The sequence below is a fragment of the Cupriavidus sp. CuC1 genome (genome assembly GCF_044627735.1).
GTDB classification, from domain to species: domain Bacteria; phylum Pseudomonadota; class Gammaproteobacteria; order Burkholderiales; family Burkholderiaceae; genus Cupriavidus; species Cupriavidus ulmosensis.
This window is the reverse complement of record NZ_JBIUHC010000002.1, coordinates 1-113,864: the sequence shown is the minus strand read 5'-3', so window position 1 is coordinate 113,864 and position 113,864 is coordinate 1. Positions and strand designations below refer to the sequence as shown.

Here is a 113,864-nt window from a genome sequence, read left to right as displayed (position 1 = left end):
CCGCTATTGTCTCCTAGTTGACACATGTGCGGCGGTATGTGGCAGGGCGCACACAGGTTTCTCACGCTTTGGAAGCAGCATGTACAAACTCGTTCTCATCCGCCACGGCGAATCCACGTGGAATCTCGAAAACCGCTTCACCGGCTGGGTCGACGTCGACCTCACCGACACCGGCGTGGCCCAGGCCAAGCTGGGCGGCAAGCTGCTGCGCGAAGCAGGGCTTGCCTTCGATGTAGCGTACACCTCGGTGTTGAAGCGTGCCATCCGCACGCTGTGGCACGTGCAGGACGAAATGGACCTGATGTGGATTCCGGTCCGCAACGAATGGCGCCTGAACGAACGCCACTATGGCGCGCTGTCTGGCCTGAACAAGGCCGAGACCGCCGCCAAGTTCGGCAACGAGCAGGTGCTGGTATGGCGCCGCAGCTACGACACCCCGCCGCCGGTGCTCGAAGCGGACGATCCACGTGCGGCATACGACGATCCGCGCTACGCTCAAGTGCCGCGCGAGCAGATTCCGCTGACCGAATGCCTGAAGGACACGGTCGAGCGCGTGCTGCCGCTATGGAACGAATCCATCGCACCCGACATCAAAGCGGGAAAGCGCGTGGTAATCGCTGCCCATGGCAACAGCATCCGCGCGCTGGTGAAATACCTGGACCAGATCTCGGATGACGACATCGTTGGCATCAACATCCCCAATGGCACCCCGCTCGTCTACGAGCTGGACGCCGACCTGCGCCCGCTGCGTCATTACTACCTGGGCGACCAGGAAGCGATCGCAGCCTCCCTGGCCGCCGTGGCGAACCAAGGCAAGGCAACCTGAGGCCCGGGCCGGACGAGCGCCCCAAGGCTCGCCCGGCCGCCTCATGCAGTGGACCAGGCCTTTTTTGCTGCTCCCTCTTATACTGTCGGACAAATCCGGTCGGTGCGATGCGCCAGGCCGGCTCCGACACAGCACAATCCTCACACGTTCAGGCAGCCCTCATGCGTAAGACGCTCAAGAACATCAGTCTTGTTACTGCCGGACTCGTTGCCGGCGTGCTCGCCACGCTGCAACTATCGGCCACCGCGCAGAATTCGCCGGGGCCGCTGCCGCTGGAGCAGTTGCGCTTGATGGCCGACATCTTCGGCCAGATCAAGCGGGAATATGTCGAGCCGGTGGATGACAAGAAGCTGCTGACCGAAGCCATCAAGGGCATGGTCGCCAGCCTGGATCCGCATTCGGCCTACCTGGACGAGAAGGACTTCAAGGAACTTCAGGAAGGCACGCGCGGACGCTTTGCCGGCCTGGGGATCGAAATCTCGCAGGAAGAAGGGCTGGTCAAGGTGATCAACCCGATCGAAGACACCCCCGCCTTCCGTGCCGGCATCCAGCCCGGCGACCTGATCACCCGCATCGACGACAAGCCCGTGCGCGGCCTGCCGCTGGAGCAGGCGGTCAAGCGCATGCGCGGCGAGCCGGGCACCAAGGTCACGCTGACCATCTATCGCAAGAGCGACGAACGCACCTTCCCGGTGTCGATCACGCGCGCGGAGATCCGCGTGCAGTCGGTCAAGGCCAAGCTGATCGACAATGACCGCCTCGCCTGGGTCCGCCTGACCAGCTTCCAGGAACGCACGGTGGCCGACCTGGGCAAGAAGCTGGACGAACTGGCCCAGAAGAACCCCAACCTGAAGGGCGTGATCCTGGACCTGCGCAACAACGGCGGCGGCGTGCTGCAAGGCGCCGTCGGCGTGGCGGCAGCCTTCCTGCCCGACGACGTGACCGTGGTCTCGACCAACGGCCAGGTGCCGGATGCCAAGCGCGTCTACAAGACCACGTTCAACAATTACCGGCTGTCCTCGCTCGAGGACGATCCGCTCAAGGGCCTGCCCGCGCTGTACAAGAAGATCCCGATGGTGGTGCTGACCAACGCCTACTCGGCGTCGGCCTCCGAAATCGTTGCCGGCGCGCTGCAAGACCACAAGCGCGCGCTGATCATGGGCAAGACCACGTTCGGCAAGGGCTCGGTGCAGACCGTACGCCCGCTCACCAACGACACCGGCATCAAGCTGACCATCGCGTACTACTACACGCCGACTGGCAAGTCGATCCAGGCCAAGGGCATCCGCCCGGACATCCCGGTCGACCAGAACCCGGAAGGCGATCCTGACGACGCGCTGATCACCCGCGAGATCGACACCGAGCGCCACCTGCACAACAAGCAGGAATCGGAAGAGCCCGAGATGAACGAGCGCGAACAGCGCCGCGTCGAGGAACTGCGCCGACTCGAGGAAGAAAACGCCAAGAAGACGCCGGAAGAGCGCGACAAGGAACGCAAGAAGAAGCCGATCGAGTTCGGCACGGCCGAGGACTTCATGCTGCAGCAAGCCATCGCCCAGCTCGAAGGCCAGCCGGTCAAGCGCTCCAAGTCCAAGCTCGAAGCCGTGGCCACGTCGGACAAGCCGGCCAAGCCGGCGGCCAAGGCGGCTACCCCGGCCAAGCCGGCCACCAAGGCACCGGCCGGCGCGCCACCTGCGAGCGCCCCGCTCGGAACACCGCTGGGCACGCCGACCGGCAAGGCTCCCTGAAATCCTGATGAATACAGCGGCCCCGCGGGGCCGCTTTTGCATTGCAAGCCATGAACGACGATCAACTGCTGCGCTATTCGCGGCATATCCTGCTCGACGAACTCGGCATCGAGGGCCAGAGCCGGCTGCTTGCCAGCCACGCGCTGGTGATCGGCGCGGGCGGCCTGGGCGCTGCCGCCCTGCCCTACCTGGCCTCGGCCGGCGTGGGCACCATCACCGTGGTCGACGACGACGTGGTCGACCTGACCAACCTGCAGCGCCAGGTGATCCACACTACCGCCAATGTCGGACGCCCCAAGGTGGAATCGGCGCGCGAGGGCATGCTGCGCATCAACCCGGGCATCGACGTGCGCCTGGTGCGGGCACGCGTGGGCGCCGCCGAACTGGCACGCCTGGTGGCCGATGCCGGCGTGGTGCTCGATTGCAGCGACAACTTCGACACGCGCCAGGCCGTCAACCGCGCCTGCGTGCAGCACAGCGTGCCGCTGGTGTCCGGCGCGGCCCTGCGCTTCGATGGGCAGATCAGCGTGTTCGACCACCGCCAGCCGGGCGCCCCCTGCTATGCCTGCCTGTTCCCGCCCTCGCAGCCGGCGCAGGAGGTGGCTTGCGCCACCATGGGCGTGTTTGCGCCGCTGGTGGGGATGGTGGGCACGGTGCAGGCGGCCGAGGCCCTCAAGCTGCTGATGGGCGTTGGCACCACCCTGGCCGGCCGCCTGCTGATGGTCGATGCGCTTGGCATGGAATGGACCACGATGCGCCTCGCGCGCGTGGCCGATTGCGAAGTCTGCGCTGGCGCGCACGCGCAAGCCGCCCCCTAAGCTCCCCCGAAGCTCCCGCTAAGCGACCCGCGCGCATTCAAGCGCGAGTTCGCTCGCGCAGGAAAGCCAGCACCGCGGCGCGCTCGCCGCGGAACACGATCCTGGCCTCGCGCTGTTCGCGCTGGTAGGCATACATCGGGTCGTAGTATTGCTGCAGGAGCAAGGCGATCCAGCCCAGATGCAGGTCGGCATCGCCCGTTTCCTCCTGGCGCGCCAGCGCTTGGTCCAGCAAGTCCGAGAGCCGCTCGTAGCGCGTGCCGCCGAGCCGCTTGGCAATGGCCGCCATGGCATCGCGCAGGCGCGCCGCGTAGGCAGCGAAACCAGCCTGCTCACCCAGCGCCGCCATGAACTCCGCCGACAGGCCAAGCACGTAGTCCTCCAGCACGCGATGCATGCGCGCCTCGAAGGATTCCTCCAGCCAGACCAGCGGCGCCACCTGAATTGCCTGGTAGAAGGCCGGAGGCAGGTTGCGCGCGCCGATGAAGCGCCCCTCGTCCTCGACTACCAGCGCCGGCAACCCGGCCGCGCGATGGCGCAGCAGCGCAATCGCCAGGACATTCTCGAAATCGATCTGCGTAGGCTGCGCCACCGCGCGCCGGCCAAAGCTGGACCCGCGATGGCGGGCCTGGCCCTCCAGGTCGATGGCGGCGTCCTGGCAGCCGTTCGGGCCCGTGACCAGGTCAGTGATCAGCTCGGTCTTGCCACTCCCGGTCATGCCGCCCAGCACCAGCAGGCTGCATTCGGCGGCGGCGGCATCGAGGGTCTCGATCAGGAAGCTGCGCATCGCCTTGTAGCCGCCCGTGACGCGCGGATAAGCGATGCCGGCGTCCTCGCGCAACCACTGCTGCACGATCTGCGAGCGCATGCCGCCGCGGAAGCAGTACAGGTAGCCGTCGGGATGCGCCCGCGCAAAGGCCGCCCAGCCCGCGGTTCGCGCCGCGCGGATTTCGCCGGTCACAAGCTGGTGGCCTAGCGCGATCGCGGCCTGCGGCCCTTGCTCCTCGTAGCGCAAGCCCACCTGATGCCGCTCGGCATCGTCCATCAGCGGCAGGTTGACCGCGCCCGGAAACGCGCCACGCGCGAACTCCACCGGCGCGCGCGCATCGAGCAGCGGCGCGCCGGAAAGAAAGAGCTGCCGGAAATCCGCCGTATCCTCGCGCATCAGATCACCTCGACGGCATACCGGCCCTGCGCGACGAATTCGCCAACCGGCGCCAGCACCAGGCCAAACTCCGCGCAAGCCGCATGGAAATCGGCCTCGCCAGGAGGCTCGACCGCCACCAGCAAGCCGCCGCTGGTCTGCGGATCGCACAGCAAGGCGCGCTGCACCTCGCTCAACGCGCCGCCCTGATTGTCGATGCCGGCGCCAATCCGTGCGCCGTAGCTTTCGAAGTTGCGCTGGGTGCCGCCCGGCACGCAACCGGCCTCGACGTAGCGCAGCACTTCCGGCAGCAGCGGCACGGCGGCATAGTCAAGACGCGCTGTGAGGCGGCTGCCGTCGGCCATCTCGACAAGGTGCCCGAGCAGGCCAAAGCCGGTCACATCCGTCATGGCCCGCACGCCGGCCAGCTTGCCGAAGCGGCTGCCGGGACGATTGAGCACGCACATCCAGTCGCGCGCCAGGTTGACATCCTCGGCGCGCAGCTTGCCCTGCTTCTCGGCGGTGGTCAGCACGCCGATGCCCAGCGGCTTGGTCAGGTAGAGACGGCAGCCGGCGGTCGCGGTGTCGTTGCGTTTCAGGTGCGCGCGGTCGACCACGCCAGTCACCGCGAGCCCGAAGATAGGCTCCGGGGCATCGATGGAATGCCCGCCGGCCAGCGGAATGCCCGCGTCCTCGCAGGCACGGCGCCCACCGGCCACCACCTCGCGCGCCACCTCGGGCGGCAGCAGCTTCACCGGCCAGCCGAGGATGGCGATGGCCAGCAGCGGATCGCCGCCCATGGCATAGACGTCGCTGATGGCGTTGGTGGCAGCGATGCGTCCGAAGTCGAACGGATCATCGACGATCGGCATGAAGAAATCGGTGGTGGATACCACGCCACGGCCCTGCTCCAGCCCATCCAGCGCATAGACCGCCGCATCGTCGCGCGAGGCATTGCCCACCCACAGGCGCGGGTCCAGGTGTTGGTTGCCGCTGCCGGCAAGGATCACGTCGAGCACCTGCGGCGAAATCTTGCACCCGCAGCCGGCACCATGGCTGTACTGCGTCAGGCGGATCGGGTCTTCCATGATGCTGACTCCTGTCATTTGGTGTGGTGTGGTGTGGTGTGGTGTCGTGCGATGCCGATTCGGCGCCCTTTACCGCAGCATAGGCGGATCGCGCGCAAGCTGGCGCGAACAGCGGCCCTGGCAAGACGGTGAGGCGGGGGAAAGAATGGGAATCTGAATGATAGGGGTTACCGCCCGGATGCGGGCAGAGCCGGCAGCACCGAGTGGTGCCGCGCGGGTGCGGCCACTGGGTTCTTGCGAACTTGCGGCCGGCTGCTGGGCGGATTACTGCTCGCCCGGCTCCATCTGCGATTGCAGATAGTTCGGCAGGCCAACCTTGTCGATCAGGTCGAGCTGCGTTTCGAGGAATTCGATGTGCTCTTCGGTATCGGTCAGGATGTCGACCAGGATCTCGCGGCTAACGTAGTCGCCCACCGATTCGCAGTACGTGATGCCTTCCTTGACGGTGGCATGCGCGCCTTGCTCCAGCTTCAGGTCGCACTTGAGCATTTCCGGGGTGTCTTCGCCCAGCAGCAGCTTGTTGAGGTCCTGCAGATTGGGCAGGCCATCAAGCATCAGGATGCGATCGATCAGGCGGTCGGCATGCTTCATCTCACCGATGGACTCCTTGTACTCGATGTCGCCGAGCTTCTTCAGGCCCCAGTGGCGGTACATGCGAGCGTGCAGGAAGTACTGGTTGATCGCGGTCAGCTCGTTCTTCAGCTGCGCGTTCAGATGCTGGATGACCTTCTTGTCACCTTTCATTGGAGGCTCCTTGTTGCAACGGGCCCCCGCAAAAACGCGAAGCGGCGCAAGGCGCGCCGCAGGCAGTCAACACAAGCGAATACGCGCCGCAACCTGATAGTTGCGGGCGAGTTTAAGCAACCAGCTCGGTGCGCTGGTCGTTCGCGACTGCCGGGTCCCGAGTGTCCATTATGGCACGTGGCCCCGACGGCGAACAGGAGGAAATGTCTGCAATGCGGATCGTCGCGACCGTCACATTGCGTACCGCCGCGACGCCTTCGCAAAGCACCTGTTGGGCGCATTCGCGGCAGCGGCCACAGCACGTGCCAACACCCAGCGTTTCGGCCAGCTCGTCGAGCGTGGACACCCCTAGATGCGCAGCACCGTGAATTTCTCGGTCGGTAACCTGATTGCAGATGCAAACGTACACAAATCCCTCCTTGGGAGAGGGGCGACACCAGCATGTCACCCGCGATGTACGTCAGAATATCAGAGATCGAAAATGATAACAATTCCCATTAAATCACAAAAGGTACATGCCAAGAACACGGCACTTAGCCCGGGAATTGCAGATAAAGGGAACGTCACAACTGGCGGAAAAGTGCCTCATAAACCATCTGCACGGCGTTGGATTTTCGTAAAAACCTTAATGCAGCCAGGGTTGTCAGAGCAGCTTCAGCGCGCAGGCGAGCTCCTCCGGCTCGTAAGCGCTCAGCACCTGCTCCACCAGCCGCTCCAGTCGCTCGCAGTCGGCATGCAGGACTTCCTGCTTGACCCGCAGCAACTGCGAGGGATGCATCGAGAACTCGCGCAGCCCCATGCCCAGCAGCAGGCGCGTCATGGCGGGGTCCCCGGCCATCTCGCCGCACACCGCCACCGGCACGCCCGCGCGGTTGGCCTCGCGGATGGTGCGGGCGATCAGTTGCAGCACCGCCGGGTGCAGCGGGTCGTAGAGATGCGCCACGGCGTTGTCGGCACGATCGATGGCCAGCGTGTACTGGATCAGGTCGTTGGTGCCGATGGAGAGGAAATCCATGCGCCGCAGGAACAGCGGCAGCATCAGCACGGCGGCGGGGATCTCGATCATCGCCCCGACCTTGATGTTGGGGTCGAACGCCTGGCCGCGCGCGTCGAGCTGGCGCTTGGCCTGCGCGATCAGGTCCAGGGTCTGGTCGATCTCGCGGGCATGGGCCAGCATCGGGATCAGCAGCCGCACGGGGCCAAAGGCCGAGGCACGCAGCAGCGCGCGCAACTGGGTCAGGAACATGGCCGGCTCGGACAGCGACCAGCGGATCGCGCGCAAGCCCAACGCCGGATTGAGGGCCGTCTCGAAATCGTCGCCGCGCCCATCCCGGCCGTCTCGGCCATCCAGTGGCTTGTCGGCGCCGATATCGATGGTGCGGATCGTGACGGGCAGCCCGTGCATGGCGTCCACGGCGCCGCGGTACGCCTCGAATTGCTCTTCCTCGTCGGGCAGCTCGCCGCGCCGGTTCATGAACAGGAATTCGGAGCGGAACAGGCCCACGCCAACCGCGCCCGCGGTCAGCGCTGCGGTGGCATCCTCCGCCATCTCGATATTGGCCAGCAGGTCGATCTCGAGCCCGTCCAGGGTCACCGCAGGCGTATGGCGCAGGCGCTGCAGGCGCTTCTTTTCCAGCGCGCGCTCGCTCTGCCGGTGGCGGTACTCCTCGAGGATGATCGCGGATGGATCCACGATGACAAGGCCGGCATCGCCGTCGATGATGACCCAGTCGTCCTGGCGGATCAGCTCGCTGGCGCTCTGCACGCCCACGGCGGCGGGGATGTCGAGGCTGCGCGCCACGATGGCGGTATGGGAAGTGCGTCCGCCAAGGTCGGTCACGAAGCCGTGGAACACGGTGTGGCGGAACTGCAGCATGTCGGCCGGCGAGATGTCGTGGGCAACCACGATCACGCCGGGCGCCGGCTCGCCATCCGGGGCCAGCGAGGAAGGCGGCACAGGGGCCGGGGCCAGCACGGCCGCGCCGGCCAGCACCTTGAGAATGCGCTCGACCACCTGGCGGATGTCCGCCTTGCGCTCGCGCAGGTATTCGTCCTCGATTTCGTCGAACTGGCGCATCAGCTCTTCGAGCCGCGTGGTCAGCGCCCATTCGGCGTTGTAGCGCCGGTTGCGGATCAGTGCCTCGGGCTCGCGCGCCAGCGCCTCGTCATCGAGGATCATGGCATGCACGTCGAGGAAGGCGCCCAGTTCTTCCGGCGCCTCGCGCGGCAGATCCCGCTTGAGCGTGACCAGCTCGGCCCGCACCGCCGCGCGCGCCGAGCGCAGGCGCTCGACCTCGGCATCAAGCCGGTCTTCGTCGACCAGGTAATGGGAGACATCGAGCGCGGCAGGCGCCAGCAAATGCGCGCGCCCGATGGCGACGCCGCGCGAGACCGGGATGCCGTGCAGGGCAAATGGCATGTACCGCTCCGTCAGGAACGTTTAAAAAGTCTGGCCAGGGCCAGCCACCTTGGAAACGGCTCAGGATGCGGCGAAGCGGCCCCGGCCAGGCCCGCCGCGGCGTTCAGTGCCGCCGCCCTTCATCCCGAATCGGCCTCCTACTCCCCTTCTCCGAAGCGATTGGCGATGAGCGCCAGCAACGCGTCCATGGCCTCTTGCTCATCGGGTCCGTCGGTTTCGATGGTCACGGTCGAGCCGATGCCGGCGGCCAGCATCATCACACCCATGATGCTTTTGGCGTCGACCTGCCGACCATTGCGCGACATCTTGACCTGACTGACGAAGTTGCCCGCCAGTTGCGTCAGCTTGGCGGAAGCACGGGCATGCAGCCCAAGCTTATTGATTATGTTGGTGTCCCTCTGCAGCATATTTGTCGGGATGATTTGCGATCTGGTTCTGGACGGTGGTGGAGCCTACCTGCAGCACACCCTGCGAGCCCCCCGCCAGCGCCTTGAGGGCGAGCTGGTCGAGTTTCTCGGCACGGTAGCAGATGGCGCGCACCAGCATGGGAAGGTTGACGCCGGCAAGCACCTTGACGCGGCCCGGCTCGGCGAGGCGGGCGGCAATGTTGGCCGGCGTGGCGCCGAAGATATCGGTCAACACCAGTGCGCCGTTGTCTTCGCTAACCTCGGCCAGGCGGCGCCGGGCCTCGGCCAGCACGGCGGCGGGCTCGGCATCCGGCATGACGTCGATCGCCTCGAGCCGTTGGGGCTGGCCGCAGTAGACGTGGGCGGCGCACTCGCGCAATGCCGAAGCCAGCGGGGCGTGCGCGATGATCAGGATGCCTGCCATGGTGGTGAATCCGTTGGATTGACGCGATTGTAGCAGGCAGTCCGCCCGTGATTCAGCGCGAACGCGCCTGTACCGCGTGCTCGAGCGCGTCGATGAACATGGCGGCCACCTGGAACCCGGTCTGCTGCGTGATCTCCTGGAAGCACGTCGGGCTCGTCACATTGACCTCGGTCAGGTAATTGCCGATCACGTCCAGCCCAACCAGCAGCAGGCCTTGTTCCCACAGGCCCGGGGCCAGCGCCTCGGCGATCTCGCGATCGCGCGCCGAGAGCTCCTGGGCCCGGCCGGTGCCGCCCGCCGCCAGGTTGCCGCGCACTTCGCCGTCCTTGGGAATGCGCGCCAGCGAGTACGGCACTGGCACGCCGCCGATCAGCAGGATGCGCTTGTCGCCGTCCTTGATCTCGGGAATATAACGCTGCACCATCAGCGTGCGCGCGCCGTTTTCCCCCAGCGTCTCGATGATGGCGCCAAGATTCAGGCCGTCCGCGCCAACCCGGAAGATCCCCATCCCGCCCATGCCATCGAGCGGCTTGAGTATCACATCACGATGCTCCGCGTGGAACGCGCGAATACGATCCGCGTCACGGGTGACCAGGGTCGGCGTGATGTATTCGGGATAGCGGGCAATCGCCAGCTTTTCGGAATGGTCGCGGATCGCCTGTGGCTTGTTGAACACATTGGCGCCCTGCGACTCAGCCAGCTCCAGCAGCCAGGTGCTGGTCACGTACTCCATGTCGAAGGGCGGATCCTTGCGCATCACGATCGCATCGAAGCCGGTCAGCGGCTGCAGGCTGGGCTCGCCCGCGCGGTACCAGTCGTGGGCGTCGCCGGTCAGCTGCAGCGCACGCACCACGGCTTCGACCTGATGGGCCGAGAGCGACAGTTGCGACTGCAGGCAGGCAAACAGCTCATGGCCGCGTTCCACCGCCTCCACCATCATGGCGTAGGTCGAGTCCTTGTAGGTCTTGAAGGTGTCCAGCGGGTCGGTAATAAACAGAATGCGCATGTTGGCTCGTCCCGGTCGCAGCGTTTGTCTCAGAGAATCGGATTGGGGTCGGTCTTCTCGAGTTCCAGCGACGCCGCCAGCAAAGCCAGCCGCGCCACCACACCATACATATAGAAGCGGTTCGGCACGGCCGCGCCCGGCTTGGCGTGGCTATCCGGAATGCCGTTGGGCGCGAACGCCAGCGGCACGAAATGCGCGCCCGGCGCATTCAGGTTCTCGTCGTTGCCGCGGCCGGTATGGACGCGGTAGAAGCCGCCGACCACATAGCGGTCGATCATGTACACCACGGGCTCGGCCACCGCCTCGTTGACCTTCTCGAAGGTGTGCACGCCTTCCTGGATGATGACGTCATTGACCTCGAGGCCTTCCTTGACGACGCTCATCTTGTTGCGTTCCTTGCGGTTCAGCCCCTTGATCTCGGACGCATCCTTGATGGTCATGATGCCCATGCCGTAGGTGCCGGCATCGGCCTTGACCACCACATACGGCGTTTCCTTGATGCCGTATTCGCGGTACTTCTTGGCGATCTTCTTGAGCACGCCTTCGACCGAGTCGGCCAGCGCCTCCTCGCCAATGCGCTCATGGAAATCGATGCCACCGCACTTGGCGAAGTACGGGTTGACCATCCACGGATCGACGTCGATCAGCTTGGCGAACTTCTTGGCCACTTCGTCGTAGGCCGAGAAGTGGCTCGACTTGCGGCGCGTCGACCAGCCCGCGTGCAGCGGCGGCAGCAGGTATTGCTCGCTGATGTTCTCCAGGATCGGGGGAACGCCGGCGGAGAGATCGTTGTTGAGCAGGATCGAGCAGGGATCGAAGTCCTTGAGCCCCAGGCGGCGGCCGCGCGCGCCCAGGCGGGCCAGCGGTTCCACCACCAGCGTCTGCCCATCAGGCAGCTCGATCGGCGTGGGTTCGGTGATGTCTTCGGACAGCGAGCCCAGGCGGACGTTGAGGCCGGCCTGGCGCATGATCAGCGACAGCCGCGCCACGTTCTGCAGGTAGAACATGTTGCGCGTGTGACGCTCGGGGATCAGCAGCAGGTTCTTGGCGTCGGGGCAGATCTTCTCGATCGCCGCCATGGCCGCCTGGACGGCCAGCGGCAGCATTTCAGGCGCCAGGTTGTTGAACCCGCCAGGGAACAGGTTGGTATCGACCGGGGCCAGCTTGAAGCCGGCGTTGCGCAGGTCGACCGAACAGTAGAACGGAGGCGTATGTTCCTGCCATTCCAGCCTGAACCAGCGCTCGATGGACGGCGTCGCATCCAGGATCTTTTTTTCCAGCTCGAGCAGCGGACCGTTCAGCGCGGTGATGAGATGCGGGACCATAAACATCCTATTGATCGTCTTTATCGTTCGCCCAGATTGTAGAGGAACGGCCAATTGGCTGCTGGCGCTGCCTGAATAAGCATATGCGAGCGCCGGCATAAGGGATAAGGGATACGGATATGGGGATGGGCGCCCGGAATAAAAGGGGGGGGCCCAGGAGGAATCCGAAGCACTTCCGGGCGGCCTGCCAGCAGGGCCGGGAGGCAAAAAAAAAGCACGACCGGAGCCGCGCTTTCAAATGGCCTGACAGATACGGGGAGCGTTCTGCAGGTGGAGGAAACTGCCTCAGTGGCACTGTATGTGCGCTCCCCCTCAAAAACAATTGAAGCTTTTTAAGATCGGATTTAAGCACTTTGCGAAAAAACCGCCGGCTCCGCTTTCCGCCTGGCCCGACCGCCCGCGGCGGACGCCACACATGAAAAAAGCCCGGCACAAGGCCGGGCGAAACTCCTGAGAGAAGATTCCCAATCAGCTCTCCAGCACAACACCTTTACGATCAGGCTTCGTATGCGGTCTCGCCGTGCGAGGTGATGTCCAGACCCTCGCGTTCTTCTTCTTCCGGCACCCGCAGGCCGATCAGCATATCCACCAGCTTGAAGGCCACGAAGGCCACCACACCCGACCACACGATGGTGGTGAGCACGCCTTGGAACTGGATCCACAACTGGCCCATGATCGAATAGTCGTCCGAGACCTTGTTGGCCACGTAGTCGTAGATCCCCGTGCCGCCCAGGCTCGGCGCGGCAAACACGCCGGTCAGGAGCGCACCCAGGATGCCGCCCACGCCGTGCACGCCGAAGACGTCCAGGGAGTCGTCCATGCCCAGCAGCTTCTTCAGGCCGGTCACGCCCCACAGGCACAGCAGGCCAGCAGCGATGCCGATCACGATCGAGCCCATCGGGCCGACGAAACCGGCCGCCGGGGTGATGGCCACCAGGCCGGCAACCGCCCCCGAAGCACCGCCCAGCATCGAGGGCTTGCCCTTGCTGATCCACTCGCCGAAGGTCCAGGACAGCACCGCGGCGCAGGTTGCCAGCAGGGTGTTGACGAAGGCCAGCGCGGCCGAGCCGTTGGCTTCCAGCGCCGAGCCGGCGTTGAAACCGAACCAGCCGAACCACAGCAGCGAGGCGCCGACCATGGTGAAGGTCAGGCTGTGCGGACGCAGGGCCTCACGGCCAAAGCCGATCCGCTTGCCGAACATGAAGGCCCCCACCAGGCCAGCCACGGCTGCGTTGATGTGCACCACCGTGCCGCCAGCGAAGTCGAGCGCGCCCTTCTGGAACAGCCAGCCGCCCTTGGCCGTGGCTGCCGTGCCGGCTGCCGCGTCGGTGTACAGGTCAGGACCAGGCCAGAACCAGACCATATGGGCCATCGGGATGTACGAGAAGGTGAACCACAGCACCACGAAGACCAGCACCGCCGAGAACTTGGCACGTTCGGCGAAAGCGCCGATGATCAGGCCGCAGGTAATGGCTGCGAAGGCGCACTGGAAGGCGAAGTAAGCCAGTTCCGGTACCACCACGCCCTTGGAGAAGGTGGCAGCCACGGCATCGGCGTTGAGCCCCTTCATGAAGAGCCGGTCGGTGCCGCCAAAGAAGGCGTTACCCTCGGTGAAGGCAAAGCTGTAGCCGTAGACGGCCCACAGCAGCGACACCAGCGAGAAGATCACCAGGCATTGCATCAGCACCGACAACATGTTCTTCGAGCGGACCAGGCCGCCGTAGAACAGTGCCAGGCCGGGCAGCGTCATCAGGATCACGAAGGCCGTGGAGACCAGCAGCCAGGCGGTATCGCCCTTGTTGGGCACGGGTGCGGGCGCGGCAGCGGGAGCTGCAGCTGCAGCGGCGGCAGGAGCAGCAGCGGCAGGCGCCGCTGCCGCGGGAGCGGCGGCAGCCGGGGCCGGTGCCGCGGCGGCGGCCGGTGCCGAGGCTTCGGCTGCGGGCTTGTCCTGCGCCACAGCGTGGGTGGACATGCCGATGCCGGCCGTGCCCAGGGCCAGCGCCATGGCGCCGGTTGTCAGGATGCGCTTGAACCAGGATTTCATTGTGATTAACCTCTTGTCGTTGGGCTGTGCGTCACAGCGCGTCGCCGCCGGTCTCGCCGGTGCGGATGCGGATGACCTGCTCGATGGGGGCGACAAAGATCTTGCCGTCGCCAATCTTGCCGGTTCGCGCCGATTTCTCGATCGCCTCGATGGCCCGGTCGACCACGTCGTCCGGGACGGCCACTTCGATCTTCACCTTGGGCAGGAAATCCACGATGTATTCTGCGCCCCGGTACAGCTCGGTGTGGCCCTTCTGGCGGCCGAAGCCCTTGACTTCAGTCACGGTGATGCCGGACACGCCCACGTCCGAGAGCGCTTCGCGCACCTCGTCGAGCTTGAACGGCTTGATGACGGCGATGATCAGTTTCATCCGATTTCTCCTCTGAGCGGGACGGCCCGGCCTCGCGTCCGGCGCCCGCTCGACCTGATGCGTGTTTAGAAAGTCTTTGTGATTGAAGCCCAGGCGGTAGCCTTGCCCACGTAGCGGCCATACGAGTTGGTGTAGACCGACTTGTGCGCATTGGTGTCGATATAAGCAATCGCCAGCGCGAAGCCTTTGCCCAGGTCCTTGGTCAGCCCGAGCTTCCAGTCCGTGTACGAGGCGCTGTTCACGTGCTTCACGTTCTGGTAGCCGACGTGGGCATTGAGCGTCAGGTCCCAGAAGTTCAGCGGCACATTGGCCGACAGGTCGGCGTAGTAGCTGTACTTGCTGTCAGCGAAGCCGAACAGGTTGGTCAGCGCCTGCGAATATTTGAAGAACACCGGGCCAGCGCCGGCGCCGACATACAGCTCCGTGGTGTACGGGCGCGTGAAGCCGTTCGGGTAATCGCCCGGGTAGTAGTACTGCAGCACGCCTGCGTCATAGTTCCACTCCAGGCCAGCCAGCGTCACCGTGTTCTTGAAGCCACCGTAGAAGTCCATCTCGATCGGCGCCGAGACTTTCGGATTGCTGTCGCCGAGCCAGCTGATGCTCGAATTCCAGTTACCCACGTAGAAACCGCTCGAATGCGAGTAGTCGAACCCGCCCTGGATGGCCGGGCGGCGATTGGTCTGCATCAAGCCGCGATAGCGATACTCACTGGCCACGGTCACGTTGGCGGTGAAGGTGTGCGGCGAGGCCTCGGCGGCGGCAGCGGCGTCGGTAGGTGCACCTCCCTCCTGCGCACTGCTCTGGGCGAAGGCGGCGGGGGCGAGCCCGCAAAGCACAACTGCACTGGCGCTGACTGCAAGGGCCAACTTCTTCATGGGTTTATTCTCCTTTTCCTCTGGCTCGGTACTCGTGTGTTTGAAAGTAGTTTGTAGAACGAGGCTCCTGTCACCATTACTGCAACTGCCGTGCCAGGTTGGAGTCGAGGCATGAGAGCGTCATTTTGTGCGCAAAAAGGCATCAAAATGGACGAGACCGACGGTCTCCCAGCGAACTTACTGACGTTAAAAGGTGTTACCAGCCCGCGCTGGCGCTTTCCCGGGGACGCTTGAAGCGTGATAATCGGACCATGCCGGCGGCAAGTGCCGTGCACGCACCGCGTTTGTCCGCACCCCGTTTCGGTGCACCGCGATGCAGCATGCCGAATCCCGCCCACCCAGTTATCGCACCAAGGCGGTGCAAAAGGAGAACCAGTATGAAACCCACCGATCTCTTCAACGATTTCCAGGCCAAGATCAGCGAAGCCCTGCGCAATTCGCCGGCCAAGGACATCGAGAAAAACGTCCGCAGCATGATGACGCAGGGGTTTTCCAAGCTCGACCTGGTCACCCGCGAGGAATTCGACGTCCAATCGCAGGTGCTGGCACGCACCCGCGCGCGCCTGGAAGAACTGGAAGCCCGCGTGCAGGCGCTGGAAAGCCGCTCCGCAGGCGGGTCCGACACGCCTGTTTCGGGCTGAAGCCCTTGCAGCGTCCCGTGCGTGTCAGAGGGGTCCTGTGGATCCGATGATCCTCGACGCACCCCCCGACCGCCAGAATGGCCGCCGTACTCCGGCGGCCATTTTCGTTAACACTTCCTTGATGCATTTCGGAGTGAAATGAGCCTCGCCCTCCTGCGCAGCCGGGCGCTGACCGGCCTCGAGGCGCCACTGGTATCGGTCGAGGTGCACCTGGCCAACGGCTTGCCCGTCTTCAACATCGTCGGCCTGGCAGATACCGAGGTGCGCGAGAGCCGCGAGCGGGTGCGCGCGGCGATCCTCAACAGCGGCCTGGAGTTTCCCAGCCGGCGGATCACGGTAAACCTGGCGCCTGCCGACCTGCCCAAGGAGTCCGGGCGCTTTGACCTGCCGATCGCGCTGGGCATCCTCGCCGCGAGCGGGCAGGTCCCGATGGACGGCCTGGGCGCCAGCGAGTTCGCCGGCGAGTTGTCCCTGTCCGGCGAACTGCGTCCGGTACGCGGGGCCCTGGCCATGGCCATGGGCCTGGGGCGTGACAACGCGGCGCGGCAAGCCGCTGGCGAAGGCCCGCCGCGCAGCTTCGTGGTGGCAGCGGAAAACGCGCCCGAGGCAGCCCTGATCGACGGCGTGACGGTATATGCGGCGCGCTCCCTGCTGGAAGTCTGTGCTCACCTTGGCCCGCTGCCGGAGGATCGGCTGGCGCGTGCGGAGCCGCTCGTGGAGATCGCCGGGGGCGACCCGGCCGGCCCGGACATGTGTGACGTCCGGGGACAGGCGCAAGCGCGCCGCGCCATGGAGATCGCGGCGGCAGGGCAACATTCGGCCCTGCTGGTCGGGCCGCCCGGCACCGGCAAGTCCATGCTGGCGCAGCGTTTTCCCGGCCTGCTGCCGCCCATGACGCTGGACGAAGCGCTGGAATCCGCCGCGGTGCAGAGCCTGACCACCAACGGCTTTCATCCCGCCCGATGGCGCGAGCGTCCCTACCGGTCGCCACACCACACCGCGTCGGCGGCGGCGCTGGTGGGCGGCGGGAGCAATCCTCGCCCCGGCGAAATCTCGCTGGCGCACCAGGGCGTGTTGTTCCTGGATGAACTACCGGAATTCGACCGCCGGGTGCTGGAAGTCCTGCGCGAACCGCTCGAATCCGGCCGCGTCACCATCTCGCGCGCCACGCGCCAGGCCGACTTCCCCGCCCGCTTCCAGTTTGTCGCCGCCATGAATCCCTGCCCGTGCGGCTACCTGGGACACCCGTCGCGCCCGTGCCGGTGCACGCCGGACCAGGTGCTGCGCTACCAGTCCAGGCTGTCCGGGCCCCTGCTCGACCGCATCGACCTGCAAGTGGAGGTGCCGGCGCAAGACCAGCAGGAAATGCTCGACGGCCCGCCCGGCGAGTCCAGCGCCGAGGTGCGCCAGCGCGTGCTTGCCGCCCGCGCCCTGCAGCAGTCGCGCCAGGGCAAGCCCAACGCGGCCCTCGCCGGGCGCGAAATCGACGAGCACTGCCCGCTCACGCCAGAGGCACAGGCGCTGCTGCGCAGCGCCATGACCAAACTGGCGTGGTCGGCACGCGCGTATTTCCGGGCGCTGAAGATCGCCCGCACGATTGCCGATCTGGAGGGGACCGAGCTGTTGCAGCCCAGCCATGTAGCCGAAGCTATCCAGTACCGGCGCGCGTTGCGCACACCCTAGCCATCAACCCCGGGGCGGCGGCACGGCCACCGGGGGTTCCGATGGGGGCGGGGGTTCTTCGATCGGCGGGAGGTCAGGCGGCACGCCCGGAGGCAACGGATCCTCGGGCGGCGGCACGGTGTGGGCCGGCAGCGCATGCAATGGAGCCTGCTGTGGGGAAGAGCTTCGCATTGCTTGCCTCCGCTTAGGTTGCCCTCGTCTTACTCATTGAAGCAAACGCACCCGCGGGAAGCCAGCGATAGATGGGCAAACCGTTTTATAGCTGGACCGGGCCGGCGTGGATGCCGGCCCTCGCATCTCACGCCGGATGGCGCCTGACGAAGAACAGCGCCGCGCCAACGGCCACCAGCACGCTGCCGAAGATCCGGTTCTGCCAGCGCACCGCGCGCGCATTGCGCAACAGGCCGCGCATGCGCGAGGCCAGCAGCGCGTAGCCGTGCATCACCACCAGGTCCACGCCGCACATGGTCGCGGCCAGGATGGCAAGCTGGGGCCCGAGCGCATGGGCGGGATCGATGAACTGCGGCAACACCGCCACCATGAAGATGATGCCCTTGGGGTTGGTCACGTTGGTCAGCAAGCCCGTGGCAAAACGCCGGCGCGGGCTCAGCGCGGCCACGCGAGGCGCTTGCGTGCCCTGCGCGGCATCGTCCTGGCCGCCGTCCACCCGCGCGCGCCATTGCTGCACGCCGATGTAGATCAGGTAGAGCGCGCCGATCGTCTTGACCACGGCGAAGGCGTGCTCGGAGGCCACCAGCAGTGCGCCCAGGCCGCCGCCGGCCACTAGCAGGATGATGACCAGCCCGGTCTGCAAGCCAAAGATCGTGGTGGTGGTCTTGCGCAGGCCGTAGGACAGGCCATGGCTCATCGACAGCACCGCGCCAGATCCCGGCGACACGGCAATCACCCAACAGGCCGCGAAATAGGCCAGCCAAACATCCCAACGCATTGCGTTACTCCCTGGAAATAAAACTGTCTTGAAATCTGTCTTGAATCTCGACGCGCTCGGCTCAAAACGGGTGGAAACCCGTCAGGAACTGGTCGATCTGTTCCGCCTGGCGCTGGTCGCGCGCGGCGTCTCCCGCCTCCAGCACGACCGCCTGGTAGACATGCACGCCCGACGCCACCAGCCGCGCCGTCAGCCTGCGTGGCGCCTGGTCCTGTGGCGATACCGCGGCCACCTGCACCTCCAGGCCGTCTAGCGCCACGGCCGGCGATGCGGCCGACATCACTGTCACCTTGCGGGTCTTGACGGCATCGGCGGGGTGCGGCCCGAGGTTGCCGAGCAAGCCCTTCTGCATGGCATCCAGCGCCGCCTGCCGCAACTCGGCATCGTCGGCTGGCAAGGTCACGACACCCACGGCGAACAAGGTCTCGTCGACCCGGGCCGCGTCCATCGTCATGGGCAGCTTGCGCCCGGCGATGGAAACCTCGCGCGCGGCGCCGGACGGCTTGCCGGGATAGAGCGCCGCGTACGCACCTTCATTGGACTGGATGGTGCGCCAGTCATAGCGGGGCGAACACGCGAACAGCCCGGCGCCGAGCGCGCCCAGGACGATGGCTTTGGCAAGCGAGGACTGCGACAAGCGGAAATACCGTGGGAAACAGGCGTGGGGCATCAGGGCGGCGAATGCGGAAATAAGCCGCTATTATCGTGGAACCCGCGTGCCAGCGCTCATCCACATTGCCCGCCAATGCAAACCCAGCCGTCGATCCGGTCCATGCAGCCATCCCGTTGGGGTGTCTTTCGCACCGCATGCCATGCCGGCGTGGCAATGCTGGGGGCCGTCCTGGTAGCGGCGAGCACCGGCGCCCTGGCCGCCACGGCCCATCTGCCCCCGGCCAACGATCTGGCCACCCAGGCCGCCGCCGCGGCCAGCCGGGGCGAGCCCCTGGTGGTGCTGGTAACGCTGCCCGGCTGCGTGTACTGCGAAACGGTGCGCCGCAACTATCTCGGCCCGCAGGCCGCGGCGGGCGAAATCGAGGCGCGCGAGCTCGACATGACCGCCGACACGCCGCTGCGCAACGCCGATGGCAGCATGACCACCGCGCGGGAATGGGCGCGCAGCCGCAATGTGGCGGTAGCACCCACGGTGCTCTTCCTCGATGCGCGCGGCCGTTCGCTGGCCACGCCACTGCGCGGCATGCAGCCCGACTTCTACGGCGCCTACCTGGAGCAGGCGCTGGACCAGGCCCGCTCGGCACTGGCAACCAGGCCGCATTGAGGCTGGCGACGGCCCACCCGGCTGCGGCCAATCGTCGCATCCGCAGCGGCTCGGTGAATGCATCCGGCAGCGCCTCGGCAGCGGCAGTAGAATAGTGGCTTGTCTGACCTGTCGGCGAGCATCATGACGACCTCCGCTTCCCCCACCGCAGCCCCTCCCGCCTCGCGCAAGCTCTGGCCTGTCATTGCCGCCGTGCTGCTGGTCGCCGTGCTGGGCTGGTTCGGATACCGCGCCATCGCCCCCGCCAATGCGGCGCCGCCCGCCACGTTCACCCTGCTGTCGGGCGAAAAGGTCAGCACCGCTGATCTCAAGGGCAAGGTCTACCTGGTCAACTTCTGGGCCACCAGCTGCGTCACCTGCGTCAAGGAAATGCCGGACATGGTCCGCACCTATGACAAGTTCAAGGGCAAGGGCCTGGAATTCGTGGCCGTGGCCATGAGCTATGACCCGCCCATGTACGTGATGAACTATGCGCAAACACGCAAGCTGCCGTTCAAGGTGGCGATGGATTCCGACGGCGCGGCGGCCAAGGCCTTCGGCGAGGTGCAGCTGACCCCGACCACCTTCGTGATCGACAAGGACGGCCGCATCCTCAAGCGCTATGTGGGCGAGCCCGAGTGGGACGCGCTGCACAAGCTGCTCGACGGCGCGCTCGCCAAGGCGGCCTGAGCCGCTGCCCGGCCCACCTCCTCCGGCTGAAAAGGTGCCTTCCATGGCACCTTTTTTTATTGCCAGGGGCCGTCGGGCAATGCCCGGCTTGCGCATTCCGGCTGTATGGATATACAGTTACCGGCAGCTTTCCCCGCCCATGCCGGCCAGCGCACTTGCGCCCTGCATCCCCTAAGGCCCCCGCCCCGTGTTACTCGATCCCGATCCTAGCGCCGTGCTTTGCGACGCACCCGCCGTCAAGCAGCCCGATGCCGTGGATGCCGCCCCCGCCACGCCGGCCTACCTGTCCACCCTGAACCCGGAACAGCGCGCGGCCGTGACGCACGAGCCCGCGGCGCCGCTGCTGATCATCGCCGGCGCCGGCTCGGGCAAGACCAACACGCTGGCGCACCGCGTTGCCCACCTGGTGCTGGGCGGCGCGGACCCGCGCCGCATCCTGTTGCTGACGTTCTCGCGCCGTGCGGCGTCGGAGATGGGGCGGCGGGTCGAGCGTATCGTCGACCAGGCGCTGGGCATGCAAGCCTCCGGGGCGGGGCGCGCGGCGCTTACGTGGTCCGGCACCTTCCACGCCATCGGCGCGCGCCTGCTGCGCGAGTACGCGGAAACGCTCGGCCTGTCGCCCAGCTTCACCATCTGCGACCGCGGCGACGCCGCCGACCTGATGAACGTGGTGCGCCACGACCTGGGCCTGTCGGCCCAGGCTTCGCGATTTCCGCGCAAGGAAACCTGCCTGTCGATCTACTCGCGCGTGGTCAACACGCAGGCCCCGCTCGAAGACGTGCTCAAGCAATGGTTTCCACGCTACGCCATGTGGACGGACGCGCTGCGCGGGTTGTTTGCCGGCTACGTGCAAGCCAAGCAGAAGCAACAAGTGCTCGACTACGACGACCTGCTGCTCTACTGGGCGCAGGCGCTGGCCGAGCCCGTGCTGGCGCAGGACATGGGCGCGCGCTTCGACCACGTGCTGGTGGACGAATACCAGGACACCAATGCGCTGCAGGCCGCCATCCTGCTCGCGCTCAAGCCCGACGGACGCGGCCTGACAGTGGTGGGCGACGACGCCCAGTCGATCTACGCCTTCCGTGGCGCCACGGTGCGCAATATCCTCGATTTCCCCGCGCAGTTCACGCCGGCCGCGGACATGGTCACGCTGTCGCAGAACTACCGCTCCACCCAGCCCATCCTGGCCGCCGCCAATGCGGTGATCGGGCTGGCGGCCGAGCGCTATACCAAGGACCTGTGGTCGGAGCGCGGCTCGGCCGAGAAGCCGGAGATCGTGGTGGTCAACGACGAGGCGGACCAGGCCCGCTATGTGGTCGAGCAGATCCTGGCGCGGCGCGAAGCCGGGCTGGCGCTGCTCTCGCAGGCGGTGCTGTTCCGCGCCGCCGACCACAGCGCGCAGCTGGAGATCGAGCTGGTCCGGCGCAACATCCCGTTCGTGAAGTTCGGCGGCCTGAAGTTCCTGGAATCCACGCACGTGAAGGATGTGCTGGCGGTAGTGCGCTGGCTGGAAAATCCGCGCGACCGCATGGCGGGTTTCCGCAGCCTGCAGCTGTTGCCGGGCGTGGGGCCCAAGACTGCCGCGCGCGTGCTCGACGCAGTGGAAATCGCCACCGAGCCGCTGTTCGCCCTGGAATCCTTCGAGGCGCCGCCAGCCGCCGCCGAGGCCTGGCCCGACCTGCTGGCGCTGGCGCGCAGCCTGATGGCTCCGGCCGCGCCATGGCCCTCCGCCTTTGAGCAAGTGGTGGCGTGGTACCAGCCGCACCTTGAGCGCCTGCACGATGACGCCCCGGCGCGCGCTGCCGACCTGCAGCAACTGGAGCGCATCGCCGCCACCTATGCCTCGCGCGAGCGCTTCCTGACGGAGCTCACGCTCGACCCGCCGGACGCATCGAGCGACGAATCCGGCGTGCCGCTGCGCGACGAGGACTACCTGATCCTGTCCACCATCCACTCGGCCAAGGGCCAGGAATGGAAGGCCGTCTATGTGCTCAATGCGGTCGACGGCTGCATGCCTTCGGACCTGGCCACCGGCACCACCGAGGAAATCGAGGAAGAGCGCCGCTTGCTGTACGTGGCCATGACCCGCGCCCGCGACCACCTCGACATCGTGGTGCCGCAGCGTTTCTATGTGCACCAGCAGACCGCCTACGGCGATCGCCACGTCTACGCCTCGCGCACGCGCTTTTTGCCTAACCGCGTGATGCCGCTGTTCCACAGCCGGTCCTGGCCCCCGCCCCCGCCGGTGGCGGATGCGCCGGCCAAGGCGCCGCTGCCCAAGCTGGACCTGGCCGGCCGCATGCGCGATATGTGGCGTTGATATGCGCCGTTGACCTGGCGTTTGGCTGCCGTTGGAATCGAAGCGCTGGTTGGCTGCCCTGAATGAAGCCGATGGATGAGCCATGGCCCCGCACCATGACGATGGCTCTCCCTATCCCCTCAGGGGGAAATGGCTGGCTTAGCTCGGAGCCACTTGAAGCGAAGCCTTCGGTTGTTTCCAGCACGACAGCATATTGAGCGCCCGCCCTCTCCCCCGGCCCCTCTCCCACAAGTGGGGAGAGGGGAGCAAACCGGCGGTAGAGTCAAAGCATCACTCGGTGTAGCCGTGATTTCCGCCCCCAGGCGGAAATCACCCGCCCGCGATGCGCAGCGAGCCGTCAAGGTTTTCATCTCCCGTTATGCGGCGCCTCGTCGGCAAGCCAAAAGAGCGGAAAAGAGGGACCCATGTCTGAGCATCGCCCTAAGGCGATGTGAGTTTGGGTCCCGGCCGCTCTTTTGGCTTGCCGACGAGGAGTCTTTCGCCGCATCCGGGTCGCCTTCTTTGCCTACTTTCTTGGCGAGACAAGAAAGTAGGTCGCCTCCCCGCAGGGGAGGTGAAACTGCCTTTGACTTTAAGCCGTTGAGCTTTTGACGTTAAGCCGTTGAGCTTTTGACGTTAAGCCGTTGAATTTGCAGTGAAGCAGCACGGATGGTGAACAAGCAGGCATCCGACAAGCCAACCCCACATCCAACACCCGCCCTCTCCCCCGCCCCCACTCGACACGGTTGCTCTCCCACAAGTGGAAGAAGGGAGCAAACCCTGCTACAGCCCGTAGCGCTTGATCTTGTCGTACAGCGTGGCCTTGCCCACCTGCAGCAGGTCCGCCGCCTGGCTGACCGCGCCGCCGGTGCGCGCCAGCGTATCGGCGATGACGGCGCGCTCGTAGTGCTCCATGCGCTCCTTGAGCGGCGTGGAGTCGTCGAGCGCATCGGCGCGCGTGCCGCCCTCGGGCACGCCCAGCACCAGGCGGTCGGCGGCATTGCGCAGCTCGCGCACGTTGCCGGGCCAGGCGCGCTGCATCAGCGCCTGGCGCTGCAGCTCGGAGAGGATGGGCGCGGGGCGCTGGTAGCGCACCGCCGCCACCAGCATGAAATGCTCGAAAAGCGGCACGATGTCCTCGCGCCGCTCGCGCAGCGGGGGCAACGGGATGGTGACCACATTGAGCCGGTAGTAGAGATCCTGGCGGAACGTGCCTTGCGCCGCCAGCGTCTCCATATCCCCCTTGGCCGCGGCCACGATGCGCACATCGATGGCGATGGAGGCATTGGAGCCGAGGCGCTCCAGCGTGCCCTCCTGCAGCACGCGCAGCAGCTTGACCTGCAGCGCCAGCGGCATGCTCTCGATCTCGTCGAGGAACAGCGTGCCACCCGAGGCGTGCTCGAGCTTGCCCACGCGGCGCTTGCCGGCGCCGGTGAAGGCGCCGGCCTCGTGGCCGAACATCTCGCTCTCGAAGATGGCCTCGGGCACCGCACCGCAGTTCAGCGCCACAAAGGGCGCCTGGTGGCGCGGCGACAAGGCGTGCAGGCTGCGCGCCACCAGTTCCTTGCCGGTGCCGGTCTCGCCGTTGATCATCACGGGCACATCGGTGGCGGCCACGTTGGCCACCAGCGTGCGTACCTGCTCGATGGCCGGCGAGCGCCCGATGATGCGCGTGCCCGCGGCCGGGCCGGCCAGCTCGCGCCGCAGCGCGCGGTTCTCCAGCTCCAGCGCGCGCCGCTCCAGTGCGCGGCGCACGGTCTCGGTCAGGCGGTCGGCGCCAAAGGGCTTCTCGATAAAGTCGTAGGCGCCTTCGCGCATGGCCTGTACCGCCATGGTGATGTCGCCGTGGCCGGTGACGAGGATCACCGGCACGCCCGGCGCCGCGTTGCGGCAGTGGTGCAGCAGGTCCAGCCCGCTGGCGCCGGTGAGGCGCACGTCCGTCACCAGCACGCCGGGAAACTCCGGGGAGAGATGCGGCATGGCGGCTTCGGCAGAGGGCAGCGCCAGCACGGAGAAGCCAGCCAGCTCCAGGCTCTGCGCGGTAGCCTGGCGTACCAGGGGTTCGTCTTCGACGAACAGGACACGCAATCCGTCTTGCATGGCAATGCTCACTCAGTATGGGTGGGAGAGATGGACGTGGCGGCGGCGCGGGGCGCGCCGCCTTCGGGCGCGGGCGCGCGCCGCAGCATCACCACGAATTCCGCGCCGCCGCCGGGCCGGTCGGCCGCGCTCAGCTGCCCGCCGAACTCGCGCACGATGGACGACGATATGGCCAGGCCCAGGCCGAGCCCCTGGCCGATCTCCTTGGTGGTGAAGAAGGGTTCGAACAATCGCGGCAAGGCGTCGGCGGCGATGCCGGTGCCATTGTCGCGCACCGCGATGCTAACCGTGTTGCCGTGCTCGCTCACCGCCACCTCCACGCAGGGCGCGTGCGGCGCGGCCGTGGCCAGCGCATCGAGGGCGTTGCCGATCAGGTTTAGCAGCACTTGCTCGAGCTTGAGCTCATCCGCCCACACCGCCGGCCCGGGCGGCTGGGACAAGCCATCCACCTTCAGCGCGACGTGGCCCAGGCGCGGGGCCATCAGCGCCAGCACGTGATCCAGCGCGGCGCGCACATGCACCGCGTGCCGGCGCTGGCGCGCCTTGCCGGCAAACAGCTTGAGCTGCCCGGTGATCTTGCCCATGCGCGTGGTGAGGTCGGCAATGGCAACGAGGTTGCCGGTAGCCGCATCGAGCTGCCCGCGCTCCAGCAGCACGCGCGTGTTGTCGGAGAACGTGCGCAGGGCCGCCAGCGGCTGGTTCAGCTCATGCGTGATGCCGGCTGCCATCTGGCCCAGCGCCGCCAGCTTGCTGGCCTGCACCAGTTCGTCCTGCGCCGCGCGCAGCTCGCTCTCGGCGCGGATGCGCTCCGCCACTTCGGCTTCCAGCTGCTCGTTGATGGCCATCAGGTCGGCGGTGCGCGCCTCCACCCGGCGCTCCAGCTCGTCGTAGGCGGCTTCGAGCAGGCGCCTGCCGTATTCGATATCGCGCGCACGCTGGCGGCGCTGGCGCCAGTTGAACAGCAGCAGGCACATGCACGCATAGGCCAGCGCCGCCCCGACGGTGGCATTGCGCGCACTGGCCAGCACCGGGTCCAGCGCGGCCATCACCTGCATGGTCCAGTCGGCCGGGCCCACCTTGCGGCTGATCTCGAGGTAGCGCTCGGCGTTGCTGCCGGTGCCGATGCGCACCAGCCGCGCGCCCTCGCCCAGCACTGTCCGGCCGAGCCACTGCGTAACGGGGGATTGCAGCGCCTCCAGCGGCAGCGGCCTGACTTCCTGGTCATGGTACTGGCGCGTGCGGTCCAGCTCGGATTGCAGCTCGCTCGGCAGCGGCTGCAACGTGCGGTACTGCCAGGCCGGCACCGAGGAGAGGAAGATCACGCCATGCTCGTCGCTCACCATCACCGGCTCGGCGCCGCCGGCGCCAGCGCGCTGGAACCACTCCAGGTTGAGCTTGACCACGGTCACGCCCACCACGCGGCCCCCAACCTTCACGGGCTGGGCAATGTAGTAGCCGGGCTCGTCGCTGGTGATGCCGATGGCGTAGAAGCGCCCGATCTCTCCGCGCGATGCGCTCTGGAAGTAAGGGCGGAAGCGGTAGTCGGTGCCGACAAAGCTGCCCGGCTCGTCATGGTTGCTGGCGGCCAGCGCGAGGCCGTTGGCGGCAATGACATAGGTGGCCGAAGCGCGCGCGCGGCGATTGACTTCGGACAGGTAGCGGTTGGCCGCCGCCACGCGCACGGGATCGCCGGGCGCGGCCAGCAGGTCATGGACAAAGGGATGGAGCGAGACCAGCGCGGGGAGGAACTCGTAGCGGTCGAGCGTGCTTTCCAGCGTGGCCGCGTAGCGATCGGCGCGGGTGGCCGTGGCCTGCTGCAGCCCATCGATGCCGCGCTGCATCGAAACCAGCCAGGTCAGCGAGCACAGGACTACCAGGCCGACGGCAAGTGCCGCGGCGAAGCCCCGCCAGGTTCCGCCGCCATCGCCTGGCGCGTGCACCAGGCGGGCGGAAGCGGGATCATGCACGGCGAGGAAATCGTCGGAATGTGGCATCGGCGCATGCGTTGGGACACGCGCCGATGATACCCGCTGGCGGGCGGCGCCGGCTGGCGCCGCCGCTCCGGAGGCCGGGACCTCAGCGGACGCCGGTGCCGGCTTCGGCGAGTTCGGCCGTGTCATCGCCGCCACGGCGCAGCATGCGGTCAAGCTGCGCGCGGTCGAGTTCATGCTCCCACGCCGACATCACCACCGTCGCCACGCCGTTGCCGATGATATTGGTCAGCGCACGGCACTCGCTCATGAAGCGGTCGATGCCGAGGATCAGTACCATGCCGGCCACCGGAATGTCCGGCACCACCGCCAGCGTGGCGGCCAGCGTGATGAAGCCGGAGCCGGTCACGCCGCTGGCGCCCTTGGAGGTGATCATCGCCACGCCCAGGACGGTGAGCTGCTGCAGCAGTGTGAGCTCGATGCCGGTGGCCTGGGCGATGAAGAGCACCGCCATGGTCATGTAGATGTTGGTGCCATCGAGGTTGAAGGAGTAGCCCGTGGGCACCACCAGCCCCACCACCGATTTGGAGCAGCCCAGCTTTTCCAGCTTTTCCATCAGGTGCGGCAGCGCCGCCTCCGACGAGCTGGTGCCCAGCACGATCAGCAGCTCTTCCTTGATGTAGGAAATGAAGCGGAAGATGTTGAAGCCCGTCAGGCGCGCTACCGTGCCCAGCACCACCACCACGAAGACGATCGCGGTGACGTAGAAGGTGCCGATCAGCTTGAGCAGCGGCACCAGCGAGCCCAGGCCGTACTTGCCGATGGTAAAGGCCATCGCGCCGAACGCGCCCAGCGGTGCCACCCGGGTGATCACGTGAACGATGTGGAAGAACACCTTGGACACCTGCTCGACGAAGTCGAACACGATCTTCGAGCGCTCACCCATGGCCGCCAGCGCCGAGCCGAAGAACAGCGAGATCAGCAGGATCTGCAGGATGTCGCCGTTGGCGAACGCGCTGACCATCGTATCCGGGATGATGTGCATGAAGAACTCGACCGTGCTCTGGCCATGCGCCTGCGTCACATATTGCGAGATCGCCTTGGTGTCGAGCGTGGCCGGATCGATGTTGAAGCCCACGCCCGGCTTGAGCAGGTGCGCGGACAGCAGGCCGATCAACAGCGCGAAGGTGGAGATCACCTCGAAGTAAAGCAGCGCCTTGCCGCCGACCCGGCCCACCTTCTTCATGTCGCGCATGCCGGCGATGCCGGACACCACGGTACAGAAGATGATCGGACCGATGATCATCTTGATCAGTTTGATGAAGCCATCGCCCAGCGGCTTCATGGCTACGCCCGTAGCGGGCCAGAAATGCCCGAGCACGATGCCCACCGCGATGGCGAACAGCACCTGCACGTACAGGATCTTGTAAAAGGGTTTCCTCATGATGTCGTCCTCGGTATTTGACCGTGCCCGCCGCCGCAGCAGCGGCAGGTTCGCGCGCCCTGCAAATGGAGCGTGTCTGCCTTAAGCATCGCAACGGCCGTGCCAGGCCGGCCGGCGCCGCCAAGTCACTGATTTCAAAAGGAAGCTGGCAAAGCGGACGACCGTTCACTCCGATTTTCCGGAATTCCGGAAAACGGCCGTCCGGAGATCCGGACGATCTGGCCGGCGTGGGTGCGCGCTACGCCACCCGCGGCCGCGGCGCAGCACGCGCGGCTTCGAAGCGCGTTCCCAAAGCGTCGAACCGCCCCCCATGACGCCGTATAATTCAGCCCTTCCACCCATTCCTTGCGGCCGGCGCGCGCCCCGGGCACTCTTTGCCTCCTGCGTTGCCGCCGCCGATACGCCCACCACGCATGCGCAGCCATTACCAGCACCACGTTTTCTTCTGCCTCAACCAGCGCGAGGACGGCGGCGCCTGCTGCGGCGCGCATCACGCGCAGGCCATGCAGGAATACGCCAAGAAACGCTGCAAGGCGCTTGGTATTTCCGGCGGCGAAGGCCGCGTGCGCATCAACAAGGCCGGCTGCCTGAACCGTTGTGAACTCGGCCCGGTGCTGGTGGTCTATCCCGAGGCCGTCTGGTACACCTTCGTCGACGAGCAGGACATCGACGAGATCATCGAGAGCCATCTGGTGGGCGGCAAGCCGGTCGAACGCCTGATGGTCGATCACTGATTGACCTCAGCCGCCAGCCTCGGCTGAAACGCTGAATCACTGAAACCCGGGCGCCACGGCGCCAGAGCCAGTCACCCTGCTTCCTGTTTCCATGAACGCCCATACCCAGGTACTTACCGTCGCCGGCCCAGTCGGCGCCATCGACGTTTCGGTCGACCTGCCCCAGGCCGGCTTCCCGCGCGGCCTCGCGCTGGTGGCGCACCCGCACCCGCTGTTCGGTGGCACCAAGGACAACAAGGTGGCGCAGACGCTGGCACGCAGTTTCGTGCAGCTTGGCTACGCCACCGTGCGCCCGAACTTCCGCGGCGTCGGCGGCAGCGCCGGCAGCCATGACAACGGCGTGGGCGAGCAGGATGACCTGCTGGCCGTCATCGACTGGATGCGCACCCAGTCCACTTGGTCGCCGGATGCCGCCACGCTGCCGCTGGCGCTGGCCGGCTTCTCGTTTGGCAGCTTCGTGGCCAGCCACGTCGCCCGGCGCCTGGCCGAGGCCGGCACGCCGGTGCAGCGCCTGGCCATGGTGGGCACCGCAGCCAGCCGCTGGGAAGTCGCCCACGTGCCGGCCGATACCATCGTCATCCACGGCGAGCAGGACGACACCGTGCCGCTGGCAAGCGTGTTCGACTGGGCCCGGCCGCAGGAACTGCCGGTGATCGTGATCCCCGGCGCCGACCACTTCTTTCATCGCAAGCTGCACCTGATCAAGCAACTCGTCGTCAATGCGTGGGACCAGTGACGGGGGCGGCGCGCCGCCCCCGCCATGTCACCGGAAGCACTCCCTGCCCCTTTTTTTGTCGGAAACTGAATCATGTTGAATAGAGCCACGCCGCTTTTCGCGTCCGCCAACACGTCCGCCCTGGTCACCGCCGCCATCGTCGGCGCCGCCGTGGTGCTTGCCCCGGCTCCCGTGCGCGCCCAGGGTGTGCCGACGCCGCAGGTGGCGGCCAAGTCCTGGATGCTGTATGACGTCACCAGCGGCCAGGCCCTGGCTTCGCAGAACGCCGATGTGCGCATCGAGCCGGCTTCGCTGACCAAGCTGATGACCGCGTACTTGGCGTTCGCCGCAATCAAGGAAAAGCGTCTCACGATCGACCAGACCGTGGTGCCGACCACGGTCATCCTCAAGGTCAAGAGCGACGAGTCGCGCATGTTCCTGGAAGCCAACAAGCCGGTGAGCGTGCGCGACCTGCTGCTGGGCCTGATCGTGCAATCGGGCAATGACGCGGCGCTGGCGCTGGCCGAAGCGGTCGGCGGCTCGGAGGAAGGCTTCGTGGCGATGATGAATCGCGAAGCGCAGCAACTGGGGATGAAGAACACCCACTTCACCAACACCGACGGCATCCCCGACCCGAACCACTACACCACGGCCATGGACCTGGCCACGCTGACCACGCGGATCATCAAGGACTTCCCCGAGTACTACAGCATGTACGCGCAGAAGGACTTCACCTACAACAAGATCCGCCAGCCCAACCGCAACCGCCTGCTCTACATCGACCCGACGGTCGACGGCGTCAAGACCGGCCATACCAAGTCGGCCGGCTACTGCCTGATCTCGTCGGCCAAGCGTCCGCTGGCCAATGTGCCTAACGGTTCGCGCCGCCTGGTCTCGATCGTGATCGGCACCACCACCGAAGCGGTCCGCACGCAGGAAAGCCTGAAGATCCTGAACTACGGCTTCCAGTTCTTCGACACGCTGCGCCTGTACGACCGCGGCCAGGTGCTGGCTACGCCCGAGATCTACAAGGGCAAGGAATCCACCGTCAAGATCGGCGTCAAGGACGAGACCTACATCACCGTGCCCAAGGGCACGGGCGGGCGCATCAAGCCGGTGCTGGAGCGCCAGGAGCTGCTGCTGGCCCCGATCGCCGCCGGCCAGCAGGTCGGCACGGTCAAGCTGATGGACGGCGCCACCAAGGTGGCCGAGTTCCCGGTGGTGGCGCTGCAAGACGTGCCCGAGGCAGGCTTCTTTGGCCGCCTGTGGGATACCATCCGCTTGTGGTTCAAGCGCAAGTAAGGAGGGCCTTGAAATGAGCGCCGACAATTCCGACCAGGGCAAGCCGGGCGACATCCCGCCGGCCGAGTCGCTGATCGAGTATCCCAGCCATTTCCCCATCAAGGTGATGGGCAGCATGCAGGATGGCTTTGCCGAGGCCATCGTGACGCTGGTGCAGGGGTTCGACCCCGACTTCCACGCCGGCAAGATGGAGATGCGTCCTTCAGCCAAGGGCAACTACCTCGGCCTGACCGTCACGGTATGGGTCACCAGCCGCGAGCAGCTCGACGAGCTGTACCGCGCGCTGACGTCGCACCCGATGGTGAAGGTGGTGCTGTAGGCGGTAGAAAACAGTGTGACGGGCCAGGATTGCACCGGGCTTGCCACCATCCGGCCATGCCCTGCCATGCCTGGCTCCCCTCTCCCGCACGGCGGGGAGGGGTTAGGGGAGAGGGCGGGCGCATCCAATGCCGCCGTGCCGGACAAAACCGTTGGCTCCGCTCGCCGCAGCTCCTGGCTAAGCCACCCCTCTCCCCCTGAGGGGAGAGGGAGTTAAAACAATCAGGCACTTCAAACGGCACTGGCGCATCTGCTCGCCTTCGTTTGGCGTCCAAAATAAAGACCCATGAACACCATCACCCTCAAGCCCGGCAAGGAAAAATCCTTGCTGCGCCGCCACCCCTGGGTCTACGCCACCGGCGTGGATACCGTCGAAGGCCGCTGCGAGTCCGGCAGCACCGTGATCGTGCGCGCCGCCGACGGCCGCTTCCTGGCGCGCGGGGCGTACAGCCCCTCCTCCCAGATTCGCGTGCGGGTGTGGAGCTTCGACGAGAACGAGCCGGTCGATCACGCCATGTTCAAGCGGCGCGTGTCCGCAGCCCTCGCGCATCGCAAGCAGTGGGTGAAAGACAGCGACGCCGTGCGCCTGGTCTTCGGTGAATCCGACCGCCTGCCGGGCCTGATCGTGGACTACTACGGCAGCGGCGCCGACGGCCAGCTGGTGTGCCAGTTCAACGCGGCCGGGGTCGAAGCCTGGAAGGATGCGCTGGTGCAGGCGCTGGTCAAGGAAACCGGCTGCCCCAACGTGTACGAGCGCTCCGACGCCGCCGTGCGCGAGCGCGAAGGCCTGCCGCTGGTGACCGGCGTGCTGGCCGGCGCGGAGCCCGATCCCGAGCTCAACGTGACCGAGCACGGCGTGCGCTACTACGTGGACGTGAAGAGCGGCCACAAGACCGGCTTCTACGTCGACCAGCGCGACAACCGCAAGCTGGTGGGCGATCTGGCCAACGGGCGCGAAGTGCTCAACTGCTTTTGCTACACCGGCGGCTTCTCGCTGGCGGCGCTGCGCGGCGGCGCCACCTCGGTGACCTCGATCGACTCCTCCGGCGAAGCGCTCAAGACCGCCGCGGGCAACGTCACCCTCAACGGCTTCGACCCCGAGCGGGCGACCTGGCTCGACGCCGATGTGTTCAAGTCGCTGCGCCAGTTCCGCGCCGACGGCCGCCAATTCGACCTGATCGTGCTGGACCCGCCCAAGTTCGCGCCCTCGGCCCAGCACATCGACCGTGCCGCGCGCGCGTACAAGGAGATCAACCTGGTCGGCCTGCAGCTGCTGCGCCCGGGCGGCCTTCTGTTCACCTACTCCTGCTCCGGCGCCATCAGCATGGAACTGTTCCAGAAGATCGTGGCGGGCGCGGCGACCGATGCCCGTGCCGACGCGCGCATCCTGCGCCGCCTCTCGGCCGGCACCGATCACCCGATGCTGGCCGCCTTCCCCGAAGGCGAGTACCTCAAGGGCCTGCTGCTGGAAAAGATCTGACAACCAAGGGCATTGGCCGAAGCCGACGAACAGGCCAAAGCCTCGTGCTACGACGACGGCTGTCTTCCTCTCCCACTAGTGGGGAGCAAACCTGCCATATCGCAGGATTGCTGCCGTCATCCCGTCTTCACGCGAGCGTCTTCAGTCCGTCATAAACGCCGCCTATAGTCCGCTGTGCGGATGCGGCATTGGCAGGTGCCCTCCCGCCTCTTCCTATCAGTCTTCGTGGTAGTTGCCCCGCGGCGTAGCGGGGTTTTTTTTTGCCCTGACGGCGGTTACGCCTTTTCCGGGATCGGGTTGCGCAAGCTTACGTTGAGCAGGTTCCACGCGTTGATCGTGACAATGGCAAAGCCAAGCTCGGCGGCCTCTTCATCGGAAAAGTGCGCGCGTAAAGCGGCAAACTCCTCGTCGCTCGCATCGCTGTGCGGCGTGGCGGCGACGATCTCCGCCCAGCGCAATGCGGCGCGCTCGCGCTCGCTGAAGAACGGCGCTTCGCGCCAGCCGGCGACGGCGTTGAGATGGCGCGGATCCACCTCCTGCCGGATCAGGTCGCGCCAGTGCATGTCGATGCAGAAGCCGCAGCCGTTGATCTGCGACACGCGCAGGAAAACCAGGTCGGCAAGCCGCTTGCCGAGCAAGCCGTTCTGGACGGTGGCGGACAGGTCGAGCAATGCCTTGAAGGCCTTGGGGGCAAGCTGGAAGTACGGGAGACGGACGGTGTGGGCCATGGCTGGGCCTTTCGGTGCGAGCTCGTGAAATCTGGCGGTTGAGACAAGACGCGGCAGCCGGCCGTTTTGTGGCAGGGCCGGCGACGAAATGCATTCCGCCATGTTACTTGCAGACGACGCGCGTTCCGGCGTAGATTGGGCTCAAAGGTTGTCCCCGCAGGTTGCCCCGGCAGGTTGCCCCGGCAATAGCGCAGGTAGACAGCCCCTTCTAACGCCCGCCAGCCGAAACTCCCTATAATCGAACGATCGTTCATATCCAGGGCGCCACCGGCGCCCAACCGTGGTCCAGGAGACGCCATGCCCGCCGCCAAACAATTGCCCCAGGTCCTGCAAAACCTGGCGCTGCCCGTGATTTCCTCCCCGATGTTCATCGTCAGCTACCCCGAGCTGGTGCTGGCGCAGTGCAAGGCGGGCATCGTCGGTTCCTTCCCCGCGCTGAACGCGCGCCCTGCCGAGATGCTGGGCGACTGGCTCACGCAGATGGAAGAAGACCTGGCCGCCTTCCGCGCCGCCAACCCGGGCAAGCCGGTCGGCCCGATCGCGGTCAACCAGATCGTGCACAACTCCAATGTGCGCCTGGAGCACGACATCAAGGTCTGCGTGGACCACAAGGTACCCATCTTCATCACCTCGCTGCGCGCGCCGCCCAAGGAGATGATCGACGCGGTGCACAGCTATGGCGGCATCGTGCTGCACGATGTGATCAGCATCCGCCACGCCGAGAAGGCGATCGAGGCCGGCGTGGATGGCCTGATCCTGGTGGCGGCCGGCGCCGGCGGCCATGCCGGCACGCTGTCGCCGTTCGCGCTGGTGGGCGAAGTGCGCAAGATATTCGACGGCGTGATCGCGCTGTCAGGCTCCATCGCCACCGGCGAATCCGTGCTGGCCGCGCAGGCCATGGGCGCGGACTTCGCCTACGTGGGCACCCGCTTCATCGCCTCGCAGGAAGCGCATGCCAGCGAGTCCTACAAGCAGTCGATCACCACCTCCGCCGCGGCCGACATCATCTACACCAACCTGTTTACCGGGGTGCACGGCAACTACATCCGCGAGAGCATCGAAGCCTCGGGGCTGGATCCCGCCAACCTGCCGCAGGCCGACAAGACCAAGATGGACTTCTCCAGCGGCGCCTCCAAGGCCAAGGCATGGAAGGACGTCTGGGGCGCCGGCCAGGGCGTGGGCCAGATCCATGACATCCCCACCGCGGGCGAAATCGTGGCGCGCATGAAGGCCGAGTACAACGACGCGCGCGCCCGTCTGGGGCTCGCGGTCTGAGCGCGTTGCCATCCGCTACGCCCGCGCCTTGCGCAATCCGCAGCCGCCGGCAGCGGGCGCTGCGCGCGCTGTGGGTGGTCCTCGGCGTGCTCAGCCTGGGGCTGGGCACCGTCGGCATCTTCCTGCCGGTGCTGCCGACCACGCCCTTCGTCTTGCTGGCCGCCGCGTGTTTCGCGCGCGGCTCCGAGCGTTTCCATGCGCGGCTGCTGGCGCATCCGCGTTTCGGCCCGCCGGTGCGTGACTGGCAGGCCCACCGCAGCATTCCCCTGCGTGCCAAGCAGCTGGCCATCGGCATGATGTGGCTGTCGATGGGCGCCACCGCGTGGCTGATGCGCGAGCGCTCGCTTGCCTCGCTGACGCTGGTCGCCATCGCGGCAGCCGTCAGCGCATGGCTGCTGTGGCTGCCGACGCGGCCCGCCGGCGGCCATGCGGCCCCGCCCCCTGGCCGCGATCGCACTCAGTCGTAACGCCGCGCGTCCTCGATCACCTTGCCATCCTGCGGCAGTGAACCCGCCGCCACGAAGCGCACCTCGCCGCGCAGGCGCATCACCTCGCGCAGCGATTCGCCGATGGCCTGCGCCAGCCCCGCATCGTCCCGCGTGGCATCGCAGTGCAGGGTCATCACATCGGCGCCCACGCTGCCCGTTACCACCAGGCGCGCCGCGCGCACCTCGGGATGGCGCCGCACCACCTCGCCCACCTGCCCGGGATGCACGAACATGCCCTTGACCTTGGTGGTCTGGTCGGCGCGTCCCAGCCAGCCCTTGAGCCGCTGGTTGGTGCGCCCGCAAGGGCTGGCGCGCTGATCGCAACCGGCAACGAACGCCGACAGGTCGCCCGTGCCGAAGCGGATCAGCGGATAGTCGCCATTGCCCAGCACCGTCACCACCACCTCACCGGTCTCGCCGTCAGGCATCGGTTGCGTGCCGCCCGGCTCGACGATCTCCACCAGCACATTCTCGTCCACCACCCAGCCATCGCCGCCCTGCGTCTCGTAGGCGATCAGGCCCGCGTCGGCGCTGCCGTACATCTGCTGCACGCGGATGCCGCGCTCGGTGAACCAGGCGCGCAGCGAAGGCGGCAATGCCTCGCCTGACACCAGCGCCTTGCTCAGGCCCTGGCAGGGCAAGCCGAGCTCGTCGCCTTTTTCCAGCAGCAGCTTGAGAAAGGATGGCGTGCCGGCGTAGGCCGCCGGCTGCAGGCTCGCCATCGCCTGCACCTGCGATTCGGTCTGCCCCACGCCCGCCGGAAACACGCAGCAGCCAAGCCGATGGGCGCCGGTTTCCATCATCATGCCGGCCGGCGTGAAGTGATAGGAGAAGGTGTTGTAGACCAGGTCGCCCGAGCGGAAGCCCGCCGCGAACATCGCGCGCGCGATCCGCCACCAGTCGGCGCCATGCCCGTCGGGCTCAAAGATCGGGCCGGGCGACTGGAAGATGTGGCGCAGGCCGCCGAGCGGCGTCGCATTCAGCCCGCCCAGCGGCGGCATCGTCTTTTGCCGCGCCGTCAACTCGGACTTGCGCGTTACCGGCAGCGCCGCCAGCGCGGCGCGTGAGTCCAGCGCGCGCGGGTCAACGTCGCGCAGCACCTCCGCAAAATAAGGCGCATGCGCCTTGGCATGCGCAACCTGGCGCGACAACGCGTCCAGCAAAGCCTGCAAGCGGACGGCCGGAGCGCGCGTTTCAAGCGAATCGAAGTATTCAGACATGGTGCGTAGTTCGCGTAAGGGAAGTCGCGTGATGAAACGCGTGAGGCATCGCGTGAGGCATCGCGTGCAACCGAGGGCTCCTGTCAGGCGAGCCAGCGCTTGCGGCGGCGATAACTTTTTACGTCGCGGAAAGAGCTTCGCCCGCCGCCCTCTCCATCATTGGCGGCGACGCCCAGGTAGAACTCCTTCACATCCTCATTCGTGCGCAGCGCCTCTGCGGCGCCATCCATCACCACGCGGCCGTTCTCCAGGATGTAGCCGTAGTCCGCATAGCGCAGCGCCACCATGGTGTTCTGCTCCGCCAGCAGGAAGCTGACCTTCTCGCGCTGGTTCAGGTCGCGCACGATCTCGAAAATTTCTTCCACGATCTGCGGCGCCAGCCCCATCGATGGCTCATCCAGCAGGATCATGCTGGGCTTGGCCATCATGGCCCGGCCGATCGCGCACATCTGCTGCTCGCCGCCGGAGGTGTAGCCCGCCTGCGACTTGCGGCGCGTCTTCAGGCGCGGGAAGTATTCGTAGATGCGCTCCAGCGCATCGCGTGTTTCGCTGCGCGACAGACCGCGCGTATAGGCGCCGGTGAGCAGGTTCTCCTCCAGCGTCAGGTGGGCGAAGCAATGCCGCCCCTCCATCACCTGGATCACGCCGCGCTTGACCAATTCATTGGGCGTCAGCCGGTCGACCCGGTTGCCGCGGTACTCGATCGAGCCCTTGGTGACATCGCCGCGCTCGGCGTGCAGCAGGTTGGAGATGGCCTTGAGCGTGGTGGTCTTGCCCGCGCCGTTGGCGCCCAGCAGCGCCACGATCCGCCCCTCCGGCACGTCGAGCGAAACGCCCTTGAGCACCAGGATGACGTGGTCGTAGATGACTTCGATATTGTTGACGGACAACAGGCTCATGGTGCGGCTCGGTTGGTGGTTCTTAGCCTGCGGGAGCGCCCCGAGGCGTCGCCGCATACTTCTCCCCTCCCCCGCATGCGGGAGAGGGGCGCAAACAATCAGCATCTTGCAACGCCTGCTGATCTCTCTCGCCCGATCAAGACTTCATGCACACAGGCGTGATGCCCTTCTCTTTCGCGAACTGCGCGGCACTCGCCTTGAACAGCGGATGGATCAGGTTCTTGTTGCCTTCGATCCAGTCCGACACCACGACCCACTTGGTGCCGTCCCACTGCTGGATCTTCACCTTGCCCGAGCCTTCATGGTTGTCGCAGCTGGTCTTGATCTCCGGCAGCAGGCCGGTGGCGCCCAGTTGCTGCAGGCGGGCGCTGTTCACGTTCAGGTTCTCGAAGGCCCAGCGCATGTCTTCGCCGCTCATGACCTTGCCCTTGCCGTACTTGGCCTGCGCCACGCGGATCGCTTCCACCGTCACCACGGCCGCGGACACGCCACGGTTATAGAGCACCGAGCCGACCTTGTTGCGGTCCTGCATATTGCCCTTGCCGGCGCCGTAGACCACCTTGTCGATATCGGCGATCAGCGGCACACCCTTGCCCGCCACGTTCCATGTCGCGCTCATATAGCCCTTGGCGGCCTCGCCGGCGGGTACGGTATCTTCTTCCGAACCTGCCCACCACGAGCCGATCATCTTGTCGCGCGCGAAGCCCACCTTTTGCGCGGCCTTGAGCGCGGTCTGGTTCATCACGCCCCAGCCCCAGAAGATCACATAGTCAGGATTCTCCTGGCGGATCTTCAGCCACTGCGCGCCCTGCTCGTTGCCGGGGTGCGCCACCGGGATCTCGACCAGGTTGAACTTGCCGAGCTTGGCTTCGGCTTCCAGCGCCACGATCGGCTCCTTGCCATAGGCGGAGTCGTGGTACAGGTAGACGATCTTCTTGCCGGCCAGCGAGCCGCCGTTCTTGCCCGCCAGGAACTTGACGATGGCCGAGACCTGCATCTGGTAGGTAGTGACCAGCGGGAAGGCATAGGGGAAGACCGAACCGTCGACCGCATCGGTGCGGCCATAGCCCATCATCACCAGCGGCACCTTGTCGGCCGCGGTCTTGTCCACCAGCGCGTAGGAGATGCCGGTCGACATGGTGTGATACGCGGTGCCCTTGCTGGTGGCGCTCTTGCCCTTGAGCCGCTCGTAGCACTCCACGCCCTTGGCGTTGTTGTACTCGGTCTCGCACTCTTCCCACGACAGCTTGACGCCGTTCACGCCACCTTCCTTGAGGTTGACGTAGTTCAGGTAGTCGACGAAGCCGCCATAAAAGGACTGTCCGTTGGCGCCATAAGGACCGACGCGATAGCTAGGCAGCGCGACGAACTGCTCGCCGCTTTGCGCCTGCACCGCCAGCGGCGCCAGCAGCGCGGCCGACGCGCCCACCGCCAGGGCAATGCGCTGCAGATTGCGAATCAGGGTGGTCATGACAGTCTCCTTCACCTTGGCAGGTGTGTTTGTTATGGAATACCCGTTTGTCTTGGTCCGGCCTAAAAAGCGTCGATGCAATGAGATTCAATGGGGGAATGGCCACAGCCGCAGCTTTTCCTTCGCGATCTGCCACAGCCGCGCCAGGCCATGCGGCTCCACCACCAGGAAGAAGATGATCAGCCCGCCGAACACCATCAGCTGGATATGCGACACGGCGGCGTTGGTAAAGGGCAGGTGCAGCAGCGCGGCCAGCGGCGGCAGCGCGATGTCCAGGAAGATCGGCAGCAGCAGGATGAAGGCCGCGCCCAGGAACGAGCCGAGGATGCTGCCCACGCCGCCGATGATGATCATGAACAGCACGCGGAAGGAAAGGTCGAGCGAGAAGCCGTCCGGCTCGACCGAGCCCAGGTAGCAGAATGCATAGAGCGCGCCCGCCACGCCGCAGTAGAACGAGCTGACGGCAAAGGCCAGCAGCTTGGTGCGCATCAGCGGAATGCCGATCACCTCCGCCGCCACGTCCATGTCGCGCACCGACATCCAGGCGCGCCCGGTGGAGGAGCGCACCAGGTTCTTGGCCGCGATGGCCAGCACCGTGACCAGCATCAGTACGAAGAGGTACTTCTTCACCGGCGTATCGATGGCGATGCCAAACAGGTTCAACTGCTGCGCGGTGATCACGCCCGATGAACTGTTGTTGGAGAACCAGGGAAACTTGGTCAGCGCCCACACCACGAAGAACTGCGCGGCCAGCGTCGCCACCGCAAGGTAGAAGCCCTTGATGCGCAGCGACGGCAGGCCGAACGCCACGCCCACCAGCGCCGCCGACAAGCCGGCGAGGATAAAGGTCAGCAGCACCGGCAGGCCTTCGATGCGCAGCTGGAAGTTGTAAGCCGCGTAAGCGCCCACCGCCATGAAGGCCGCCGTGCCCAGCGAAAGCTGGCCCGCGTAGCCCGTGAGGATATTGAGCCCGAGCGCGGCAAGCGCGAAGATCAGGAACGGGATCAGGATGGCCGAGAACCAGTATTCCGAACCCAGCAGCGGAATCGCCACGAAGGCCACCGCCATCAGCACCGCGAAGCCGATGCGGTCCTGGCGGATGGGGAAGATCTGGCTGTCGGCGACGTAGGTGGTCTTGAACTGGCCGGATTCACGGTAGAACATGTTTTCTCTCCTGTGGCGAGGGCCGGTCAGACACGATCGATGTGTTTCTCACCGAACAGCCCTTCGGGCCGCACCAGCAGGAACAACAGCGCAAACACATAGGGGAACCAGCCTTCAATGCCACCGAAGTTGCCGCCGAACGCGGACTGGAACACAGGCGGGATATAGATCTCGGCCAGCTTCTCCGAGGCGCCGATGATCAGCCCGCCGACGATGGCGCCCGGCACCGAGGTAAAGCCGCCCAGGATCAGCACCGGCAGCGCCTTCAATGCGGTCAGTGTCAGCGCAAACTGCACGCCATTGCGCGAGCCCCACAGCATGCCTGCCACCAGCGCGACAAAGCCCGCCACGCCCCACACGATGGCCCAGATATGCTGCAGCGGAATGCCCAGCGACAGCGCCGCCTGGTGATCGTCCGCCACCGCGCGCAATGCGCGGCCCACCTTGGTGTACTGGAAGAACAGCGCCAGCGTGCCCACCAGGATGCCGGCGATGCCCGCCGCTGCGAGGTCGAACTTGGACACCACGATATTGAAGCGCGTCAGGATGGCTTCAATGGGCTCGTCGACGATGCCGAGGTTGATCGGGCGCACTTCATTGCCGAACAGCAGCGGCCCCAGCCCTTCGAGGAAAAACGACAGCCCGATGGTGGCCATGAACAGCGTGATGGGCGGCTGGTTGACCAGCTTGCGCAGCACCAGGCGTTCGGTGCTGATGCCCACCACCACCATCACGCCAAACGCGCCGATCACGGCCGCCCACATCGGCAGGCCCTTGTCCATCAGCCCCACCACCGCCAGCGCGGCAAAGTACACCATCGCGCCCTGCGCGAAGTTGAACACGCCCGATGCCTTGTAGATCAGCACGAACCCCAGCGCCACCAGCGAATACATCAACCCCGACAATAAGCCGCCGATCAGGATTTCAAAGAAGAACGTCATGGCTTTCCTTGTCTCGTTCCGTGCGTTGCGTGCGTTGCGTGTGCATCGGCATCAATGGCCCGCGCCGAGGTAGGCGCGAATCACGTCCGGGTTGGCCTTCACCGCGTCGGGCGTGCCATCGCCGATCTTCTTGCCGTAGTCCAGCACCACCACGCGATCGGAGATATCCATCACCACGCCCATGTCGTGCTCGATCAGCACGATGGTGGTGCCGAACTGGTGGTTCACGTCCAGGATGAAGCGGCACATGTCCTGCTTCTCTTCTACGTTCATGCCCGCCATCGGTTCGTCGAGCAGCAGCATCGAGGGCTCGGCCGCCAGCGCGCGCGCCAGTTCCACGCGCTTTTGCAGGCCGTAGGGCAGGCGCCCTACCGGCGTCTTGCGGATGGCCTGGATCTCGAGGAAATCGATCACCTCCTCGACCTTGCGCCGGTGCTGCATTTCCTCGTTGCGCGCCGGGCCCCACCACAGCGCATTGGCCAGCAGGCCGCTGCGGAACCTGGTGTTGCGCCCGGTCATGATGTTGTCGAGCACGGTCATGCCCTTGAACAACGCGATGTTCTGGAAGGTGCGCGCGATGCCCTGGCGCGCCGCGGCGGTGGGATGCATCCTGCGCCGTTCCTCGCCGCGAAACACGATGCGGCCCTGCTGCGGGTGGTAGACCCCGTTGATCACATTGAGCATCGAGCTCTTGCCCGCGCCGTTGGGCCCGATGATGGCGCGGATCTCATGCTCGCGCACATCGAAGGAGATATCGGTCAGCGCCTTCACGCCGCCGAAAGCCAGCGAGATGTTCTGCAGGTCGAGTATCACGTCCCCGGCCTTGCGCACCTGCGCATGTTCCGCCTGGACCCCGCCGAGCGCCTGCGCTGTTGCCCCTGCCGCCGCGGACGCACCGCTCCACACCGGCTGGTCATCGCCGCCGCGCTCCACGCCTTGCCATGCCATTTGCGTCATCCTCCCGCCCCCGCTCATGCTGCGCGCTTCGCACCGGCAGTGGCCGGCCCGAAGCGCTTTACATCGACCAGCTTCAACGTGGCCGAGACGCTGCCTTCGCGTCCGTCCTCGAACTTCACGCGCGTCTCGATGAACTGCTCCGTCTTGCCGGTGTACAGTGCCTCGATCAGCGACGCGTATTTCTCGGCGATATAGCCACGCCGCACCTTGCGCGTGCGAGTGAGCTCATCGTCGTCCGGATCGAGTTCCTTGTGCAGGATCAGGAAGCGCGAAACCTGCGAACCGGCCAGCATGGCATCGGTGGCAAGGTCCGCATTCACCTGCTCGACGCACTCGCCGATCATGGCGATCACCTCTGGCTGCGCCGCCAGGTCGATGTAGCCCGCATAGGCCAGGTGGCGCCGCTCGGCCCAGTTGCCCACGGCATCGAAATCGATGTTGATGAACGCGCAGACGCTGTCGCGGCCGGTGCCGAACGCCACCGCTTCCTTGATATAGGGAAAGAACTTGAGCTTGTTCTCGATGTACTTGGGCGCGAACATGGCGCCGTCGGACAGCTTGCCCACATCCTTGGCGCGATCGATGATCTTCAGGTGGCCGTCGGCATCGATCACCCCGGCGTCGCCGGTCATGAAGTAGCCTTGGTCGTTGATCGCCTCGCGGGTGGCGTCGTCGCGCTTGTAGTACGCCTTGAGCAAGCCCACGCCACGCACCAGCACCTCGCCGTTCTCGGCAATGCGGATCTCCATGCCCGGCGCGGCAGGCCCGACCGAATCGAACTTGACCTTGCCGTCCGGCTGCAGGCAGACATAGGCGCAGGTTTCGGTCTGGCCGTAGAACTGCTTGAGGTTGACGCCGATGGAACGATAGAAGCGGAACAGGTCCGGGCCGATCGCCTCGCCCGCCGTGTAGCCCACGCGGATGCGGCTCATGCCCAGCACATTGCGCAGCGGCCCGAAGATCAGCACCTCGCCCGCGGCGTAGCGCAGCCGGTCGGCCAGCGGCACCGGGTCGCCATCGAGGATGTCGGTGCCGCAGCGGCGCGCCACGCCCATGGCCCAGTGGAATAGCTTGCGCTTGATCCAGCCCGCGTCTTCCATGCGGATCATCACCTGCGTCAGCAGGTTTTCATAGATGCGCGGCGGCGCGAAGTAGTAGGTTGGGCCAATCTCGCGCAGGTCGGTCATGACCGTCTCGCGCGATTCCGGGCAGTTCACGGTGAATCCCGCCACCATGGCCTGCGCGTACGAGAACAGGTTGTCGCCCACCCATGCCATCGGCAGGTAGGACAGCACATCGTCCTTCGCGGTGAGGCCATCGAACGCGCAGCCGTTGCGCGCCGCGCCGATCAGGCCGCGGTGCGAATGGCACACGCCCTTGGGCTTGCCGGTGGTGCCGGAGGTGTAGAGGATGATGGCGGTGTCGTCGGGCTCGCCGGCGGCAACCGCCGCATCGAAGTAGCCGGGATTGGCACGATCGAATTCGCGGCCGATTTCCTGCAGGCGCTGGTAAGACATCAACGCCGGATGATCGTAGTCGCGCAGCCCGCGCGGGTCTTCATAGATGATGTGGCGCACCTTGCGGCCCTGCGCGGCAAGCTGCTCCTCCACCTCCAGCAGCTTGTCCACCTGCTCCTGGTCCTCCACGATGGCGAAGTCGATCTCGGCGTCGTTCAGCACGTAGATCATCTCGCCGGCGATCGCGTCCTGGTAAAGCGGCACCGGCACGCCGCCCATCGCCTGCGCCGCGCTCATGGCCCAGTACAGGCGCGGCCGGTTGTCGCCGACCACCGCGAGGTTCATTGCGCGGGCAAAGCCCAGCGCAGCCAGGCCGCACGCCAGCGCGCGCATCTCCTGCGCGGTCTGCGCCCAGCTATAGGTTTGCCAGATCCCGAGATCCTTCTCACGGTAAGCCGGGCTTTCCGGCCGCTGCTGCGCATGCGCAAGCAACAAGCGCGGGAAGGTCGTCGCCGACGGTTCCTGCATGGATGTCTCCTGTCACTCCGAAAGCGGGGGTCCGCCACCGGTGCCAAGCCTGCTGCCGCTGGTTATACTTGGCCTGTTTTGCCCGGCGGCGTTTCTGCCGCAACGCAACAAGCCCGCCGCGCCTGTCCTGGCGCGCATTTGCGGTTCGTGGTGATCGTAAGATAGTCCATGCCATTTCCCCCGGTTGTCACGCCGATGACAATTCCGGGTTAATCCCTACGGGAAGGTTCTCCAGGTCATGCTCAACGATTTCGTCGACCGCTGCGTGTGGGCAGCCGACCTCAGTGAAGAACAACGCGACATTGTCCGCCGCGCCATGTGCGTGCGCGAATATAGCCAGGGCGACTATGTCTGCCATAAAGGCGATATGGCGGAGCACTGGATGGGGGTGCTGGAGGGGATCGTCAAGATCACTACGGTATCGCCTTCCGGTAAGTCGGTCACATTCACCGGTGTGCCTACGGGGGGCTGGTTCGGCGAAGGCGCCGTGCTCAAGGCCGAGATCCGCAAGTATGACGTGATGGCGCTGCGGCGCTCGCGCATTGCCTTCCTGCCGCGCGAGACTTTTCAGTGGTTGCTGGATACCAGCTTGCCGTTTACCCGGTTCTTGCTGACGCAGTTCAATGAGCGGCTGGGGCAGTTCATTGCTGCCGTTGAGTATGAGCGGCTGCTCGATATCGATTCACGGGTGGCGCGCGCCGTGTCTTCGCTCTTCAATGAGCATCTGTACCCCGGGCTGGGGAAGACGCTGGAGATTTCGCAGGAGGAGATCGGGCTGCTGGCGGGGATCTCGCGGCAGCGGGCCAACCAGGCGCTGAAGGTGCTGGAGCAGCAGGGGCTGGTGAAGGTGGATTATGGGGTGATTGAGGTGCTGGATCTGGAGGGGTTGAGGCAGTATGGGGAGTGAGGTTTTGGGGTTTTGACTGGAACTGCAAAATCAGCTTGAACTGCTTAACTTCAAGGTCAAAGGCAACTGCAGTTTCACCTCCCCTTCGGGGAGGCGACCTACTTTTTTGTCTTGCCAAAAAAGTAGGCAAAAAAGGCGCGCCGGATGGGGCGACACCCCCTCGGGCCCCATACGGCCTTGGCACACCTTGACGGCTCGCTTCGCATCGCGTTGGGGTGTGTCCCGCCCTTCGGGCGCTTCACACGGCCGCAATTGGTTGATCGGTTGATCTTGCCGCCGGTTGGCTCCCCTCTCCCGCGCAGCGGATGAGGGGTCGGGGGAGAGGGCGGGCGTTCGCCGAGACCGGGATCACACCGGCCCGCACCGCTTGCCGTCTGAAAACAAAAAAGCTAGCAACGGTCACCCGTCGCCAGCCTCCTTCACCCATTCAGGGCCGTGCTTACTTGCTATACACGTACACGCCACGCCCGGTCTTGCGGCCGAGATAGCCAGCCGCCACCATCTCGCGCATCAACATGGCCGGCCGATACTTCGGGTCGGCGAACTCGGTGTACAGCACTTCCATCACGGCCAGCATGGTGTCCAGCCCGATCATGTCCGCCAGCGCCAGCGGCCCGATCGGATGGTTGCAGCCCAGCTTCATGCCTTCGTCGATTTCTTCCGGCGACGCCAGGCCTTCGCCCAGTACGCAGAACGCCTCATTGATCATCGGGCAGAGAATCCGGTTCACCACGAAGCCCGGGTTGTTCTTCACGGTGATCGGGTACTTGCCGAGTGCCTTGGAGAGTTCTTCCACCAGCGCGTGCGTGGTGTCGCTGGTCTGCAGGCCGCGGATCAGTTCCACCAGGGCCATCATCGGCACCGGGTTGAAGAAGTGCATGCCGATGAAGTTGCCCGGGCGGCTGGTAACGGCAGCCAGCTTGGTGATCGAGATCGACGAGGTGTTGGACGCGACGATCACGTCGTCGCCGACGATGCTGTCGATCTGCTTGAGGATCTTGACCTTGAGGTCGAAGTTCTCGGTAGCGGCTTCGATCACGATGTCGGTGGCCTTGAGCGCGTCATAGGACGTGGAGCCCTTGATGCGCGCGAGTGCGGCTTGCTTGTCGGCTTCGCTGATCTTGTCTTTCTTGATCAGGCGATCCAGGCTGCTGCCGACGGTGGCGATGCCCTTGTTCACCGCTGCGTCGCTGATGTCCACCATCACCACGTCCAGGCCCACCACGGCGCACGCTTGCGCGATGCCGTTGCCCATGGTGCCGGCGCCTACGATGCCCACTGTCCTGATTCCCATCTTGTCTTCCTTGTTGCTGGTTGCTTGATTCTGGTGCGGTGTGTTGGTCAGGCTTCGCGCAGCGCGGCGATGATGCGCTCGGCGTGCTGGCTGAGGATCTCCGGATCCTGCATGTCGGTGCCGTGGCCGCGCAGGGTGCGCTCGGCGTAGCGCGGCACGATGTGGAAATGCACGTGCGGCACGGTCTGGCCGGCGGCGGCGCCGTTGAACTGGCCGATCGAGATGCCGTCCGGCGAGAAGGCGGCGCGCACCGCGCTAGCGACGCGCTTGGTGGTGCGGATGGCGGCTTCGGCACCGGCGTCGGACAGGTCGAACAGCTCGACGGCGGGTTCCTTGGTCACGACCAGGACGTGGCCATCCGACTGCGGCATGATGTCCATGAAGGCGACGGTGTCGGCGTCTTCATACACCTTGTTGCAAGGCAATTCGCCACGCAGGATGCGGGCGAAGATATTGTTGGGATCGTACACGGTACTCCTGATTGGTCTTGGTCTTGATCTTCGCTGGCAGCAAGGGAGGCGGCTGGCGCAAACAACAAGTTTAACGCAGGGGCCTCGCGCCAGACAGCCCCTGGCGGACGCATCACATATTGCGGCGGTACTGGCCTCCTACCTCGAACAGGGCATGCGTGACCTGCCCGAGCGAGCACACGCGCACCGCATCCATCAGCACCGCGAACACATTGTCGTTGTCGATCACGGCCTGGCGCAGCCGCTGCAGCATGGCCGGCGCGGCGTCCGCATGGCGGGCGTGGAAATCCGCCAGCCGCGCAAGTTGCCCCTGCTTCTCCTCTTCGCTGGAACGCGCCAGCTCGAGCGATTGCGGCGTTGGGTCGCCGTTGGGATTGCGGAAGGTATTGACGCCGATGATGGGCAGCGTGCCATCGTGCTTGCGCTGCTCGTAGTACAGCGACTCTTCCTGGATCTTGCCGCGCTGGTAGCCCGTCTCCATCGCGCCGAGCACGCCGCCACGCTCGGCGATGCGCTCGAACTCCTGCATCACCGCCTCTTCCACGAGGTCGGTCAGCTCGTCGATCAGGAAGCTGCCCTGGTTGGGGTTCTCGCACTTGGCCACGCCCCACTCGCGGTTGATGATGAGCTGGATCGCCAGCGCGCGGCGCACCGATTCGCCGGTGGGCGTGGTGATGGCTTCGTCGTAGGCGTTGGTGTGCAGCGAATTGCAGTTGTCGTAAATGGCGATCAGCGCCTGCAGCGTGGTGCGGATGTCGTTGAAATCGATCTCCTGCGCGTGCAGCGAGCGGCCGGAAGTCTGGACGTGGTACTTGAGCTTCTGGCTGCGCTCGTTGGCGCCGTATTTGTCGCGCAGCGTCACCGCCCAGATGCGGCGCGCCACGCGGCCTAGCACGCTGTACTCCGGGTCCATGCCGTTGGAGAAGAAGAACGACAGGTTGGGCGCGAAGTCGTCGATATGCATGCCGCGCGCCAGGTATGCCTCCACATAGGTGAAGCCGTTGGACAACGTGAATGCCAGCTGCGAGATCGGGTTGGCTCCGGCCTCCGCGATGTGATAACCGGAGATCGACACCGAGTAGAAATTGCGCACCTGGTGATGGACAAAGTACGCCTGGATATCGCCCATCACCTTGAGCGAGAACTCGGTGGAGAAGATGCAGGTGTTCTGGCCCTGGTCCTCCTTGAGGATGTCGGCCTGCACCGTGCCGCGCACATTCTGCAGCACCCACGCGCGGATCTTGGCTTCCTCGTCGGCGGTGGGCTCGCGGTTGTTGTCGGCGCGGAACTTGTCGAGCTGCTGGTCGATGGCGGTGTTCATGAACATCGCCAGGATGGTGGGCGCGGGCCCGTTGATGGTCATCGACACCGAGGTCGACGGGCTGGTGAGATCAAAGCCGTCGTACAGCACCTTCATGTCGTCCAGCGTGGCGATCGACACGCCCGAATTGCCGACCTTGCCGTAGATGTCCGGGCGCGTGTGCGGATCCTCGCCGTACAGCGTGACCGAGTCGAAGGCGGTGGACAGGCGCTTGGCATCCATGCCTTCGGAGACCAGCTTGAAGCGGCGATTGGTGCGAAAGGCATCGCCCTCGCCGGCGAACATGCGCGTGGGGTCTTCGTTCTCGCGCTTGAAGGCAAAGACGCCGGCGGTGTACGGGAAGCTGCCAGGCACGTTCTCGCGCATCAGCCACTTGAGCACTTCGCCCTCGTCCTCGAAGCGCGGCAGCACCACCTTGCGCACCGTGGTGCCGGACATGGTGGTGGTGGTGAGCGTGGTGCGGATTTCCTTGTCGCGGATCTTCACCACGTATTCGTCGCCGCTGTAGGCCTTGCGCATCTCCGGCCACATTGCCAGCAGCTTGCGCTCCTGCGCGCCAAGCGCGGCGTCGCGTTCGGTGGCGAGTGCCTGCAGCGCCTCGCCCTGGCCTTCCTGCCCGGAGGCGGCCAGCAGCATGCGCCGGGCCTCGCGCAGTTGCTGGCGCTCGCGCGCCAGCCGGCTCTGCGTTTCCACGCGGCGATGATAAGTGCGTACCGTGTCGGCAATCTCGGCCAGGTAGCGGTTGCGCGCCGGCGGCACGATCACGTTCTGGCCGGTGGAGATGCGCCCGTTCAGCTGCGGCAGCACGCCCCCCGGCGCATGCATGCCGCGCGCGCATAGCGCTTCGCGCAAGCCCTGGTAGAGCATCGTCACGCCGTCGTCGTTGAAGCGCGAGGCCTGGGTGCCGTACACCGGCATCTCCTCGGGCTTGGCGTGCCACTGCTCGCGGTTGCGCTGCACCTGCTTGGCCACGTCGCGCCAGGCGTCCTGCGCGCCCTTGCGGTCGAACTTGTTGATGGCGACGAAATCCGCGAAGTCCAGCATGTCGATTTTCTCGAGCTGGCTGGCGGCGCCGAACTCGGGCGTCATCACATAGAGCGACAAATCCACGTGCGGCACGATGGCGGCATCGCCCTGGCCGATGCCCGAAGTCTCCACCAGGATCAGGTCGAAGCCGCCCACCTTGCAGGCCGCCAGCACATCGGGCAACGCCTGTGAGATCTCGGAGCCGGCTTCGCGCGTGGCCATCGAGCGCATGAAGATGTTCGGATGGTTGATCGCGTTCATGCGGATGCGGTCGCCCAGCAGCGCGCCGCCGGACTTGCGGCGCGACGGGTCGATCGAGATCACCGCGATGGACAACGCATCGCGCTGGTCCAGCCGGATGCGGCGGATCAGCTCATCGGTCAGCGAGGACTTGCCCGCGCCGCCGGTGCCGGTGATGCCGAGCACGGGCGTCTTCATCTTGGCGGCCTCGGCGCGCAGTGCGTCAGCCAGCGCGGGAGCCGCCTTGCCGTTTTCCAGCGCCGTGATCAGTTGCGCGAGCGCGCGGCGGTCGCCGCCCTTCATCGCGTCGAGCGTGGTGGGCGCATAGCGCGCCAGGTCGATATCGCAGCGCTGCACCATGTCGGCGATCATGCCCGCCAGGCCCAGGCGCTGGCCGTCTTCCGGGCTGAAGATCCGCGCCACGCCGTAGGCCTGCAACTCGCGGATCTCGTCCGGCACGATCACGCCGCCACCGCCGCCGAAGAGCTGGATATGTTCGCCGCCGCGCTGGCGCAGCAGGTCGACCATGTATTTGAAGTACTCGACGTGGCCCCCCTGGTAGCTGGAGATGGCAATGCCCTGCACGTCTTCCTGCAAGGCCGCGCTGATCACCTCTTCCACCGAGCGGTTATGCCCGAGATGGATCACCTCGCAGCCAGAGGACTGCAGGATGCGCCGCATGATGTTGATGGAAGCGTCATGGCCGTCGAACAGCGAGGCCGCGGTGACGAAGCGCACCTTGTTGATGGGCCCTTTCGGTCCCTGCGCCTGATGGGGAGCGCTGGGTTGAGCGCCCTTCTGCACATCGGAAAGATCGGTCATTTGTCTCCACCATGTTCGGTGTTCCGGCTGATCGCATGACGTCCATGGCTGCCGCTCTGGAGGCGGCTCGGATCGAACAGGCGAGCGGTCTGGCTGACGCTGGCGCAGCAGCTTGATTATATGACGTTTACGTTAACGGCAATCAAGCCACGGCGGCGCGGCCAGCCATGGGGAACATCCTCGCATAGTTGGCGGGACGATGTGGAGGGACTTGTTGAGGCGTCGAGGAAGACCAAGGCCGCGAGACGGCGTGCGAGAGCGCGCAAGACCGGACACTTGGCCACGCTTGCACCAGTACGGATGGCGCGGGATTTCCGGGCACGGGGCGAAACCAGCGTGCCCGGATGCTGGCCGGCAGCGCGGACACGCTCCGCGCCGGCCGGCTTGCGTCAGCTCAAAGACCGGGTTCCGGGCACTGGCCGGCACCGCCGGCAGGGCGCTCGCCGAAGCGGCGCTTCAGCGCACCCGCCAGCCCACCCAGCCAGCGCCACGACAGCGGTGCCGGCGTCTGGGCGAGCGTGAAGCGCGCGCCATCGCTTTCGCCGGACAGCCACACCCTGGCGCCGGCCGGCAGCGCAAAGACCGCTCCCGGCAGCAGCCAGATATCCGCAAGGTGGCCTTCCACCGTCAGCCACAGGCGGCCTTCGACCGCCTTCACGCTCTGCCCTTCGCGGGCGCGCCAGCTCACCGGCCGGCCGGGTTCATCCAGTTCGAAGATCCTTAGTTCGCGCATTTCGCCACTCCTGTCAGCATTGCGGTGATGTCTCTCGTACCCACTGGCCCAGCCAGTGCAGGCACGCCTCCGCATGCCTTCCATTATTCACAGCGCCAACTACAATCCCATGAACAGTTGCGAACAGTTTGACATGAACTGTTCAGTAGTTTTTCCTGACACTTTGCCTGCGCCTGCGCGATGAAACTGACTCTCGTTCCCGCCACCGGCGTGCCCCTGACCGACCAGATCGTCAACGAGGTCAAGACCTGGATCAGCTCGCGCGAGGTGCGCCCCGGCGCCCGCCTGCCGTCGATCCGCCAGCTCGCGGCGGAGCATGGCATCAGCCGTTTCCCGGTAATCGAGGCCTATGACCGGCTGGTGTCGCAGGGCCTGCTGGATTCCCGCCACGGCTCGGGCTTCTTCGTCGCGGACAGCCCGCTGCTGGCGCGCGCCGCCAACGGCTGGTCGGACCCACGGCTGGCGGAGGACCTGTCCGACCATATCCTGGAACAGTTCAACCATCCCAGCGCCACGCTCAAGCTGGCGGGCGGCTTCGTGCCAGAGACCTGGCGCGACGTCGAAGGGCTGACCCAGGCGATCCGCCAGGTCTCGCGCAACGACATCCTCAGCGTGATCCACTACGCCACGCCAATGGGCAGCCCGGAGCTGCGCCAGCATGTGCTGACGCGCGTGCGGCAGCTCGGCGTCGCAGCTGAGCTGCCGCAGGTGCTGATCACCACGGGCGCCAGCCAGGCGCTGGACCTGGTGGTGCGGCGCCTGCTCAAGCCGGGCGATACGGTGTTCGTGGAGGATCCCGGCTACTACAACCTGTTCGGCCTGCTGCGCTTGCACGGCGTACGCCTGGTGGGCGTGCCGCAAACCCGCAACGGCCCCGACCCGGACGCCGCCGAGGCGCTGCTGCGCGAGCACAAGCCCAAGCTGTTCTTCACCAACAGCGTGCTGCAGAACCCCACCGGCGCGACCCTGTCGCCGCCCGTGGCGTTCCGCCTGCTGGAGCTGGCGCGCCGTCACGGCTTCCGCTTTGTCGAGGACGATATCTTCTCGGACTTCCAGACCAACTTCACGGACCGGCTGGCCACGCTCGACCAGCTCGAGCATGTGATCTATATCGGCGGCTTCTCAAAGACGGTGTCGGCCTCGCTGCGGATCGGCTACCTGGTGGCCGACAAGGCGCTGATCAAGGAACTGGTGGATGTGAAAGTGCTGACTAGCGTGGCGGGCTCGCATTTCGCGGAAGCCGTGACGGCGGCGCTGCTGGAGCGCGGCGCCTATCGCAAGTACATGGAGCGGCTGCGCCTGCGCGTGCGCCAGGCCACCGCGAGCGCGGTGCGGCGCCTGGGCGACGCCGGCTGGGAGGTGTATTGCGAGCCGGCGGGCGGCAATTTCCTGTGGGCTCGCACGCACGGGATCGAGGATTCGCGCGCGCTGGTCACGCTGGCCGAGCAGCATGGAGTGACGCTGGCGCCAGGCAATTACTTCCGGCCGGGCGGCGAGACCTCGGCCTGGATCCGCGTCAACTCCGCCTATGTCGAGGAGCCGCGCGCGCTGGCCTTCCTGCAGGAGGCCGGCGCGCGCGAACGGTGACTGCCGGCGGCGTCAGGCGCCGCCGTGCAGCACCGCGTTGCGGCGCGCGTAGAGGAAGTAGATCGCCAGGCCAATTGCCAGCCAGGCCAGGAAGGCAACCCATGTCAGCGCCTGCAGGTGGACCATCAGGAATACGCAGAAGCCCACGGACAGCAACGGCACCACCGGCACGCCGGGGCAGCGAAAGGCGCGCGGCAGGTCCGGCCGGGTCTTGCGCAGCACCAGCACCGCCACCGAGATCAGCGTGAAGGCCGACAGCGTGCCGATATTGATCAGCTCCGCCAGCACATTGAGCGGCACAAAGGCAGCGATGAAGGCGAACACGATGCCCACGGTCCACGTGGCAAAGAACGGCGTGGCATGCACCGGGTGCACCTTCGACAGCCGCTCCGGCAGCAGGCCATCGCGCGACATGGCGAAGATGATGCGGGTCTGGCCGAAGGTCATCACCAGGATCACCGTGGTCATGCCCAGGATGGCGCCCAGATCGACGAAGCCCGCCACCCAGTTCTCCCCGGCATATTGCAGCGCCAGCGACACCGGATGGTCGATGCCCGCGAACTTGGCAAAGGGCACGATGCCGGTCATGATGGCCGCCACCGTCACGTACAACACGGTGCAGACGGCCAGCGAGCCGATGATGCCGATCGGCAGGTCGCGGCGCGGGTTGCGCACTTCCTCGGCGGCCGAGGTCACGGCGTCGAAGCCGATAAAGGCGAAGAACACCAGCGCCGCGGCATTGAAGATGCCGTCCAGCCCGAACGGCGCGAACGGCTGCCAGTTGGCCGGCTTGACGTGCCACACGCCCACCCCGATAAAGAGCAGCACTACCGCGATCTTGATGGCCACCATCACGTTGTTCAGGCGCGCCGACTCGCGCACGCCGTACGACACGACCCAGGTGATCAGCAACATGATCACGGCAGCGGGCAGGTTGAACAGTGTCTGCACGCCCGGCACCGCGCCGGGCGCGGCGGTGAGCATGGCTGGCAGGTGCAGGCCGAAGCCCGCCATCAGCGACTGGAAGTAGCCGGACCAGCCGACCGATACGGCCGAGGTCGCAAGGCCATATTCAAGCAGCAGATCCCAGCCGATCATCCAGGCCACGATTTCGCCGAGCGTGGCGTAGCTGTAGGTGTAGATGGAGCCGGAGACGGGGATCGCGGACGCGAACTCGGCGTAGCAGAGCGCGGCAAACCCGCAGGCCAGTGCGGCGATCACGAAGGACAAGGTCAGCGCCGGGCCGGCGGTGAGCGCGCCGGTGCCGGTCAGCACGAAGATGCCGGTGCCGATGATGGCGCCGATGCCCATCAGGATCAGGTCGATGGGGCCGAGCACCTTTTTGAGGCCATCGTCGCGGGCGGCGGCCAGCATGGCCTCGATGTTCTTGGTGCGGAACAGACTCATCGGCGGGTACTCCTGGCGCGCTGGGCGGCTTTGAAAAGCGGCGTATTTTAGCGCGGCGGGGTTGGCGGATTCGTCACTTTTGAGTTGGTCGGTGTTTCTTTGGGCGGGCGAAGGGCGTCGCTGATTGTTTGAACGGTGTTGGCGTTTTGCACCCAAGAGCCGTACGACATTCCTCTGCGGGGGGGCGTCGCTGTCTGTTTCATTGGCGTTGGCTCTTGCACCCAAAAGCGATACGACATTCCCCTGCGGGGGGCGTCGCTGTCTGTTTCATTGGCGTTGGCTCTTGCACCCAAAAGCCATACGACATCCCCCTGCGGGGGCTGCCGGTCACTCTTCTTTGCGCGGCAAAGAAGACTAACGAGAAGAAAGCCGCCCTGCCGGGAGCAGAGCAATAAGGCTCTCGGGAATCGATGGTTTCGTCGTACGGCCCAGAGTGCCGGCGGGCTTCTGCCGATACCGGCTTGACCGGCCACGAACCTGCCAGCCTCCGGGATGCGTGGTGGGGCCCCCGGTAGCAGACATCACTTGCTTCAAGCCGTCTGTCGCTCGCGGATTGGCCGGCCACGAAGTTGCAGGCGCACCGGTTCCGTCGTGGGCGCGGTGGCACCGGGTTGATTTGCCCATGACTCTGACCACCGCGCCCGCCCCACCACGAAACCATTGAGAGGCGATATGTCGTGATGGCCCGCGCCGGTAACGGCAGATGTGCGAATGGGCACCGCAAACGAGGTCAGGGGCCAGACGACGAAACCGATGGGTCACGCCATTGCGATGCCCTACAAGCCGGTAACGGCAGATGCCAGCAGAACCGCTGGCCATACGACGAAACCAGCGCCCCTGGCACCCGCGATGGCTCTGCCCCCGGCAGGGTCGGCTTTCTTCTCGTTAGTCTTCTTTGCCGACGCAAAGAAGAGTGACCGGCAGCCCCCGCAGGGGGATGTCGTACGGCTGTTGGATGCAAACGCCATCGCCGCTCAAACAAACAGCGACCAACCCCGCAATGGGATGTCGTCGTACGGCCTTTGGGTCCAAGAGCCATCGCCGCTCAAACAAACACAATCAGCGCCCCCCCGTCATCCAAATCCATCACTTAGCCACCGGCATCGTAAATTCCGCGCCCTTGCCAATGCTGTCCGGCCAGCGCTGCATGATGCTCTTGTAGCGCGTGTAGAAGCGAATGCCCTCCTCGCCATAAGCATGATGGTCGCCAAACAGCGAGCGCTTCCACCCGCCGAACGAGTGCCATGCCATCGGCACCGGGATCGGCACGTTGATACCCACCATGCCCACCTGGATCTGGCGCGAGAATGCACGTGCCACGCCGCCGTCGCTGGTGTAGCAGGAGACGCCGTTGCCGTACTCGTGGCCATTGATCAGGTCCACGGCTTCGGCCAGGTCATGCACGCGCACCACCGACAGCACCGGGCCGAAGATCTCTTCCTTGTAGATGGTCATGTCCGGCGTGACGTTGTCGAACAGCGTGCCGCCCACATAGAAGCCGTTCTCGTGTCCCTCGACCTTATGGCCGCGGCCGTCGGTCACCAGCTTGGCGCCTTCTTCCACGCCCTTGGCGATATAGCCTTCGACCTTGGCCTTGTGCGCGGCGGTCACCAGCGGCCCCATCTCGGCATCGTCTTCCATGCCGTTGCGGATCTTCAGCGATTTCGCGCGCTCAGCCAGGCGCGGCACCAGCTTGTCGGCGACATCGCCCACCGCCACGGCGACCGAAATGGCCATGCAGCGCTCGCCGGCCGAGCCATAGGCGGCGCCGATCAGCGCGTCCACGGCCTGGTCGAGGTCGGCGTCGGGCATCACCACCAGGTGGTTCTTGGCGCCGCCCAGGGCCTGCACGCGCTTGCCGCGCCTGGTGCCTTCCGTGTAGATGTACTCGGCGATCGGCGTGGAGCCGACGAAGGACAGCGCCTGCACGTCCTTGTGCGCCAGCAGCGCGTCAACGGCTTCCTTGCCGCCTTGCACCACGTTGAACACGCCATCCGGCAAGCCAGCCTGCTTGAGCAGGTCGGCAATCAGCAGCGAGGGCGAGGGATCGCGCTCGGACGGCTTGAGCACGAAGGTGTTGCCGCAGGCCAGCGCCACCGGGAACATCCACATCGGCACCATCACCGGGAAGTTGAACGGCGTGATGCCGGCCACCACGCCCAGCGGCTGGCGCAGGTTCCAGTTGTCGATGCCGCCGCCGATGTTGTCGGTGAAGTCGGTCTTGAGCAGGTTGGGAATGCCGCAGGCAAACTCCACGATCTCGACGCCGCGGGTGACTTCGCCCTTGGCATCCGAGAACACCTTGCCGTGCTCGCGCGTGATCAGCGCGGCGAGGTCGTCATGGTGGCGGTCGAGCAGCTCCTTGAACTTGAACAGGATGCGCGCGCGCTTGAGCGGCGCGGTCTCGGACCAGGCCGGGAACGCGGCGTGCGCCGCGGCCACCGCGGCATCCACGTCCTGCGCCGAGCCGAGCGCCACGCGCCCGGCCACGGCGCCGGTGGCCGGGTTGAAGACGTCGGCAAACCGGTCCGACGAGGCGGCGCGCACGGTGCCGCCGATGTAGTGCGCGATGTCGGCGATCTGCCGGTTCTCTGCGATGTTCACGTCAGTGTTCCTTGTCTTGTCTCTGCGGCCGCGGCATTCGCTGCAATCACTGCAGCTCTTGCAGGACCTTTTTCACGGTGTCGAACATCTCGTCGATCTGCGCCTCGGTGATGATCAACGGTGGCGAGAAGGCGAGGATGTCGCCGGTGAAGCGCACCAGCACGCCGCGCTCCAGGCATTTCAGGAAGGCTTCGTAGCCGCGCGCGCCCGGCTGGCCGGGACGCGGCTCCAGCTCGATGCCGGCGACCAGCCCGAGGTTGCGGATGTCCTTTACGTGCGGCGCGCCGCGCACGGCGTGCACCGCGGCTTCGAACTTCGGCGCCAGCTCAGCCGCACGGCCGAACAGGTTCTCGTTCTTGTAGATATCCAGCGTAGCGATGGCAGCAGCCATGGCCAGCGGGTGGCCGGAATAGGTGTAGCCGTGCAGGAACTCGATGGCGCCCGGTGCCGCGGCGTTGACCACGGTGTCGTGCACTTCGCGCCGGACCGCCACCGCGCCCATCGGCACGGCTGCGTTGTTGATGGCCTTGGCCATGGTGATCAGGTCCGGCGTGACCTTGAAGCGCTCGGCGGCTGTGGCCGCGCCCAGGCGGCCGAAGGCGGTGATGACCTCGTCGAAGATCAGCAGGATGCCGTGCTTGCTGGTGATCTCGCGCAGCTTTTCCAGGTAGCCCACCGGCGGCACCAGCACGCCGGCGGAGCCGGCCAGCGGCTCGACGATGACGGCGGCCACGTTGGACGGGTCGTGCAGCGCCAGGATGCGTTCCAGGTCGTCGGCCAGGTGCGCGCCCCAGGTCGGCTGGCCCTTGGAGTAAGCTGCCTCGGCAATATTCAGCGTGGCCGGCAGGTGGTCCGTGCCAGGCATCAGGTTGGCCGAGAAGGCCTTGCGGTTGGGGCCGATGCCGCCGACCGCCATGCCGCCGAAGCCAACGCCGTGATAGCCGCGCTCGCGGCCGATCACGCGGGTGCGCTGGCCCTCGCCACGGGCGCGGTGATACGCCAGTGCGATCTTCAGCGCGGTGTCGACCGATTCCGAGCCCGAATTGGTGAAGAAGATGCGGTCCAGCCCGGCCGGCATGATGGCGGCTACCTTGGTGGCGGCCTCGAAGGTGAGCGGGTGGCTCATCTGGAACGGCGGCGCGTAGTCCAGGGTCTGCACCTGGCGGGCGACCGCGTCCGCGATCTCCTGGCGGCAATGGCCGGCAGCGACGCACCACAGGCCGGCGCAACCGTCGAGGATCTGGCGGCCGTCATGCGAGGTGTAGTACATGCCGCTGGCGGAGTCGAGCAGGCGCGGGGCCGCCTTGTACTGGCGGTTGGCGGTAAACGGCATCCACAGGGCATCGAGATCGGGGATCACAGTCTTGGCGGCATCCATACGTCCTCCTCAGGAGCAATTGGTATTGGCTTGGGCGGCGGCGGTTGGCGCCGCACCGGGTTGTCAGTTGATTCTGGTGAATGCGGCCACTGTAGCGGCCCTGCCCGGCTTAAAGAATATACGGTCAACAGAACCTCGCCTTACCGTACAGTTAAGAGTGAGACAACTGTACAGATCAAAAAATACCCAAGGCATACGATCACGCCTGTGGATCCCGCTGCATCGCTCGCCACGACAGCCAAAGTCCCGCCAGCAGCCGGATTCACGTTGCAGCGCGGCAAGACCCGGCACCGTGACGTTGCTTCCCATCGAACTGCTACGCCCATTAAACTGTACAGGTCCATCCTTACATGTAACGCATGCTGAACCTTGAACTCGTCCGCAGCCGGCGCAGCGGCGACACCCTCACCGAGCAGATCGTGGCCGGCATCGCCAGCCTGGTGGACCGGCGCGTGCTGCGCGCCGGCGTGGCGCTGCCGTCGGTGCGGCACTTTGCCCAGCAGCACGGAGTCAGCACCTTCACCGTGGCCGAGGCCTACGGCCGCCTGACCGCGCTGGGCTACCTGAGCGCGCGCGTGGGATCGGGCTACACAGTGGCACACCGCCACGCGCCGGCCGGCCATGCGCCGGCGGCGCGCTGGGAGGCGCCCGGGCTCAACGCCGCATGGCTGCTGTCGGATGTGTTCGCCGATCATTCGGTGCCGATCAAGGCGGGCGCGGGCTGGTTGCCCGGCGACTGGCTCAACGAGGAAGGGTTGCACCAGGCCATGCGCGCTGCGGCGCGAGTGCCCGCCGCGCAGGTCTCGGGCTATGGCCACCCTTACGGCTTCGCCGCGCTGCGCGAGCATATCGCCGCCGGGCTCAGCCAGTACGGCATGCCGGTGCAGGCCCAGCAAGTGGTGCTGACCCAGGGCGCCACGCAGGCGCTGGACCTGGTGGTCCGCACATTGTTGCGCCCGGGCGACACCGTGCTGGTGGAAGACCCCTGCTACTGCAACCTGCTGCAAATCCTGCGCCTCGCCGGCTTGCAGGTAGTGGGCGTGCGCCGCACCGCAAGCGGGCTCGACACCGACGCGCTGGACCACGCCATCCGCACCCACGCGCCACGCGCGCTGTTCGTCAACACGGTGCTGCAGAACCCCACCGGCGGCACGCTCACCAGCATGAACGCGCACCGCGTGCTGCAACTGGCCGAGCAATACCGGCTGCTGGTGGTGGAGGACGATATCTACCGCGAGCTGGCGCCGGCCGGCTCGCCCATGCTGGCGGCCATGGACGGGCTCTCGCACGTGATCTACGTGAACGGCTTTTCCAAGACGATCACGCCATCGCTGCGGGTCGGCTACCTGGCGGCCAGCCCGGAGCTGTCCAAGGCGCTGGCCCGCACCAAGATGGCCGTGGGGCTGACGTCATCGGAAGTGACCGAGCGGCTGGTGTACTCGGTGCTGACCAGCGGCCACTATGGCCGCCATGTGGCGGCGCTGGCGGAGCGGCTGCGCGCCCAGCAGGACCGGATCACGGAGAAGATGGAAGCGCACGGGCTGGAGGTGATGCTGCGCCCGGAAGGCGGGATGTTCGCCTGGGCAAGGATGCGGCCGGAAGGCGGCGGCGACCAGGCCGCGCTGTCGGGCAACCGCCTGGCGACGCTGGCGCTGGAGCACGGCATTTGGCTGGCGCCGGGGTCTTATTTCGAGCCGGAAGAAGGCGACTCGCCCTGGATACGGTTCAACGTGGCAACCAGCGATGCACCCGCGCTGTGGCGATTTTTTGACGCGCTGCGCAGCCGGGAAGCACAAGGCGTGGAAACCGAACCCGCCTCCCGCGGCACGCGCGCCCCGCGCGCAGGCATGGTCAAGCTGGCCTGAGCGTCACGGCATCAGGCCAGGCCAGGCCAGCCATTTTTGCAAGATCAGAAGCGATAGCGCACGTAACCCGTGTAAAAACCGCTGCCCGGATTGGGCTGCTTGATACCGGCGTTGGAGACGTGCTGGTAGCGGAAGCCGGCTTCGTAGGCAGTCTTGGGGCCAAAGGCCATGCCCACGCCGATCATGTCGGAGAACTGGAACAGGCTGCCGGAGCGGTGCTCGTCGGAGGTGGCCTTGTGGCTCATCATGCGCACACCAACCGAAGCTTCCAGGAAAGGCACCAGCGAGCCGCCGCGCTTCTCCACGCGCAGGATCGGCGAGAAGCCGAATTCGGTCACGTTCTGGTGATTGGTGCCGCTGCGGGCGTTCCATTCGGCCAGTTCGGCCTCCCACTGCAGCTTGGCCAGCCAGCCCTGCGGGTTGCCCCAGGCAAAGCCGGAATCCCAGTTCACGCCAACTTCGTACTTGTCGATGTTGTGGCCGGGATCGCGGCCGATGGCCACGTGCACCCCAGGATCGGCGTGCGCGGCAGCGCATGCGCCGAGGGCAGCAACGGCGCCAAGCGCCTTGATACGCAATGCAAACCGGTGGGCAAGGCCGGTGTTCTTCTTGTCGTTGGTCATGTGCATGATGGGTGGTAATTACCGCGAAGAATGGCAAGTCCTAGCGAAAACCTTGCCACCTCCCAGCGGCAAAGCCGACCACCCGTACTCAGGACCAGAGGCGTTCCACTACCCAGCCCGCGGTCACGCAGATCGCGAGCCAGGCGGTCATGCACCCGGCAATAAATCGGTAAGTCATGGTCAATTTCCGCAATAATCGCTTGGGGACAAGCGAATAATTACGGAATTATACATCCAGTCATGAATGTATGTTGAGACCGGCGAAATCGGGCTAGGGCTCGACGTTTCGGTGAGCGATTATGCACCTCCGGGACGGCTGATGCTCGCGGCACTGCGGGGGCTGTTGCCGCGCAGCGTCAATCCCCCCGCGCCACGGCGTTTTGGCCCATGACCACGGCGAAATCCGCTGCCGGCATTGGCCGGCCGAACAGGTAGCCCTGCGCCGCGTCGCAGCCCTCCTCGGTCAGCAAGCGTTGCTGGTCACGGGTCTCCACGCCTTCCGCCAGGGTTCTCATGCCCAGCGAGCGCGCCAGCGCGATGACCCCGCGAATGACGGCCAGTGCCTCGGGCGCACTGCCAAGCACAGCAACAAACGACTTGTCTATCTTGAGTGTCGCAACCGGCAGGCGCGTCAGGTAGGCCAGGCTCGAGTATCCGGAGCCGAAATCGTCCAGCGAGGCGCTGATGCCGCAGCGCCCGAGTTCGTCGAGCGCCGCGGCGGCACTGTCGAGGTCGGTCATCAGGGTGTCCTCGGTGACCTCCACGTCCAGCAGCCCGCATGGCACCTCGTGCTCGCGCGCGAGGTCCGCCAGCAAGCCCGCCAGCCCTGGCATGACCAGCTGCCGCGCCGACAGGTTGAACGAGATCCTGGGCACCGGCAGGCCGGCACGCCGCCAGGCCGCGATCTGGCGGCACACGGCGCGCATGACCCACAGCCCCACCGCCGCCTCCAGCGGCGACTCCAGCAGCACATCGAGAAAGCCAGCGGGAGGCAGCAGGCCGCGCGTGGGGTGCTGCCAGCGCAGCAACGCCTCCGCGCCCGTGAGCCTGCCATCCGACAGCGACCACTGCGGCTGGAAGTGAAGCACCAGCTGGTCGTCGGCCATCGCGGCATGCAGGTCGGCGCGCAGCTGCAGCCGCTGGCGCAAGCCTTGGGCAAGGTCCAGGTGGAAGACGCGGAACTGGAAACGCCCCGCGGCCTTGGCCGCATACATGGCGGCATCGGCGTGGTTCAACAGGGTGTCGGCGGTGTCGCCGGCCTCGGGCCACTGCGCGATCCCTACGCTGGCACCCAGCAGCAGCGTGTGGCCGTCCACCTGGAACGGCTGCGACACGCCGGCCAGGATGGTGCCGGCAAAACGCTCGGCCTGGCCCGGCCGCGCGTCGCGCAGTATGAACACGAACTCGTCCCCACCGACGCGCGCAACAAAAGCCGAGGGGGCCAGCAGCGCGCGAAAGCGTTCGGCGACCTCGCACAGCAACATATCGCCCACGGCATGGCCAAAGGCATCGTTGACTTCCTTGAAGCGGTCGAGATCGACGAACAGCACCACCACCCCGCCGGCGGGCGGCGCCTGCGCTTCCATGCCGGCCGGCAGCACGGCCACCTGGTCCTCGTCCGCTTGCGCCACCGCGCGCGCCAGCACCTGTGTGCAGCGCCGGCGGTTTGGCAGGCCGGTCAGGTAGTCGTGATCGGCATGGTATTCAAGCTGGGCCGACTGTTGCCGTTCGCGGCTAACGTCGCGAAAGAGCACGGTAAGACCGTTCGCATCGGGAAAGGCTCGCACCTCGAACCAGCATGCCAGCGGGGGATAGTAGGCAGTGCAGGTGCGCGGTACGCCGCTGGCGGCGGCCTCGCGGTAGGTCCGGTAATACGCCGAGCCGATCAGGTCCGGATAGCACTCCCAGATGCCGCGCCCATCCAGCTCCGTACGGCTGCGCTTGAGCAAGCGCTCCGTGGCCTGGTTGACGTAGGTGAATCGCCACTCGCGGTCGAGCGACATGATGCCATCCGAGATGCGATCGAGCATCCCGGCAAGATGCGTGGGCAACGCCTTGGCAGGCGGCATGTTCGCGGGATTGGCATGGCAGGGCAAAAGTGGCGCGCGCTGGGGAGAGTCGTCCATGTCGAGGGGGGCGTCCGAGCACCGCATGAATCACGATTGACATGGCGGCAGGTGGCAGGCGTCGGCCGCATTTTATCCTCGAACGCCCCGCACTGGTGTGCCGGCACCTGCCTTTGGCCGAAGGGATAGCGCGCCAATGCCCGCGACGATGACCACCGGCCACATACGGCTTCCCCCCGTCATCCCCCCGTCGTCCCCCACTTGTCGCCCGCGTCACGCCACCGTTGCATACTCCAGCGTTTTTGGCGTCTTCACGATGACCTCGGGGCGCTCGCCCACCACGACCGTATCGTCGAGCCGGAAGCCGCCCAGCCCGTAGACATAGATCCCCGGCTCCGCCGAGTAGACCTCGCCGCCCAGCAGCGCGCGCGTGTTGAAGGCCATGTCTTCCGGATACTCGTGCAGCATCAGCCCGACCGCGTGGCCGGTGCGGTGGAAGATGGTCTCGCCCAGCCCCGCGCGCTCGATCACGGCCTGCGCGGCGGCGTCCATGTCGCAGACGCGGCGCCCAGTCACCGCGGCCGCCACCGCCGCGTCTGTGGCCTCGGCGGCAACTTGGTAGCAGCGTGCCTGGCGCTCGTCCGGTTTGCCGCAGAACCACGTGCGCTCGTTCTCCACGTAGTAGCCGTTCAGGCGCGGCAGGATCAGGTTCACGATGGTATCGCCGGGCGCGATGCGCGCGCCGCACGCGGCGCCGTCGCCATGCGGCGAGGCCGAGGCCGGTCCCGTCAGCGTCCAGCATTTGAGGATGTCGAAATCCTCGCCTGGGAAGCGGCGCGCGGCCTCCTCCACCATCAGCGCTGACATGGCGTGGTCCAGCTCCTGCGCCAGCCGCCCCGGGCGAATGTTCTCGCGGTAGCGGTCCTGCACCCAGTCGGTCAGGCTCCCAAGCTCGCGCATCACCTGTAGTTCTTCCGCATGCTTGACCCAGCGCATGCCGCGCATCTCGGCCATGGCCGGGCGCAGCGTGAGTTCCGGCAGGTAGCGCTGCGCCGCCGCGAGGATCGGATGGGCAACATCCACGGCAATGCGCGAGCCGCCCAGCCCATGCGATGCCAGCAGCGACGCCACCACCTCGGGCAGTTGCGGCGCCAGCGCCAGCCGCTGCGACACGCGCGGATGCTCGGCGTAGTACGTCACGTCGCGCAACCAGACCTTCTCCCTTTCCGTGCACAGGCGCATGTGGTTGGTGGACAGTTCGTTCATCACCGCGAAGGGTTCGCCGTTGCGCGGCACGAACACGCATACGGGGCGCTCCCATGGCCAGACATCCAGCTGGAAGTTGGTGGCGAACTGGAAAAAATCCGGCGTGCTGAACACCAGCGCGTCAACGTGGATGCGGTCCATCAGCGCGTGCATCATGGCCAGGCGGTAGTCGCGCACGGCGGTCGTGATCTGCGGCATGTCTTGTCTCCTTGGTAGTGGGTGCGGGGTCAGAGGGCAATGCCGAGCTTGCGGATCATGGGGCCCCACGCCTGCGCGTCGCGCTGCATATAGCGCTCCACCTCAGTGGGCGGACCCTTGATCGCGTCAAGGAACTGGTTGGCCAGCTTGTCCTTGAATGCCGGCTCGTCCATGGCAGCGTTGACGTCGGCGTTGATCTTTTGCACCAGCGCCGCCGGCGTGCCCGACTTCGCCACGATGGCGTACCAGCCTGGCACCGCCACGTCGTAGCCCAGCTCCTTGAAGGTGGGCACATCCGGCAACGCGGCCAGCCGCCGCTCGCCGGTCACGGCCAGCGCCACCAGCTTCTTGCCGGCGATATAGGGCTGCACGCCCGCCAGCACATTCATCATGACGGGCGTCTCGCCCGACATCAGGCTTGTTGAGCCACCGGCGCCGTTGAACGGCACATGCTGCAGCTTGACGCCGGCGCGCTCGGCCACCAGCTCCATGGCCAGGTGCGTGGAGTTGCCGATGCCGCCGGAGGCGTAGCTGATGCCGCCCGGCCGCGCCTTGGCGAGCCGCACGAATTCGGCAAAGCTGGTGGCATGCATCGCCGGCGCGACCACCAGCACGAACGGCGAGTTGGCCAGCATCGCCACGCCGGTCAGGTCGCGCTGCGGCACATAAGGCAGCGCGGGATACAGGAAGGGATTGAAGGCCAGGTTGGACACGCCGGCAAAGAACAAGGTGTAGCCATCGGCCGGCTGCTGCAGCACATAGTTGATGGCCAGCACGCCGTTGGCGCCGGGCTTGTTTTCCACGACAACGCTGCGGCCCCAGCGCTTGCCCAGCGCTTCGGCCAGTGCGCGCGCGAGCACGTCGTTGCCCGTGCCGCCGGCCTGCGGCACGACCAGCCTGACGGGGCGCTGCGGCCAGTCCTGCGCCCAGCCGGCGGCGCCATGTGCCATGCCCGCCGCGGCGAGCGCGGCGCTTAATATCAGTGTGCGTCTCTTCACTTCGATCTCCTCTCCAATCCCCTGAGCGGCACCCTCGCATCGGGTGCGTCCGGTTTACTGTACCATGTGGTACATGAAGAGGGAAAAAATTTTGCAGGCCCGCGGCGCCGATGCCGGCGCCGCGCACGGATCAGGCTTCGGGATCGGATTTCGCGCCCGCGGCCTTCGGCGCATTCAGCATGCGCGCGAAGTACTTCAGCGCGGCGGTGGTGCCCTTGCGGTCGCCCGTGGTGACGAGGTCCAGCAGCAAGCCACGCACGGTAGCCACCTCGACGCGAGCCCGCAGCTTCGCCTCGCTCAAGCTCAAGCCAAGCTGCTTGTGAAAGCGCTCGGTCAGCGCGCCGGTCCAGCTGCCGATCACGTCGTCGAGGAACACCTGGAAGCGTTCTCGATCGCGAATGGCGCGGCCGTAGATCTCGAACAGCAACTGGATGATGGGCAGGTAGTTATCCGCCGAGTAGCGCGCCCAGGCCACCTCCAGCGCCCGCGCGGGATCGGGCTCGCTGGCGGCCAGGCTGGCGCGCGCATCCAGCTCGGCATGGCGGATGCGGCGCAGCACCGCCTCCCAGAACTGGTCGGCCGAGCCGAAGTAGTAGATCAGCATGCGGTGGCTGGTGCCGAGCGCTTCGGCGATATGGCGCAGCGACAAGTCGCCGATGCCGTGTTCCAGCACGTGGTTGACGGCGCCGTCGAGCAGCTGGATGGCCTGGTCGCTGGCAGCGCGGCCTTGCGCGAGCGTGTCGAGCGTTTCGATGGCAGCGGCGGGATTCTTGCGGGGCGGCATGGGCTGGAGAATGCGTTCGGTTGGGCACAGGGGCGAAGACAGCGAGTGTAAGCCAGCCCGGCTCGCTGCGCATTCGCCCGTTGCGTCCTTAACCTGCGCGCAGCAGGAAGGGCAGCGTCTCATCCAGCAGCAGCTCCGGCATTTCCTCGGCAATGTAGTGCCCGCACGGCAGGCTCTTGCCGCTCACGTTGCGCGCCACCTTGCGCCACTCCTCCAGCGGCGCGAAGCAGCGGCCCACCGCGCCCTGCTCTCCCCACAGCGCCAGCATCTCGCACTCGACCTTGCGCCCGGCGGCCAGGTCGGCGCGGTCGTGCTCGAGATCGATCGACGCGCTGGCGCGATAGTCCTCGCACAGCCCGTGCGCCGCGCCCGGCAGGCTGAGGCAGCGCAGGTATTCCCCCATGGCCGCCTCGGTGAACGGCGCCAGGCCGGCGCTGCGGCTGCCCATGGTGCTGCGCAGGTAGAGCGCCGGATCGGCCTCGATCAGCGTCTCGGGAAACGGCGCGGGCCGGATCAGGAAGAACCAGTGGTAGTAGGCCAGCGCGAACTGCAGGTTGGTCTGCTCGTACATCGCCAGCGTGGGCGCGATATCGAGCGTGACCAGCCGGCGCACGGCATCCGGATGATCCAGCGCCATGCGGTGCGCCACGCGCCCGCCGCGGTCGTGCGCCATCACCAGGAAGCGCGCGAAGCCCAGCGCGCGCATCGCCGTGACCTGGTCCTGCGCCATGCTGCGCTTGCTGTAGTTGGCGTGGTCCGGCAGGCCGGCGGGCTTGCCACTGTCGCCGTAGCCGCGCAGGTCGGTGGCGACCACCGTGAAATGCCGCGCCAGCGTGGCGGCGACCTTATGCCAGATCACATGCGTCTGCGGATGGCCATGGAGCAGCAGCAGCGCAGGGCCCTGGCCGCCGACGATGGCGTTGATCTCGACATCGCCGCATGGAATGCGGTGCGGGGTGAAACCTTCGAACACAATCCGTCCTCCTTCAGGCGGACAGTCGCGCCATGGTCTTGGCGGCAACGTCCTGCAGCCAGGGCTGCGCATGATGATGACGCCGCGCGAACCCGGCGATCTGCGACGACTGTGCCAGCGTTGCACCAATCATGTCCAGCCCTTGCCGGAACATGGTGCGGTGGCGCTCGGCCAGCGTGAAGGCAAAGCGCAGGGGGCCAGCGCTCACCGTCATCGCCGCGAGGTCGATGTCGATCTGCGCAGGCACGTCGCGCGACACTACGGCCATCAGCGCATCCACTTGCGCCTGCGGCAGCATCACCAGGAGCAGGCGGTTGTTCATGGCATTGGAGTAGAAGATCTCGCCAAAGCTCGGCGCGATCACCGCGCGGATGCCGAATTGCTGCAAGCCCCATACAGCGTGCTCGCGGCTCGAGCCGCAGCCAAAGTTCGGGCCGGCCACCAGCACGCCCGCACCCTGGTACCGCGGCTGGTTGAGCACGAACTCCAGGCGCGGCGCGCCTTGCGCGTCGAAGCGCATATCGTAGAGCAGGCCACGGTCTAGCCCCGCCTTGTCGATGATGCGCAGGAACTGCTTGGGCATGATCTGGTCGGTGTCGAGGTTACCGATGGGCAGGGGCGCGCCGAGCGCAGTGATCAGGTCAGAATCGTGATCAGGTATTGAATTAGGTATTGCACCAGGCATTGCATCAGGCATCGGTCTGCTCCAGGCGGCGTACATCGGTGATGCAGCCGGTCAGCGCCGCGGCGGCGGCCATGGCGGGACTCATCAGGTGGGTGCGCCCGGCGCGCCCCTGGCGTCCCTCGAAATTGCGGTTGGTGGTGGAGGCGCAGCGCTCGCCCGGCGCGAGTACGTCGTCGTTCATGGCCAGGCACATCGAGCAGCCCGGCTTGCGCCATTCGAAGCCGGCATCCAGCAGCACCTGCGCAATGCCTTCTTCCTCCGCCTGCTGGCGCACCGCGCCGGAGCCCGGCACCACCATCGCGCGCACGCCTTCGGCCACCTTGCGCCCGCGCACGATGGCGGCCACCGCGCGCAGGTCTTCGATGCGGCCATTGGTGCACGAACCGATGAACACGCGCTGCACCGTCAAGCCTTCGAGCGTGGCGCCTGCCTGCAGGCCGATGTAGTCCAGCGCCTTGGCGGCAGCGCTGCGCGCCGTGTCGTCGACGGCATCCTCCGCCAGCGGCACGCGCGCATCGATGGGGATCGCTTGATCGGGGCTGGTGCCCCAACTCACGTACGGCGCCACATGGCTGGCGTCGAATACCAGCTCGCAGTCGAACTTTGCATCCGCATCGGAGTGAAGCGCGCGCCAGCAGGCCAGCGCGCGCTCGCGCAGCGTTGCATCGATATCGGCGGCGCGGGCCAGCACGTAGTCGATGGCCGCCGCATCCGGCGCGATCAGCGCGCCGCGCGCGCCGGCTTCCACCGTCATGTTGCACAAGGTCATGCGTGCCTCGATGGACAGCGCGGCGATGGCGCTGCCGGTGAACTCCACCACATAGCCACGCGCGCCCTGCGCGCTGATGCGGCTGATGATATGCAGGATCAGGTCCTTCGCGGTGGCGCCGCGCGGCAGCATGCCGTCCACGCGGATGCGCATGTCCATCGCCACGCGGTACACCAGCGTCTGCGTGGCCAGCACGTGCTCCACCTCCGACGTGCCGATGCCAAAGCCAAGCGCGCCCAGCGCGCCGTAGGTGGTGGTATGGCTGTCGCCGCACAGCACTACCATGCCCGGGCGGATCATGCCGTGCTCGGGCGCGATCACGTGCTCGATGCCCTGCAGCGCGTCATCGGTATCGAACAGCGGGATGCCGTGCTGGTCGCAATTGCGCTTGAGGTTGCGCGCCTGCAGCGCCGAGGCGGGATCCTGGATGCGGCGCGGGCTTTCGGCATGGGTGGGAATGATGTGGTCCACCACCGCCACCTGCTGGCCCGGCGACGGCACGCCCCGGCCCTGCGCGGCCAGCCCGGCGAAAGCCTGCGGGCTGGTGTATTCGTTCATCAGGTGCAGATCCGCGTAGAGCAGCACGTGGTCGGCGTCGAGCGCGGCCACGGTGTGCGAATCCACCAGCTTGCGATAGAAGGTAAGGCCTGACATGGGACAGCCTGCTTGATGTGGGTTAAAAGAAAGCGCGGTAGAAGGAACTGCGCTTACTCCGGCGTGATGCCGGCCTGCTTGATCTGCGCGGCCCAGCGCTTGATTTCCTTGTGCAGCATGGCGTCGGCCTGGGACGGGTTCATGGTGAGCGGCTCGAAGCCTTCCTTGAGCAGGCGCGCCTTGATCTCCGGTGCGGCCAGCGCCTGGTTCAGCGTCTGGTTGAGCCTGGCGATCACGTCCTTGGGCGTGCCGGCCGGCGCGCTGACGATGAACCAGGTCTCGAAGGCGTAGTTGGGCAGGCCCGCCTCGGCGATGGTGGGCACATCGGGCAGCAGCGGCGAGCGCTTGGGCCCGGTCACCGCCAGCGCGCGCAGCTTGCCGGCTTGCACCTGCGGCAGCGCGGCCGACAGCACCGGGAAGCTGAGCTGCACCTGGCCGGCGATGGTGTCGACCATGGCCGGGCCGCCGCCCTTGTACGGCACGTGCAGGATGGCGATGCCGGACTCCGACTTGAACAGCTCCGCCGCCATATGGAAGGTGCTGCCGGTGCCCGCCGAGCCAAAGCTCAGTTGCCCGGGGCGGCTCTTGGCCAGCGCGATCAGCGCCTTCACATCCTTGGCCGGCAGGCTGTTGGTCACCACCAGCACATGCTGCGAGGTGCCCATGGTGCCGACCGACATCAGGTCGCGCTCGGTGTCGAACGGCAGCTTGGCGAATAGCGAAGGATTCACCGCCAGCGCCACGTTGTTGATGGCCAGCGTATAGCCATCGGGCTTGGCCTTGGCGGTCTGGTCCATGCCGATATTGCCCGAGGCGCCCGCGCGGTTGTCCGCCACCACGGGCTGGCCGAGCTGCCGGCCCCACGCTTCGGTGATCAGCCGCGCGGCGATGTCAACGCTGCCGCCGGGGGCAAACGGCACGATCAGGCGGATCGGGCGCGCGGGAAACGTCTCGGCCGAGGCGGCGGCCGGCGCGAGGGCAACCGACAGGGCGACAGCGCCCAAGGCTAGCGGTAGCCGGCGGATCCGGCAGATCCGGCGGGCGATGGCGGCAAAGCGGGTCATATGGGGTCTCCTGGGTGGCAGGCTGGCTGACGGGGAACGCCCCAATGCCGCCGCACTTATTGAGATGCCAGTTTAACCATTGAACCCACCGCTATAATTTCATCCACAGACTTTCATTCAGTCTTCTAATTCACTAATCTGGACACCAGACGCAACGTTGCACCGTGGACAATTTCTCCGACCTCGCCTTCTTCGTTACCCTGGTCAAGCGCGGCAGCCTGGCCGGCGCGGCCCAGCAGTTCGGCATCACGCCGTCGGCCGCCAGCAAGCGGCTGGCGGCGCTGGAGACGCGCCTGGGCGTGCGCCTGCTCAACCGCACCACGCGCCGCCTGAGCGTCACGCAGGAGGGTGAGGCCTACTTGGCCCAGGGCGCACGCATCCTGGCCGAGCTGGAGGAACTGGAGCAAGGGCTGGGCGGCAGCCGGGTGGCGCCGCGCGGGCTGCTGCGGGTCAACGCCACGCTGGGCTTCGGCCGGCGCCACGTGGCGCCGGCGGTGGGCGCCTTCCTGCTGGCCTGCCCCGAGGTGGAGGTGCAGCTTGAACTCACCGACCGCCCGTTCAACCTGGCCGAAGCGGGCTTCGACATCGGCATCCGCGTGGGCGACCTGCCCGATGCGCGCCTCACCGCCCGTCCCCTCGCGCACAACCGCCGCCTGCTATGCGCCGCACCGCGCTACCTGGCCAGCCACGGCGAGCCGGCCTCGCCGCGCGAGCTGCAGCAGCATCGCTGCATCGTGATCCGGGAAAGCGACGCTACCTACGGCACCTGGCATCTGCGCTCGGCGAGCCGGCAGGAAACCGTGAAGGTGCGCGGCCCGGCCAGCACCAACGATGGCGAAGTGGCGCTCGGCTGGGCCTTGCAAGGCCACGGCATATTGATGCGTTCCGAATGGGAGGTGGCGCCGATGCTCAGGTCCGGGCGGCTGCGCCAGGTGCTGCCCGACTGGGAGACGCCGCCGGCCGATGTGTACGCGGTATTCCTCACGCGTGACCACCTCACGGCCAAGGTGCGCGCGTTCGTGGACTTCCTGGCGGAGCACTTCGCGGCCCACCGCGTGGCGGGCGCGCCCTATAGTGGCTGGTAGCCGCTCAGCCCATGCCGCGCACGAACACCAGCGCCAGCCCGGCGGCGCCGCAAGCGAGGATCACCGGGATCACGCCGGCCTTGAAACGGAACAACGCCACCGCCGCGGCCAGTCCGATCAGCGCGCAGGGCCACTCGAAGCGCCCTTGCAGCCCGGCGGGCCACAGCACGTGATAGGCAAAGAACACCGCCAGGTTGACGATCACGCCAACCACCGCCGCGGTGATGGCGGTCAGCGGCGCGGTGAACTTCAGGTTGCCGTGCGTGCTTTCCACGAACGGCCCGCCCAGCAGGATGAACAGGAACGACGGCAGGAAGGTGAAGAACGTCACCACCGTCGCCGCCACCGCGGCCGACACCACCACCGCATCGGCACCGAACACAGCCTGCGTCCAGCCGCCGACAAAGCCGACGAAGGCCACCACCATGATGAGCGGGCCGGGCGTGGTTTCGCCCAGCGCCAGGCCGTCGATCATCTGCGGCGCGGTAAGCCAGTGGTAGTGTTGAACAGCGCCCTGGTTGACGTAGGGCAGCACCGCATAGGCGCCGCCAAAGGTCATCAGCGCGGCCTTGGTGAAGAACCAGCCCATTTGCGTGAGCGTGCCCTGCCAGCCGTAGCGCCAGGCCAGCGCGCCCAGCGCCAGCGCCCAGATCGCCAGGAACACCGCCAGCACCAGCGCGAAGCGCTTCCACGTGAAGAGCGCATGCGGCGGCGTGGGCGTATGATCGTCCAGCAGCGCGGGGCCAAAGCCGGCCTTGCCCGCGCCGTGCCCGCCCCCGCTGGCAAAGCGCGCGGGCGCAAACCGGCCGCCCGCGTAGCCGATCAAGGCCGCGACCAGCACGATGACCGGAAACGGTAGTTCCAGCGCGAAGATGGCGACGAACGAAGCCGCCGCGATCGCCCACAACCAGCTGTTCTTCAGCGCCCGCGAGCCGATGCGCCACGCCGCCGACATCACGATGGCCGTCACCGCCGGCTTGATGCCGTACAGCACTCCCGCCACCGCCGGCACCTCGCCAAAGCGCATGTAGATCCACGACAGCAGCATCAGGATCAGCAACGACGGCAGCACGAACAGCCCGCCCGCGATCACCCCGCCCCAGGTGCGGTGCATCAGCCAGCCGATATATGTCGCCAGCTGCTGCGCCTCCGGGCCGGGCAGCACCATGCAGTAATTGAGCGCATGCAGGAAACGGCTCTCGGAGATCCAGCGGCGCCGCTCGACCAGGTCCTCGTGCATGATGGCGATCTGCCCCGCCGGCCCCCCAAAACTGATGAAGCCCAGCTTGAGCCAGTACCAGAAAGCCTGGCGCAGGCTGATGGCGGCCGGAGCTGCGGTGTCCGGCGTGGTAGTCGAAGCTTGCATGGGAGCCAATATGGAAGTGGAGGCCAGCGACAGGCGGGGCGCCTAAGATAGCAGAGGCTTGTGTCGACATGTTTGCCAACCACCCATACAGCCAGCCTGGATGAAGCGCATTAGCAACACCAGCGCTGCTGGCCAAAGGCTGGCCTAGGCCAGAGCGCGCTGCGCGGCCGCCACGGCGGCCGTGCGGGTCTCCACGCCGAGTTTCTCGTAGATGTGCTCGCGCGGCGTCAGCTCGGTTGGCGCCGCCGCATCGTTCACCGCTATCGCATGACCAACCAGTTCACATCTCATCTACCGCCGTGGTAGCGGACACTGATCCCGGCGGCGGGTCGGCTCAGCCCGCCGGCTGCGCCTCGCCGTCGAACAGATGCAGGAAGCGATCGAGGATCAGCAGGTGATCCTCGAACATCTGCCCTTCCAGCGCCAGCAACTCCTGCTGCGGCACCCAGCGCACCGCGGCCGCGTCATCGGCGGCGGCCACCGCCGGGAGCGCATCGAGCGGCAGGTCGAAGAAGAAAGCGTGGGTCAGCGTGCGCCCGCGCTGGCTGCGCTCGGGATGGTCGAACAGCGCCTGGTCGCGCAAGGACTGCTGCAACGCCGCCTTGGGCAGGCCGAAGCGTGTTTCCTCGTCGAGCTCGCGCAGCACCGCATCGGCCACGCGCTCGTGCTGGTCCAGGAAGCCGCCGGGCAGCGCCCAGGCGCCGCGGCCTGGCTGTCCGCCACGGCGGATCAGCAGCACCTGGCCGCAGCAGCGCACCACCGCATCCACGGTCACGAAGACCGGCGGATACGGCGCAGCCGCCCAGCGGCGGCCGTGGTCCTGCAGGAAGCGGTACTCGGCCAGCAAGGTCGCGAACGCTTCGCGCCCGGCGAACTCGCGCAGGAACGCGGCCACCGGCTGCGGCAGCACGCTCTCCAGCCCTTGCAGGCCCCCCTGCTGCTCGAACCATTGGCGGCGCACGTCGGCAGCATTGAGCTGCCCGAAGCTTGGCTGCGGCACCAGCTCCCAGCCGGGGAAGTCATTGAGGTAACCCGAGGACGCATCCTTGAAGTGCCCGAACAGGCCAACGCGCGGCGTGCCGTGCGCGGGTGCATCGATCACCGCGCCCGCCACGGCGCGCACTGCCGCTGTCCAGCGCGCGCTTTCGTAGTAGTCGCGCACCACCACAAAACGCAGGTCGGCAACGCGCGCGGCGTCCCAGGCCGCCACCGCGCCCTCGATCATCTGGCGGCGCTCATCCGCGGTAAACGGGTTCTTCACGGTGCGGGCGCCACCCGCGGAACCCAGCACCACGATCACCTTGCGGGCCTGCGCCAGCGCCTGGCGCAGCATGGCGAAGTGCCCGTTGTGCATGGGCTCGAAACGGCCGATATAGACCAGGTAATCGAAGGGGACCGCGCTCGCCGGCCGGGTCGGGTTCAGTGGATTCGTCGGGTTCGTCGGGGTCATCGGCACGTCAGGTGGATCATTTCAGCTCGCAACACATGCATAGCGGCAGCGCGCCCTCTTGCTGCCGGAATTCGCGCGACGCGCGCACTTCCGGCGGCAGGCGATCGGCCGAGATCAACGAGAACCCGTAGCGGGCAAAGTAGCTGGGGCAACTGGCGCTCAGCAGCACGGCGCGGGTGCAGCCGCTGGCACGGGCGCGCATCAGCACGGCGGAAACCATATGGGAGGCGATGCCGCGATCGCGATAGGGCGGCAACACCGCGACCGAGCGCACGACTACGGTGTCGCCATAGCCTTCGGCGCCGGCGCAACCGACAATCCCGCCGTCGAGCACGGCAATATGGAACAACGCCAGCGAGGGATCGAGATCGTCGCTGGCGAGGCCACAGGCTTCAAGAACTTCCGCGATTGCCGGCCAATCGGCCGGTTGTGCGGCGCGGATACGCAGATCTCTTGTCATTGCAATTATCTCCCCGCCACGCACGATGGCGGAGGTTGTCATGGATGGACTGCGTTGACTTCACACTACATGATTCGGGCGACTTGTTCCAGCGGGGAAAACGGCATAAATGACGCCTTGTCCGCTGCTTGTGTGGAACAAGTGTGCAAGGCCTTGCCAGGCGCCGATGGCCGGAGGCAGGAGGGACTGACAGGAGAGTGCGGGCGGAACACCCGCATGACTGGAAACCTGGAGGCGGGGGAACGGAATTGAACCGCCGTGTACGGCTTTGCAGACCGTCGCATAACCACTCTGCCACCCCGCCGCTGCCGGGACGCCGCGTTTTGGCGTCCGCTTACAGTGCGGGGCGCAGTGTAGCCGGAAATGAAAAACTCTGCACGGAGCGCGAAGCGGCGGCCGGGAGCACGCTTGCTGAAGACCGGGACATCGCGCCACGCCGGCCTTGGGGCCGTGGCGCTCAGCGCGAAAGAATGGACATGGTGATCCGGGAGACGCACACCATCTTGCCTTCGTCGTTGCGGATCTCGATGGCCCACACATGGGTGGTGCGGCCGATATGCACCGGCGTGGCGGTGCCGGTCACAAAGCCGGTGCGCGCCGCGCGCACATGGTTGGCATTGATGTCGAGCCCGACACAATATTGCGTCTCGCTATCCAGGCACAGGCTGGCGGCGCAACTGCCCAGCGTCTCCGCCAGCACCACCGAAGCCCCGCCGTGCAGGATGCCATACGGCTGCACGGTGCGGCGGTCCACCGGCATGCGTGCACTGAGCGAAGCCGCGCCGATCTCGGTGAACTCGATGCCGAGTTGCTCGACGGCGGTGTCCTTGTGGCGGTCCTGGAGGTCTTTCAGGGAGGGGGTCGATTTCCACAGCATGCACGGTCTCCGATCTGGTTTGTGCTGCATTCTAAGGCACCAGTGCGCGAACGTTCGCGGGGCGGGAAGTATCCGGCAAATCCGTGTCAGCCAGGCTTGGGCCATCGATGTATCGGGGGGCCTCCTGTGCAACGGCGCCACAATCTCTTGCCAGGTAACGCATTCGGGTGATCGAACGTCGTGGTAAAGCGTTAAACTGGCATGCGCAGCATGGGTAACATGTATCCAAAATCACTTTAATGCGCAAGACAGCCAGGCACGGCAGTGCTGGCGGCGTTCGATCACCAGACGCTCAATTCGGCCCGAGTTTCAACCAGAGTTCCATGACGTCGTTTACGTATGACGCAGTTCTAGCGGACGAGCCCCCTGAATGGCCATCCTCCGACCGGAACCCGCTCCTATCCGCCGGGGTATCGGCGCGGGCTGCCTGGGCATTGCTCGAGGCTTCGGGCGGGCTTGCCCTGCAGATCGATGACGCGGGCAACATCATCCTGGCAACCGAAGCCTCGGCGCAGCTGCTTGCCTATCCCCGGGAATACCTTCTTAAATCCTCGATCCTGGACGTCGTCTCGTTCGAGCAGCGTGAGCGGCTCGCCGAGCTGCTGCGTGCCTGCGAGCAAGACGCGCCCTGCAAGACCAGCCGCATCCGCTTCTCCGGCGGCGTCGGCGAAAGCCGCTGGCTGGACCTGCGCGTGTGCCGCTATGCCGACGAGGATGGCAACCCGAGTTTGCTGCTGTTTGGCTACGACGTGACCGACTGGGTCGACAACGAAGAGCGGCTCATCGAGGCGTCGTTTCGCGATCCGCTCACCGGCGTCGGCAACCGCGCCATGGTGCGCGAACGCATTGCCGGGTACTTTGCCGAAGATGGCACGGGAAAGGCGCCATTTGCGCTTGCCTTGATGGACCTCGACGGGTTCAAGAAGGTGAATGACTCGCTCGGCCATGAATTTGGCGACGCCTTGCTCAAGCAAGTCAGCGTGCGGCTGCTTGGCGCCGTGCGCCCGACGGACATGGTCGCTCGGCTGGGCGGCGATGAGTTCGTGCTGCTGCTGGACGGGATCGCATCGGAAGCGGCCGCCATCGGCATCGTGGAGAAGGTGATCCATGTCTGCAGGCAGCCTTTTCACCTGGCCGGTTGCCAGATCCGCGTCACCACCAGCCTGGGCCTCACCTTTGGCACGCTGGCCCATCAGCCCGAGTCGCAACTGCTCAAGCGGGCGGATCTGGCCATGTATGACGCCAAGGCGCAGGGCAAGAATCGATACTGCGTCTACACGCCGGAGCTGGAGCATCGGCTGGACGAGCAGTTCCGGATCGAACAGAACATGTTCGAGGCCGTCCAGAACGGCGAGTTCCTGCTTCACTACCAGCCGATCGTGTGGCCCGGCTCCGGCAAGGTCTGCGCGGTCGAGGCGCTGATGCGGTGGCAACACCCGACGGGGTGTGTCCCGCCGGGTGTGTTTATCCCGGTTGCCGAACATAACGGCCTCATCAACCATCTTGGGGCGTGGGCGCTACGTTGCGCTTGCGCGCAACTGGCAAGCTGGGATGCGCTAGGCCTGGACGTGGGATACATATCCGTCAATGTCTCGCCGGTGCAGTTCAGGCACCCCGGCTTCGCGGACAGCGTCAGGCGGGCCATCAAGGATGCCGACATCAGCTCGCACCGGCTGGTCCTGGAAATTACGGAAGGCGCGTTGATGACCGACCCCGAAGCGGCGCAAGACTTGCTGACGGAGTTGCGCGCATTGGGCGTGCGGTTCGCGGTCGACGACTTCGGCACGGGGTACTCCAGCCTGTCCTACCTGCGCCGCTTCCCGCTCTCGGCACTGAAGATCGACCAGAGCTTTGTGGCCGACATGATGGACTCCCCGCATGCGCGGACCATTGTGTTTGCCGTGCTGTCGCTCGCGCGGGAGCTCGGGCTGGTGGCCATCGCGGAAGGCGTGGAGTCCGACGAGCAAAGCCAGTTGCTGGCCGAGCAAGGCTGTGAGCTGGTGCAGGGCTGGCGCTATGCGAAGGCGATGAGCCCGGCCCAGTTCGTGGACCAGGCGCAAGCCGGCATGCTGCAGCTTGGCAGCGCCCAAGTGTTCTCGAAATAGACGCCGCCATGTCAAACAAGACGTTCTTCGAGACACTATGGAACCGCATGGCGCAGCAAGGGGATTTCCCCACGCTGCAGTTCTGCATCGACAACATCTTCAAGACGCTGAACAGCGACACCAGCGTCGGTGAGATGGCCGCGGGCGTGCTCTCCGATTTCAGCTTGTCGCAGAAGGTCATACGCCTGGCCAACTCCGCCATGTATCGCTCGTTCGGGGGGGAAGTCACGACGGTGTCGCGCGCCATCCTGGTCCTGGGGGTAGAAGCGATCAGCCACCTCACGCTCGGGGTCCAGTTGCTGGACTATTTTTCCGGCGTGGCCATCAATCGCCCGCAGGCTTCCATCGAGCTGAGGCAGGCCCTGGTCGCCGGCGAGCTCACGCGCGCGCTGAGCAACGCGCAAGGCATCAGGCAGGCGGAAGAAGCCGTGGTTTGCACGTTGATGCACCACATGAGCCGCCTGCTTCTGGTCTTCTACTTTGCCGAGGAGTGGGAACGGATCCAGGCCCTGTGCGAGGGCGACCCCGCGCGGGAAGGCCAAGCGTGCCAGCAGGTGCTGGGCGTCACCCTCGAAGACATTGCGGCAGCGGCTGCCGCCAAATGGCGGCTGCCCAGCCTGATCGCAACCTCGATGCGCTGCCAGCGCCTTGACGCCAAAGCAGTCCTGGAATCCCATGCCGACTGGCTCGGTGCCATTGCCGACGTGTCCTCGCGTGCCGCGGCGCTGCTCGCAAGGGACGCGCCCGCGGACGTCGTGCAGTCCCTGCTGCTGGATCACGCCCAGGCATTGGGGTTGCAATCTTCCGCGGTCGAATGCGCGGTCAGGCAGGCGCAGGCATTGAACGTCTCCATGACCAATGCCGAGTTGCCGGAGACAGCACAGGCGAGCCCTGCGCTGAATGCCGGCAAGCCAAAGGATGCCCTCGAGCGCCTTCAGCAAAGCCTGCTGGAGGTACAACGCGAGGGCAGCGAGCTGCCGGTCTCCGAGCTGGCGCCGCTGGTGCTCGAATCGACCATGCAGGCGCTGAATTTCTCGCATTGCTTCCTCATGCTGCTCAACCCCATGGCCAAGCGCTTCGGCGCACGGGTTGGATTTGGCGAGGGCATGCGCGAGAAGATGGAAGCGCTATCGTTCGAGGAAGGATTCGTCCCCGATATCTTTCACTTCGCCACCATCGGCAACAAGCCGCTGCTGTTCGAAGACTCCTTTGACAAAGAGGTGGCGCACCGCGTGCCCCGCTGGTATCGGGAACAGATGCCCGATGCCCGCTCCATCCTGCTGGCGCCCGTGATGATCAGGAATCGCTGCGTCGCCGTGATCTGCGGAGACTGGGGCCCAACCGCCTGCACGGGCGGGCTGTCCGATGGGGAGATGGAAGCCATCAGCCTGCTCACGCGGGAGATCTCGGCGAGCTTCCTCCGGTCTGCCGAGCACAGGTAGGCGCGGCGCTGGCCACAGGCATTGTTATCCCCAAAATCCTGGGCGGCGTAGGAGCCGCCCGGCAAGCCAATCTTCGGTCATTCCCGAGGCAAGGCGTGCGGCGGGACGCCTAGAGCACCTGGCCCGCATATTCGCATTGGTGTTTTAGGTTTTATCGTCTTCCTGCTTGTCTGGATCTGCAGGAGGCCTTGTGTCGGGCACGTCAATCGCCGAGAACACAGCCGTGCGAGATGTTTGGCCATTGACGGGGACTATTCAAGTCCACCAAACGAAAGAGGCGAACGAGGCGAGCGAGGTGAACGAGCGCATGGCGCGCCCCGGCGGCGTTGGCCGATACCAAAGTAGGCAACTCACCGATAGCGTGCGGCGAGCCGAAAGACCATCCTGAAACCAGTATCGGCGCAAAGCCGGCCATCTGGCCGCGCGCCCTCCACCGGCAACTGGCATGAATACGCGCTTACCCATGCCGGCCAAGCCGCCCGGCCGGCCAGGCGTTCCTGGCCATGCCGTGCGGCGCGGCTTGCAGCAGCAGCTATCGCTATCGCTTGCGTTACTCCACCGTGACCGACTTGGCCAGGTTACGCGGCTTGTCCACGTCGGTGCCGCGCGCACAGGCGGTGTGGTACGCCAGCAATTGCAGCGGCACTACGTGCAGGATCGGCGACAGGTCGCCGTAGTGCTCGGGCAGTCGGATCACCTGGATGCCCTCGGTGGACTGGATGTGCGTGTCGCTGTCGGCGAACACATACAGCCGGCCGCCGCGGGCGCGCACTTCCTGGATGTTGGATTTCAGCTTTTCCAGCAGCGCGTCGTTGGGCGCCACCGTGACCACGGGCATGGCCTCGGTCACCAGTGCCAGCGGGCCGTGCTTGAGCTCGCCGGCCGGATAGGCTTCGGCGTGGATATACGAGATTTCCTTGAGCTTGAGCGCGCCTTCCAGGGCAATGGGGTAATGCAGGCCGCGGCCCAGGAACAGCGCGTTTTCGCGGCGGGCAAAGTCCTCGGACCAGGAGATGATCTGCGGCTCCAGCGCCAGCACGCCGTGCAGGGCCACAGGCAGGTGGCGCAGGTTGGTCAGCGCGGCGGCTTCCGCCTCGGCCGTGAGCCTGCCGCGTACCTTGGCCAGCGCCAGGGTCAGCATGTACAGCGCGGCGAGCTGGGTGGTGAAGGCCTTGGTCGACGCCACGCCGATCTCGGTGCCGGCGCGGGTCAGGAAGCGCAGTTCGGTCTCGCGCACCATGGCGCTGGTGGATACATTGCACACCGCCAGGGTATGCGTGTGGCCCAGCGACTTGGCGTGGCGCAGGGCGGCCATGGTATCGGCGGTCTCGCCGGACTGCGAGATCACCACCACCAGCGCGCGCGGATTGGGCACAGTCTCGCGGTAGCGGTACTCGCTCGCCACCTCGACCTGGGTCGGGATCTTGGCAACCGATTCGAGCCAGTACTTGGCGGTGCAGCCCGAGTAATAGCTGGTGCCGCAAGCCAGGATCAGCACGCTGTCGATCTCGCTGAACACGCTCTGGGCCGTCTCGCCGAACAGTTCCGGCGTGATGGCCTCGATGCCTTCCAGCGTATCGCCGAGCGCGCGCGGCTGCTCGAAGATTTCCTTCTGCATGAAGTGGCGGTACGGGCCCAGCTCCACCGCCGCGGCGTGCGTCTCAACCACGCGCACTTCGCGCTCGACCAGGTGGTCGTGCGCGTCGCGGATGGTCGCGCCTTCGCGGGTGAGCTCCACCACGTCGCCTTCTTCCAGGTAGATGATGCGGTTGGCGGTACCCGACACGGCCAGCGCGTCGGAGGCCAGGAAGGATTCGTTGTCGCCCAGCGCCACCACCAGCGGCGAGCCGGCGCGGGCGCCGACCACGCGTTCCGGATGGTCCTTGGAGAACACGGCGATGGCGTAGGCGCCGCGCAGGCGCTTGGTCACCGCGCGCACCGAGGCGAACAGGTCGCCGCGCGTGGCGCTGCTCGGGTAGGTGTAGACCTGGTGGATCAGGTGGGCCACCACTTCAGTGTCGGTCTGCGACTCGAAGCCGTAGCCGGCGGCGCGCAGCTCTTCGCGCAGCGGCTCATAGTTCTCGATGATGCCGTTGTGCACCAGCGCGATGGACTCGCCCGAGAAATGCGGGTGGGCGTTGATGGTGTCAGGCTTGCCGTGCGTGGCCCAGCGCGTATGCGCCACGCCGGTCATGCCGGACAGGCCGGACGCGCGGGTCTGCTCGTCCAGGTCAGCCACGCGCGAGACCGTGCGGGCGCGCTCGAGCGCGCCGTCGCGCACCACCGCCACGCCACACGAATCATAGCCACGGTACTCGAGGCGACGCAGTCCTTCGATCAGGACAGGAACGATATTGCGCGAGGAAACCCCGCCGACGATGCCGCACATATTCTTCTCCCACAGGGCGCGGACACGGCCGCACCGGATGAATGGCGCGAGGACGGCGATGCCGTCTCCCGCGAGTTGCCATTGCCGTGCGGCCGTATCCCGGCCGCACGGTGGCGGGGTTTATTTCTTGGCTTGCTTGACCGGACGCTGCCACGCGTCGAGCGTCATCTGCTTGGAGCGCGACAGCGTCAGCTTGTCGGCCGCCGCCTCCTTGGTCAGCGTGGTGCCGGCGCCAATGGTGGCGCCGCGGCGCACGGTCACCGGCGCGACCAGCTGCGTATCGGAACCGATAAAGACATCGTCCTCGATGACGGTGCGGTACTTGTTCGCGCCATCATAGTTGCAGGTGATGGTGCCCGCGCCGATGTTGACGCGCGAGCCGACCGTGGCGTCGCCCACGTAGGCAAGGTGGTTGGCCTTGCTGTGCGCGGCGATCTGGCTGTTCTTGACCTCGACAAAGTTGCCGATATGCACGTCCTCGCCCAGCACCGTGCCCGGGCGCAGGCGCGCGTACGGGCCGATGCGGCCGGCCGCGCCAACGCTGGCATCCTCGAAATGACAGAACGGCTGCACTCGCGCGCCAGCGCCTACGGTGCTGTTGCGCAGCACGCAGTTGGCGCCGATATGCGCGCCGTCTTCGAGGTGCACGCGGCCTTCGAACACGCAGTTCACGTCGATGGTGACGTCGCGCCCGCAGGTGAGCTCGCCGCGGATATCGATGCGCGCCGGATCCAGCAGCGTCACGCCGGCTTCCAGCAGGCGCTGCGCCAGGTTGCGCTGATGAATGCGCTCCAGCTCGGCGAGCTGCACCTTGCTGTTGACGCCCAGCGTTTCCCACAGCGCATCGGGCTGTGCGGAAACCACTTCCATGCCATCCGCCACCGCGCGCTCGACAGCGTCGGTCAGGTAATACTCACCCTGGGCGTTGTCGTTGCGCAGGGTGGACAGCCAGCGGCGCAGCGGGCCGGTGGGCGCCAGGATGATGCCGGTATTGATTTCACGGATGGCGCGCTGCGGCTCGCTGGCATCCTTTTGTTCGACGATGCGCACGATCTTGCCCGCGTCGCGCACGATGCGGCCATAGCCTGTGGGGTCATCCATCGCGACCGTCAGGATGCCGAAGCGCTCGCTGCCGGCCGCGGCCACCAGGCGCTGCAGCGTGGCGGCTTCGGTCAGCGGTACATCGCCGTACAGCACCAGGGTCGGCTGGCTGTCGTCGAGCAGCGGCAGCGCCTGCGCCACGGCATGGCCGGTGCCGAGCTGCTCGGCTTGCAGGGCAAAAGCGACGTCTGGCGCGCCAACCGCCTCGCGCACGCGGTCGGCGCCATGCCCAACCACCACCACGAGCCGGGTCGGCAACAATTTGCGTGCCGTTTCAATCACATGAGCAAGCAGCGGCCGGCCAGCGAGGGGATGCAGGACCTTGGGCAGCGCAGAGTTCATCCGCTTGCCCATTCCTGCAGCGAGAATGACGATATTCACAAGGAGGATCCTAAGTGAGTGTGTACAGCAAACAGTATGAATCACCCCCTCGGAGAGCCCGGGGGCCAGCAGCGTTGGCCAGGATCCTGGCCCGAACCCCAAAACCGGCGGCAAAACCAGCACCGGCCGGGAATCGCGGGCGCGATCAGCTGCCAAAACGCGCGGAAAAGGATTCTATCATGGGGGTTTTGCGCCGTTTGACCGCCTTTCCCTTCCTGCGTGGGGACCTTCTCCGGCGTCTCTTTCTGGTCACAGCCGTGGTCGCCCTGACGGCCTGCAATGCCATGAAGCTAGGCTACCAGCAGGGCGACCGGCTCGCCTACTGGTGGATCGACAACTACGTCGATGTCTCCGCCAGCCAGGAACCCCTCACCCGCGACGCCATCGCCCGCTTCTTCGCCTGGCACCGCAAGGACCAGTTGCCCGAGATCGTCGGCCTGCTGCGCCAGGCCAGGAGCGAGGTACAGCAACCGGTCTCCGCAGCCGCGGTCGGCAAGATCCAGGACGACGCCCAGCGCCTGGCACGCGTCGCCTTCGATCGCTCCATGCCCGACGTGGCCGACCTGTTGCTGACACTGACGCCGGAGCAGATCGCCCGCATGGAGAAGAAGTTCGCCGACGCCAACGCCAAATACCGCAAGGAATACCTGCGCCCCGACCCGGCCGCCCGCGAGGAAGCCCGGTTCGACAAGATAATGGACTACGCGCGGCTGGTCTACGGCCGCTTCTCGAGTGAACAGGAAGCCACCATCCGCCGCGCCATGGCACCCGTGGTGCAAGGCGCCGAGGCGCGCTATGCGGAGCGCGTCAAGCGCCAGCAGGAATGGCTGGCGCTGGTGCGCCAGGTGCAGGCCGAGCATCCGCCCAAGGCCCAGGTCGTGGAGATGCTAAAGCGCTTTGGCGATCACTGGCAGAACCCGCCTACCCGGGAACGCAATGCCCGTTATGACGCCAATAACGAGGCTGGGCTGGCACTTACCACCACCATTGCCAACCTGACCACGCCGGAGCAGAAGGCGCACGCCGCGGATCGCTTCCAGAAATGGATCGAGGATGCGAATGCGTTGATGCGGGATGGCACCGTCAATGCGGCGGCGGCCCGGCCAGCGCGCGCGGAGAACTGATGGGGGCCGGCGGGTGGCCTATTCGGCGGCAGGCTGCGCCGGATTGGCCGGCGCGGGTTTCTCGAAGCGCACGAATTCCAGCTTGTTCTCTTCCATGCCGCCGGCAAAGACCAGCGGCTGCTGGGAGAAGGTGGTCTCGCCGAACAGCGCCGCCTCGTCCACCTTGGCCAGGCCCGTTGCCAGCCCGTTGAAATCGAACAGCTCGGTATCGGCCAGATGCGACGGCACCACGCTGCGCAGCGCGGCAAAGATATTGTCGGTGCGCCCCGGATTGGTCCGCTCCCACTCCAACACCATCTCCTTGACCTTCTTGCGCTGCAGGTTCTCCTGCGAGCCACACAGGTTGCACGGGATGATCGGGTACTCCATGGCGCGCGCGTAGCTGGCAATGTCCTTTTCAGGGCAATAGGCCAGCGGGCGGATCACGATGTGCTGGCCGTCGTCGGTGGCCAGCTTGGGCGGCATCGCCTTCATCTTGCCGCCAAAGAACAGGTTCAGGAAGAAGGTCTGGATGATGTCGTCACGATGGTGGCCCAGCGCGATCTTGTTGGCGCCGAGCTCCTTGGCGGTACGGTAGATCACGCCGCGGCGCAGGCGCGAGCACAGCGAGCAGGTGGTCTTGCCCTCGGGCACCTTCTCCTTGACGATGGAATAGGTATCCGCGTCGACGATCACGTACTCCACCCCCACCGATTTCAGGTAGGCGGGCAGGATGTGCGCGGGAAAGCCCGGCTGCTTCTGGTCCAGGTTCATCGCGATCAGCTTGAACTTGACCGGCGCGCGTTTTTGCAGCGCCATCAGCACCGACAGCATGGTGTACGAGTCCTTGCCGCCGCTTAGGCACACCAGCACCGTGTCGCCATCCTCGATCATCTTGAAATCGCCGATGGCGCGGCCCGTCTGCGACTGGAGATAGGTCTCCAGGCGGAAGAAGTTCTTGGAATGCGTGGTGGCGGTCATGGCGATGGGGCGATGGGTACGGCAAAGCAAAGGCAAAGCGGCGCGCAATGCGGCAGTTGCATCACATGCGAGCTGCCGGGGCCGGAGAACCCCGCATTTTACCGTGAGCCGCCACCCTGCGCCGGTGGCCTGCCAGAGCAACTAGCTCACTGACTAAGGCACTGACTAACTTACTCGCTCTTGATGTGGAACACCTCGACGCCGACCGAATCGCAGTCCGGATAGACGTCCGGCTTTTCGGTCGATACGCGCACGGCGCGCACCTTGGGGTGCTTGAGCATGGCGCGCGCCACGTCGTCGCACAGGGTTTCCTGCAGGTGGACGTGGCCCTGCGCCATGCGCGCGGCCACCGTATTGCGCATGAAGTCGTAGTCCACCACTTCCTGCAGCTTGTCGTCCTGCGGCGTGCTCTGGGCCAGCGGCACGAACAGGTCAATATTGATCAGCACGCGCTGTTCGCCCTTTTTCTCGAATTCGTGCACGCCGATATTGATCTGCACTTCGTAGTTGCGCAAGAACATGCGGCGGCAGTCTTGCAGGCTGGGGTGTGTGAGGGCGGCGAGCATGGTCATGATGGGGGGGAGAGGAAAAAGAAGGAGAAGGCACGCGCGGTCATGGCGCGCGCCGGTACGTTATTCGATTATTCGGTCAGGAACATCACGTCGCGCGCCAGCGGCATCAGGTGCTGGCCGCCGTCGACGTAAAGCGTGGTGCCGGTCACGGCGCGCGCCTCGGCCAGGTAGGCCACCGCCTGCGCGATGTCTTCCGGCGTGGACGACTGCCCCAGCGGCGTCATGCGGTGGGCGCGCCGGAAGCCCGGGCTGGACTGGTCGCCCGAGACCATAGTGATGCCGGGCGCCACGCCCACCACGCGCAGCTTGGGTCCCAGTGCCTGGGCCAGTTGCACGGTGGCCGTCTGCAGCGCCGCCTTGGACAGCGTGTACGACAGGAAGTCCGGATTCAGGTTATCCAGCTTCTGGTCGAGCAGGTTGATGACCACGCCGCGCTCCGTGTCCGACATGGCACGGTGCATTTCCCGCGCGAGCAGCAGCGGCGCGGCGACATTGGTGCGCATATGCGTATCGAGCGAGGCATAGGAAAAGCTGGTGGCCACGTCGTACTGGAACAGCGAGGCATTGTTGACCAGGCAGGTCGGCACGCCCAGCGCATCGGTGCAGGCCTTGATCAGCGTGGCGGTGGACGCCTCGTCGGCCAGGTCGGCCTGCAGCACGGCGGCGCGCCGTCCGCCGGCGCGGATCTGTTCGGCCAGCGCCTCGGCCTCGGCCAGCGAGCGGTGGCAGTGTACCGCCACGTCCCAGCCGCGCTCGGCCAGTTCCAGCGCGATCACGCGCCCGAGCCGGCGCGCGGCGCCGGTGACAAGCGCGATGCCGCGCGCGGGGGTAGCGGAGGCTGCGGCGGCGGTAGCGCCGGCAGGCGATGCGGAGTCAGGGGATTCGGAGGCTGGCATTGCTACAATCGCGGTATGCACAAAGGCATTAGTTTACCCCTTCCCCCCGCCGACGCACTGTCGGCATCCGCCGCGCTGACCGCGCACATCGGCCAGGCTATCGACGACGCGGGCGGCTGGCTCGGTTTCGACCGCTATATGGCGCTTGCGCTATATGCGCCCGGGCTGGGCTACTACAGCGGCGGCGCCGCCAAGTTCGGCCGCGACGCGCGCGATGGCAGCGACTTCATCACCGCCCCCGAGCTCAGCCCGTATTTCGCCCGTACACTCGCGCGCCAGTTCGCGCCCCTGCTGGCGCAAGGCCTGTCGCAGGCCCTGGAATTCGGCGCCGGCACCGGCCGGCTCGCCGCCGACCTGCTGCTGGCCCTGGAGCAGGAAGGCCAGTTGCCCGAGCGCTACGCCATCGTCGAGCTCTCCGGCGAGCTGCGCGCGCGCCAGCAGGCCACGCTGGCCGCCCGCGCGCCGCACCTGGCCCCGCGCGTCGCCTGGCTGGATACGCTGCCCGAGCATTTCGAGGGGATCGTGGTCGGCAACGAAGTGCTGGACGCCATGCCGGTGCGGCTGTTCGCCCGCAGCCATGGCCGCTGGCTGGAGCGCGGCGTAGCCCGCCGGGATGACGATGCCGATCAAGCGGACGCAGCGGACGCCGCCTTTGTCTTCTCCGACCGCCCCCTGGCGGCAGATGCCCTGCCCGCGGCGCTGCACGCCGTGGCCGGCGACCACGATATCGTCACCGAAACCCACGCCGAGGCCGAAGGCTTCATGCGGGCGGTGGGCACGATGCTCACGCGCGGGGCGGTGTTCCTGATCGACTACGGTTTCCCCGCCGCCGAGTACTACCATCCGCAGCGCGTCGGCGGCACGCTGATGTGCCACTACCGCCATCACGCCCACCCGGACCCCTTCCTCTACCCCGGCCTGCAGGACATCACCGCCCACGTCAACTTCAGCGGCATCGCCCACGCCGCGGCAGATGCCGGGCTGACGGTGGCCGGCTTCGCCTCGCAGGCGCGCTTCCTGATGAATGCCGGCATCACCGAACTGCTGATGGCGCTGGACCCCAACGACACGCGCAACTTCCTGCCCGCCGCCAACGCAGTGCAAAAGCTGCTGTCGGAGGCCGAGATGGGCGAACTGTTCAAGGTCATCGCGCTGACCCGCGACTTCGATGCGGCGCTGCCGCTGGCAGGCTTCGCACGCGGCGATCGCAGCCACGCGCTATAGTCCTGCCACCGCATCCCACCCCTTACCCTCTAGGCACGCCGCCATGTTGCGCTGGACTTTCACCATCTTCCTCGCCGTCGTCGTGCTGTCGTCGGCGCTACCCTGGCTGCAGAAGCTGGGGCTGGGTCGGCTGCCGGGGGATTTGCGGTTTCGGTTGTTCGGGCGGGAGTTCGTGTTGCCGTTTGCTTCGACGATTCTGTTGTCGATGGTGGCGTTGGTGATTGGGAAGTTGTTCTAGCGCCTGAGGACGCCGCGGCATGGTGGCGGATATCGCCTCTGCGACCGCCCGCCCTCTCCCCCGGCCCCTCTCCCACAAGTGGGAGAGGGGAGCAAACCGACTGGAATAGAGAACCAATCGGTGTAGCCGTGATTTCCGCCGGCCAGGCGGAAATCACCCGCCCGCGATGCGCAGCGAGCCGTCAAGGTTTTCATCTCCCGTTATGGGGCGCCTCGTCGGCAGGCAAAAAGAGCGGAAAAGAGGGGGCCATGTTTGAGCATCGCCTTAAGGCGATGTGAGTTTGGCCCCCGGCCGCTCTTTTTGCCTGACGACGAGGAGTCTTTCGCCCCATCCGGGTCGCCTTCTTTGCCTACTTTCTTGGCGAGACAAGAAAGTAGGTCGCCTCCCCGCAGGGGAGGTGAAACTGCCTTTGACTTTAAGCCGTTGAGCTTTTGACCTTTTGACGTCAAGCAGGCCAACGCCACATCCAACGCCCGCCCTCTCCCCCGACCCCACTTGACACGGTTGCTCTCCCGCCAGGCGGGAGGGGGGAGCACCCTGTTGGGATTTGAACACCACGGGCCGGCGCAAACGCGCAAGCCCCGGGTGCCAAAGCTGACAGGATGCGCCAAAGCCGCCTGGAACGACGACAGTGTTTCCTCCCTCTCCCCTCATGGGGGGAGGGCTGGGGAGAGGGGTGGTTTGGCTAGGAGCCACGAACACCGAAGCCAACGGTTTGCTCCAGCACGACAAGCCCCCTACTCCGCGAGCCGCGTCTCCACCGCCGCCACCCGCGCCGCATGCACCCGATCCTTGATCAGGCCAGGATTACCAGCGCATTCCCGCGCCACCGCCCCCGCATCCACCGAAGCCGCCGCCTCCAACGCCATCAACAGCCGCGCCGTCTGCGGATACGCCCGGTCCTCAAACCCAAGCCGCCCCCGCGCATCCGCCTCGCAAGCCTGCAGCGCTTCGGCAAACCGCGCCGGCTTGCGCAGGGCATCGCACCGCTCCAGCAAACGCGTCAGCGCGGCAGCGCCAAACGCCTCGGAGCGATGGATATTGCCGTGCTCGCGCGCCACCACCACCGCCAGGTCACGGCACTCGGTCGGCACGCGCAACCGCTTGCAAACCGCCTCCAGCAATTCCACGCTGCGCTGCTCGTGGCCGAGATGGCGCGGCAGCACATCCTCAGGCGTGGTGCCCTTGCCCAGGTCATGCACCAGCGCGGCAAAGCGCACCGGCAGCGAGACGCCCATCGCGGCGGCGGTATCCACCACCATCATCACATGCACGCCGGTATCCACCTCCGGGTGGTAATCGGCCCGCTGCGGCACGCCCCATAGCCGGTCCAGCTCGGGCAGCAGCCGCGCCAGCGCGCCGCATTCGCGCAGCACCTCGAACATGCGGGAGGGCCGCGCCTCCATCAGGCCGCGCGCGAGTTCCTGCCAGACGCGCTCAGCCACCAGCGCATCGACCTCGCCGGCTTCCACCATCCGGCGCATCAGCACCAGCGTCTCCGGGGCTACCGTGAAATCGACAAAACGCGCGGCGAAGCGCGCCACGCGCAGGATCCGCACCGGGTCTTCGGCGAAAGCGTCCGACACATGGCGGAACAGCCGTGCGGCTAGGTCGGGCTGCCCGCCGTAGGGATCGATCACGGGGCCGGTGAGCGCGCCGTCATCGCCCACCGCTTGCGCCATGGCGTTGATGGTGAGGTCGCGCCGCACCAGGTCGTCTTCCAGCGTCACGTCCGGCGCGCAATAGAACGAAAAGCCCTTGTAGCCCGCCGCGGTCTTGCGCTCGGTGCGGGCCAGCGCGTATTCCTCCCGGGTCCTGGGATGGAGGAAGACGGGGAAATCCTTGCCTACCGGCTTGTAGCCTTCGGCTTCCATCTCGGCCGGGGTTGCGCCCACCACCACGTAGTCGCGGTCCTGGCTCGACAAGCCCAGCAGGGCGTCGCGGATAGCTCCGCCTACGGCGTACACCTGCATGGACGAGCTCAATGGTTGATCACGACCGCGTCGGCGCGATCGGGGACGAGGCGATAGGGCTCGTCGGAGGCGAGAAAATCGCGCTCTTCATGGGCATCGGCGATCCATGCCTGCATGGCCGGCAGCGCCAGGATAAAGTCCGCATATTGCTTGGCGGCCTCGGGCAGGTGGATGCCGTAGGTGGCAAAGCGGCTGACCACAGGCGCGAAAAATGCGTCGGCGATGGTGAACGTGCCGAACAGGAACGGGCCGGCGCCAGCGTGGCGTGCGCGCAGGCCTGACCAGATCTCGGCGACACGGTCCACGTCGCGCTGTACCGCTACGTTCCAGCCCATGCCGGGCAGCACCGCGGTGACGTTCATCGGCAATTGGCTGCGCAGGTTGCCGAAGCCCGAATGCATCTCCGCGCAGATCGAGCGCGCGTGCGCGCGCTCGGCACGGTCGGCCGGCCAGAGCTGCTTCTCGGGAAAGGCCTCGGCCAGGTATTCGGCGATCGACAGCGAGTCCCACACGGAGATATCGCCATCGACCAGCACCGGCACCTTGCCAGCGGGCGAGTGCCGGGCAATCGCTTCGTCAAATCCGGCCACGAACAAGCGCACCTTGACCTCCTCGAACGCAATGCCCGCCTGCCGCATCAGCAACCAGGGGCGCAGCGACCAGGAAGAGTAATTCTTGTTGCCGATGACGAGCTTCATCGCAAAATCCTTGCAGGAAACGTGGGGGGAGGGAGCCGCCGGGGCAAGCCGCAGCGCGAAGCGTGCGGGCGGAACCACATGCCGGCGAACGAACCATTGTAGCCAGCCGCGCAGAGCGCCTCCAGCGAATTACGCTCGCAGCGATGTGAATCCAGGTCACAAGCGCAAGGCCGAACCGGGCCGACCCGGCCCTGCCTGCGGCTCAACGATACCCGCTGCGCCGCAGTCCCAGCATGACGCTCTCGTGCCCACGGCCCGCCAGCACATCGGTCATCACCACCTCCAGCCCCACCGGCTGGCGCAGCCCAAGCTCCGGCGCAATCGTCCCGTGCATGACATTGTCGAGCCGCATGGAGTCCAGGTTGTCGCGCGTCATTACCGGCGCGCCCGGCATATGTTCGAGGATGGCTGCCTGCACGCGGGCCAGGGCGTCGGGCAGGTGCAGGACCGGGCGCGGGTGCCCGCTGGCGCGGCCCGCAAAACGCACCAGCTCCTCTAGCGTATAGACCTGCGGCCCCGCCAGGTCGTAGGCGCGGCCGATGGTGGCCGGGGTCGCCATGGCGTTGACCATGGCCTGCGCCACGTCCTGCACGTACACCGGCTGGAACCTGGCTTGCGCGCAGGCGAGCGGCACCACCGGCGCCAGTTCCTGCATATGGGCGAACAGATTGAGGAAATGGTCGTCGGGGCCAAATATCACGGACGGACGGAAGATGGTCCAGTCCAGAGCGCTCTCGCGCACCACGCGCTCGCCGTCGCCCTTGCTGCGCAGGTACATCGACGGGCCGGCACTGTCGGCGCCCAGCGCGCTCATGTGCAACAGCCTGCGCACGCCGGTGCTGCGGCAGGCCTCGACGATGCGCCGCGGCAGGTCCACGTGCGCCGCGGCAAAGGCAGCGCCGTAGGGCTCGGCGCGTTCGCCGTGGAGAATGCCGACCAGGTTGACCACGATGCCGTCGGTGCCCAGCGTGCCGATGGCGGCATTCAGCGCGACATCGTTTCTCACGTCCAGCTCGATCACCTCGACGCGCGGCAACAGCAGCAGGTGCTGCGCATGCTCGGCGTCGCGGGTGGCGACCACGATCCGCTCGGGGTCGAGAGGCGGCTCCACGACGGTGCCCGGCTCCAGCGGCGTGGCCGACGCGGTGGCAACGCCCGCCAGCCGGGCCACCAGGTGGCTGCCGAGAAAGCCGGCCCCTCCGATCACTAGAACGTTGCTGGTCTGCATGGATCTCTCCGTGGCATGGGACGACTGGCGCACGCTCCAGGGCTGGAGCACGCGCCGGCTGCCGCATCGGCCTGCAGACCGCGCTGCCTCTAAGGCGTTAAAACCTCAGGGCAGGCTGGTCGTGGTGACCTGCGACGGCGACACCACGCCCAGGCGATCCTTGAGCGACTGCGGCCGGCCGCTCATCAATGCAGCATAGTACGTGGCGTTCGACAGTACATTCTTCACGTAGGTCCGGGTCTCCGAGAACGGAATGGTCTCGGCGAAGATCGCACCCTCGACCGCGCGCGGCAAACTGGAGCGCCAGTTCTTGGGACGGCCCGGGCCAGCGTTGTAGGCGGCCGACGCCAGCGTCCAGGAGCTGTCCAGGTCGGTAAGCACCATGCTCATGTAGTTGGTGCCGAGCTGGATGTTGATATTGGGATCGCTCATCATCGAGGGCGAGAAATCGCTCATGCCGATCTTGCGCGCCACCCACTTGGCGGTCGCCGGCATCACCTGCATCAGGCCGTGGGCCCCCGCCGAGGAGCGCGCGTTCATGATGAAGCGCGATTCCTGGCGCACCAGGCCATAGGCCCACGCCATGTCCAGGCCCACGTCATCGGTGGCGCGCTGCATGATGTCGCGGTACGGCATCAGGAAGCGCAGCGAGAAGTCGTGCTCGGCCTGGGTGCGGTCGGCCGTGTTCACGGCGCGGTCCAGCAGCTCGATGCGGCGGGCGTAGTCGGCAGCGGCCAGCAGTTGGCGGTCGGTCATGCCGCGCAGCTCCCAATTCCATTCGCGGTTGCCCTCGAAGCGCAGGTTCAGGTCATAGAGCTTCTGCGCGCGCAGGAAGCCCGGGCGGGTGCGCATGGCATTGACCTCGGCATCGCTGACCGCCGTGCGTGCCGGCAACACGATGCGATTGCCCAGTTCCTCGCTAGCCAGCTGGCCATAGAAGTTGAACTGGCCGGCAATCGACTGGAACTGTTTCTCGGCCTCGGCGCCGCGGTTGTCCGCCTTGAGCGCGCGGCCGTACCAGTACGTCCAGGCCGGGTCCTTGGCGCGCAGCTCGGGGCGCATCAGCTCCACCGCCTGGCGCACCTGCTTCCAGTCGCCCTGGCGCAGCGCGGCGCGCACGCGCCACTCCTGCGTTTCGTCTGACAGCCACTGGTTGCCGCCCAGGTCCATCTGGCGGCGGTAGTAGCCGGCCGCCTCGGGCGCGAGCTTCTTGGCGGCAAACTGGCCGATCACGCCCCAGCCAGCGCCCTGCTCCTCGCGCGACAGGCTGCCGGCGTTGGCGCTGAGGTAGGCCGCGGCCTGGGAGGGATCGTTGCGCGCCATCTTGACCACGGTGGCGAGGGCGTCGCTGTCGCCGCGCGCGTCGGGCACGGTGGCGGCGATGCGCCCGGCCAGCGTCACATAGTTCTGCTCCAGCGCCTGGCGTGCCTGGAAGGCCGCGTCGCTCGGCTCGATCTGCTTGCTTTGGGCCAGGTAGCCGATCAGGTCGACACAACCTTCGCCGTAGTAGCGTGGATCGCTCAGCGCCACGCGTGCATCCGCCGCCACGTTCTGGCCCTTGAGCGCGCGCGACAGCAGCGCGTAGCACTCGACCTGCGTATCGTCCTTGAGCACGAACTGCGGGTATTCGGCATCGAACTTGGCCCAGTCGCGCTTCTTGCCCAGCACCAGCAGCCAGTCATTGCGCATGCGGTCGGCAATGGCCTCGCCCTTGTAGCGCTGCAGGAAGGCGCGCACCTGGTCGTCGGGGGCATCGATGCGGGCCAGGCCGCTGGCATCGAACATCTGCGGCTTGATGCGGAAGTACTCGACGTAAGACGAGATCGGGTAGTCCACCAGCGTGGCCGAGATGGCGTCGGTGCGTGCCACGTCGTTCTTGCGCGCGGCGTCGCGCAGCGCCACGAAAGCGTCGTCGGGGTCGCTCGGGATGGCGAGCGACTGCGATTGGGGCTGCGGCTGGGGCCGTTTCTGCGCAAATACCGGCGTGGCAAGCAGTGCGCACGCGATCGCCGCCAGGGCGGCCTTGGCCGCACGCTGCGGATATACTCCCTTCGGCATTCTTCTTCCTTGTTGTGACGGCCGGACAACACCTTTCGAGGGCGCGCATCCGACCGTGCAATGTTTGGTCAACTACAGACATTATCCCACGCAGCCATGCCCAGCGACGACGTTCGCAGCCCCTCCGGCGAGTCCGGAAAGCCTGATCCCGGCATGCAGCGAGCGGCGCTGCGGCGCCAGCTGCTGGCGCTGCGCGGCGCCTTGGCGCAGCGCAGCGCCGCCGACGCCGGCATCGAAGCCGCGCTGGCCGCACTACTGGAGCGCCTGCCCGTGCATCGCCTTGGCTTCTACTGGCCAATCCAGCAGGAGTTCGACGCCCGTGGCGTGGTCTCGCGCTGGCTGGCCGGCGCCCCCGGGCGCCAAGCGGCCCTGCCGGTGGTGAGCCGGCCGGGCGCGCCGCTGGATTTCCACCTGTGGGAGCCGGCTACGCCGATGGTTGCCGGGCATTACGGCATTCCGGTGCCGGACGGCACGCCGCCCTTGCAGCCTGACGTCCTGCTGATTCCATGTGTCGGTTTCAGCGGGGATAAGTTCCGCCTGGGATATGGCGGCGGATTCTATGACCGCACGCTGGCGGCGCTGGCTGCCGGGGGGAACGCGCCGGTGGCGATCGGCATCGGGCATGAGGCCTGCCGGATTGCGCTGGTGCCGCAGGACCATGATTTGCCGATGGATTGGGTGGTTAGTGAGGGGGGGGTGTTTTGAGGGATTGGTGATACATCCCGTTGCGGGGTTGGTCGCTGTTTCTTTGATTGGTGTTGGCGTTTGCACCCAAAAGCCCGTACGACCTGCGAGGTTGGTCGCTGTTTCTTTGATCGGCGTTGGTTTTTGCACCCAAAAGCCGTACGACATCCCCCTGCGGGGGCTGCCGGTCACTCTTCTTTGCGCGGCAAAGAAGACTAACGAGAAGAAAGCCGCCCTGCCGGGAGCAGAGCAATATGGCTTTCGAATCTCGATGGTTTCGTCGTACGGCCCAGAGTGCCGGCGGGCTTCTGCCGATACCGGCTTGACCGGCCACGAACCTGCCAGCCTCCGGGATTCACGGTGCGCCCCCCGGTAGCAGACATCACTTGTTGCAAGCCGTCTGTCGCTCGCGGCATGGCCGGCCACGAAGTTGCAAGCGCACCGGTTCCGTCGTGGGCGCGGTGGCACCGCATTGATATGCCCAAGACCTTGACCACCGCGCCCGCCCCACCACGAAACCATTGACGGGCGACGTGTCGTGGTGCTTCGCACCGGTAACGGCAGATTGGCGAATGGGCAAGGATTCCGCTACCGGGGGCCCCACGACGAAACCCATGGGTCATGCCATTGCGATGCCCTACGAGCCGGTAACGGCAGATGTCAGCAGTACTGCGGCCGTACGACGAAACCAGCGTCCTGCGCACTCGCGATGGCTCTGCCCCCGGCAGGGTCGGCTTTCTTCTCGTTAGTCTTCTTTGCCGACGCAAAGAAGAGTGACCGGCAGCCCCCGCAGGGGGATGTCGTACGGCTGTTGGGTCCAAGAGCCATCGCCGCTCAAACAAACACAAACAGCACCCAACTAAAAACCTCCCCCAGGCACCAACTCATCCACCAGATCCCGCATATGCCGCCAATGCGACCCCTCCCAAAACACTCGCTGGCAGCAACCGCACGTCACGAAACGATCCTGCCGCGCAAACACGCCCGCCGGCACGCGCCCGTCCACCTCGGCCTTGTCGATCCGTTGCAGCGGCACATTGCAGTCCAGGCACAGCGAGAACGGTCGCGCGCTGCGGGCCAGGTCGAGCCGCGCGAAGATCTCCCGCAGTTGCGGCGTGGCCTTGATGGCGCGCACGTAGCAGCCATGGGTGACCCCCCGCCGCTTGAGCAGCTCGCGGTCCCGCGTGAGCACGATGCGGCCCTCGCGCATGGCGATGGCCTCGATCTCGCTATCGGCGTAGTGGTTGTCGTAGAGGGTGTCGAAGCCGGTCAGGCGCAGCAGGTGCGCCAGCCCGCCCAGGTGAGCGTCGGCAACGAAGCGCGTGGTGCGCAGCGGCTCGGCGCGCACGCGCAGCAGCGGTGTGATGTCGAAGGCTTCGAAGCGGGGATAGACCGAGACGCGGTCGCCATCCTGCAACAGGCGCTCGAAGCCGCATGACTCGCCGTTCACCAGGATCAGCTCGACCTCGGTGTGCGGCACGCCCAGCGCCTCGATCATGTGCTTGACGGTGGCGGCGCGCGCGCAGGCGCATACGCAATCCCGGCCGCGCTGCGCGCGCGGCAGGAAATCGTTCAGTTCCTCGTAGAAACGAAACGTGGCGGTGACGGTGGCCATGGGCCAAAGTATGCCACTGCGTAGCGGCGTTTCAGCCGTTCAGCCGGCCTGGTTGGCCAGCCGCAGCGTGGATTCCACCGACAGCCGTGCCCAGCTGGTCATGGCCTCGGCCGATTCCAGGCAGGCCGGTGGCGCGCTCAGGTAATGCAGCATGGAGATCTCGCGTCCGTTACGGCTGTAGCGAAACGGCTCGCCGCCCTCGGCCTCGAAGCGGCCGCGCGTCTTGTCGTCCACCTTCAGGAAGCAGCGCCCGCCCAGCACCAGCGCGAACACCAGGCCGTCGTAGTACAGCGCGTGGCCGCCAAACATGCGGCGCGCGGTGATGGGCCCGATGCGCGCCGCCAGCGGCCCCATCAGTTCGAGCAGGTGGTCGATGAAAGGGTCGGGGCGGCGGGCGGGCATCGCGCTTCGGGCAAGCAGGTGCCTTAGAGCTTCAGGCGTTGCCAGATGGCCTTGGTGGCGCTGGCCGTGTTGAGCGTATAGAAATGCAGCCCCGGCACGCCGGCCGCGAGCAGGCGCTCGCACAGCGCGGTGACCACGTCCAGGCCAAAGGCGCGGATCGACTCGCGGTCGTCGCCGAAGCCTTCCAGGCGCTTGGCCACCCAGCGCGGCACTTCGGCGCCGCACATCTCGGAGAAGCGCATCAGCTGCGAGGAATTGGTGATCGGCATGATACCCGGCACGATCGGCACGTCCACGCCCATGGCACGCACGTCGTCGACAAAGCGGAAGTACGCGTCGGCGTTGAAGAAGTACTGGGTGATGGCCGAGTCGGCGCCAGCCTTGACCTTGCGCACGAAATTCTCGAGATCGTGGCGGGGCGACTTGGCCTGCGGATGGTACTCGGGATAGGCCGCCACCTCGATGTTGAACCAGTCGCCGGTCTCGGCGCGGATGAACGCCACCAGCTCGTTGGCATAGCGGAACTCGCCGATCTCGCCCATGCCCGACGGCATGTCGCCGCGCAGCGCGACGATGTGGCGGATGCCGCCCTCGCGGTAGGTCTTGAGGATATCGCGGATGCTCTCGCGCGAGGATCCCACGCACGACAGGTGCGGCGCGGCCTCGATGCCTTCGCGCTGGATCTCCAGCACGGCATCCAGCGTGCCCTGCTGGGTGGTGCCGCCGGCGCCGAAGGTCACCGAGATGAACTTGGGCTGCAGCGGAGCGAGCTGCGCACGCGTGTTGCGCAGCTTCTCGGCGCCCTCCGCCGTCTTGGGCGGGAAGAATTCAAAGCTGAAGTAGCGGTCTTGCATGATGGTGGCGCGCCGCCTATGGCGCGGCGCGCTGAAAAATTGGCATGGGACGCCGGACGGCGTCAGGCGCTGCGGCGTTCGCCGAGCAGCACGCTCGACAGTGCCCAGGAAATCACGCTGTAGAGGATCGAGCCGAGCAGGGCCGCGCCAAAGCCGGTGACCACGAAACCGGCCAGCAGCTTGCCCACGAACAGGAACAGCAGCGCGTTGATCACGAAGATAAACAGGCCAAGCGTCAGCAGCGTCACCGGCAGGGTAAGGATCACCAGGATCGGGCGGATCAAGGTGTTCACCAGGCCAAGCACCAGCGCCGCGATCATGGCCGAGCCGAAGCCGCCAAGATGAATCCCATCGATCAGGCTACCCACCAGGAACAGCGCGGCGGCGTTGATGATCCAGACGGCCAACAATCTCATGACGGCTCCTTCGCTTGGGCAAGACGGATAACGGATTCAGGGCAGGACGCCCGCGGCGCGCGGGCGCCGCGGGTTGACGAGCTGGCGGTCGATCGGAAACGGATCAAACAAAGATCAATTGCAGATCAACCGCTGATCAGCGAATCAATAACGGTAGTGATCGGCCTTGTACGGGCCTTCCTTCTTCACGCCGATATAGGCTGCTTGCTGCTCGGTCAGCTCTGACAGTTGCGCGTTCAGCTTCTTGAGCTGCAGGCGCGCGACCTTCTCGTCCAGGTGCTTGGGCAGCGTGTAGACGCCGACCGGGTACTTGCCGCTTTCACGTTCCTGCCACAGTTCGATCTGGGCGATGGTCTGGTTGGCGAACGAGCTGCTCATCACGTACGACGGGTGGCCCGTGCCGCAGCCCAGGTTCACCAGGCGGCCCTTGGCCAGGATGATGATCTTCTTGCTGGGTTGGTCGCCAACTGCCGGGAAGACCACGTGGTCGACCTGCGGCTTGATCTCGTCCCACTCGTACTTTTCCAGCGAGGCGATGTCGATCTCGTTGTCGAAGTGGCCGATGTTGCAGACGATGGCCTGGTCCTTCATCTTGGCCATGTGGTCATGGGTGATGACGTGGTAGTTGCCGGTGCAGGTGACGAAGATGTCAGCCTTGTCGGCAGCGTATTCCATGGTCACCACGCGGTAGCCTTCCATCGCGGCCTGCAGTGCGCAGATCGGGTCGACTTCGGTCACCCACACCTGGGCCGACAGGGCACGCAGTGCCTGCGCGCTGCCCTTGCCCACGTCGCCGTAGCCGGCCACCAGCGCAACCTTGCCGGCGATCATCACGTCGGTGGCGCGCTTGATGCCGTCCACCAGCGATTCACGGCAGCCATACAGGTTGTCGAACTTGCTCTTGGTCACCGAGTCGTTGACGTTGATGGCGGGGAACTTGAGCTCGCCCTTTTGCGCCATCTGGTACAGGCGGTGCACGCCGGTGGTGGTTTCCTCGGTCACGCCCTTGATGGCGTCCAGGTTACGGCTGTACCAGGACGGGTCCTTGGCCAGCTTTTCCTTGATCGCAGCGAACAGGAAGGTCTCTTCCTCGCTGCCCGGGTTGGCGATCAGCGATGCATCCTTCTCGGCGCGGGCGCCCAGGTGCAGCAGCAGCGTGGCATCGCCGCCGTCGTCCAGGATCATGTTCGGGGTGCCGCCATCCTTCCAGTCGAAGATGCGGTGGGTGAAGTCCCAGTATTCCTTCAGCGATTCGCCCTTGAAGGCGAACACCGGCGTGCCGGAAACCGCGATGGCCGCGGCAGCGTGGTCCTGGGTGGAGAAGATGTTGCACGAAGCCCAGCGCACATCGGCGCCGAGCGCCACCAGCGTTTCGATCAGCACGGCGGTCTGGATGGTCATGTGCAGCGAGCCGGCGATGCGCGCGCCCTTCAGGGGCTGGGCAGCGGCGTACTCGTCGCGGATGGCCATCAGGCCGGGCATTTCGGTTTCGGCAATGGCGATTTCCTTGCGGCCCCAGCCGGCGAGGCCCAGGTCGGCCACGAGGTAATCGTTCTTCAGTTCAGTCACTGCGTTCATGTTTCACTCCGATGAAGAGTGGCGACGAAGGACGAGTGCGGGGAAATACGGCCGCGCCATGCAAGGATGGTGAAAACCAAGGCCATTGCATAACGGGCGGATAGGTCGACTCGCCTCCGTGTGTGCCACGGATCAGCGAGCGCCGTTGAAGACAGTCCGAGCCTGGCGAATGGCACAATAAGGCCCATTCGTTGCAACGCTCCTCGGAGTGGCGGTATTGTAGCCTGCCAAAAGGCGCCGCGCATTGCCACCCACACGATTTTTATTTGCCGCCCGTCCGATACATGACCCAGACGACACACCGCCCCCCGCGCACCCTGACCATCGCCGGCTCCGATTCCGGCGGCGGCGCCGGCATCCAGGCCGATCTCAAGACCTTTGCCGCGCTGGGCTGCTTCGGCATGAGCGCGATCACCGCCATCACGGCGCAGAACACGCTCGGCGTGTCCGGCGTGCACGCCATCCCGGCCGACATGGTGGCGGCCCAGATCGACGCGGTTGCCAGCGATATCGGCGTGGATGCGGCCAAGACGGGCATGCTGGGCACGGCCGCCATCGTCGAAGCGGTAGCCGCCGCGGTGGACCGCCATGGCATCCGCCAGCTGGTGGTGGACCCGGTGATGATCTCCACCTCCGGCGCCACCCTGGCCGACGACGCCACCACCCAGGCCATGGTGCGCCTGCTGTTCCCGCGCGCCGTGCTGGTCACGCCCAACCTGCCTGAGGCCTCCTATTTGCTGGGCCGCAAGATCACCCGGCGCGACGAAATGGAGCAGGCCGCACGCGACCTGGTCGCGCTGGGCTGCCCGGCGGTACTGCTCAAAGGTGGGCACCTGGATCCTGCGGATGCCGGGCTGGACGACCTGCTGCTGGGCGCAGACGGCACCGTGCGCGTGTTTTCACATCAGCGGGTCGACACCCGTAACCTGCATGGCACAGGCTGCACGCTGGCGGCGGCCATTGCCGCCCAGCTGGCGCGGGGCGATGCGCTGAAAGATGCGGTGGAGGTGGCGCTGGATTTCGTGGCCGATGCGATTGTGGCGGGCGCGGATTTTGCGCTTGGGGCGGGCAACGGACCGCTGAATCACGGCTTTGCGCCGCGGGTGCTGGGGTGAAGCAAGCCAGCGGCACCGGACGAAGCCGCCGAACCGGCCAAAGCCGCGCGCCATGACGACGGCTGTCGCTCCCTCTCCCCTCAGGGGGAGAGGGCTGGGGAGAGGGGTGGCTTAGGAGCCACTTGAAGCGAAGCCCTCGGTTTTTTGTCCCAGCACGACGGCATATCGAGCGCCCGCCCTCTCCCCCAGCCCCTCTCCCACAAGTGGGAGCGCGAGCGAACCAGCGGTATGATTTGCGCCCCAGCCTGACATCCGCCACGCCATGCCTACCCTAGCCCATATCGACCTGCGCACCGACCCCGCTGCCGCCCTCTACCAAAAACACGAAGTAGTCCAGGTGGCCTTCGCCAAAGAACCCGGCGAACTCATCAGCCTCGAAGGCCCCAACCGCTACCAACCCGGCGACGCGATCATCACCGGCTCCACCGGCGACCGCTGGGTCGTATCCCGCGAGCGCTTCGACCCCAAGTACGAACCCCTGCAAGCCGGCACGCACGGCCAGGACGGCGCCTACCAGAACATCCCTGGCGTGGTGCTGGCCAGACGCATGGACGAAGCCTTCAGCATCGCCCGCTCCGCCGGAGGCGACGTGCTGCACGGCGCGGCCGGCGACTGGCTGATGCAGTACGCGCCGAACGACTACGGCATCGTCCAGCAGGCCCGCTTCGCGCAGGTCTACCGGCCGGCACCGAGCCAGGCCTGAAGCTTCAGTTCCCGCCGCTGCTCAGCTGCACCAGCTTGAACGCCGCGCGCGCCACGCAAACCACTTCACCAGCGGCGTTCTTCACTTCGCCCTCGCAAAACGCGATGCGCGCCCCTCGCCGCATGCAACGCGCTTCCAGGTGCAGCTCGCCCCGCGCGGCGGCGAGGAAGTGCGTGGACATATCGATGGTGATCACGCCGGTTTCCAGCGGCGCGTGCGAGCGCGCGGCGCCACTGAGCGTGAAATCCAGCGTAGCCATCAAGGTGCCGCCGTGCACGTCGCCCCGGCTATTGACCAGGAACGGGCTGGCCGGCAGGCGCGTGCAGCACAGGCCTTCTTCCATCTGCACGGGCTGCAGGCCGAGATGACGCATCAGCGGGATGTCGATGCCGAAATAGGGCTTCTCGGGCGTGCCCGGCGCCACCGGGACAATCTGAGCGGTGCTTTCCAAAACAGTTCTTCCTTATTGGCGTTATGCGAGTTCCACCACCGCCTGGCCCTCGGCGACGGCGTCGCCTTGCTGCACCAGGATGGTCTTGACCACGCCAGCATATTCGGATTCGAGCGGAATCTCCATTTTCATGGACTCGATCATCATCACGGCGTCGCCGGCCGCAATGGTAGCGCCAACTTCGATATGGATGGCGCAGACATGGCCGCTCACCGCGGCTTCGATCTTGTTCATCAGGCAGCTCTCTGGGTAGGTTGTTGGTTCTCTGCGGCGGGCGTAGCCAGCACGCGCTGGGCCAGCGCGGTATCGATGCGCCCGGCCAGGAAATCGGGATGCGCAAGCACGCGCAGGATGAAAGGGATATTGGTCTTGACGCCGGCGATGGTGAAATCTTCCAGCGCCGCGCGCAGCGTGGCAATGGCCTCGCCGCGATCGGCGCCGGTGGCAACCACCTTGGCCAGCATGGGGTCGTAGTACGGCGTCACGCGGGCGCCTTCGGCGTAGCCGGTCTCCACGCGGATGCCCGCGCCTTGCGGCGGGCGGAACACATCCAGCGGGCCGGGCGACGGGAAGAAGCGCACCGGGTCCTCGGCATACACGCGCGCCTCGATGGCGTGGCCTTGCGCAGGCACCGCGCCGCCCGGCAGCACATCATCGATGCGCTCGCCGCGCGCCAGCCGGATCTGCGCGGCAACGATGTCCACGCCGGTGATCTGCTCGGTGACGGCGTGCTCCACCTGCAGGCGCGTGTTCATCTCCAGGAAGACGAACCCGGTCGCCGGGGTGTGCAGCATTTCCACCGTACCGATCACGTCGTAGCCAATGCCGGACAGCAGCGCCGAGAGCTTGGCCGCCATGGCCTCCACCTCGGCGCGGTCGAGCCCGTGCGCGCGCGCTTCCTCGATGACCTTCTGGTGGCGGCGCTGCACGGAGCAATCGCGCTCCCACAGGATGCGCACGCCGCCGCGGCGGTCGGCCATCACCTGGAACTCGATATGGCGCGGCTGCTCGACCAGCTTCTCCAGGTACAGCTCGGCCTGGCCGAAGCTGCGCTGCGCCACCGAGCGCGCCTGCTGCCAGCCGGCGGCCAGGCCGGCCGCGTCGCGCACGGGCACCATGCCGATGCCGCCGCCACCGCCGGCGGGCTTGATCAGCACCGGATAGCCGATGCGCTGCGCCGCCGCGGCCACGGTATCCATGTCGTCTGGCAGCACCTCGGAGCTGGGCGCCAGCGGCATGCCTTGCGCGGCCATGAAGGCGCGCGCTTCGGTCTTGTGGCCAAGGCGCCGGATCCAGTGCGGGGACGGGCCGATGAAGCACAGGCCAGCTGCCTCCACGCGCTCGGCGAAGGCGGCGTTTTCCGACAGGAAGCCGTAGCCCGGATGTACCGCATCGGCGCCGCTGGCGCGCGCGGCTTCCAGCAGCTTGTCCTGGTCCAGGTAGCTGGCCAGCGGCGGCGCTTCACCCAGGCGCAGCGTGATATCGGCCTCGCGCAGGTACGGCAGGTCCGCGTCGGCATCGGAGTACACCGCGACCGATTCCAGGCCCAGCCCGCGCAGCGCGCGGATGATGCGCGCCGCCACCGCGCCGCGATTTGCGACCAGCACGCGGCGCAGTGGACGTACCGTTTCATAAGCGTTCGTCGTGGCGTTCATGACGTCTCTCCCGCGCGGATCACCACCGCATCCACCAGCACCGGCGCCACGCTGCCGCGGCTCACCATGACCGGATTGGCGTCCACCGAGCGTACCTGCCCCTGCGCGCGCGCCATCCAGTCGCCCAGGCGCACCAGCATTTGCGCCAGCGCATCCACGTCGACGGCCTCCATGCCGCGCAGCGCGCCGAAAGCACGCGCAATGCGCAGCCGGCCGATGGCCTCGCGCGCCTGGCTGGCGTTGAAGGGCGCGACGAGGAACTGCACGTCGTCGATCGCCTCGACCAGCACGCCGCCCTGCCCCACCATCACCACCGGCCCGTAGACGTCGTCGATATGCGCGCCGACAGCCAGCTCGAAGCCACCGCGCTGCTGGCGCGCAATCAGCACGCCGCCGTGCTTGACACCCTCGCTCGCGGCCAGCCTGCGCAGCTTGAGGTCAAGCTCGGCAAAAGCCGCCAGCGCCTGCGCTTCGTCGGCAAGGTCGAGGCGCACCAGGCCGAGCTCGGACTTGTGCGTGATATCGGGCGAGACGCCCTTGGCCACCACCGGCGTACCCAGCTCCGCCAGCGCGCGGCGCACATCGCCCGCGCTGTGGCACAGGCGATGCGCCACTACCGGCAGGCCCGCCTGCGCCAGCGCGGCCAGGCTTGCCACTTCGTCGAGCGATACGCTGGTGGCGCCACCGTCCTTGGGAACGGATGGCGGCAACGCGGCAGGCTCCGCCAGTGCCGAAGCATTCACTGCCACATGCTGCGCCAGCATGCCGAGCGCACGCATGGCCGCGCGTTCGCTGTCGAATACCGGCACGCCCTGCGCGCGAAACGCCTGCGCTACCCATTCCTGGTTGGCGCCGACCGCCACCGGCACGCCGCTGGCCGAGGCGAAGCGTCCGGTCTGCGCGGAGAAGTCGGCAAAGTCGTAGCCCTCGCCGCCGATGGGAAAGCCCACGAAGATCATGTCGGCCTGGCGCTGCGCGGCTACCACGTCCAGCGTCTGGCCGTAGATCTGCGGCTGGCCCAGCAATGCGGTGGTCATGTCGATCGGGTTGCGGGCCGACACGAAGGAAGGAAGCACCGCCTTGAGCGCGGTAGCGCCCTCGCCTTCGAACTGGCACAGCGAAAGCCCTTGGTCCTCGGCCGCGTCGGCCGCCAGCACGCACGTAGCGCCCGAGTTGCTGATGGCCACCACCTTGCGCCCGCGCGGACGCTGCCCGCCGATAAAGACCTGGCTGTACTCGACCAGCTCGCGGAAGTCCGCCACGCGCTGGATGCCGTGCTGGCGCAGGAACGCATCGGCTAATGCGTCCTCACCGGCCAGCGCGCCGGTGTGCGAGCTGGCGGTGAGTTGCCCGGCCTGCGTGCGGCCAGCCTTGACGGCGAGGATGGGGATGTCGCGCCGATGCGCGATCCGCGCAGCCTGCGCGAGCACCGCCGGGTCCTTCAGCGATTCGATATAGAGCAGCAGCACGCGGATGCCCGGATCGGCCGCGACCGCGCGCAGCACCTCGGCGGCCGTGATGTCCGCCTCGTTGCCGGTCGCCACCATGTAGCGCACGCCGATGCCCTTGCGGCGCAGCCCGCCATAGACAATGGAGGAACCCGCGCCGCTCTGGCTGACGATGGCCACCGGGCCGTCCTGGCCCGCTTCCTCATTGATCATGGTGGAGAAATGCAGGATGGCACCATCGCGGAAGTTGGCCACGCCCTGCGTATTCGGGCCGAACAGGCGCAAGCCGCCCACGCGCGCACGTTCGACCAGCTTGCGTTGCTGCGCGGCGCCAGCTTCGCCCAGCTCCGCAAAGCCGGAGGAATAAATCACCGCCGCGCGTGCCCTGACCGCCAGGCACTGGTCGATGGCCTGCTCGACTTCCTGCCCCGCCACGCTCACCACCACGAGATCGGGCGCATCCGGCAAGGCTGCCAGTTCGGGATACGCCTGCAGGCCCTGGATCTGCGCGCGCTTGGGATTGACCGGATACACGCGTCCGGCAAAGCCGTAGCGGCGCATGTAGTCGATGGGCCGGCCGCCGGCCTTGATGGGATTGTCGGAAGCGCCGAGGACGGCGACCGAGCGCGGGGCCAGCAGCTCGAGGATGTTGTCGCTCATCTCAGTCCACCTTCACCTTGGCTTGCGTCGCCACGCGCTTCCACTTGACCAGTTCGGCCTGCACGAAGGCGCCAAACTGCTCCGCGTTCAGCGTGCCGGGCGTGGTGCCGCTCTGCGCCAGGTTGGCCTTGGACTCCGCCGTGTTCATGCTTTTCACCGCATCGCGGTTCAGGCGCTCCACCAGCGGCTTGGGCAGGTTGGCCGGGCCGTAGAAGCCGATCCAGGTGGTGGCCTCGTAGCCGGGCACGCCCTGCTCGGCAATGGTGGGCACGGTGGGCAATGCCTCGCTGCGCTTGGCCGATGTCACGCCGATGGCCTTGACCTTGCCGTCCTTCACATACGGCGCCATCGTCATCACGTCATGGAACAGCGCGGGGATCTGGCCACCGAGCAGGTCCGACAGCGCCGGCGCCGCGCCCTTGTAGGGAATATGGGTCAGCGGCGCATTGGCCATCAGCCGCAACAGTTCGCCCGACATATGCGTGGCGCCGCCGATGCTCGATGAGCCGAACGACAGCCCGTCCTTCTGCGTCTTCGCGTACGCCAGGAATTCCTGCAGGTTCGACACCGGCACGTTGTTGTTCACCACCAGCACGTTGGGCGTGGTCGCCAGCAGCGCGATCGACGTGAAGTCCTTGGCCGCGTTGTAGGGCAGCTTGGGCCGCACCGCGGGGTTGATCACTTGATGCGTGGCGCTGACCAGCAGCGTGTAGCCGTCCGGGCTGGCGCGCGCCACGATCTCGGTGCCGATCTGGCCGCTGGCGCCGGCGCGGTTGTCCACCACAAAGGGCTGCTTGAACTCGGCTTGCATGTCGCGCGCGATGCGGCGCGCCAGCAGGTCGGTCATGCCGCCGGCGGGAAAGGGCACGACGATGGTGACGGGCTTCTGCGGCCATTGCTCCTGCGCCTGCGCGCCTGCGGCGGGCAGCAGCGCGGCGCCAACGGCGAGCGTTGCGGTGAGGATGGCGCCAAGGGTGGGACGGTGCGCAAGTAAAGGTCGGTGATTGGGCAAGGCTGTCTCCATTTATCGTTTGTGTCTGGTTTTTTTTGGCGCTTTCTCGTCTCAGGGCCGGATGCCGAACTTGCGCACGCCCGGCTCGCGCAGCGGCGCCGCCAGGTTGGCGAACTCGCACAGCAGCGAGCGCGTGTCGCGCGGGTCGATGATGTCTTCCACCACGAAGGCTTCGGCGCTGCGGAACGGCGAGGTAAGGCTGCGCACGCGCTGCTCGATCTCGGCGCGCTTTTGCACGGGGTCGTCGGCGCCTTCGATCTCGGCCTTGTAGGCGACTTCCAGCCCGCCCTCGATCGGCAGCGAGCCCCAGTTGCCGGACGGCCACGCATAGCGGAAGTTGAAGCGCCCCATATGCTGGTGCCCCGCCGCCGCCACGCCATAAGCGCGGCGCAGGATCACGGAGCACCACGGCGTGGTGGCCTGGTACACCGCGGCCAGCGCGCGCACGCCGTAGCGCATGGTGCCGGCCTTCTCGGCTTCCAGGCCGATCTGGAAGCCGGCGATATCGACCATATTGATCACCGGCAGGTGGAAGGCTTCGGCCAGGTCCACGAAGCGGATGAACTTCTCCGCGGTGGGGCCGTCCCAGCCGCCGCCGTAGTGATACGGATCGCTCGCCACCACCGCCACCGGCCAGCCATCCACGCGGGCCAGCCCGGTCACGATGGCGCGGCCCCAGTGGCGGCCCATCTCGAAGAAGGAACCCTGGTCCACCAGCGCCTCGACAATGGGGCGCACCTTGTAGACGGAGCGGCTGTCGCGCGGGATCGCCGACAGCAGCCATTCGTCGCGGCGCGAGGGATCGTCGGTGGGTTCGATGCGCGGCGGCAATTCATGCACCGAGCCCGGCAGGTAGGACAGGAAGCGGCGCGCCCGCGCGAAGGCTTCTTCCTCGCTCGCCACTTCATCATCGACCACGCCGTTGCGCGTATGGATCTGGCTGCCGCCGAGTTCGTTCTTCTCCAGCACCTGGCCGATGCGCGCCACCACCGGCGGGCCAGCGTTGAACAGCTGCGCGGTGCCCTTGACCATCACCGAGTAGTGGCTCGCGGCGACGCGCGCCGCGCCCATGCCGGCCACCGAGCCCAGCGCCAGCGACACCACCGGCACCAGCGACATGTTCTCCACCACGTGCTGCCAGACCTTCATGGTGGGGATGTTGGTATAGCCCTTGTTCTCGATATTGCGCACCGAGCCGCCACCGCCGGTGCCATCCACCAGCCGCACCATGGGCAGGCGCAGGTCGTGCGCCATCTTCTCGGCGTGGATCAGCTTCTCTCCGACCGCGCCGTCGTTGGCGCCGCCACGCACGGTGAAGTCGTCGCCCACCAGCACCACCGGGCGGCCGTCCAGCTTGGCGCGACCCATCACCAGGTTGGCGGGCGTGAGGCCCACCAGGCGGCCATTGCTGTCGTACTGGCCGCTGCCGGTGAGCGCGCCCACCTCGCGGAAGGAGCCAGCATCGGCGATCGCGTCGATGCGCTCGCGCACGGTCAGCTTGCCGGCGTCCTTGTGGCGCTTGACCTTGTCGGGGCCGCCGAGCTGGGCGGCAAGTTGCTTGCGATAGGCCAGTTCATCGATTTCGGGCTGCCAGGACACGTCGGTCTCCTTAGTGCTGTCGTTATGTGCGTAGGCTCTCTAAGCGCAGCAAACGTGCCAGGCGCGCCCGCCCTTGATTTCATTGTTCTTTTTATTGCCCGCTGCTATTGTGTCCGCAACAAGGACACCAGAGTGTCCACTACGGAGACACGGCATGTCGTCAGCAGCGACACCCGAAGACACTTTCCCCGGCACTGAAGACAGCCTCGGCGTGCTGGTCGCCAGCCACGCGGGTGACGTACTCGCCAGCCTGGGCCTGGCCGCCGACGCCTCGCTGGCGACCGCCGCACTGGCCGCCACCGCGCAACTCGCCAGTGACGACGATCTCCGCCAGGATGCCGGCCGCCTGTTCGAGTGCAGCCTGCCCGGCGCCGGCGGCAAGCCTGCGCGCCGCTTCATCGCCATGCGCCTTCGGGACCGCGCGCGGCAGGTCATCCTGTTGCGCCCGGCCGAGCGCGACGCTGCCCTGTTCGACTTCCTGGGCGCGGTGCCCTTTGCCGGCGCGATCCTCGATCACTTCATCACGAACCCCTACCAGGCCATCACCGTGGCGGACCGCGCCGGCAACATGCGCTTCATCAGCCCGGTGCACGAGAAATTCCTCGGCCTTCGCACAGGTGAGGGCACGGGCCGGCCCGCGGTAGACGTCATTCCCAATTCGCGCCTCGCGCAGGTGGCCGCCAGCGGCAAGGCCGAGATCGGGCAGCTGCAGGAGATGAACGGCGTGACGCGCGTGGTGAACCGCATCCCGATCAGCGCGGGCGGCGAGGTGGTCGGCGCCATCGGCCAGATCCTCTTCAAGGAGCCCGAAGCCATCGGCCGCATGCATCGCGAGATGACGCAGCTGCGCTCGCAACTGGCGCAAACACAGCGCGAGCTGGACGCGTTGCGCGAGCAGCAAGCGAGCCCCGGCCCCGGCCTGCTGATCGGCGAGAGCGCGCCGATGCAACGCCTGCGCCGCGAGATCGACACCGTGGCACGCCTGGACGTGCCGGTGCTGATCCTCGGCGAAAGCGGCACCGGCAAGGAACTGGTGGCGCGCGCCATCCACGGCGCCAGCCGCGCGGCCCAGGACAAGCCGCTGGTCAGCCTGAACCTGGCCGCGCTGCCCGCCACGCTGATCGAGTCCGAACTGTTCGGGCATGTGGCCGGCGCCTTCACCGGCAGCCAGCGTGGCGGCCAGGCCGGCAAGCTGGAGCAGGCCGCGGGCGGCACGCTGTTCCTCGACGAAGTCGCCGATATCCCGATGGAGATGCAGGTCAAGCTGCTGCGCGTGCTGGAAGACCATATGGTGGAGCGGCTGGGCAGCCGGCAGGCGCAGCGCGTGGACTTCCGTCTGGTGGCGGCGACCAACCGCGACATCCAGGCGCTGATCGACGGCGGGCGCTTCCGCCTGGACCTGTACTACCGCCTGAGCGGCGTGGTGCTGCGCATTCCCGCGCTGGGCCAGCGGCGCGAGGACATCCCTGCCCTGCTGACCCATTTCGTGCGCGGCTTCTGCGCGCGCAACCAGGTGCCGGTGCCGGAGGTGGCGTCCGAGGTGCCGCGCTATCTGGCCGAGCGGCGGTGGCCGGGCAATGTGCGCCAGCTCAGGCAGAAGATCGAGGAAGCGCTGGTGTTCTGCGATGGCCGCGTGCTAAGCGCGGCGGATTTCGCGCGGGGCGAGGAAAGCGCGGTGGCGTTCAGCGTGAGCGAGCCGGCGTTGCCGTTTGGCGCGGCACTGGACGATGCGTCGGACGACGCCGCGATCGATGTGGGCGCCGCATCGTCGGCGGACCTGCGGGAGGTAGCGTACGAGGCCGTGCTGCAGGCCATCGCACGGCACGGCGGCAACAAGAAGCGCGCGGCGGAGCAACTGCGCATTTCACGCTCGCATCTGTACAAGCTCCTGGAGCGCGGCGCGCGCGGCTGAGCCCGAACGATCGCGCGGCTTACAGAATCTCCCGGATGAACCAGGCATTGAAGCGGTAAAGCGCAATGGATGGAATGACGGCAAACAAGAACAGGCGGATGACTGCGCGCCGGTTCCTATAGAGGTAGAGCGCCATCAGATCCCGCAGCGCATAGCTGGCAGCCAGCACCAGCAGCGGAATGTAGGCCAGGAAGCAAAACAGGAAGATCCAGACAACGGCGCCGCCTTGCAGCGCGCGGTCAAGAAATCCAGCGTCGTCCATCCAGTGCGCATCCCCTGCACTGAATGTGACGAGCAGCATCAACAAGGAAGCGATCAGCGTCGGACAACGGAGCATTCAGGCCGGCTCGCTCTCGCCGCCCGGCGCTTCGTCGAGCAGCACGCGCAGCATGCGCTCGGGATTGGCCAGGAAGTCGACGATATCGCGCCGCAGGGTGACGCGGCTGATGAACTGGGACGAGATCATGGGGTTCGCCGGTGGAGGGCACGGCACTATCGTAACGCAGTGCAGCGCCTACAGCACCAGGCGCATGGCGATGCGTTGCCGCAAACCAAGCTGCGCTTCGCGCGCCAGTGCAGCAGCCAGTTCGGGGCACAGATCCGCGTCGCCGAGCCGGCGAAAGCCAAGGCGCGCGTAAAACGGCGCATTCCACGGCAGGTGGCCGAAGGTGGTGAGGTTCAGCGACTGCAAACCCTGCCGGCGCGCGTTGTCCGCTACGGTGTCCACTAGCGCGCGGCCAATGCCGCGGCGGGCATGGGCGGGATGGACGTCCATTTCGTCGAGATACGCATTCTGTGCCTGCACGCTGGCCAGCGCGAAGCCGGCGATTGCGCCATCGTCGGCAATCGCCACCCACAAACGGCGCTCGCGCTGCGCGCCTTGCAGGTCTTCGATGGGGGTGACTTGCTCGCGCAGCGCTGCCGGCAGGTCGGATTCGGGAAATAGCGTGGCGGCCGCGCGTTCGATGGCAGCAAGGACGGGTACGTCTGCAGTGGTGGCGAGGCGGATGACTGGAGATGGCATGGGAGTTTGTGCGGTGGTGGCAAGCTCAGGCTCGCGCCCTCTCCCCCGGCCCCTCTCCCACAAGTGGGAGAGGGGAGCCAACCGGCGGTAGAGTCAAAGTATCACTCGGTGTAGCCGTGATTTCCGCCCTCAGGCGGAAATCACCCACGCGCGATGCGCAGCGAGCCGTGAAGGTTTGAATCTCCCGTTATGGGGCGCCTCGTCGGCAGGCCAAAAGAGCGGAAAAGAGGAGGCCATGTTTGAGTATCGCCTTAAGGCGATGCGAGTTTGGCCTCCGGCCGCTCTTTTGGCCTGACGACGAGGAGTCTTTCGCCGCATCCGGGTCGCCTTCTTTGCCTACTTTCTTGGCGAGCCCTCCATGTCAGGATACTTGTCGCCTCCGTCTTCTTTGATGAAGCAAAATGGAGGGCGGTGCGCGACTGGAAGATGAAGCGATATACGGCCGAGCGCCGGGAGTGGGCGGTTGAGCAGATGATGCCCCCGCTTAACCGATCAATAGTGGAGTTGGCCAAGGCCACGGGGATCACGACAGTGACCTTGAGGACGTGGCGCGAGATGGCGAGAGCTGCAGGAAGAATTGTGCCGGGTGACGGGAAGCAAAGTGATCAATGGTCCAGTGTGGACAAGTTTCGCGTGGTGCTCGAGACGGCGCCGCTGAGCGAAGCGGAGCTGTCTGAATACTGCCGGTTGAAGGGCATTCTGCCGGAGCAGATCCAGGAGTGGCGTGCGGCGTGCGAGCAGGCCAATGCGTCGGCCCCGGCCAAGCGTACCTTGGTGCAGCGTCGGGAAGACGAAGCGGCGCGCAAACGCGTGCGTGAACTGGAGCGCGAGCTCAAGCGCAAGAATGCGGCGTTGGCGGAAACGGCAGCGCTGCTGGTTCTGCAAAAAAAAGCCGCAGCGATCTGGGGACGGGACGAGGAAGACTGATCAGCACCCCGGATCGCTTTGAAGCCATACAGTTGATCGATGAAGCGGTGAGCGCGGGGGCGCGACAGGAGTTGGCCTGCGAGGCGCTTGGGTTGACCGAGCGGACCTTGCAGCGCTGGCGGCATGCCCCAGCCGACAGGCGGCCCGAGGTGCGTCGTGACGCGCCCGCCAACAAGCTCAGCGAAGCGGAACGGCAGGCGTTGCTGACGGCGGCAAATCAGCCTGGCTACGCCAGCCTGACGCCGCACCAGATCGTGCCGAAGCTGGCGGACGAAGGGATCTACCTGGCGTCGGAATCGACGTTCTACCGAGTCCTGAAGGCGGCTGGCCAAGGCCTGCGGCGTGGTCGCAGCAAGGCCCCGAGCGCGCGTCCGCTGACGACGCACCGGGCCGAAGGTCCGAACCTGGTGTGGTGCTGGGACATCACTTGGCTACCGACCACAGTCAAGGGACGGTTCTTCTACTGGTACATGATGAAGGACATTTACAGCCGCAAGCTGGTGGCCAATGAGGTGCATGCAAGCGAGTCGGCCGAGCACGCCAGTCGTCTGCTGACACACGGTTGCTTGCGCGAGCAGACGGCGGGCCGCCCGCTGGTGCTGCACTCGGACAACGGCACGGCCATGAAGGGGGCGAGCATGCTGGCAACGATGCATGACTTGGGTGTGGTGCCGTCCTACAGCCGGCCGAGGGTGAGCAACGACAACGCCTATGCCGAAGCGTTGTTCCGCACGGCGAAGTACTGCCCGTTGTGGCCGGAGCGCCCATTCGAGAGCCTGGAGCAAGCGCGTGCCTGGGTACTGAGCTTTGTGCGCTGGTACAACGACGAGCACCGCCACAGCAGCCTGAAATACGTCACGCCAAACCAGCGACATCAGGGCAAAGCGACCGCCCTGCTGGCGCAGCGCACGGCGCTGTATCAGGCCGCGCGAGCCCGGAATCCGCAGCGTTGGGCCGCGGGCATCCGTAACTGGCAGCTAGCCGATGTCGTGTACCTGAACCCGGAACGAGCACAGCAAAACGTGGAGGACCACAAGAAAGCAGCGTAACGGCTGAGGGTCGAGTGGCCCGAGGGAACTGCCCCCCTCAGGCTCTCACAGATCCGTACGTGAATCTCTCGATTCATACGGCTCTTCTTGTCCGCCGTTCTTCGAAACAGAAATCCCAGTGCGCGAACAGCTGAGGAAGACTTTCCCGACATCGTTTGAGCCACGCCCAAGATCCTCGTTTATGTCCTCTCAACCGCTTGTACTTATTTCGCGCCCACCTGCCAAGCCGTAAGTCTATTCTGATCAAGAACTGTTTCAGCCGCTCTGGATAGAAAGCACCGTAGTAATTCACCCATCCCCGTACCATTGGGTTTATGCGCAGCGCCAGTTCGCGCAGCGTCATTGAGGTACTTCGATTGAGACTCATGCTTCGGATGGCCTGAGACATGCGCGTTAGTGCCTTTTGACTTACCGCAGGTCCGAATCCGGTGAACAAGTTTCCCGCTCGGTCCTGTACCGTCCGAGCGTGAAAGCTGAATCCAAGGAAGTCGAACTTTGTATGGATATGGTCCTCTCGACGTCGTCCATCTTTGCAGTAAACCAAGCGCGTCTTTTCCGGGTGTAGCGAAAGCCCACAAGCGGTAAGCCGTTCCCTCAAGGCAGACAAGAACTGTTCCGCCTGATGCTTCGTCCTGCAATGACAAACCACATCGTCGGCATACCGTTCAAACGGCACCTCCGGATGCTCGGTCTGGACCCATCGATCAAACGCATAGTGAAGAAAGAGGTTAGCCAACAATGGACTGATCACCCCGCCTTGCGGAGTGCCTCTATCCCGAGCAACCAATTCCCCGGTTTGCTTCTGCACCGGGCTCTCTAGCCAGCGTCTAATGTAGAGTCGTGCCCATGGCTCCGTGACATGCTTTTCTACCGCACGCCTGAGAAGCTCGTGGTCGATGGTGTCAAAGAAGGATTTCAAGTCAATATCGACTACCCAATCGTAGCGCCAACAGTTCCTTCTCGCTTGCGCCACAGCTTGCTTCGCCGATTTGTTCGGCCGATAACCGAACGATGATGCATGGAAGATCGCATCGATTCTCGGCTCCACCATTAACTTGACCGCCATCTGCGCCACTCGGTCAGTGATGGTCGGTATCCCGAGAGGACGAAACCCGCTCCCCTTCGGAATCAGCACCTCTTTGACCGGCTGGGGAAAATAACTCCCCGAACTCATTCGATTCCACAGGGCGTATAGATTCCTTGCCAAACGATTTCGGAAGATTTCAATACTTTCGCTGTCCACGCCCGGCCCGCCTTGATTGGCGGCCACACGCTTCCAGGCTTCCCAAATCAACCGCTTGGGTATCTCGAACGACTTGGCGTCGACCCTGGAATCCTCCCGCATCGCGGTTGTTCTATGGTCTCTGCCGGACAAGGTCATGCCTTCGCTCCAGAGGTCATTACAACCCTTTCACCGCTGTCGGGTCGGAGGAGGCGCGCTTGCGCGCTGGCCTCCGTCCGCCGCTCAAACCGTGCGTGCAGTTCTCCCGCACAC

Annotated in this window: 99 protein-coding genes, 1 tRNA gene and 1 riboswitch; of the genes, 29 read left to right on the top strand and 71 right to left on the bottom strand. The window is 66.3% G+C overall.

The genetic code is table 11. The features are described 5' to 3' along the window. Window positions 1–79: 79 nt before the first annotated feature. The 3 genes from gpmA (at window position 80) to ACGLHR_RS01310 (ending at window position 3,392) form a co-directional block, all read left to right on the top strand. A complete protein-coding gene (gpmA, locus tag ACGLHR_RS01320; RefSeq protein WP_267605370.1) occupies window positions 80–826 on the top strand; it encodes a 2,3-diphosphoglycerate-dependent phosphoglycerate mutase in 747 nt (248 codons plus the stop codon). A 161-nt stretch (window positions 827–987) separates the two neighbouring features. Beyond that, window positions 988–2,574, top strand: a complete 1,587-nt coding sequence (locus ACGLHR_RS01315) for a S41 family peptidase (RefSeq protein WP_267605369.1) — start codon at window positions 988–990, stop codon at window positions 2,572–2,574. 50 nt (window positions 2,575–2,624) lie between these two features. After that, entirely contained in the window at window positions 2,625–3,392 is a 768-nt protein-coding gene (locus ACGLHR_RS01310; protein WP_400091431.1) for a HesA/MoeB/ThiF family protein, read from the top strand. Window positions 3,393–3,429: 37 nt separating this feature from the next. Here the strand turns inward: ACGLHR_RS01310 and mnmH are convergent, their stop codons facing one another. The 12 genes from mnmH to ACGLHR_RS01250 all read right to left on the bottom strand — a co-directional run bounded on the left by mnmH (window position 3,430) and on the right by ACGLHR_RS01250 (window position 15,235). Further along, complete coding sequence (mnmH, locus tag ACGLHR_RS01305; protein ID WP_400091430.1) at window positions 3,430–4,554, bottom strand: tRNA 2-selenouridine(34) synthase MnmH; 1,125 nt, start codon at window positions 4,552–4,554, stop codon at window positions 3,430–3,432. Next, complete coding sequence (gene selD / locus ACGLHR_RS01300) at window positions 4,554–5,621, bottom strand: selenide, water dikinase SelD (protein WP_400091428.1); 1,068 nt, start codon at window positions 5,619–5,621, stop codon at window positions 4,554–4,556. Before selD ends, mnmH begins: the two co-directional genes overlap by 1 nt. A gap of 264 nt (window positions 5,622–5,885) precedes the next feature. Further along, window positions 5,886–6,365 (bottom strand): bacterioferritin, encoded by a 480-nt coding sequence (gene bfr, locus ACGLHR_RS01295; RefSeq protein ID WP_267605363.1) that lies wholly within the window; start codon window positions 6,363–6,365, stop codon window positions 5,886–5,888. Between the two features lie 112 nt (window positions 6,366–6,477). Beyond that, window positions 6,478–6,774: a (2Fe-2S)-binding protein gene (locus tag ACGLHR_RS01290; RefSeq protein ID WP_318231616.1), complete on the bottom strand. Its 297-nt coding sequence runs from the start codon at window positions 6,772–6,774 to the stop codon at window positions 6,478–6,480. A 234-nt stretch (window positions 6,775–7,008) separates the two neighbouring features. Next, window positions 7,009–8,784: a phosphoenolpyruvate--protein phosphotransferase gene (gene ptsP, locus ACGLHR_RS01285; protein WP_043343319.1), complete on the bottom strand. Its 1,776-nt coding sequence runs from the start codon at window positions 8,782–8,784 to the stop codon at window positions 7,009–7,011. Between the two features lie 137 nt (window positions 8,785–8,921). Further along, the gene (locus tag ACGLHR_RS01280; RefSeq protein ID WP_035861002.1) at window positions 8,922–9,191 is read right to left on the bottom strand and encodes an HPr family phosphocarrier protein; all 270 of its coding nucleotides are present in this window, start codon (window positions 9,189–9,191) and stop codon (window positions 8,922–8,924) included. After that, the gene (locus tag ACGLHR_RS01275) at window positions 9,160–9,615 is read right to left on the bottom strand and encodes a PTS sugar transporter subunit IIA (protein WP_318231618.1); all 456 of its coding nucleotides are present in this window, start codon (window positions 9,613–9,615) and stop codon (window positions 9,160–9,162) included. Before ACGLHR_RS01275 ends, ACGLHR_RS01280 begins: the two co-directional genes overlap by 32 nt. Window positions 9,616–9,667: 52 nt before the next feature. Then, window positions 9,668–10,621 (bottom strand): glutathione synthase, encoded by a 954-nt coding sequence (gshB, locus tag ACGLHR_RS01270; protein WP_267605358.1) that lies wholly within the window; start codon window positions 10,619–10,621, stop codon window positions 9,668–9,670. Between the two features lie 29 nt (window positions 10,622–10,650). Beyond that, window positions 10,651–11,946 (bottom strand): glutamate--cysteine ligase, encoded by a 1,296-nt coding sequence (gene gshA / locus ACGLHR_RS01265; protein WP_400091425.1) that lies wholly within the window; start codon window positions 11,944–11,946, stop codon window positions 10,651–10,653. Window positions 11,947–12,442: 496 nt separating this feature from the next. Further along, window positions 12,443–13,990: an ammonium transporter gene (locus ACGLHR_RS01260; protein ID WP_400091424.1), complete on the bottom strand. Its 1,548-nt coding sequence runs from the start codon at window positions 13,988–13,990 to the stop codon at window positions 12,443–12,445. A 31-nt stretch (window positions 13,991–14,021) separates the two neighbouring features. Beyond that, window positions 14,022–14,360: a P-II family nitrogen regulator gene (locus tag ACGLHR_RS01255; protein ID WP_006159494.1), complete on the bottom strand. Its 339-nt coding sequence runs from the start codon at window positions 14,358–14,360 to the stop codon at window positions 14,022–14,024. A 65-nt stretch (window positions 14,361–14,425) separates the two neighbouring features. Beyond that, window positions 14,426–15,235, bottom strand: a complete 810-nt coding sequence (locus ACGLHR_RS01250) for a TorF family putative porin (protein ID WP_400091421.1) — start codon at window positions 15,233–15,235, stop codon at window positions 14,426–14,428. 377 nt (window positions 15,236–15,612) lie between these two features. On the opposite strand from ACGLHR_RS01250, the gene ACGLHR_RS01245 reads away from it, so the two are divergent. Then, complete coding sequence (locus tag ACGLHR_RS01245; protein WP_043343307.1) at window positions 15,613–15,876, top strand: accessory factor UbiK family protein; 264 nt, start codon at window positions 15,613–15,615, stop codon at window positions 15,874–15,876. Window positions 15,877–16,014: 138 nt separating this feature from the next. Then, entirely contained in the window at window positions 16,015–17,559 is a 1,545-nt protein-coding gene (locus ACGLHR_RS01240) for a YifB family Mg chelatase-like AAA ATPase (protein WP_400091419.1), read from the top strand. Window positions 17,560–17,857: 298 nt separating this feature from the next. Here ACGLHR_RS01240 and ACGLHR_RS01235 read toward each other — a convergent pair whose 3' ends face one another. Further along, window positions 17,858–18,508 (bottom strand): LysE family transporter, encoded by a 651-nt coding sequence (locus ACGLHR_RS01235; protein ID WP_267605327.1) that lies wholly within the window; start codon window positions 18,506–18,508, stop codon window positions 17,858–17,860. A 61-nt stretch (window positions 18,509–18,569) separates the two neighbouring features. Next, entirely contained in the window at window positions 18,570–19,178 is a 609-nt protein-coding gene (locus ACGLHR_RS01230; protein WP_400091416.1) for a hypothetical protein, read from the bottom strand. A 156-nt stretch (window positions 19,179–19,334) separates the two neighbouring features. On the opposite strand from ACGLHR_RS01230, the gene ACGLHR_RS01225 reads away from it, so the two are divergent. From ACGLHR_RS01225 to ACGLHR_RS01215, 3 genes are all read left to right on the top strand, one after another. Next, window positions 19,335–19,784: a thioredoxin gene (locus tag ACGLHR_RS01225; RefSeq protein ID WP_400091491.1), complete on the top strand. Its 450-nt coding sequence runs from the start codon at window positions 19,335–19,337 to the stop codon at window positions 19,782–19,784. Between the two features lie 123 nt (window positions 19,785–19,907). After that, entirely contained in the window at window positions 19,908–20,453 is a 546-nt protein-coding gene (locus tag ACGLHR_RS01220; RefSeq protein ID WP_400091413.1) for a TlpA disulfide reductase family protein, read from the top strand. Window positions 20,454–20,667: 214 nt separating this feature from the next. After that, complete coding sequence (locus ACGLHR_RS01215) at window positions 20,668–22,773, top strand: ATP-dependent helicase (protein ID WP_400091489.1); 2,106 nt, start codon at window positions 20,668–20,670, stop codon at window positions 22,771–22,773. Window positions 22,774–23,535: 762 nt separating this feature from the next. Here the strand turns inward: ACGLHR_RS01215 and ACGLHR_RS01210 are convergent. The 3 genes from ACGLHR_RS01210 to ACGLHR_RS01200 all read right to left on the bottom strand — a co-directional run bounded on the left by ACGLHR_RS01210 (window position 23,536) and on the right by ACGLHR_RS01200 (window position 28,230). Next, the gene (locus ACGLHR_RS01210) at window positions 23,536–24,852 is read right to left on the bottom strand and encodes a sigma-54 dependent transcriptional regulator (protein WP_318231625.1); all 1,317 of its coding nucleotides are present in this window, start codon (window positions 24,850–24,852) and stop codon (window positions 23,536–23,538) included. An 8-nt stretch (window positions 24,853–24,860) separates the two neighbouring features. Beyond that, window positions 24,861–26,846 (bottom strand): ATP-binding protein, encoded by a 1,986-nt coding sequence (locus tag ACGLHR_RS01205; RefSeq protein ID WP_400091412.1) that lies wholly within the window; start codon window positions 26,844–26,846, stop codon window positions 24,861–24,863. 82 nt (window positions 26,847–26,928) lie between these two features. Beyond that, window positions 26,929–28,230 carry a dicarboxylate/amino acid:cation symporter gene (locus ACGLHR_RS01200; protein ID WP_400091488.1) on the bottom strand — a complete coding sequence of 434 codons (1,302 nt, stop codon included), beginning with the start codon at window positions 28,228–28,230 and terminating at the stop codon, window positions 26,929–26,931. A 410-nt stretch (window positions 28,231–28,640) separates the two neighbouring features. Between ACGLHR_RS01200 and ACGLHR_RS01195 the strand changes: the two genes are divergently transcribed. From ACGLHR_RS01195 to ACGLHR_RS01175, 5 genes are all read left to right on the top strand, one after another. Next, the gene (locus ACGLHR_RS01195) at window positions 28,641–28,961 is read left to right on the top strand and encodes a (2Fe-2S) ferredoxin domain-containing protein (protein ID WP_400091410.1); all 321 of its coding nucleotides are present in this window, start codon (window positions 28,641–28,643) and stop codon (window positions 28,959–28,961) included. Window positions 28,962–29,052: 91 nt separating this feature from the next. Beyond that, entirely contained in the window at window positions 29,053–29,697 is a 645-nt protein-coding gene (locus ACGLHR_RS01190; RefSeq protein ID WP_267605321.1) for an alpha/beta hydrolase, read from the top strand. A gap of 72 nt (window positions 29,698–29,769) precedes the next feature. Then, window positions 29,770–30,978, top strand: a complete 1,209-nt coding sequence (locus tag ACGLHR_RS01185; protein WP_400091408.1) for a D-alanyl-D-alanine carboxypeptidase family protein — start codon at window positions 29,770–29,772, stop codon at window positions 30,976–30,978. Between the two features lie 13 nt (window positions 30,979–30,991). Then, window positions 30,992–31,297 (top strand): YbeD family protein, encoded by a 306-nt coding sequence (locus ACGLHR_RS01180; RefSeq protein WP_183032022.1) that lies wholly within the window; start codon window positions 30,992–30,994, stop codon window positions 31,295–31,297. Window positions 31,298–31,582: 285 nt separating this feature from the next. Further along, window positions 31,583–32,776 carry a class I SAM-dependent rRNA methyltransferase gene (locus ACGLHR_RS01175; protein WP_318238627.1) on the top strand — a complete coding sequence of 398 codons (1,194 nt, stop codon included), beginning with the start codon at window positions 31,583–31,585 and terminating at the stop codon, window positions 32,774–32,776. A gap of 275 nt (window positions 32,777–33,051) precedes the next feature. Here the strand turns inward: ACGLHR_RS01175 and ACGLHR_RS01170 are convergent, their stop codons facing one another. Beyond that, window positions 33,052–33,504 carry a carboxymuconolactone decarboxylase family protein gene (locus tag ACGLHR_RS01170; protein ID WP_400091406.1) on the bottom strand — a complete coding sequence of 151 codons (453 nt, stop codon included), beginning with the start codon at window positions 33,502–33,504 and terminating at the stop codon, window positions 33,052–33,054. Between the two features lie 297 nt (window positions 33,505–33,801). On the opposite strand from ACGLHR_RS01170, the gene ACGLHR_RS01165 reads away from it, so the two are divergent. Together ACGLHR_RS01165 and ACGLHR_RS01160 are read left to right on the top strand one after the other, a co-directional pair. Beyond that, the gene (locus tag ACGLHR_RS01165) at window positions 33,802–34,779 is read left to right on the top strand and encodes a nitronate monooxygenase family protein (protein ID WP_318238625.1); all 978 of its coding nucleotides are present in this window, start codon (window positions 33,802–33,804) and stop codon (window positions 34,777–34,779) included. 5 nt (window positions 34,780–34,784) lie between these two features. Next, the gene (locus ACGLHR_RS01160; RefSeq protein WP_400091404.1) at window positions 34,785–35,246 is read left to right on the top strand and encodes a YbaN family protein; all 462 of its coding nucleotides are present in this window, start codon (window positions 34,785–34,787) and stop codon (window positions 35,244–35,246) included. On the opposite strand, the gene ACGLHR_RS01155 is transcribed toward ACGLHR_RS01160, so the two are convergent. The 7 genes from ACGLHR_RS01155 to ACGLHR_RS01125 all read right to left on the bottom strand — a co-directional run bounded on the left by ACGLHR_RS01155 (window position 35,237) and on the right by ACGLHR_RS01125 (window position 43,904). Further along, window positions 35,237–36,487 carry a phenylacetate--CoA ligase family protein gene (locus tag ACGLHR_RS01155; RefSeq protein WP_400091403.1) on the bottom strand — a complete coding sequence of 417 codons (1,251 nt, stop codon included), beginning with the start codon at window positions 36,485–36,487 and terminating at the stop codon, window positions 35,237–35,239. The genes ACGLHR_RS01160 and ACGLHR_RS01155 overlap by 10 nt on opposite strands. Before the next feature lie 83 nt (window positions 36,488–36,570). Further along, window positions 36,571–37,386: an ABC transporter ATP-binding protein gene (locus ACGLHR_RS01150; RefSeq protein WP_045236120.1), complete on the bottom strand. Its 816-nt coding sequence runs from the start codon at window positions 37,384–37,386 to the stop codon at window positions 36,571–36,573. A 136-nt stretch (window positions 37,387–37,522) separates the two neighbouring features. Next, a complete protein-coding gene (locus ACGLHR_RS01145; protein ID WP_400091401.1) occupies window positions 37,523–38,857 on the bottom strand; it encodes an ABC transporter substrate-binding protein in 1,335 nt (444 codons plus the stop codon). A gap of 87 nt (window positions 38,858–38,944) precedes the next feature. Next, the gene (locus tag ACGLHR_RS01140; RefSeq protein ID WP_400091400.1) at window positions 38,945–40,021 is read right to left on the bottom strand and encodes a branched-chain amino acid ABC transporter permease; all 1,077 of its coding nucleotides are present in this window, start codon (window positions 40,019–40,021) and stop codon (window positions 38,945–38,947) included. A 26-nt stretch (window positions 40,022–40,047) separates the two neighbouring features. Next, a complete protein-coding gene (locus ACGLHR_RS01135; RefSeq protein ID WP_006160142.1) occupies window positions 40,048–40,962 on the bottom strand; it encodes a branched-chain amino acid ABC transporter permease in 915 nt (304 codons plus the stop codon). 51 nt (window positions 40,963–41,013) lie between these two features. Continuing rightward, on the bottom strand, window positions 41,014–41,919 hold the full coding sequence (locus ACGLHR_RS01130) for an ABC transporter ATP-binding protein (RefSeq protein ID WP_400091399.1): 906 nt from the start codon (window positions 41,917–41,919) through the stop codon (window positions 41,014–41,016). Between the two features lie 14 nt (window positions 41,920–41,933). Continuing rightward, window positions 41,934–43,904 (bottom strand): AMP-dependent synthetase/ligase, encoded by a 1,971-nt coding sequence (locus ACGLHR_RS01125; protein ID WP_400091398.1) that lies wholly within the window; start codon window positions 43,902–43,904, stop codon window positions 41,934–41,936. A gap of 238 nt (window positions 43,905–44,142) precedes the next feature. Here ACGLHR_RS01125 and ACGLHR_RS01120 point away from each other — a divergent pair, with 238 nt between their 5' ends. After that, window positions 44,143–44,811 (top strand): Crp/Fnr family transcriptional regulator, encoded by a 669-nt coding sequence (locus ACGLHR_RS01120; protein ID WP_267605311.1) that lies wholly within the window; start codon window positions 44,143–44,145, stop codon window positions 44,809–44,811. Between the two features lie 439 nt (window positions 44,812–45,250). Here ACGLHR_RS01120 and ACGLHR_RS01115 read toward each other — a convergent pair whose 3' ends face one another. From ACGLHR_RS01115 to ACGLHR_RS01100, 4 genes are all read right to left on the bottom strand, one after another. Beyond that, complete coding sequence (locus ACGLHR_RS01115) at window positions 45,251–46,105, bottom strand: 3-hydroxybutyryl-CoA dehydrogenase (protein ID WP_267605310.1); 855 nt, start codon at window positions 46,103–46,105, stop codon at window positions 45,251–45,253. A 47-nt stretch (window positions 46,106–46,152) separates the two neighbouring features. Then, entirely contained in the window at window positions 46,153–46,587 is a 435-nt protein-coding gene (locus tag ACGLHR_RS01110) for an HIT family protein (protein ID WP_400091486.1), read from the bottom strand. Between the two features lie 100 nt (window positions 46,588–46,687). Then, the gene (gene icmF, locus ACGLHR_RS01105) at window positions 46,688–49,984 is read right to left on the bottom strand and encodes a fused isobutyryl-CoA mutase/GTPase IcmF (protein WP_400091397.1); all 3,297 of its coding nucleotides are present in this window, start codon (window positions 49,982–49,984) and stop codon (window positions 46,688–46,690) included. Between the two features lie 394 nt (window positions 49,985–50,378). After that, window positions 50,379–50,717, bottom strand: a complete 339-nt coding sequence (locus ACGLHR_RS01100; protein ID WP_400091396.1) for a DUF2917 domain-containing protein — start codon at window positions 50,715–50,717, stop codon at window positions 50,379–50,381. A gap of 180 nt (window positions 50,718–50,897) precedes the next feature. Here ACGLHR_RS01100 and ACGLHR_RS01095 point away from each other — a divergent pair, with 180 nt between their 5' ends. After that, a complete protein-coding gene (locus ACGLHR_RS01095) occupies window positions 50,898–52,304 on the top strand; it encodes a PLP-dependent aminotransferase family protein (protein ID WP_400091395.1) in 1,407 nt (468 codons plus the stop codon). A gap of 12 nt (window positions 52,305–52,316) precedes the next feature. On the opposite strand, the gene ACGLHR_RS01090 is transcribed toward ACGLHR_RS01095, so the two are convergent. From ACGLHR_RS01090 to ACGLHR_RS01080, 3 genes are all read right to left on the bottom strand, one after another. Beyond that, the gene (locus ACGLHR_RS01090; protein WP_400091393.1) at window positions 52,317–53,711 is read right to left on the bottom strand and encodes an amino acid permease; all 1,395 of its coding nucleotides are present in this window, start codon (window positions 53,709–53,711) and stop codon (window positions 52,317–52,319) included. Between the two features lie 1,086 nt (window positions 53,712–54,797). Then, complete coding sequence (locus tag ACGLHR_RS01085; RefSeq protein WP_400091391.1) at window positions 54,798–56,315, bottom strand: CoA-acylating methylmalonate-semialdehyde dehydrogenase; 1,518 nt, start codon at window positions 56,313–56,315, stop codon at window positions 54,798–54,800. A 46-nt stretch (window positions 56,316–56,361) separates the two neighbouring features. After that, window positions 56,362–57,693, bottom strand: a complete 1,332-nt coding sequence (locus ACGLHR_RS01080) for an aspartate aminotransferase family protein (protein WP_318233931.1) — start codon at window positions 57,691–57,693, stop codon at window positions 56,362–56,364. Between the two features lie 359 nt (window positions 57,694–58,052). On the opposite strand from ACGLHR_RS01080, the gene ACGLHR_RS01075 reads away from it, so the two are divergent. Further along, a complete protein-coding gene (locus ACGLHR_RS01075; protein WP_400091389.1) occupies window positions 58,053–59,558 on the top strand; it encodes a PLP-dependent aminotransferase family protein in 1,506 nt (501 codons plus the stop codon). 44 nt (window positions 59,559–59,602) lie between these two features. On the opposite strand, the gene ACGLHR_RS01070 is transcribed toward ACGLHR_RS01075, so the two are convergent. The 9 genes from ACGLHR_RS01070 to ACGLHR_RS01030 form a co-directional block, all read right to left on the bottom strand. Beyond that, window positions 59,603–60,181 (bottom strand): acyloxyacyl hydrolase, encoded by a 579-nt coding sequence (locus tag ACGLHR_RS01070; protein WP_400091485.1) that lies wholly within the window; start codon window positions 60,179–60,181, stop codon window positions 59,603–59,605. Window positions 60,182–60,537: 356 nt separating this feature from the next. Beyond that, window positions 60,538–62,307, bottom strand: a complete 1,770-nt coding sequence (locus ACGLHR_RS01065) for an EAL domain-containing protein (protein WP_400091387.1) — start codon at window positions 62,305–62,307, stop codon at window positions 60,538–60,540. 213 nt (window positions 62,308–62,520) lie between these two features. After that, the gene (locus tag ACGLHR_RS01060; protein WP_400091386.1) at window positions 62,521–63,711 is read right to left on the bottom strand and encodes a M24 family metallopeptidase; all 1,191 of its coding nucleotides are present in this window, start codon (window positions 63,709–63,711) and stop codon (window positions 62,521–62,523) included. A 29-nt stretch (window positions 63,712–63,740) separates the two neighbouring features. Further along, window positions 63,741–64,709 carry a Bug family tripartite tricarboxylate transporter substrate binding protein gene (locus tag ACGLHR_RS01055; protein ID WP_400091384.1) on the bottom strand — a complete coding sequence of 323 codons (969 nt, stop codon included), beginning with the start codon at window positions 64,707–64,709 and terminating at the stop codon, window positions 63,741–63,743. Between the two features lie 130 nt (window positions 64,710–64,839). Next, on the bottom strand, window positions 64,840–65,493 hold the full coding sequence (locus ACGLHR_RS01050; protein ID WP_400091382.1) for a TetR family transcriptional regulator: 654 nt from the start codon (window positions 65,491–65,493) through the stop codon (window positions 64,840–64,842). Window positions 65,494–65,581: 88 nt separating this feature from the next. Beyond that, complete coding sequence (locus tag ACGLHR_RS01045) at window positions 65,582–66,466, bottom strand: alpha/beta fold hydrolase (RefSeq protein ID WP_400091381.1); 885 nt, start codon at window positions 66,464–66,466, stop codon at window positions 65,582–65,584. Between the two features lie 13 nt (window positions 66,467–66,479). Beyond that, a complete protein-coding gene (gene leuD, locus ACGLHR_RS01040; protein ID WP_400091380.1) occupies window positions 66,480–67,163 on the bottom strand; it encodes a 3-isopropylmalate dehydratase small subunit in 684 nt (227 codons plus the stop codon). Next, window positions 67,156–68,574 carry a 3-isopropylmalate dehydratase large subunit gene (gene leuC, locus ACGLHR_RS01035; RefSeq protein ID WP_400091379.1) on the bottom strand — a complete coding sequence of 473 codons (1,419 nt, stop codon included), beginning with the start codon at window positions 68,572–68,574 and terminating at the stop codon, window positions 67,156–67,158. Before leuC ends, leuD begins: the two co-directional genes overlap by 8 nt. Window positions 68,575–68,627: 53 nt before the next feature. Beyond that, window positions 68,628–69,638 carry a tripartite tricarboxylate transporter substrate binding protein gene (locus ACGLHR_RS01030; protein WP_400091377.1) on the bottom strand — a complete coding sequence of 337 codons (1,011 nt, stop codon included), beginning with the start codon at window positions 69,636–69,638 and terminating at the stop codon, window positions 68,628–68,630. A 164-nt stretch (window positions 69,639–69,802) separates the two neighbouring features. On the opposite strand from ACGLHR_RS01030, the gene ACGLHR_RS01025 reads away from it, so the two are divergent. Continuing rightward, window positions 69,803–70,723: a LysR family transcriptional regulator gene (locus ACGLHR_RS01025; protein WP_400091376.1), complete on the top strand. Its 921-nt coding sequence runs from the start codon at window positions 69,803–69,805 to the stop codon at window positions 70,721–70,723. 4 nt (window positions 70,724–70,727) lie between these two features. Here ACGLHR_RS01025 and chrA read toward each other — a convergent pair whose 3' ends face one another. The 6 genes from chrA to ACGLHR_RS00995 all read right to left on the bottom strand — a co-directional run bounded on the left by chrA (window position 70,728) and on the right by ACGLHR_RS00995 (window position 74,876). Further along, complete coding sequence (gene chrA / locus ACGLHR_RS01020; protein ID WP_400091375.1) at window positions 70,728–72,089, bottom strand: chromate efflux transporter; 1,362 nt, start codon at window positions 72,087–72,089, stop codon at window positions 70,728–70,730. A gap of 144 nt (window positions 72,090–72,233) precedes the next feature. Further along, window positions 72,234–72,380, bottom strand: a complete 147-nt coding sequence (locus ACGLHR_RS01015; RefSeq protein ID WP_400091374.1) for a hypothetical protein — start codon at window positions 72,378–72,380, stop codon at window positions 72,234–72,236. A 43-nt stretch (window positions 72,381–72,423) separates the two neighbouring features. Beyond that, window positions 72,424–73,539, bottom strand: a complete 1,116-nt coding sequence (locus tag ACGLHR_RS01010) for a bifunctional nicotinamide-nucleotide adenylyltransferase/Nudix hydroxylase (protein ID WP_400091372.1) — start codon at window positions 73,537–73,539, stop codon at window positions 72,424–72,426. Between the two features lie 16 nt (window positions 73,540–73,555). Next, window positions 73,556–73,999, bottom strand: coding sequence for a GNAT family N-acetyltransferase (locus tag ACGLHR_RS01005; protein WP_400091370.1), 444 nt, complete (start codon window positions 73,997–73,999; stop codon window positions 73,556–73,558). Window positions 74,000–74,228: 229 nt separating this feature from the next. Continuing rightward, window positions 74,229–74,303: transfer RNA gene (locus tag ACGLHR_RS01000), tRNA-Cys, on the bottom strand. Window positions 74,304–74,456: 153 nt separating this feature from the next. Further along, a complete protein-coding gene (locus ACGLHR_RS00995; RefSeq protein WP_400091369.1) occupies window positions 74,457–74,876 on the bottom strand; it encodes a hotdog fold thioesterase in 420 nt (139 codons plus the stop codon). 323 nt (window positions 74,877–75,199) lie between these two features. Between ACGLHR_RS00995 and ACGLHR_RS00990 the strand changes: the two genes are divergently transcribed. Further along, on the top strand, window positions 75,200–76,981 hold the full coding sequence (locus ACGLHR_RS00990) for a putative bifunctional diguanylate cyclase/phosphodiesterase (protein WP_400091367.1): 1,782 nt from the start codon (window positions 75,200–75,202) through the stop codon (window positions 76,979–76,981). An 8-nt stretch (window positions 76,982–76,989) separates the two neighbouring features. Beyond that, on the top strand, window positions 76,990–78,423 hold the full coding sequence (locus ACGLHR_RS00985) for an HDOD domain-containing protein (protein WP_400091366.1): 1,434 nt from the start codon (window positions 76,990–76,992) through the stop codon (window positions 78,421–78,423). 550 nt (window positions 78,424–78,973) lie between these two features. Here ACGLHR_RS00985 and glmS read toward each other — a convergent pair. Next, the gene (gene glmS / locus ACGLHR_RS00980) at window positions 78,974–80,812 is read right to left on the bottom strand and encodes a glutamine--fructose-6-phosphate transaminase (isomerizing) (protein ID WP_400091364.1); all 1,839 of its coding nucleotides are present in this window, start codon (window positions 80,810–80,812) and stop codon (window positions 78,974–78,976) included. Between the two features lie 120 nt (window positions 80,813–80,932). Further along, entirely contained in the window at window positions 80,933–82,294 is a 1,362-nt protein-coding gene (gene glmU / locus ACGLHR_RS00975) for a bifunctional UDP-N-acetylglucosamine diphosphorylase/glucosamine-1-phosphate N-acetyltransferase GlmU (protein WP_400091363.1), read from the bottom strand. A 257-nt stretch (window positions 82,295–82,551) separates the two neighbouring features. On the opposite strand from glmU, the gene ACGLHR_RS00970 reads away from it, so the two are divergent. Next, entirely contained in the window at window positions 82,552–83,418 is an 867-nt protein-coding gene (locus ACGLHR_RS00970) for a DUF6279 family lipoprotein (RefSeq protein WP_400091362.1), read from the top strand. A gap of 18 nt (window positions 83,419–83,436) precedes the next feature. On the opposite strand, the gene ttcA is transcribed toward ACGLHR_RS00970, so the two are convergent. The 3 genes from ttcA to ACGLHR_RS00955 form a co-directional block, all read right to left on the bottom strand. Then, window positions 83,437–84,378, bottom strand: coding sequence for a tRNA 2-thiocytidine(32) synthetase TtcA (gene ttcA, locus ACGLHR_RS00965; RefSeq protein WP_400091361.1), 942 nt, complete (start codon window positions 84,376–84,378; stop codon window positions 83,437–83,439). A gap of 170 nt (window positions 84,379–84,548) precedes the next feature. Continuing rightward, the gene (locus ACGLHR_RS00960; protein WP_400091359.1) at window positions 84,549–84,950 is read right to left on the bottom strand and encodes a dihydroneopterin aldolase; all 402 of its coding nucleotides are present in this window, start codon (window positions 84,948–84,950) and stop codon (window positions 84,549–84,551) included. 68 nt (window positions 84,951–85,018) lie between these two features. Continuing rightward, on the bottom strand, window positions 85,019–85,846 hold the full coding sequence (locus ACGLHR_RS00955; RefSeq protein WP_400091357.1) for an SDR family oxidoreductase: 828 nt from the start codon (window positions 85,844–85,846) through the stop codon (window positions 85,019–85,021). A gap of 15 nt (window positions 85,847–85,861) precedes the next feature. On the opposite strand from ACGLHR_RS00955, the gene ACGLHR_RS00950 reads away from it, so the two are divergent. After that, a complete protein-coding gene (locus ACGLHR_RS00950) occupies window positions 85,862–87,070 on the top strand; it encodes a class I SAM-dependent methyltransferase (RefSeq protein WP_400091356.1) in 1,209 nt (402 codons plus the stop codon). A gap of 43 nt (window positions 87,071–87,113) precedes the next feature. Beyond that, on the top strand, window positions 87,114–87,308 hold the full coding sequence (locus ACGLHR_RS00945) for a DUF2905 domain-containing protein (protein ID WP_267605280.1): 195 nt from the start codon (window positions 87,114–87,116) through the stop codon (window positions 87,306–87,308). Window positions 87,309–88,045: 737 nt separating this feature from the next. Here the strand turns inward: ACGLHR_RS00945 and ACGLHR_RS00940 are convergent. The 4 genes from ACGLHR_RS00940 to ACGLHR_RS00925 all read right to left on the bottom strand — a co-directional run bounded on the left by ACGLHR_RS00940 (window position 88,046) and on the right by ACGLHR_RS00925 (window position 93,265). After that, window positions 88,046–89,281, bottom strand: coding sequence for a multifunctional CCA addition/repair protein (locus ACGLHR_RS00940; RefSeq protein ID WP_400091354.1), 1,236 nt, complete (start codon window positions 89,279–89,281; stop codon window positions 88,046–88,048). An 8-nt stretch (window positions 89,282–89,289) separates the two neighbouring features. Beyond that, a complete protein-coding gene (locus ACGLHR_RS00935) occupies window positions 89,290–89,979 on the bottom strand; it encodes a glutathione S-transferase family protein (RefSeq protein WP_400091353.1) in 690 nt (229 codons plus the stop codon). A gap of 202 nt (window positions 89,980–90,181) precedes the next feature. Further along, a complete protein-coding gene (locus ACGLHR_RS00930) occupies window positions 90,182–91,207 on the bottom strand; it encodes a complex I NDUFA9 subunit family protein (RefSeq protein WP_400091352.1) in 1,026 nt (341 codons plus the stop codon). A gap of 105 nt (window positions 91,208–91,312) precedes the next feature. Then, window positions 91,313–93,265 (bottom strand): transglycosylase SLT domain-containing protein, encoded by a 1,953-nt coding sequence (locus ACGLHR_RS00925; protein ID WP_400091350.1) that lies wholly within the window; start codon window positions 93,263–93,265, stop codon window positions 91,313–91,315. Window positions 93,266–93,418: 153 nt separating this feature from the next. Here ACGLHR_RS00925 and ACGLHR_RS00920 point away from each other — a divergent pair, with 153 nt between their 5' ends. Further along, window positions 93,419–93,970 (top strand): 5-formyltetrahydrofolate cyclo-ligase, encoded by a 552-nt coding sequence (locus ACGLHR_RS00920; RefSeq protein ID WP_400091483.1) that lies wholly within the window; start codon window positions 93,419–93,421, stop codon window positions 93,968–93,970. Window positions 93,971–94,808: 838 nt separating this feature from the next. On the opposite strand, the gene ACGLHR_RS00915 is transcribed toward ACGLHR_RS00920, so the two are convergent. From ACGLHR_RS00915 to ahcY, 5 genes are all read right to left on the bottom strand, one after another. Continuing rightward, a complete protein-coding gene (locus tag ACGLHR_RS00915; protein ID WP_400091348.1) occupies window positions 94,809–95,564 on the bottom strand; it encodes a Mut7-C RNAse domain-containing protein in 756 nt (251 codons plus the stop codon). Between the two features lie 39 nt (window positions 95,565–95,603). Next, the gene (locus tag ACGLHR_RS00910; protein ID WP_400091345.1) at window positions 95,604–95,966 is read right to left on the bottom strand and encodes a TfoX/Sxy family protein; all 363 of its coding nucleotides are present in this window, start codon (window positions 95,964–95,966) and stop codon (window positions 95,604–95,606) included. Window positions 95,967–95,989: 23 nt separating this feature from the next. Beyond that, window positions 95,990–96,820, bottom strand: a complete 831-nt coding sequence (gene metF, locus ACGLHR_RS00905) for a methylenetetrahydrofolate reductase [NAD(P)H] (protein WP_267605274.1) — start codon at window positions 96,818–96,820, stop codon at window positions 95,990–95,992. Between the two features lie 62 nt (window positions 96,821–96,882). Beyond that, entirely contained in the window at window positions 96,883–97,236 is a 354-nt protein-coding gene (locus tag ACGLHR_RS00900; RefSeq protein WP_150989950.1) for a phage holin family protein, read from the bottom strand. Window positions 97,237–97,380: 144 nt separating this feature from the next. Beyond that, on the bottom strand, window positions 97,381–98,814 hold the full coding sequence (gene ahcY / locus ACGLHR_RS00895) for an adenosylhomocysteinase (protein WP_400091343.1): 1,434 nt from the start codon (window positions 98,812–98,814) through the stop codon (window positions 97,381–97,383). A gap of 130 nt (window positions 98,815–98,944) precedes the next feature. Then, a riboswitch (S-adenosyl-L-homocysteine riboswitch) is annotated at window positions 98,945–99,025 on the bottom strand. A gap of 73 nt (window positions 99,026–99,098) precedes the next feature. Between ahcY and thiD the strand changes: the two genes are divergently transcribed. Further along, window positions 99,099–99,929, top strand: a complete 831-nt coding sequence (gene thiD / locus ACGLHR_RS00890) for a bifunctional hydroxymethylpyrimidine kinase/phosphomethylpyrimidine kinase (protein ID WP_318234682.1) — start codon at window positions 99,099–99,101, stop codon at window positions 99,927–99,929. A 262-nt stretch (window positions 99,930–100,191) separates the two neighbouring features. Beyond that, complete coding sequence (locus tag ACGLHR_RS00885; RefSeq protein ID WP_318234681.1) at window positions 100,192–100,632, top strand: PGDYG domain-containing protein; 441 nt, start codon at window positions 100,192–100,194, stop codon at window positions 100,630–100,632. Between the two features lie 4 nt (window positions 100,633–100,636). On the opposite strand, the gene ACGLHR_RS00880 is transcribed toward ACGLHR_RS00885, so the two are convergent. The 6 genes from ACGLHR_RS00880 to ACGLHR_RS00855 are packed head-to-tail and all read right to left on the bottom strand — an operon-like array spanning window position 100,637 to window position 107,457. Beyond that, a complete protein-coding gene (locus ACGLHR_RS00880; protein WP_400091340.1) occupies window positions 100,637–101,083 on the bottom strand; it encodes a PaaI family thioesterase in 447 nt (148 codons plus the stop codon). A 21-nt stretch (window positions 101,084–101,104) separates the two neighbouring features. Continuing rightward, complete coding sequence (locus ACGLHR_RS00875; protein WP_267605269.1) at window positions 101,105–101,317, bottom strand: acetyl-CoA carboxylase biotin carboxyl carrier protein subunit; 213 nt, start codon at window positions 101,315–101,317, stop codon at window positions 101,105–101,107. Next, on the bottom strand, window positions 101,317–102,738 hold the full coding sequence (locus ACGLHR_RS00870; protein WP_400091338.1) for an acetyl/propionyl/methylcrotonyl-CoA carboxylase subunit alpha: 1,422 nt from the start codon (window positions 102,736–102,738) through the stop codon (window positions 101,317–101,319). The genes ACGLHR_RS00875 and ACGLHR_RS00870 overlap by 1 nt, the downstream gene beginning before the upstream one ends. Further along, window positions 102,735–104,846: an acetate--CoA ligase family protein gene (locus tag ACGLHR_RS00865; RefSeq protein ID WP_400091336.1), complete on the bottom strand. Its 2,112-nt coding sequence runs from the start codon at window positions 104,844–104,846 to the stop codon at window positions 102,735–102,737. The genes ACGLHR_RS00870 and ACGLHR_RS00865 overlap by 4 nt, the downstream gene beginning before the upstream one ends. Window position 104,847: 1 nt before the next feature. Continuing rightward, a complete protein-coding gene (locus ACGLHR_RS00860; RefSeq protein ID WP_400091333.1) occupies window positions 104,848–105,858 on the bottom strand; it encodes a tripartite tricarboxylate transporter substrate binding protein in 1,011 nt (336 codons plus the stop codon). Window positions 105,859–105,909: 51 nt separating this feature from the next. Next, the gene (locus tag ACGLHR_RS00855) at window positions 105,910–107,457 is read right to left on the bottom strand and encodes an acyl-CoA carboxylase subunit beta (protein ID WP_400091331.1); all 1,548 of its coding nucleotides are present in this window, start codon (window positions 107,455–107,457) and stop codon (window positions 105,910–105,912) included. A 154-nt stretch (window positions 107,458–107,611) separates the two neighbouring features. On the opposite strand from ACGLHR_RS00855, the gene ACGLHR_RS00850 reads away from it, so the two are divergent. Then, on the top strand, window positions 107,612–109,369 hold the full coding sequence (locus ACGLHR_RS00850; RefSeq protein WP_400091328.1) for a sigma-54 interaction domain-containing protein: 1,758 nt from the start codon (window positions 107,612–107,614) through the stop codon (window positions 109,367–109,369). Window positions 109,370–109,388: 19 nt separating this feature from the next. Here ACGLHR_RS00850 and ACGLHR_RS00845 read toward each other — a convergent pair whose 3' ends face one another. From ACGLHR_RS00845 to ACGLHR_RS00835, 3 genes are read right to left on the bottom strand one after another with little or no spacing between them, the layout of a single operon-like run. After that, the gene (locus ACGLHR_RS00845; protein ID WP_400091325.1) at window positions 109,389–109,706 is read right to left on the bottom strand and encodes a hypothetical protein; all 318 of its coding nucleotides are present in this window, start codon (window positions 109,704–109,706) and stop codon (window positions 109,389–109,391) included. Further along, window positions 109,707–109,835 carry a hypothetical protein gene (locus ACGLHR_RS00840; RefSeq protein WP_318234675.1) on the bottom strand — a complete coding sequence of 43 codons (129 nt, stop codon included), beginning with the start codon at window positions 109,833–109,835 and terminating at the stop codon, window positions 109,707–109,709. A gap of 48 nt (window positions 109,836–109,883) precedes the next feature. Then, complete coding sequence (locus ACGLHR_RS00835; protein ID WP_400091322.1) at window positions 109,884–110,393, bottom strand: GNAT family N-acetyltransferase; 510 nt, start codon at window positions 110,391–110,393, stop codon at window positions 109,884–109,886. A 426-nt stretch (window positions 110,394–110,819) separates the two neighbouring features. Between ACGLHR_RS00835 and ACGLHR_RS00830 the strand changes: the two genes are divergently transcribed. After that, window positions 110,820–112,369 (top strand): IS3 family transposase gene (locus ACGLHR_RS00830; protein ID WP_400091481.1). Its coding sequence is split into 2 segments (ribosomal slippage): window positions 110,820–111,294 and window positions 111,294–112,369, totalling 1,551 coding nucleotides; the frame shifts between segments, so codons are not numbered across the junction. A 73-nt stretch (window positions 112,370–112,442) separates the two neighbouring features. Here ACGLHR_RS00830 and ltrA read toward each other — a convergent pair. Further along, the gene (ltrA, locus tag ACGLHR_RS00825) at window positions 112,443–113,750 is read right to left on the bottom strand and encodes a group II intron reverse transcriptase/maturase (protein WP_400091319.1); all 1,308 of its coding nucleotides are present in this window, start codon (window positions 113,748–113,750) and stop codon (window positions 112,443–112,445) included. Between the last annotated feature and the right edge of the window lie 114 nt (window positions 113,751–113,864).

Coding starts and splice junctions, on each gene's coding strand:
- gpmA (WP_267605370.1), top strand. CDS start 80: ATGTACAAACTCGTTCTCATCCGCCACGGCGAATCCACGTGGAATCTC.
- ACGLHR_RS01315 (WP_267605369.1), top strand. CDS start 988: ATGCGTAAGACGCTCAAGAACATCAGTCTTGTTACTGCCGGACTCGTT.
- ACGLHR_RS01310 (WP_400091431.1), top strand. CDS start 2,625: ATGAACGACGATCAACTGCTGCGCTATTCGCGGCATATCCTGCTCGAC.
- mnmH (WP_400091430.1), bottom strand. CDS start 4,554: ATGCGCGAGGATACGGCGGATTTCCGGCAGCTCTTTCTTTCCGGCGCG.
- selD (WP_400091428.1), bottom strand. CDS start 5,621: ATGGAAGACCCGATCCGCCTGACGCAGTACAGCCATGGTGCCGGCTGC.
- bfr (WP_267605363.1), bottom strand. CDS start 6,365: ATGAAAGGTGACAAGAAGGTCATCCAGCATCTGAACGCGCAGCTGAAG.
- ptsP (WP_043343319.1), bottom strand. CDS start 8,784: ATGCCATTTGCCCTGCACGGCATCCCGGTCTCGCGCGGCGTCGCCATC.
- ACGLHR_RS01280 (WP_035861002.1), bottom strand. CDS start 9,191: ATGCTGCAGAGGGACACCAACATAATCAATAAGCTTGGGCTGCATGCC.
- ACGLHR_RS01275 (WP_318231618.1), bottom strand. CDS start 9,615: ATGGCAGGCATCCTGATCATCGCGCACGCCCCGCTGGCTTCGGCATTG.
- gshB (WP_267605358.1), bottom strand. CDS start 10,621: ATGCGCATTCTGTTTATTACCGACCCGCTGGACACCTTCAAGACCTAC.
- gshA (WP_400091425.1), bottom strand. CDS start 11,946: ATGGTCCCGCATCTCATCACCGCGCTGAACGGTCCGCTGCTCGAGCTG.
- ACGLHR_RS01260 (WP_400091424.1), bottom strand. CDS start 13,990: ATGAAATCCTGGTTCAAGCGCATCCTGACAACCGGCGCCATGGCGCTG.
- ACGLHR_RS01255 (WP_006159494.1), bottom strand. CDS start 14,360: ATGAAACTGATCATCGCCGTCATCAAGCCGTTCAAGCTCGACGAGGTG.
- ACGLHR_RS01250 (WP_400091421.1), bottom strand. CDS start 15,235: ATGAAGAAGTTGGCCCTTGCAGTCAGCGCCAGTGCAGTTGTGCTTTGC.
- ACGLHR_RS01245 (WP_043343307.1), top strand. CDS start 15,613: ATGAAACCCACCGATCTCTTCAACGATTTCCAGGCCAAGATCAGCGAA.
- ACGLHR_RS01240 (WP_400091419.1), top strand. CDS start 16,015: ATGAGCCTCGCCCTCCTGCGCAGCCGGGCGCTGACCGGCCTCGAGGCG.
- ACGLHR_RS01235 (WP_267605327.1), bottom strand. CDS start 18,508: ATGCGTTGGGATGTTTGGCTGGCCTATTTCGCGGCCTGTTGGGTGATT.
- ACGLHR_RS01230 (WP_400091416.1), bottom strand. CDS start 19,178: ATGCCCCACGCCTGTTTCCCACGGTATTTCCGCTTGTCGCAGTCCTCG.
- ACGLHR_RS01225 (WP_400091491.1), top strand. CDS start 19,335: ATGCTGGGGGCCGTCCTGGTAGCGGCGAGCACCGGCGCCCTGGCCGCC.
- ACGLHR_RS01220 (WP_400091413.1), top strand. CDS start 19,908: ATGACGACCTCCGCTTCCCCCACCGCAGCCCCTCCCGCCTCGCGCAAG.
- ACGLHR_RS01210 (WP_318231625.1), bottom strand. CDS start 24,852: ATGCAAGACGGATTGCGTGTCCTGTTCGTCGAAGACGAACCCCTGGTA.
- ACGLHR_RS01205 (WP_400091412.1), bottom strand. CDS start 26,846: ATGCCACATTCCGACGATTTCCTCGCCGTGCATGATCCCGCTTCCGCC.
- ACGLHR_RS01195 (WP_400091410.1), top strand. CDS start 28,641: ATGCGCAGCCATTACCAGCACCACGTTTTCTTCTGCCTCAACCAGCGC.
- ACGLHR_RS01190 (WP_267605321.1), top strand. CDS start 29,053: ATGAACGCCCATACCCAGGTACTTACCGTCGCCGGCCCAGTCGGCGCC.
- ACGLHR_RS01185 (WP_400091408.1), top strand. CDS start 29,770: ATGTTGAATAGAGCCACGCCGCTTTTCGCGTCCGCCAACACGTCCGCC.
- ACGLHR_RS01180 (WP_183032022.1), top strand. CDS start 30,992: ATGAGCGCCGACAATTCCGACCAGGGCAAGCCGGGCGACATCCCGCCG.
- ACGLHR_RS01175 (WP_318238627.1), top strand. CDS start 31,583: ATGAACACCATCACCCTCAAGCCCGGCAAGGAAAAATCCTTGCTGCGC.
- ACGLHR_RS01170 (WP_400091406.1), bottom strand. CDS start 33,504: ATGGCCCACACCGTCCGTCTCCCGTACTTCCAGCTTGCCCCCAAGGCC.
- ACGLHR_RS01165 (WP_318238625.1), top strand. CDS start 33,802: ATGCCCGCCGCCAAACAATTGCCCCAGGTCCTGCAAAACCTGGCGCTG.
- ACGLHR_RS01155 (WP_400091403.1), bottom strand. CDS start 36,487: ATGTCTGAATACTTCGATTCGCTTGAAACGCGCGCTCCGGCCGTCCGC.
- ACGLHR_RS01150 (WP_045236120.1), bottom strand. CDS start 37,386: ATGAGCCTGTTGTCCGTCAACAATATCGAAGTCATCTACGACCACGTC.
- ACGLHR_RS01145 (WP_400091401.1), bottom strand. CDS start 38,857: ATGACCACCCTGATTCGCAATCTGCAGCGCATTGCCCTGGCGGTGGGC.
- ACGLHR_RS01140 (WP_400091400.1), bottom strand. CDS start 40,021: ATGTTCTACCGTGAATCCGGCCAGTTCAAGACCACCTACGTCGCCGAC.
- ACGLHR_RS01135 (WP_006160142.1), bottom strand. CDS start 40,962: ATGACGTTCTTCTTTGAAATCCTGATCGGCGGCTTATTGTCGGGGTTG.
- ACGLHR_RS01130 (WP_400091399.1), bottom strand. CDS start 41,919: ATGACGCAAATGGCATGGCAAGGCGTGGAGCGCGGCGGCGATGACCAG.
- ACGLHR_RS01125 (WP_400091398.1), bottom strand. CDS start 43,904: ATGCAGGAACCGTCGGCGACGACCTTCCCGCGCTTGTTGCTTGCGCAT.
- ACGLHR_RS01120 (WP_267605311.1), top strand. CDS start 44,143: ATGCTCAACGATTTCGTCGACCGCTGCGTGTGGGCAGCCGACCTCAGT.
- ACGLHR_RS01115 (WP_267605310.1), bottom strand. CDS start 46,105: ATGGGAATCAGGACAGTGGGCATCGTAGGCGCCGGCACCATGGGCAAC.
- icmF (WP_400091397.1), bottom strand. CDS start 49,984: ATGACCGATCTTTCCGATGTGCAGAAGGGCGCTCAACCCAGCGCTCCC.
- ACGLHR_RS01100 (WP_400091396.1), bottom strand. CDS start 50,717: ATGCGCGAACTAAGGATCTTCGAACTGGATGAACCCGGCCGGCCGGTG.
- ACGLHR_RS01095 (WP_400091395.1), top strand. CDS start 50,898: ATGAAACTGACTCTCGTTCCCGCCACCGGCGTGCCCCTGACCGACCAG.
- ACGLHR_RS01090 (WP_400091393.1), bottom strand. CDS start 53,711: ATGAGTCTGTTCCGCACCAAGAACATCGAGGCCATGCTGGCCGCCGCC.
- ACGLHR_RS01080 (WP_318233931.1), bottom strand. CDS start 57,693: ATGGATGCCGCCAAGACTGTGATCCCCGATCTCGATGCCCTGTGGATG.
- ACGLHR_RS01075 (WP_400091389.1), top strand. CDS start 58,053: ATGCTGAACCTTGAACTCGTCCGCAGCCGGCGCAGCGGCGACACCCTC.
- ACGLHR_RS01070 (WP_400091485.1), bottom strand. CDS start 60,181: ATGACCAACGACAAGAAGAACACCGGCCTTGCCCACCGGTTTGCATTG.
- ACGLHR_RS01065 (WP_400091387.1), bottom strand. CDS start 62,307: ATGGACGACTCTCCCCAGCGCGCGCCACTTTTGCCCTGCCATGCCAAT.
- ACGLHR_RS01060 (WP_400091386.1), bottom strand. CDS start 63,711: ATGCCGCAGATCACGACCGCCGTGCGCGACTACCGCCTGGCCATGATG.
- ACGLHR_RS01050 (WP_400091382.1), bottom strand. CDS start 65,493: ATGCCGCCCCGCAAGAATCCCGCCGCTGCCATCGAAACGCTCGACACG.
- leuD (WP_400091380.1), bottom strand. CDS start 67,163: ATGCCTGATGCAATGCCTGGTGCAATACCTAATTCAATACCTGATCAC.
- leuC (WP_400091379.1), bottom strand. CDS start 68,574: ATGTCAGGCCTTACCTTCTATCGCAAGCTGGTGGATTCGCACACCGTG.
- ACGLHR_RS01030 (WP_400091377.1), bottom strand. CDS start 69,638: ATGACCCGCTTTGCCGCCATCGCCCGCCGGATCTGCCGGATCCGCCGG.
- chrA (WP_400091375.1), bottom strand. CDS start 72,089: ATGCAAGCTTCGACTACCACGCCGGACACCGCAGCTCCGGCCGCCATC.
- ACGLHR_RS01015 (WP_400091374.1), bottom strand. CDS start 72,380: ATGAGATGTGAACTGGTTGGTCATGCGATAGCGGTGAACGATGCGGCG.
- ACGLHR_RS01010 (WP_400091372.1), bottom strand. CDS start 73,539: ATGACCCCGACGAACCCGACGAATCCACTGAACCCGACCCGGCCGGCG.
- ACGLHR_RS01005 (WP_400091370.1), bottom strand. CDS start 73,999: ATGACAAGAGATCTGCGTATCCGCGCCGCACAACCGGCCGATTGGCCG.
- ACGLHR_RS00995 (WP_400091369.1), bottom strand. CDS start 74,876: ATGCTGTGGAAATCGACCCCCTCCCTGAAAGACCTCCAGGACCGCCAC.
- ACGLHR_RS00990 (WP_400091367.1), top strand. CDS start 75,200: ATGACGTCGTTTACGTATGACGCAGTTCTAGCGGACGAGCCCCCTGAA.
- ACGLHR_RS00985 (WP_400091366.1), top strand. CDS start 76,990: ATGTCAAACAAGACGTTCTTCGAGACACTATGGAACCGCATGGCGCAG.
- glmS (WP_400091364.1), bottom strand. CDS start 80,812: ATGTGCGGCATCGTCGGCGGGGTTTCCTCGCGCAATATCGTTCCTGTC.
- ttcA (WP_400091361.1), bottom strand. CDS start 84,378: ATGACCGCCACCACGCATTCCAAGAACTTCTTCCGCCTGGAGACCTAT.
- ACGLHR_RS00960 (WP_400091359.1), bottom strand. CDS start 84,950: ATGACCATGCTCGCCGCCCTCACACACCCCAGCCTGCAAGACTGCCGC.
- ACGLHR_RS00955 (WP_400091357.1), bottom strand. CDS start 85,846: ATGCCAGCCTCCGAATCCCCTGACTCCGCATCGCCTGCCGGCGCTACC.
- ACGLHR_RS00950 (WP_400091356.1), top strand. CDS start 85,862: ATGCACAAAGGCATTAGTTTACCCCTTCCCCCCGCCGACGCACTGTCG.
- ACGLHR_RS00945 (WP_267605280.1), top strand. CDS start 87,114: ATGTTGCGCTGGACTTTCACCATCTTCCTCGCCGTCGTCGTGCTGTCG.
- ACGLHR_RS00940 (WP_400091354.1), bottom strand. CDS start 89,281: ATGCAGGTGTACGCCGTAGGCGGAGCTATCCGCGACGCCCTGCTGGGC.
- ACGLHR_RS00935 (WP_400091353.1), bottom strand. CDS start 89,979: ATGAAGCTCGTCATCGGCAACAAGAATTACTCTTCCTGGTCGCTGCGC.
- ACGLHR_RS00930 (WP_400091352.1), bottom strand. CDS start 91,207: ATGCAGACCAGCAACGTTCTAGTGATCGGAGGGGCCGGCTTTCTCGGC.
- ACGLHR_RS00925 (WP_400091350.1), bottom strand. CDS start 93,265: ATGCCGAAGGGAGTATATCCGCAGCGTGCGGCCAAGGCCGCCCTGGCG.
- ACGLHR_RS00920 (WP_400091483.1), top strand. CDS start 93,419: ATGCAGCGAGCGGCGCTGCGGCGCCAGCTGCTGGCGCTGCGCGGCGCC.
- ACGLHR_RS00915 (WP_400091348.1), bottom strand. CDS start 95,564: ATGGCCACCGTCACCGCCACGTTTCGTTTCTACGAGGAACTGAACGAT.
- ACGLHR_RS00910 (WP_400091345.1), bottom strand. CDS start 95,966: ATGCCCGCCCGCCGCCCCGACCCTTTCATCGACCACCTGCTCGAACTG.
- metF (WP_267605274.1), bottom strand. CDS start 96,820: ATGCAAGACCGCTACTTCAGCTTTGAATTCTTCCCGCCCAAGACGGCG.
- ACGLHR_RS00900 (WP_150989950.1), bottom strand. CDS start 97,236: ATGAGATTGTTGGCCGTCTGGATCATCAACGCCGCCGCGCTGTTCCTG.
- ahcY (WP_400091343.1), bottom strand. CDS start 98,814: ATGAACGCAGTGACTGAACTGAAGAACGATTACCTCGTGGCCGACCTG.
- thiD (WP_318234682.1), top strand. CDS start 99,099: ATGACCCAGACGACACACCGCCCCCCGCGCACCCTGACCATCGCCGGC.
- ACGLHR_RS00885 (WP_318234681.1), top strand. CDS start 100,192: ATGCCTACCCTAGCCCATATCGACCTGCGCACCGACCCCGCTGCCGCC.
- ACGLHR_RS00875 (WP_267605269.1), bottom strand. CDS start 101,317: ATGAACAAGATCGAAGCCGCGGTGAGCGGCCATGTCTGCGCCATCCAT.
- ACGLHR_RS00870 (WP_400091338.1), bottom strand. CDS start 102,738: ATGAACGCCACGACGAACGCTTATGAAACGGTACGTCCACTGCGCCGC.
- ACGLHR_RS00865 (WP_400091336.1), bottom strand. CDS start 104,846: ATGAGCGACAACATCCTCGAGCTGCTGGCCCCGCGCTCGGTCGCCGTC.
- ACGLHR_RS00850 (WP_400091328.1), top strand. CDS start 107,612: ATGTCGTCAGCAGCGACACCCGAAGACACTTTCCCCGGCACTGAAGAC.
- ACGLHR_RS00845 (WP_400091325.1), bottom strand. CDS start 109,706: ATGCTCCGTTGTCCGACGCTGATCGCTTCCTTGTTGATGCTGCTCGTC.
- ACGLHR_RS00840 (WP_318234675.1), bottom strand. CDS start 109,835: ATGATCTCGTCCCAGTTCATCAGCCGCGTCACCCTGCGGCGCGATATC.
- ACGLHR_RS00835 (WP_400091322.1), bottom strand. CDS start 110,393: ATGCCATCTCCAGTCATCCGCCTCGCCACCACTGCAGACGTACCCGTC.
- ltrA (WP_400091319.1), bottom strand. CDS start 113,750: ATGACCTTGTCCGGCAGAGACCATAGAACAACCGCGATGCGGGAGGAT.